Source organism: Bradyrhizobium sp. SZCCHNR1015 (assembly GCF_032489875.1).
GTDB lineage: Bacteria > Pseudomonadota > Alphaproteobacteria > Rhizobiales > Xanthobacteraceae > Bradyrhizobium.
In genome coordinates this window covers 1-114,981 of record NZ_JAUEYW010000017.1, presented here as the reverse complement: position 1 = coordinate 114,981, position 114,981 = coordinate 1, and the positions used below count along the sequence as shown (strand labels likewise).

At 66.3% G+C, this 114,981-nt stretch carries 102 protein-coding genes and 1 pseudogene (1 of these 103 only partly in view); 43 read left to right on the top strand and 60 right to left on the bottom strand.

Annotated elements, in window-relative coordinates:
* The 7 genes from ccoG to QX128_RS27320 form a co-directional block, all read right to left on the bottom strand.
* Positions 1-1,127 carry the 5' portion of a cytochrome c oxidase accessory protein CcoG gene (gene ccoG / locus QX128_RS27350; protein WP_316183543.1) on the bottom strand. Its footprint begins 355 nt before the window's first position, so only the first 1,127 of its 1,482 coding nucleotides appear in the window; its start codon is at positions 1,125-1,127; the stop codon falls past the left edge of the window.
* Positions 1,128-1,238: 111 nt separating this feature from the next.
* Entirely contained in the window at positions 1,239-2,111 is an 873-nt protein-coding gene (gene ccoP, locus QX128_RS27345; protein ID WP_315802498.1) for a cytochrome-c oxidase, cbb3-type subunit III, read from the bottom strand.
* Between the two features lie 6 nt (positions 2,112-2,117).
* The gene (locus tag QX128_RS27340) at positions 2,118-2,282 is read right to left on the bottom strand and encodes a cbb3-type cytochrome c oxidase subunit 3 (RefSeq protein WP_315802497.1); all 165 of its coding nucleotides are present in this window, start codon (positions 2,280-2,282) and stop codon (positions 2,118-2,120) included.
* 18 nt (positions 2,283-2,300) lie between these two features.
* On the bottom strand, positions 2,301-3,035 hold the full coding sequence (gene ccoO / locus QX128_RS27335; RefSeq protein WP_315802496.1) for a cytochrome-c oxidase, cbb3-type subunit II: 735 nt from the start codon (positions 3,033-3,035) through the stop codon (positions 2,301-2,303).
* 11 nt (positions 3,036-3,046) lie between these two features.
* A complete protein-coding gene (gene ccoN, locus QX128_RS27330) occupies positions 3,047-4,693 on the bottom strand; it encodes a cytochrome-c oxidase, cbb3-type subunit I (protein ID WP_315802495.1) in 1,647 nt (548 codons plus the stop codon).
* A gap of 271 nt (positions 4,694-4,964) precedes the next feature.
* On the bottom strand, positions 4,965-5,390 hold the full coding sequence (locus QX128_RS27325; protein ID WP_315802494.1) for an HPP family protein: 426 nt from the start codon (positions 5,388-5,390) through the stop codon (positions 4,965-4,967).
* Positions 5,391-5,427: 37 nt separating this feature from the next.
* Positions 5,428-6,261, bottom strand: a complete 834-nt coding sequence (locus tag QX128_RS27320; protein ID WP_316239026.1) for a universal stress protein — start codon at positions 6,259-6,261, stop codon at positions 5,428-5,430.
* Positions 6,262-6,532: 271 nt separating this feature from the next.
* On the opposite strand from QX128_RS27320, the gene fixL reads away from it, so the two are divergent.
* From fixL to QX128_RS27300, 4 genes are all read left to right on the top strand, one after another.
* Positions 6,533-8,056, top strand: coding sequence for a sensor protein FixL (fixL, locus tag QX128_RS27315; protein ID WP_410053186.1), 1,524 nt, complete (start codon positions 6,533-6,535; stop codon positions 8,054-8,056).
* On the top strand, positions 8,049-8,666 hold the full coding sequence (fixJ, locus tag QX128_RS27310) for a response regulator FixJ (RefSeq protein WP_315802492.1): 618 nt from the start codon (positions 8,049-8,051) through the stop codon (positions 8,664-8,666). The genes fixL and fixJ overlap by 8 nt, the downstream gene beginning before the upstream one ends.
* A gap of 77 nt (positions 8,667-8,743) precedes the next feature.
* Positions 8,744-9,148 (top strand): response regulator, encoded by a 405-nt coding sequence (locus QX128_RS27305; protein ID WP_316183541.1) that lies wholly within the window; start codon positions 8,744-8,746, stop codon positions 9,146-9,148.
* Positions 9,149-9,260: 112 nt separating this feature from the next.
* Complete coding sequence (locus tag QX128_RS27300) at positions 9,261-9,968, top strand: helix-turn-helix domain-containing protein (RefSeq protein WP_315802551.1); 708 nt, start codon at positions 9,261-9,263, stop codon at positions 9,966-9,968.
* A gap of 14 nt (positions 9,969-9,982) precedes the next feature.
* On the opposite strand, the gene QX128_RS27295 is transcribed toward QX128_RS27300, so the two are convergent.
* The 4 genes from QX128_RS27295 to QX128_RS27280 all read right to left on the bottom strand — a co-directional run bounded on the left by QX128_RS27295 (position 9,983) and on the right by QX128_RS27280 (position 15,949).
* A complete protein-coding gene (locus tag QX128_RS27295; protein ID WP_316239025.1) occupies positions 9,983-11,308 on the bottom strand; it encodes an MFS transporter in 1,326 nt (441 codons plus the stop codon).
* A 97-nt stretch (positions 11,309-11,405) separates the two neighbouring features.
* On the bottom strand, positions 11,406-11,864 hold the full coding sequence (locus QX128_RS27290) for a PRC-barrel domain-containing protein (RefSeq protein WP_316218388.1): 459 nt from the start codon (positions 11,862-11,864) through the stop codon (positions 11,406-11,408).
* Between the two features lie 47 nt (positions 11,865-11,911).
* A complete protein-coding gene (locus QX128_RS27285) occupies positions 11,912-14,113 on the bottom strand; it encodes an amylo-alpha-1,6-glucosidase (protein WP_316183538.1) in 2,202 nt (733 codons plus the stop codon).
* Between the two features lie 72 nt (positions 14,114-14,185).
* Positions 14,186-15,949 (bottom strand): ABC transporter ATP-binding protein, encoded by a 1,764-nt coding sequence (locus tag QX128_RS27280; protein ID WP_315802488.1) that lies wholly within the window; start codon positions 15,947-15,949, stop codon positions 14,186-14,188.
* A gap of 292 nt (positions 15,950-16,241) precedes the next feature.
* Between QX128_RS27280 and QX128_RS27275 the strand changes: the two genes are divergently transcribed.
* Positions 16,242-17,312 carry a glycosyltransferase family 4 protein gene (locus QX128_RS27275; protein ID WP_316239024.1) on the top strand — a complete coding sequence of 357 codons (1,071 nt, stop codon included), beginning with the start codon at positions 16,242-16,244 and terminating at the stop codon, positions 17,310-17,312.
* Positions 17,313-17,419: 107 nt separating this feature from the next.
* Here QX128_RS27275 and QX128_RS27270 read toward each other — a convergent pair whose 3' ends face one another.
* The 4 genes from QX128_RS27270 to bioB form a co-directional block, all read right to left on the bottom strand.
* The gene (locus tag QX128_RS27270; protein WP_316239023.1) at positions 17,420-18,685 is read right to left on the bottom strand and encodes an adenosylmethionine--8-amino-7-oxononanoate transaminase; all 1,266 of its coding nucleotides are present in this window, start codon (positions 18,683-18,685) and stop codon (positions 17,420-17,422) included.
* Positions 18,682-19,314 (bottom strand): dethiobiotin synthase, encoded by a 633-nt coding sequence (gene bioD, locus QX128_RS27265; protein ID WP_316239022.1) that lies wholly within the window; start codon positions 19,312-19,314, stop codon positions 18,682-18,684. Before bioD ends, QX128_RS27270 begins: the two co-directional genes overlap by 4 nt.
* Complete coding sequence (locus tag QX128_RS27260; protein ID WP_410053188.1) at positions 19,311-20,456, bottom strand: 8-amino-7-oxononanoate synthase; 1,146 nt, start codon at positions 20,454-20,456, stop codon at positions 19,311-19,313. Before QX128_RS27260 ends, bioD begins: the two co-directional genes overlap by 4 nt.
* 100 nt (positions 20,457-20,556) lie before the next feature.
* Positions 20,557-21,606, bottom strand: a complete 1,050-nt coding sequence (bioB, locus tag QX128_RS27255; protein WP_316239020.1) for a biotin synthase BioB — start codon at positions 21,604-21,606, stop codon at positions 20,557-20,559.
* Between the two features lie 120 nt (positions 21,607-21,726).
* Here bioB and QX128_RS27250 point away from each other — a divergent pair, with 120 nt between their 5' ends.
* The 9 genes from QX128_RS27250 to soxA all read left to right on the top strand — a co-directional run bounded on the left by QX128_RS27250 (position 21,727) and on the right by soxA (position 30,020).
* A complete protein-coding gene (locus tag QX128_RS27250) occupies positions 21,727-22,359 on the top strand; it encodes a GntR family transcriptional regulator (protein ID WP_315802482.1) in 633 nt (210 codons plus the stop codon).
* A gap of 129 nt (positions 22,360-22,488) precedes the next feature.
* A complete protein-coding gene (locus QX128_RS27245; RefSeq protein ID WP_316218354.1) occupies positions 22,489-23,889 on the top strand; it encodes an MFS transporter in 1,401 nt (466 codons plus the stop codon).
* A gap of 136 nt (positions 23,890-24,025) precedes the next feature.
* Positions 24,026-24,475, top strand: a complete 450-nt coding sequence (locus tag QX128_RS27240) for a (2Fe-2S)-binding protein (protein ID WP_316239019.1) — start codon at positions 24,026-24,028, stop codon at positions 24,473-24,475.
* Positions 24,476-24,485: 10 nt separating this feature from the next.
* On the top strand, positions 24,486-26,669 hold the full coding sequence (locus QX128_RS27235; RefSeq protein ID WP_316239018.1) for a xanthine dehydrogenase family protein molybdopterin-binding subunit: 2,184 nt from the start codon (positions 24,486-24,488) through the stop codon (positions 26,667-26,669).
* A 61-nt stretch (positions 26,670-26,730) separates the two neighbouring features.
* A complete protein-coding gene (locus tag QX128_RS27230; RefSeq protein WP_410053185.1) occupies positions 26,731-27,999 on the top strand; it encodes an FCSD flavin-binding domain-containing protein in 1,269 nt (422 codons plus the stop codon).
* Positions 27,983-28,429, top strand: a complete 447-nt coding sequence (gene soxX / locus QX128_RS27225) for a sulfur oxidation c-type cytochrome SoxX (protein WP_316239016.1) — start codon at positions 27,983-27,985, stop codon at positions 28,427-28,429. Before QX128_RS27230 ends, soxX begins: the two co-directional genes overlap by 17 nt.
* Before the next feature lie 6 nt (positions 28,430-28,435).
* On the top strand, positions 28,436-28,924 hold the full coding sequence (locus tag QX128_RS27220; RefSeq protein WP_316239015.1) for a SoxY-related AACIE arm protein: 489 nt from the start codon (positions 28,436-28,438) through the stop codon (positions 28,922-28,924).
* On the top strand, positions 28,924-29,244 hold the full coding sequence (soxZ, locus tag QX128_RS27215; RefSeq protein WP_316239014.1) for a thiosulfate oxidation carrier complex protein SoxZ: 321 nt from the start codon (positions 28,924-28,926) through the stop codon (positions 29,242-29,244). Before QX128_RS27220 ends, soxZ begins: the two co-directional genes overlap by 1 nt.
* A 23-nt stretch (positions 29,245-29,267) precedes the next feature.
* Complete coding sequence (gene soxA / locus QX128_RS27210; RefSeq protein WP_410051458.1) at positions 29,268-30,020, top strand: sulfur oxidation c-type cytochrome SoxA; 753 nt, start codon at positions 29,268-29,270, stop codon at positions 30,018-30,020.
* Positions 30,021-30,356: 336 nt separating this feature from the next.
* Here the strand turns inward: soxA and QX128_RS27205 are convergent, their stop codons facing one another.
* On the bottom strand, positions 30,357-31,316 hold the full coding sequence (locus QX128_RS27205; protein ID WP_315802473.1) for a LysR family transcriptional regulator: 960 nt from the start codon (positions 31,314-31,316) through the stop codon (positions 30,357-30,359).
* Between the two features lie 109 nt (positions 31,317-31,425).
* On the opposite strand from QX128_RS27205, the gene QX128_RS27200 reads away from it, so the two are divergent.
* From QX128_RS27200 to QX128_RS27190, 3 genes are all read left to right on the top strand, one after another.
* Positions 31,426-31,863 carry a DoxX family protein gene (locus tag QX128_RS27200; RefSeq protein WP_315802549.1) on the top strand — a complete coding sequence of 146 codons (438 nt, stop codon included), beginning with the start codon at positions 31,426-31,428 and terminating at the stop codon, positions 31,861-31,863.
* Between the two features lie 64 nt (positions 31,864-31,927).
* Positions 31,928-32,392 (top strand): hypothetical protein, encoded by a 465-nt coding sequence (locus QX128_RS27195; RefSeq protein ID WP_316239013.1) that lies wholly within the window; start codon positions 31,928-31,930, stop codon positions 32,390-32,392.
* A gap of 112 nt (positions 32,393-32,504) precedes the next feature.
* Complete coding sequence (locus tag QX128_RS27190; RefSeq protein WP_316183546.1) at positions 32,505-32,996, top strand: TlpA disulfide reductase family protein; 492 nt, start codon at positions 32,505-32,507, stop codon at positions 32,994-32,996.
* A 244-nt stretch (positions 32,997-33,240) separates the two neighbouring features.
* Here QX128_RS27190 and QX128_RS27185 read toward each other — a convergent pair whose 3' ends face one another.
* Together QX128_RS27185 and QX128_RS27180 are read right to left on the bottom strand one after the other, a co-directional pair.
* Entirely contained in the window at positions 33,241-34,896 is a 1,656-nt protein-coding gene (locus tag QX128_RS27185; RefSeq protein WP_315802471.1) for a regulator, read from the bottom strand.
* A gap of 72 nt (positions 34,897-34,968) precedes the next feature.
* Positions 34,969-35,655, bottom strand: coding sequence for an isochorismatase family cysteine hydrolase (locus QX128_RS27180; protein ID WP_316239012.1), 687 nt, complete (start codon positions 35,653-35,655; stop codon positions 34,969-34,971).
* 125 nt (positions 35,656-35,780) lie between these two features.
* On the opposite strand from QX128_RS27180, the gene QX128_RS27175 reads away from it, so the two are divergent.
* Positions 35,781-36,047: a hypothetical protein gene (locus tag QX128_RS27175; protein ID WP_316183523.1), complete on the top strand. Its 267-nt coding sequence runs from the start codon at positions 35,781-35,783 to the stop codon at positions 36,045-36,047.
* A gap of 773 nt (positions 36,048-36,820) precedes the next feature.
* Here the strand turns inward: QX128_RS27175 and QX128_RS27170 are convergent.
* Complete coding sequence (locus tag QX128_RS27170; protein ID WP_316218344.1) at positions 36,821-37,858, bottom strand: S1C family serine protease; 1,038 nt, start codon at positions 37,856-37,858, stop codon at positions 36,821-36,823.
* 183 nt (positions 37,859-38,041) lie between these two features.
* On the opposite strand from QX128_RS27170, the pseudogene QX128_RS27165 reads away from it, so the two are divergent.
* Positions 38,042-38,641 (top strand): annotated as a pseudogene (locus QX128_RS27165) (thermonuclease family protein); the annotation flags it as partial.
* 43 nt (positions 38,642-38,684) lie between these two features.
* On the opposite strand, the gene QX128_RS27160 reads toward QX128_RS27165, so the two are convergent.
* The 3 genes from QX128_RS27160 to QX128_RS27150 form a co-directional block, all read right to left on the bottom strand.
* The gene (locus QX128_RS27160) at positions 38,685-40,013 is read right to left on the bottom strand and encodes a sorbosone dehydrogenase family protein (RefSeq protein WP_315802467.1); all 1,329 of its coding nucleotides are present in this window, start codon (positions 40,011-40,013) and stop codon (positions 38,685-38,687) included.
* 81 nt (positions 40,014-40,094) lie between these two features.
* The gene (locus tag QX128_RS27155; protein ID WP_316218342.1) at positions 40,095-41,882 is read right to left on the bottom strand and encodes a chloride channel protein; all 1,788 of its coding nucleotides are present in this window, start codon (positions 41,880-41,882) and stop codon (positions 40,095-40,097) included.
* 252 nt (positions 41,883-42,134) lie between these two features.
* Entirely contained in the window at positions 42,135-43,367 is a 1,233-nt protein-coding gene (locus QX128_RS27150) for an acetyl-CoA C-acetyltransferase (protein ID WP_316183264.1), read from the bottom strand.
* A gap of 561 nt (positions 43,368-43,928) precedes the next feature.
* Between QX128_RS27150 and QX128_RS27145 the strand changes: the two genes are divergently transcribed.
* The 7 genes from QX128_RS27145 (at position 43,929) to QX128_RS27115 (ending at position 54,339) form a co-directional block, all read left to right on the top strand.
* Entirely contained in the window at positions 43,929-44,900 is a 972-nt protein-coding gene (locus tag QX128_RS27145; RefSeq protein ID WP_316239011.1) for an amidohydrolase family protein, read from the top strand.
* A gap of 46 nt (positions 44,901-44,946) precedes the next feature.
* The gene (gene dctA, locus QX128_RS27140) at positions 44,947-46,260 is read left to right on the top strand and encodes a C4-dicarboxylate transporter DctA (protein WP_316218340.1); all 1,314 of its coding nucleotides are present in this window, start codon (positions 44,947-44,949) and stop codon (positions 46,258-46,260) included.
* A 244-nt stretch (positions 46,261-46,504) separates the two neighbouring features.
* Positions 46,505-47,425: a PepSY-associated TM helix domain-containing protein gene (locus QX128_RS27135; RefSeq protein WP_315802462.1), complete on the top strand. Its 921-nt coding sequence runs from the start codon at positions 46,505-46,507 to the stop codon at positions 47,423-47,425.
* A gap of 294 nt (positions 47,426-47,719) precedes the next feature.
* Positions 47,720-49,300 carry an efflux transporter outer membrane subunit gene (locus QX128_RS27130; protein ID WP_316239010.1) on the top strand — a complete coding sequence of 527 codons (1,581 nt, stop codon included), beginning with the start codon at positions 47,720-47,722 and terminating at the stop codon, positions 49,298-49,300.
* Positions 49,300-50,415: an efflux RND transporter periplasmic adaptor subunit gene (locus QX128_RS27125; protein ID WP_316183260.1), complete on the top strand. Its 1,116-nt coding sequence runs from the start codon at positions 49,300-49,302 to the stop codon at positions 50,413-50,415. The genes QX128_RS27130 and QX128_RS27125 overlap by 1 nt, the downstream gene beginning before the upstream one ends.
* A 34-nt stretch (positions 50,416-50,449) precedes the next feature.
* Positions 50,450-53,527 carry an efflux RND transporter permease subunit gene (locus tag QX128_RS27120; RefSeq protein WP_316239009.1) on the top strand — a complete coding sequence of 1,026 codons (3,078 nt, stop codon included), beginning with the start codon at positions 50,450-50,452 and terminating at the stop codon, positions 53,525-53,527.
* A gap of 122 nt (positions 53,528-53,649) precedes the next feature.
* Positions 53,650-54,339 (top strand): PadR family transcriptional regulator, encoded by a 690-nt coding sequence (locus QX128_RS27115; protein ID WP_316239008.1) that lies wholly within the window; start codon positions 53,650-53,652, stop codon positions 54,337-54,339.
* Between the two features lie 412 nt (positions 54,340-54,751).
* Here the strand turns inward: QX128_RS27115 and QX128_RS27110 are convergent, their stop codons facing one another.
* Together QX128_RS27110 and QX128_RS27105 are read right to left on the bottom strand one after the other, a co-directional pair.
* On the bottom strand, positions 54,752-55,588 hold the full coding sequence (locus QX128_RS27110; protein WP_316239007.1) for a class III extradiol dioxygenase family protein: 837 nt from the start codon (positions 55,586-55,588) through the stop codon (positions 54,752-54,754).
* Positions 55,589-55,593: 5 nt separating this feature from the next.
* Positions 55,594-55,947 (bottom strand): protocatechuate 4,5-dioxygenase subunit alpha, encoded by a 354-nt coding sequence (locus tag QX128_RS27105; RefSeq protein ID WP_315782786.1) that lies wholly within the window; start codon positions 55,945-55,947, stop codon positions 55,594-55,596.
* A gap of 122 nt (positions 55,948-56,069) precedes the next feature.
* Here QX128_RS27105 and QX128_RS27100 point away from each other — a divergent pair, with 122 nt between their 5' ends.
* Positions 56,070-57,002: a LysR family transcriptional regulator gene (locus QX128_RS27100; protein ID WP_316239006.1), complete on the top strand. Its 933-nt coding sequence runs from the start codon at positions 56,070-56,072 to the stop codon at positions 57,000-57,002.
* A gap of 24 nt (positions 57,003-57,026) precedes the next feature.
* On the opposite strand, the gene QX128_RS27095 is transcribed toward QX128_RS27100, so the two are convergent.
* The 3 genes from QX128_RS27095 to QX128_RS27085 form a co-directional block, all read right to left on the bottom strand.
* Positions 57,027-57,413: a VOC family protein gene (locus QX128_RS27095; protein ID WP_315802455.1), complete on the bottom strand. Its 387-nt coding sequence runs from the start codon at positions 57,411-57,413 to the stop codon at positions 57,027-57,029.
* 74 nt (positions 57,414-57,487) lie between these two features.
* Positions 57,488-58,765, bottom strand: coding sequence for an NAD(P)/FAD-dependent oxidoreductase (locus tag QX128_RS27090; protein WP_316239005.1), 1,278 nt, complete (start codon positions 58,763-58,765; stop codon positions 57,488-57,490).
* Entirely contained in the window at positions 58,758-59,477 is a 720-nt protein-coding gene (locus QX128_RS27085) for a RibD family protein (protein ID WP_316239004.1), read from the bottom strand. Before QX128_RS27085 ends, QX128_RS27090 begins: the two co-directional genes overlap by 8 nt.
* 165 nt (positions 59,478-59,642) lie before the next feature.
* Between QX128_RS27085 and QX128_RS27080 the strand changes: the two genes are divergently transcribed.
* Both QX128_RS27080 and QX128_RS27075 read left to right on the top strand, forming a co-directional pair.
* Entirely contained in the window at positions 59,643-61,169 is a 1,527-nt protein-coding gene (locus QX128_RS27080) for an alpha/beta hydrolase (RefSeq protein ID WP_316239003.1), read from the top strand.
* Positions 61,170-61,234: 65 nt separating this feature from the next.
* Positions 61,235-61,588: a DUF2200 domain-containing protein gene (locus tag QX128_RS27075; protein ID WP_315802451.1), complete on the top strand. Its 354-nt coding sequence runs from the start codon at positions 61,235-61,237 to the stop codon at positions 61,586-61,588.
* A 38-nt stretch (positions 61,589-61,626) separates the two neighbouring features.
* Here QX128_RS27075 and QX128_RS27070 read toward each other — a convergent pair whose 3' ends face one another.
* Positions 61,627-62,544, bottom strand: coding sequence for a PaaI family thioesterase (locus QX128_RS27070; protein WP_315802450.1), 918 nt, complete (start codon positions 62,542-62,544; stop codon positions 61,627-61,629).
* 310 nt (positions 62,545-62,854) lie between these two features.
* Between QX128_RS27070 and QX128_RS27065 the strand changes: the two genes are divergently transcribed.
* Positions 62,855-63,523, top strand: coding sequence for a hypothetical protein (locus QX128_RS27065; RefSeq protein WP_315802449.1), 669 nt, complete (start codon positions 62,855-62,857; stop codon positions 63,521-63,523).
* Between the two features lie 56 nt (positions 63,524-63,579).
* On the opposite strand, the gene QX128_RS27060 is transcribed toward QX128_RS27065, so the two are convergent.
* Positions 63,580-65,127, bottom strand: a complete 1,548-nt coding sequence (locus tag QX128_RS27060; protein WP_316239002.1) for a L,D-transpeptidase — start codon at positions 65,125-65,127, stop codon at positions 63,580-63,582.
* Between the two features lie 344 nt (positions 65,128-65,471).
* Positions 65,472-66,911, bottom strand: a complete 1,440-nt coding sequence (locus QX128_RS27055; protein ID WP_316239001.1) for a pyridoxal phosphate-dependent decarboxylase family protein — start codon at positions 66,909-66,911, stop codon at positions 65,472-65,474.
* 84 nt (positions 66,912-66,995) lie between these two features.
* On the opposite strand from QX128_RS27055, the gene QX128_RS27050 reads away from it, so the two are divergent.
* Positions 66,996-67,676: a winged helix-turn-helix domain-containing protein gene (locus QX128_RS27050; protein WP_316239000.1), complete on the top strand. Its 681-nt coding sequence runs from the start codon at positions 66,996-66,998 to the stop codon at positions 67,674-67,676.
* A gap of 157 nt (positions 67,677-67,833) precedes the next feature.
* On the top strand, positions 67,834-68,358 hold the full coding sequence (gene fabA / locus QX128_RS27045) for a bifunctional 3-hydroxydecanoyl-ACP dehydratase/trans-2-decenoyl-ACP isomerase (RefSeq protein ID WP_316238999.1): 525 nt from the start codon (positions 67,834-67,836) through the stop codon (positions 68,356-68,358).
* A gap of 12 nt (positions 68,359-68,370) precedes the next feature.
* Here the strand turns inward: fabA and QX128_RS27040 are convergent, their stop codons facing one another.
* The 10 genes from QX128_RS27040 to QX128_RS26995 all read right to left on the bottom strand — a co-directional run bounded on the left by QX128_RS27040 (position 68,371) and on the right by QX128_RS26995 (position 80,696).
* The gene (locus QX128_RS27040) at positions 68,371-69,246 is read right to left on the bottom strand and encodes a bifunctional helix-turn-helix transcriptional regulator/GNAT family N-acetyltransferase (RefSeq protein ID WP_316238998.1); all 876 of its coding nucleotides are present in this window, start codon (positions 69,244-69,246) and stop codon (positions 68,371-68,373) included.
* A gap of 130 nt (positions 69,247-69,376) precedes the next feature.
* Positions 69,377-70,312: a sugar-binding protein gene (locus QX128_RS27035; RefSeq protein WP_315802446.1), complete on the bottom strand. Its 936-nt coding sequence runs from the start codon at positions 70,310-70,312 to the stop codon at positions 69,377-69,379.
* Positions 70,313-70,394: 82 nt separating this feature from the next.
* Positions 70,395-71,492: an ABC transporter permease gene (locus tag QX128_RS27030; protein WP_315802445.1), complete on the bottom strand. Its 1,098-nt coding sequence runs from the start codon at positions 71,490-71,492 to the stop codon at positions 70,395-70,397.
* Positions 71,492-72,277 carry an ATP-binding cassette domain-containing protein gene (locus tag QX128_RS27025; protein WP_410051460.1) on the bottom strand — a complete coding sequence of 262 codons (786 nt, stop codon included), beginning with the start codon at positions 72,275-72,277 and terminating at the stop codon, positions 71,492-71,494. Before QX128_RS27025 ends, QX128_RS27030 begins: the two co-directional genes overlap by 1 nt.
* A gap of 16 nt (positions 72,278-72,293) precedes the next feature.
* On the bottom strand, positions 72,294-73,616 hold the full coding sequence (gene xylA, locus QX128_RS27020) for a xylose isomerase (protein ID WP_316238997.1): 1,323 nt from the start codon (positions 73,614-73,616) through the stop codon (positions 72,294-72,296).
* Positions 73,613-75,070 (bottom strand): xylulokinase, encoded by a 1,458-nt coding sequence (gene xylB / locus QX128_RS27015; protein WP_316238996.1) that lies wholly within the window; start codon positions 75,068-75,070, stop codon positions 73,613-73,615. The genes xylA and xylB overlap by 4 nt, the downstream gene beginning before the upstream one ends.
* 116 nt (positions 75,071-75,186) lie before the next feature.
* Positions 75,187-76,215, bottom strand: coding sequence for a LacI family DNA-binding transcriptional regulator (locus tag QX128_RS27010; RefSeq protein ID WP_315802441.1), 1,029 nt, complete (start codon positions 76,213-76,215; stop codon positions 75,187-75,189).
* 101 nt (positions 76,216-76,316) lie between these two features.
* A complete protein-coding gene (locus QX128_RS27005; RefSeq protein ID WP_316238995.1) occupies positions 76,317-77,531 on the bottom strand; it encodes a sensor domain-containing diguanylate cyclase in 1,215 nt (404 codons plus the stop codon).
* A gap of 900 nt (positions 77,532-78,431) precedes the next feature.
* Positions 78,432-79,604 (bottom strand): 4-hydroxybenzoate 3-monooxygenase, encoded by a 1,173-nt coding sequence (gene pobA, locus QX128_RS27000; protein ID WP_316238994.1) that lies wholly within the window; start codon positions 79,602-79,604, stop codon positions 78,432-78,434.
* 171 nt (positions 79,605-79,775) lie between these two features.
* Positions 79,776-80,696, bottom strand: coding sequence for a helix-turn-helix domain-containing protein (locus QX128_RS26995; RefSeq protein ID WP_316238993.1), 921 nt, complete (start codon positions 80,694-80,696; stop codon positions 79,776-79,778).
* 133 nt (positions 80,697-80,829) lie between these two features.
* On the opposite strand from QX128_RS26995, the gene QX128_RS26990 reads away from it, so the two are divergent.
* Positions 80,830-81,993 carry a cytochrome P450 gene (locus QX128_RS26990; protein WP_315802437.1) on the top strand — a complete coding sequence of 388 codons (1,164 nt, stop codon included), beginning with the start codon at positions 80,830-80,832 and terminating at the stop codon, positions 81,991-81,993.
* 107 nt (positions 81,994-82,100) lie between these two features.
* On the opposite strand, the gene QX128_RS26985 is transcribed toward QX128_RS26990, so the two are convergent.
* Positions 82,101-83,219 (bottom strand): NADH:flavin oxidoreductase, encoded by a 1,119-nt coding sequence (locus QX128_RS26985; protein ID WP_315802436.1) that lies wholly within the window; start codon positions 83,217-83,219, stop codon positions 82,101-82,103.
* A gap of 180 nt (positions 83,220-83,399) precedes the next feature.
* Between QX128_RS26985 and QX128_RS26980 the strand changes: the two genes are divergently transcribed.
* A complete protein-coding gene (locus QX128_RS26980; protein ID WP_409997925.1) occupies positions 83,400-83,723 on the top strand; it encodes a winged helix-turn-helix transcriptional regulator in 324 nt (107 codons plus the stop codon).
* A gap of 20 nt (positions 83,724-83,743) precedes the next feature.
* Here QX128_RS26980 and QX128_RS26975 read toward each other — a convergent pair whose 3' ends face one another.
* The 11 genes from QX128_RS26975 to QX128_RS26925 form a co-directional block, all read right to left on the bottom strand.
* The gene (locus QX128_RS26975; protein ID WP_316239048.1) at positions 83,744-85,240 is read right to left on the bottom strand and encodes an AMP nucleosidase; all 1,497 of its coding nucleotides are present in this window, start codon (positions 85,238-85,240) and stop codon (positions 83,744-83,746) included.
* Positions 85,241-85,357: 117 nt separating this feature from the next.
* A complete protein-coding gene (locus QX128_RS26970; protein WP_315802434.1) occupies positions 85,358-86,317 on the bottom strand; it encodes a Gfo/Idh/MocA family oxidoreductase in 960 nt (319 codons plus the stop codon).
* Positions 86,318-87,181, bottom strand: a complete 864-nt coding sequence (locus QX128_RS26965) for a class III extradiol dioxygenase subunit beta (RefSeq protein ID WP_316183237.1) — start codon at positions 87,179-87,181, stop codon at positions 86,318-86,320.
* Positions 87,182-87,571 (bottom strand): protocatechuate 4,5-dioxygenase subunit alpha, encoded by a 390-nt coding sequence (gene ligA, locus QX128_RS26960; RefSeq protein ID WP_006609598.1) that lies wholly within the window; start codon positions 87,569-87,571, stop codon positions 87,182-87,184.
* Positions 87,572-87,583: 12 nt separating this feature from the next.
* Positions 87,584-88,498 carry an amidohydrolase family protein gene (locus QX128_RS26955; protein ID WP_316238992.1) on the bottom strand — a complete coding sequence of 305 codons (915 nt, stop codon included), beginning with the start codon at positions 88,496-88,498 and terminating at the stop codon, positions 87,584-87,586.
* Between the two features lie 8 nt (positions 88,499-88,506).
* Complete coding sequence (locus QX128_RS26950; protein WP_316238991.1) at positions 88,507-89,430, bottom strand: NAD(P)-dependent oxidoreductase; 924 nt, start codon at positions 89,428-89,430, stop codon at positions 88,507-88,509.
* Positions 89,431-89,436: 6 nt separating this feature from the next.
* Entirely contained in the window at positions 89,437-90,120 is a 684-nt protein-coding gene (gene ligK / locus QX128_RS26945; protein WP_316238990.1) for a 4-carboxy-4-hydroxy-2-oxoadipate aldolase/oxaloacetate decarboxylase, read from the bottom strand.
* Positions 90,121-90,149: 29 nt separating this feature from the next.
* Positions 90,150-91,175, bottom strand: coding sequence for an amidohydrolase family protein (locus QX128_RS26940; RefSeq protein WP_316183233.1), 1,026 nt, complete (start codon positions 91,173-91,175; stop codon positions 90,150-90,152).
* Positions 91,176-91,218: 43 nt separating this feature from the next.
* A complete protein-coding gene (locus tag QX128_RS26935) occupies positions 91,219-92,595 on the bottom strand; it encodes an MFS transporter (RefSeq protein WP_316238989.1) in 1,377 nt (458 codons plus the stop codon).
* Positions 92,596-93,122: 527 nt separating this feature from the next.
* Positions 93,123-94,022, bottom strand: a complete 900-nt coding sequence (locus QX128_RS26930; protein WP_315802427.1) for a LysR substrate-binding domain-containing protein — start codon at positions 94,020-94,022, stop codon at positions 93,123-93,125.
* 275 nt (positions 94,023-94,297) lie between these two features.
* The gene (locus QX128_RS26925; protein WP_315802546.1) at positions 94,298-94,711 is read right to left on the bottom strand and encodes a TspO/MBR family protein; all 414 of its coding nucleotides are present in this window, start codon (positions 94,709-94,711) and stop codon (positions 94,298-94,300) included.
* Between the two features lie 275 nt (positions 94,712-94,986).
* Here QX128_RS26925 and QX128_RS26920 point away from each other — a divergent pair, with 275 nt between their 5' ends.
* Both QX128_RS26920 and QX128_RS26915 read left to right on the top strand, forming a co-directional pair.
* Positions 94,987-95,946, top strand: a complete 960-nt coding sequence (locus QX128_RS26920) for a MoxR family ATPase (RefSeq protein ID WP_315802426.1) — start codon at positions 94,987-94,989, stop codon at positions 95,944-95,946.
* A 5-nt stretch (positions 95,947-95,951) separates the two neighbouring features.
* Complete coding sequence (locus tag QX128_RS26915) at positions 95,952-97,328, top strand: vWA domain-containing protein (RefSeq protein WP_316238988.1); 1,377 nt, start codon at positions 95,952-95,954, stop codon at positions 97,326-97,328.
* A 264-nt stretch (positions 97,329-97,592) separates the two neighbouring features.
* Here QX128_RS26915 and QX128_RS26910 read toward each other — a convergent pair whose 3' ends face one another.
* From QX128_RS26910 to QX128_RS26895, 4 genes are all read right to left on the bottom strand, one after another.
* The gene (locus QX128_RS26910; RefSeq protein WP_316238987.1) at positions 97,593-97,868 is read right to left on the bottom strand and encodes a hypothetical protein; all 276 of its coding nucleotides are present in this window, start codon (positions 97,866-97,868) and stop codon (positions 97,593-97,595) included.
* Between the two features lie 723 nt (positions 97,869-98,591).
* Positions 98,592-99,038 (bottom strand): RidA family protein, encoded by a 447-nt coding sequence (locus QX128_RS26905; protein ID WP_316238986.1) that lies wholly within the window; start codon positions 99,036-99,038, stop codon positions 98,592-98,594.
* Positions 99,039-99,050: 12 nt separating this feature from the next.
* Positions 99,051-100,745, bottom strand: coding sequence for a benzoate-CoA ligase family protein (locus tag QX128_RS26900; RefSeq protein WP_316218455.1), 1,695 nt, complete (start codon positions 100,743-100,745; stop codon positions 99,051-99,053).
* A 175-nt stretch (positions 100,746-100,920) separates the two neighbouring features.
* On the bottom strand, positions 100,921-101,415 hold the full coding sequence (locus QX128_RS26895) for a MarR family transcriptional regulator (RefSeq protein ID WP_315751998.1): 495 nt from the start codon (positions 101,413-101,415) through the stop codon (positions 100,921-100,923).
* A gap of 305 nt (positions 101,416-101,720) precedes the next feature.
* On the opposite strand from QX128_RS26895, the gene QX128_RS26890 reads away from it, so the two are divergent.
* Both QX128_RS26890 and QX128_RS26885 read left to right on the top strand, forming a co-directional pair.
* Positions 101,721-102,905 (top strand): ABC transporter substrate-binding protein, encoded by a 1,185-nt coding sequence (locus QX128_RS26890; RefSeq protein ID WP_316183228.1) that lies wholly within the window; start codon positions 101,721-101,723, stop codon positions 102,903-102,905.
* Positions 102,906-102,925: 20 nt separating this feature from the next.
* Positions 102,926-103,384 (top strand): cupin domain-containing protein, encoded by a 459-nt coding sequence (locus QX128_RS26885; RefSeq protein ID WP_315751999.1) that lies wholly within the window; start codon positions 102,926-102,928, stop codon positions 103,382-103,384.
* 118 nt (positions 103,385-103,502) lie between these two features.
* On the opposite strand, the gene QX128_RS26880 is transcribed toward QX128_RS26885, so the two are convergent.
* The 4 genes from QX128_RS26880 to QX128_RS26865 all read right to left on the bottom strand — a co-directional run bounded on the left by QX128_RS26880 (position 103,503) and on the right by QX128_RS26865 (position 108,887).
* Complete coding sequence (locus QX128_RS26880) at positions 103,503-104,750, bottom strand: flavin-dependent oxidoreductase (protein WP_316238985.1); 1,248 nt, start codon at positions 104,748-104,750, stop codon at positions 103,503-103,505.
* 54 nt (positions 104,751-104,804) lie between these two features.
* Positions 104,805-107,153, bottom strand: coding sequence for a bifunctional salicylyl-CoA 5-hydroxylase/oxidoreductase (locus QX128_RS26875; protein WP_316238984.1), 2,349 nt, complete (start codon positions 107,151-107,153; stop codon positions 104,805-104,807).
* Positions 107,154-107,240: 87 nt separating this feature from the next.
* Entirely contained in the window at positions 107,241-108,077 is an 837-nt protein-coding gene (locus QX128_RS26870; protein WP_315802417.1) for an enoyl-CoA hydratase family protein, read from the bottom strand.
* Between the two features lie 48 nt (positions 108,078-108,125).
* The gene (locus QX128_RS26865) at positions 108,126-108,887 is read right to left on the bottom strand and encodes an SDR family oxidoreductase (protein ID WP_315802545.1); all 762 of its coding nucleotides are present in this window, start codon (positions 108,885-108,887) and stop codon (positions 108,126-108,128) included.
* Positions 108,888-109,057: 170 nt separating this feature from the next.
* On the opposite strand from QX128_RS26865, the gene QX128_RS26860 reads away from it, so the two are divergent.
* Genes QX128_RS26860 through QX128_RS26840 form a run of 5 tightly spaced genes read left to right on the top strand, consistent with a single transcriptional unit; the run spans position 109,058 to position 114,786 of the window.
* A complete protein-coding gene (locus QX128_RS26860; RefSeq protein ID WP_316238983.1) occupies positions 109,058-109,888 on the top strand; it encodes an alpha/beta hydrolase in 831 nt (276 codons plus the stop codon).
* Positions 109,885-111,171, top strand: a complete 1,287-nt coding sequence (locus tag QX128_RS26855) for an acyl-CoA dehydrogenase family protein (protein WP_316238982.1) — start codon at positions 109,885-109,887, stop codon at positions 111,169-111,171. Before QX128_RS26860 ends, QX128_RS26855 begins: the two co-directional genes overlap by 4 nt.
* Before the next feature lie 2 nt (positions 111,172-111,173).
* Positions 111,174-112,712, top strand: coding sequence for a class I adenylate-forming enzyme family protein (locus QX128_RS26850; RefSeq protein WP_316238981.1), 1,539 nt, complete (start codon positions 111,174-111,176; stop codon positions 112,710-112,712).
* Positions 112,709-113,803, top strand: a complete 1,095-nt coding sequence (locus QX128_RS26845) for an NAD/NADP-dependent octopine/nopaline dehydrogenase family protein (protein WP_316238980.1) — start codon at positions 112,709-112,711, stop codon at positions 113,801-113,803. The genes QX128_RS26850 and QX128_RS26845 overlap by 4 nt, the downstream gene beginning before the upstream one ends.
* Positions 113,800-114,786, top strand: a complete 987-nt coding sequence (locus tag QX128_RS26840; RefSeq protein ID WP_316238979.1) for a 3-hydroxybutyryl-CoA dehydrogenase — start codon at positions 113,800-113,802, stop codon at positions 114,784-114,786. The genes QX128_RS26845 and QX128_RS26840 overlap by 4 nt, the downstream gene beginning before the upstream one ends.
* Positions 114,787-114,981: the final 195 nt, after the last annotated feature.

The window sequence follows — 114,981 nt, the reverse complement described above, 5'->3', positions numbered from 1 at the left end:
GACCGGGTCGCGAGCTTGTAGACCATGGCACCGCCGACCACGGCGATGATCGCGGCATAGACAATGGTCCGCGGGCGCACGAGCTTGTAGATCGGCGGCTTGCCTTCCTGTCGGCGATGAATGTTGATGTCGTTGTCATAGCCGATCAGCCGCGTCGGGCGGCCGATCTTGGTCATGACGGTATCGCAGGCGTCGATGCAGAGGCCGCACTGGATGCAGTCCATCTGGGCGCCGTCGCGGATGTCGATGCCGGTCGGGCACACCGCCACGCATTGCTTGCAATCGATGCAGTCGCCGGCAGGCTGGCCGAGCGCGCGCAATTCGGCGGCCTTCTTGACCGACATGCGGCTCTCGCCGCGGTCATAGCGGTAGGTGACGTTGAGCGCCCATTCGTCGGTCAGCGCCGCCTGGATGCGCGGCCACGGGCACATATAAACGCAGACCTGCTCGCGCATGAAGCCGGCGAGCGTGTAGGTCGTCGCGGTCAGGATCGCGATCCAGACATAGGCCAGCATCGGCCCCTGGAAGGTGACGAGATCCTTCACGAGCGTAGGCGCATCGCTGAAATACAGCACCCAGGCGCCGCCGGTCCACCACGCGATCATCAGCCAGATCGAATGCTTGAGCACGAGCTCCGAAATCCGCTCCAGCTTCATCGGGTCGCCGGAGGCATCCTTCTTCATGCGCTCCCGACGGTCGCCCTCGATCAGGCGCTCGACGGCATAGAACAGGTCGGTCCACACTGTCTGCGGGCACAGATAGCCGCACCAGATGCGGCCGCCGATCGCGTTCATCAGGAACAGGCCGATGGCGGCGATGATCAGGAGGCCGGTGAAGTAGTACACCTCCTGCGGCCACAGCTCGATGAAGAAGAAATAGAAGCGGTGGTTCGGGAAGTCGATCAGCACCGCCTGGTCGGGCGCGCCGAGGCCGCGATTCCAGCGCACGAACGGCAGGAAATAATAGACGCCGAGACAGAAGCCCATCAGGCCCCATTTGATCCGGCGGAAAGTGCCCGAGACGCTCTGCGGATAGACCTTCTTGTGCGCAGCATAGAGCGGACCGTAATCGTCCACCTGTTGCAGATCTTGGGGCTGCAGGTCGTCCGGTTTTACCGTCTGGTTCATGGCTGGCGGATCATGGCTGGGGTCTTCTCGCAGTTGCGGCCGAAGGTATGTCCACCTCCGGCCGCTCAGTTGATCCAGCTCAATTGAAGGGAAAGTTCCGTTGGATTTCCGTTACTTTCCGCCGCCCAGCGAGTGGACATAGACCGCCATCGCCTTGATCGTGGTCGGGTCGAGACGGCCCTCCCAGGCCGGCATGACACCGGCGCGACCGTTGGTGATGGTCTCGATCAAGGTCGCCTCGTCGGAGCCGTACAGCCAGATCTTGTCCGTGAGGTTCGGCGCGCCGAGCTCCGGATTGCCCTTGGCGTTGTCGCCATGGCAGGCCGCGCAGTTCTCGGCGAAGATCTTGGCGCCGGCCTTGGCGTCATAGCCCGGCCGGGTCGGCAGGCCCGCCAGCTCGCGGACATAGTTGGCGACCGTGATGATTTCCGCCGGCTTCAGGACACCGTCCTTGCCGAAGGCGAGCATCTGGCCCTCGCGGGTCTTCGGGTGCCCCGAGCGCACGCCGTACAGCAGGGTCTGCTGGATCTGCTCCAGCGAGCCGCCCCACAGCCAGTCGTCGTCGTTCAGGTTCGGGAAGCCCTTCGCACCGGCCGCGCCGGTACCGTGGCAGGCGGCGCAGTTGTCGCCGAACACGGTCTTGCCCTTGGCACGCGCCAGGGCAAGCATCGCCGGATCCTTCTCGATGTCGGCGAGCGAGGCCGTCGCGAGCGCGGCCATCTTGGCGCCGCGGATCTTCTCGAGATTGGCAAGCTCGACCGCCACGTCCGCACGGGACGAGTAGCCGAACATGCCTTGCGTGTTGCTGGAGATCAGCGGCCAGGCCGGATACACGATCCAGTAGCCGATCGCCCAGACGATGGTGATGTAGAAGGTGATCACCCACCACCGCGGCAGCGGGGTGTTGAGCTCCTTGATGCCGTCCCAGACGTGGCCGGTCGTGGCCGTGCCCGTGACGCTGTCAACTTCGTTGTGGTCAGCCATGATGAATTACTCCTCCCGCAACGGCATGCTCGCCGCCTCGTCGAAAGCGGCCTTGTTGCGAGGCCAGAGGGCATAGGTCACGATCGCGAGGAAAATCGCGACGAAGATCGGGGTCCACAGCGTCGTCACGAGTGACGACGCGATGTTTTCCACTGCAATGATGGGCTTCATGATGCTCGCCTCTCGATCTCAGCGCAGATTGGCTTTTTCGTTGTAGATCTTGAAGTCCACCAGCGTGCCGAGCATCTGCAAGTAGGCCACCAGCGCATCCATTTCAGTCGGCGCACCCGCCTTGCCGTCGAAGTTGCGCACCACCGCCTTCGGATAGCGCTTGACCAGCGCCTCCGCGCCGGCACCGTCCGGATCGACCTGCGCCTTGAGGTCGGCGGCGGCGTTGGCGATCTGGTCGTCGGTGTAGGGCACCCCAACCATCCGCAGCGTCTTCAGATGGTCGGCGATGTTGTCCGCGTCGAGCTCGGTCTCCTTCAGGAAGGGATAGCCGGGCATGATCGACTGCGGAACGATGGCGCGCGGGTTGGTCAGATGGGTGACATGCCAATCGTCGGAGTACTTGTTGCCGACGCGGGCGAGGTCAGGCCCCGTGCGCTTGGAGCCCCACTGGAACGGGTGGTCGTACATGCTCTCCGCGGCGAGCGAGAAGTGGCCGTAACGCTCCACTTCGTCGCGCAGCGGACGAATCATCTGCGAGTGGCAGAGATAGCACCCCTCGCGGACATAGATGTTGCGGCCGGCCAGCTCGAGCGGCGTGTAGGGCCTGACGCCGTCGACCGCCTCGATCGTGCTCTTCAAGTAGAAGAGCGGAGTGATCTCGACGAGGCCGCCGATCGCGACCACCAGCAGGATGCCGATGACCAGGATGATCGAGTTCTTCTCGAAGACTTGGTGTCGTTGCCAGAAAGACATGATTGGTTACCTCACTCCGCCGGCTGAAGGGCGACGGGCGACTGAACTTCTTCCTCACCGACACGGACCGTCATCCAGAGATTGTAGGCCATGATCAGCGAGCCGATGACGAACAGTGCACCGCCGGCTGCGCGGATGATGTAGAAGGGATGCATCGCCTCGACGGTCTCGATGAACGAGTACTCGAGGAAGCCGAGCGCCGTGTAGGACCGCCACATCAGACCCTGCAGGATGCCCGAGACCCACATCGCGGAGATGTAGAGCACGATGCCGAGCGTGGCCGTCCAGAAGTGCCAGTTCACGAGCTTGAGGCTGTAGAGACCCTTGCGGTTCCAGATCCACGGCACCATGCAGTACAATGCGCCGAAGGACACGAAGCCGACCCAGCCGAGCGCACCGGAGTGCACGTGACCGATGGTCCAGTCGGTGTAGTGGCTGAGCGAGTTGACAACCTTGATCGACATCATCGGACCTTCGAAGGTCGACATGCCGTAGAAGGCGACCGACACGACCAGCATGCGCAGCACGGGGTCAGTCCGCAGCTTGTCCCATGCGCCCGACAGCGTCATCAGGCCGTTGATCATGCCGCCCCAGGAGGGCATCCACAGCATGATCGAGAAGGTCATGCCGAGGGTCTGCGTCCAGTCCGGCAGCGCCGTGTAGTGCAGGTGGTGCGGGCCGGCCCAGATATAGAGGAAGATCAGCGCCCAGAAGTGGATGATCGACAGCCGGTAGGAATAGACCGGACGCTCCGCCCGCTTCGGGATGAAGTAGTACATGATGGCGAGGAAGCCGGCGGTCAGGAAGAAGCCGACCGCGTTGTGGCCGTACCACCACTGGAACATCGCGTCCTGTATGCCGCCCCAGGCGATGTAGGACTTGGAGCCGAACAGCGACACCGGCAGCGACGGATTGTTGCCGAGATGCAGCATCGCGATCGTGACGATGAAGGCAAGGTAGAACCAGTTCGCCACGTAGATGTGCGGCTCCTTGCGCTTGATGACCGTCACCAGGAACACCAGGAGATAGACCACCCAGACGATGGTGAGCCACAGGTCGGAGTACCACTCCGGCTCGGCATATTCCTTCGACTGCGTAACGCCGAGCAGATAGCCCGTGCCGGCGATCACGATGAAGAAGTTGTAGCCCAGCACCACGAACCACGGCGCGAGGTCGCCGGCCAGACGGGTCCGACAGGTCCGCTGCACGACGTAGAACGAGGTCGCGATCAGCACGTTGCCGCCGAAGGCGAAGATGACCGCCGAGGTGTGCAGCGGGCGCAGGCGACCGAAGCTGATCCATTGCAGATCGAAGTTCAGCGCCGGCCATGCCAATTGCGAGGCAATGATGAGACCGACGGTGAAGCCGGCAATGCCCCAGAACATCGCCATGATCGCGCCGAGCTTGATCGGACCGAGATTGTAGTTCGGTCGGCCATTGATCTCCTGCGGCGGCAGCTCGCCGCGCTCGAAGTAGCGGTTGAGGATGAAGAAGACGGACGCCGCGCTGGCGGCAGCCGCGAGCGAGGCGTGGAACGCGAAGGCCGTATCCAGTGCCTTCGCCGCAGCGAAGACGCACAGGAAGGCGGTGACGGCAAAAGTGAGCGACAAGCCACTTTCGCCGATGGTCATGGATTTTGTGGATGAGGACGCGCTCATGCGGAATCTCGCTGAAAGAACACGAGCCCAGCAACCACAATCGTTCACACGTGGAATTGATCGAAATCAACTTTGCGACCGGCTCGCCGTAAAGACTGGGAATGTTGCAGAACCAGCCGGAGGGAACCAGGACCGCGGCAGAGTACGATCCCGGCGATGCATGATCCGATGCACAGAGCCAGAGAGGCCCGCACGCGGCACACGTGCGGGCCTCAACTCCCAGACGTTGGCACAAGGCCTGAGATCAGGTCTTCAGATCAGGTCCTCGCGATCATTCCTTGGCGGCGGCGGCCAGAGCCCTGACGATATCCTCGCGGGCGACGATCCCGACGACCCTGTTGTCGCCGTCGGTCACGGGCAGGCTGCGGATACGATGCTCGACCATCAGTTGCAGCACGCGCGTCAGCTTCGTATCCGGCCGGACATAGATGAACTCGGACGTCATCACGTCGGCGACCGTCCGGTTCATCAGGTCCGTATAGCGCGGCAGCATCTGATTTGGCGTGAAGGCAAAGCATTTCAGCACGTCGAACTTGGTGACGATGCCGATCACCTCGTCGTTCTCGACGACGGGGTAGGTGTTGAAATCGTCGCGGTCGAACATCTCGCCGAGCTCGCGGATCGTCGTCTCCCGGGTCACGGTCGTGACGTTCCGCGTCATGTAGTTGCCGGCGGTTTCCTCGAGAAATCTGTACAAGGCGGCAATCCTGTTCTCGAATGAAGCGGGTCGAATTTCAGTGCGACAGCAGAACGCAACGCTCGCTGCGCGTCATCAGATGCTCGGTGACCCCGCCGAGCACGAGCTCGCGGAATCGGGAATGGCCATAGGCGCCCGCCACGACGAGACCGGCCGAAACATCGGCGGCGACGGCGTCGAGCGTAGCCGCAACGTTGCGCCCCGGCCCCGGTTCCGCGATGCGTGCCGATGCGACGATCTTGTGACGGCCGAGCCATGCGACAACGTCCGCAAGACGCGCCTCGCAGGCGTCATATTCCGATGTGTTCTCCGGGATCTCGGCGACCACGACGCCGCTCGCCGTGGCGAGCAGCGGCAGGGCATCGGCCAAAGCGCGGCGCGCCTCCGGTGTCTCCTTCCAGGCCACCAGCACGGTCCCGAGATCGAGGCTGCTGACGTTGTCCGGCACCACGAGCAGCGGGCGCCCGGCCTGCATGACAAGATCCTTGGGATTGGCCACCGCGAACGCATCGGACACCCCGGGCGGCACGCCGCCGGTGACGAGAATGTCGGCGGCACGGGCCTGCGCCAGCACGTAGCGCGCGGGGAAATCCACGGCGCTGCGCCAGCTCAACGACGCAGCCCGGTCACCCACTGCGGTGCGGAACTCCTGCTCGAGCTCGGCCAGTCGATTCCGCAGCGCGGCCTCACCCTGCTCGATCAGATCCTGCGCCTGCTCGCCGGTCGTGAAGTACAGCGGCGGCGCGAATTCCGCGGCCGCAACGCCGATGACAGCTGCGTCAAAGCGCGCCGCCAGGTCGGCCGCGACCCGAAGGCGGGCCTCATTCGGCTGACTGAGCGCAAGGCTCACCATGACAGTCGCGAACGTCATCCCGCCTCTCCAAACATTGCTTCCATGCAACTCTTAGAGGTGAAATCGCCTGCCGTGATGAGATAGATCAAGGTGCGGCGCGGGAGCATGGACGGCAGGACACCGTTGCAACCCGACCCAGGATCGGAGAAAGCCTTGAATTGTCGAACCAAAGTTTAAGTCGGCCCGGGTTGCAACGGCGCAATCTGGTATAGGATACCGCGGTGGTCGGCCTCCCGGCTGCGGCGGTAACGGCGAATCGGATAACGGCGAATCGATCAAAGGCTTAGAATTGCGCGACTTCACCCACCCCTTCCCGGATGCATCCGCCAGGCCCGAGGACGCTCCCGAGGACGCTCGGAGGCTGGGCTTCGGCGCGTGGGATCTCGATCTGGCCTCGGGCGAGTTCTACTGGTCGGTGACGACGCGGAAGCTGTTCGGCGTGGCGGCCGATCAGCCGGTGACCTACGGCTCCTTCCTGGCGCTGCTCGCGCCCGAGGATCGCGCGCCGGTCGAGGCGGCGATCGAGGATTCGCGCCATCGGAGCACCGGATTCGACATGTCGTTCAAGGTGTCCGGCGGCGGGCACTGGATTCGCGTGCTCGCCGGCGTGGTCGCCGACGAGGCCGGCACGCCGCATCATCTGCGCGGCATCGCCCTCGACATCGACCAGGAGAAGCGGCTGGAGGAGACGCTGCGGCTGCGCGAGCAGCATTTCCGCTCGATCCTGGACACCGTGCCGGACGCGATGATCGTGATCGACGGCAGCGGCACGATCCAGTTCTTCAGCTCCGCGGCGGAGCGGATGTTCGGCCTCACCGAGGCAGAAGCGGTCGGCCTCGACGTCAGCGAATTGATGCCCGATCCGGACCGCTCGCGCCATGCCGGCTACCTCACCCGCTACCATGCCAGCCGCGAGCGCCGTATCATCGGCATCGGCCGCATCGTGACCGGCCGCCGCCGCGACGGCACGACGTTCCCGATGCATCTGTCGATCGGCGAGATGCAGTCCGGCGGCAAGCCCTATTTCACCGGCTTCGCCCATGATCTCACCGAGCATCAGCAGACCCAGGCACGGCTGCGCGAACTGCAGTCGGAGCTGGTCCACGTGTCGCGCCTCAGCGCCATGGGCGAGATGGCCTCGGCGCTGGCCCATGAGCTGAACCAGCCGCTCGCCGCGATCAGCAATTACATGAAAGGCTCGCGCCGGCTGCTGGCCGGCAGCAGCGATCCGAACACGCCCAAGATCGAGAGCGCGATGGAGCGCGCCGCCGAGCAGGCGATTCGCGCCGGCCAGATCATCCGCCGTCTGCGCGACTTCGTCTCGCGCGGCGAATCGGAGAAGCGGGTCGAGAGCCTGTCGAAGCTGATCGAGGAAGCCGGCGCGCTCGGCCTTTCCGGCGCCCGCGAGCAGAACGTCCAGCTGCGCTTCCAACTCAATCCGGATGCCGATCTCGTGCTCGCCGACCGGGTCCAGATTCAGCAGGTCCTGGTCAATCTGTTCCGCAATGGGCTCGAGGCGATGTCTCATTCCGCACGCCGCGAGCTCAGTGCGACGAATCGCAAGATCAGCGACGACTTGATCGAGGTTGCGGTGTCCGATACCGGAACGGGATTCCACGACGACGTCATGCCCAACCTCTTCAAGACCTTCTTCACCACCAAGGACACCGGAATGGGAGTCGGCCTCTCGATCAGCCGGTCCATCATCGAGGCCCATGGCGGGCGCATGTGGGCCGAGAACAACGAAGCGGGCGGCGCGACGTTCCGCTTCACCCTGCCGGCTGCCCCAACCAAGGTTGAGCACGATGGCTGAACAGGCCAAGGTCTATGTGATCGACGACGACGAGGCGATGCGGGACTCGCTGAACTTCCTGCTCGATTCATCAGGCTTTGACGTCACGCTGTTCGAGAACGCGGAGGTCTTCCTCGGCCGACTGCCGATGCTCCCTTTCGGCTGCGTCGTCTCGGACGTGCGGATGCCCGGCATCGATGGCATCGAGCTGCTCAAGCGCATGAAGGCCGCCGGCAGCAGCTTTCCGATCCTGGTGATGACCGGCCATGGCGATGTGCCGCTCGCGGTCGAAGCGATGAAGCTCGGCGCGATCGATTTTCTGGAGAAGCCGTTCGAGGACGAGCGACTGGTCGCCATGATCGAAACGGCAATCCAGCAGGCCGAGCCGGCCGCGAAGAACGAATCGGTCACGCAGGACATCCTGGCGCGCGTCGCCAGCCTGAGCCCCCGGGAGCGCCAAGTGATGGATGGGCTGATGGCCGGCCTCTCCAACAAGCTGATCGCGCGCGAATACGACATCAGCCCGCGCACCATCGAGGTCTACAGGGCCAACGTGATGACCAAGATGGGAGCGAACAGCCTCTCCGAGCTGGTGCGTCTGGCGATGCGCGCAGGCGCGCTGAAGGATTGAGCTAGATCAAGCTACCTTGACAGAATCGAGTGTTATGTTGTGCCTCGGTTCAACATCACATTCTCGCGGCACGTGCGATGTCGGCTCACACAAAACTCACGGTCTACGTGGCCGACGACGATGCTGATGTCCTCGGCTCGCTGCGCTTTCTGCTGGAGGCCGACGGCTTCGACGTGCGCACGTTTCGCAGCGGCACCGCGCTGCTCAAGGCGTCCGACCATGCGACCGTCGACTGCTTCGTGGTCGACTACAAGATGCCGGAGATCAACGGGGTCGAGCTCGCCGAACGGTTGCGTCAGCAGGGAGCCACCGCTCCGGTGGTGCTGATCACCGGCCATTACGATGACCGGCTTGCGGCGCGTGCGGCGGCCGTCGGGATCCAGGATTTCCTGCTCAAGCCGCTGCTCGACGACAACCTGGTGAAGCGGATCCGCAAGGCGATCGCCAACGACCATTCCGGTACCGCCCAGCGCGTCGTCTGACCCGGCCGGCCTACGTACATCTACGTAAGGGACCCCCCTTAAGATAACGGCCGAAATGTCCTTAACGGGAGCCGCAATGTACCACATCGCCATCCGCCGCAAGGAGATGGTCATGCTCAATCAGTCGATTACCCACCCGGTCGTCACCACCAACGCCCCCCACGCCGTCCCCTCTGCTGTCGTCCCTTCTCCTGCCGCCAATCCCTTTGCCGAGATCACCGGTCATGCCGGGCTGATCGCCAGCGAGTTCTCCTACAAGAAGGACGAGGAGATCTATGGCGAGGACGAGCCGGCCGAGTACGTCTACCAGGTGATCTCCGGCGCCGTTCGCAGCTACAAGCTGCTCTCCGACGGCCGCCGCCAGATCGGCGCCTTCCATCTTCCCGGTGACGTTTTCGGCCTCGAATTCGGCTCGATGCACCGTCTCGCCGCCGAAGCCATCATCGACACCACCGTGCGCCTGGTGAAGCGCCGCAGCCTCGAACAGGCCGCAGGTGTCGACGTCGCGGTCGCCCGCAAGCTCTGGACCATGACGGCCGGCGATCTCCGCCATGCCGAGGACCACATGCTGCTGCTGGGCCGCAAGACCGCGATGGAGCGCGTCGCGACCTTCCTGCTCGAGATGGACCGCCGCCTCGCCGTCGCCGGCATGATGGCGCTGCCGATGTGCCGCCGCGATATCGGCGACTATCTCGGCCTGACCCTGGAGACCGTGTCGCGCGCGCTGTCGCAGTTGCACAGCCAGGGCGTTCTCGGTTTCTCCGGTGCCCGCCAGATCGTGCTGCGCAACCGCCAGCGCCTGCGCAGCATGGACGCCTGAGGCGCCCTACCCGTTCATGCCCTGCGCTCGCGCTGCCCGGTCTCCGGCATCAAGAGCGCGATCAAGAGAAGACCTGTCAGCGCCACGCCTGACAGACCCATGAATGCAGTGGCGCTGCCGTAGCGGTCGCTGGCGAAGCCGGCGACCACGGTGGACAGCGATCCGCCGATCCCGGATGCCGTCCCGACAATTCCCTGCGCCAGATTGAAATGTCCGCTGCCGAAGGCGACGTCGGCCACCGTCAGCGGAATCATGACGGCGAACACGGCCGCCGTGACGCCGTCGAAGATCTGCACCGCCACCAGCACGTAGGGATCGTGCACGACCGCGAACAGCGCGCCGCGCGTCGCGAGCGCGGCAAACCCCAGCATCAGCAGCGGCCTGCGGCCCCATTGCTGCGCGACCGCGCCGACCGAAGGCGAGGTCAGCGCCACGATCGCCTGCGGCACCACGATGCAGAACGCGATCAGCATCGGCGCCCACTCGCTCGATTTCGTCGTCACCACGCCGGCCATCAGCGGCAGCATCGCCGCATTGGCGAGCTGCAGCAGGAACACGCCGAGCGCGAACACGAGTAGCGCGCGCTGGCGCAGCAGGCCGAGCAGGTTCGACAGCCGCGCGACCTCCTTGTCCTCGTGATCGGCCTGGCCGTGCGCCCGCGCGACGTCGATCTCGCGCTCGCGGATGCGCGACAGCGCGATCAGCGTCGGAAAGGCGAGAATGAAGGTGACCAGGAACACGGCGCGGCTGGACAGCAGATAGCCGCAGGTGCCCATCACAGCCGCAGCCACGCCGTTGCCGAGCGACGCGAATCGCGCATTGCGGCCGAGCCGCTCCGCCATGCCGCGCGGCCCGACCAGGCCGAGGCTGATCGCCGCGATCGCAGGTCCGAGCACGCAGCTCGCCGCCGCATGCAGCGTCGCGGCACCCGCGACCACGGGAAAGATCGGCCAAGCGGCATAGGCGAGCGCGCAGCAGCCGATGGTCGCGATGGCAAGACCGGCGACGCGGCGCTCGGACCGGGCCGCATCGATGATCGCGCCGCCCGGCATCTGCCCGATCAGCCCGACGATGCCGCCGATCGACAGCACCAGGCCGATCTGGGCCTGCGTCCATTTCTGCGTCGTCAGATAGACCGCGATGAAGGGACCGAAGCCGGTCTGCACATCGGCCAGGAAGAAGATGAACCAGTCCAGCCCGCGCAGGCTCTGCCGCGACGGCGCAGGTCTCGCAGTCGTCGGGCCATGATCCTGCCCGGCATCCGGACGCGCGCCCGCCTCTGCCGCGCCGTCAGGCTCGGGCTCCCGGTCAGGTGATCTCGACGGCCGTGCAATCGGCATGGCTTTCTATTCTCAACTCATGAGGCTGACGGGACAGAACATCCCCCACCGTGTTCCGCTGCACGCGCAGGCCGGACCGGCAATCTCACGCATCAACTCAATGATCGAAATCCCAGGGTGACAGCTTGCCGGACGCGCCGAGCACGACGACGGGCTTGTCCTCCTTGTATTCGGGCGCGGCCTTCACCTGCTCCTTGGTAAGGTCGAGCGTGACCTGGTCGCTCTTCTCCGCGATGTGCTTGAAGTCGAGCGCGGTCCAGTCGACCACGATCTTGCGGCTGCCGACGCCGAGGAAGCCGCCGAAATCGATCACCGCGGCGCGCACCGTTCCGGTGGGATCGACGATGACATCGACGATGTGGCCCATGTCCTCGTCGGTCGAGCTGCGCACGTCGCGGCCGAGCACGCCATGCGCATCGCGCGCGCCGAGGATCGTGACCGAGGGCGGCGGTGCCGGCTCCTTCGCGGGCGCCGCTGCGTCCCTGGCAGTCGGTGTCGGCGACGGCTGCTGCGCATGCCCATCGCCTGCATACGGACCGATCAGCAGCGGCAGCATGACGAGGCAACTGCGAGCAGCCCGGCGAAGAGTGTGTTTCAGCGTCATCATTGCGCGAGCACCAGCGAGACCTGGATCTGACCGCGCCGCCGCAGCACCTCCATCGAGATATCCTCGCCATGGCGGCGAATGCGCAGGTCGATCGTCGAGCTGCCGAGCCGGAGATCGCGCAGCACAACCCAGTCGAGGAAAGGCGGCAGCCGCGGATTGCGCAGACGGATCTGGCCGCGCTCGGCGTCGAACTCGAGTCCGAGGGCCGCTTCGAGCAAGGTGAACGGCGTCGCGCTGGCCCAGGCCTGCGGCGCGCAGGCCACCGGATAGAGCGTCGGGCCGCGATGCTTCTCCCGCCGGAAGCCGCAGAACAGCTCCGGCAGCCGGCGCAGATCCATGTAGGACGCCGCTTCGAACAGGCCGCCGAACACCTGCTCAACCGCATGCTTGAGGCCATAGCGCGACAGGCCGAGCGCAATCAGCGCGTTGTCATGCGGCCAGATCGATCCATCGTGATAGGACATCGGATTGTAGCGCGCTTCGCCGCAGGCCACGGTGCGGATGCCCCAGCCCGAGAAGAAATGCGGCCGCAGCAGGTCAGCGGCGAGCTTGCGGGCGCGGTCCTCGCGCACCATGCCGCTGAACAGGAGCTGCCCCGCGTTGGACGTCCGCACCCGGCACGGCTGCTTGTGGCCGTCGAGCGCCAGCGCATAGGTGTTCAGATCCTCGCACCAGAAGGCGTCCTCGAACCGTTCCGCGAGACGGGCGGCCTCGGCCTGGAGCCGGTCCGCCATCTCGGCCTTGCCGAGCCGACGGGCGCAACGCGCCGCCAGCTGCTTGCCGGCAAAGACATAGCCCTGCACCTCCGCAAGCGCGATGTAACCTTCCGCGAGGCGGCCGTCGGCATGGAACACCGCGTCGTAGGAATCCTTCCAGCCCTGGTTGGCGAGGCCCTGCTCGGAGGCGCGCTGATATTCGACGAAGCCGTCGCGATCCGGATCGCCGGGTCCGTCGATCCAGCGCAACGCCAGCTCGATCGCCGGCCAAAGCTCGCGCAGGGTGTCGATGTCGCCGGTGCGCTCGATGTAGAGGCCGGCGAGCAGCACGAACAGCGGGGTGGAGTCGACGCTGCCGTAGTAGCAGGCGAACGGCACCTCGCGCAGCGCCGCCATCTCGCCGCCGCGCATCTCGTGCAGGATCTTGCCGGGCTCGGCATCGGCCAGCGGATCAGTCGTGCGCGCCTGATGCACCGCGAGCCGGCGCAGCACGCCGCGGGCGATGCGCGGATCGACCCACAGCATCTGCATCGCCGTGATCAGCCCGTCGCGGCCGAACGTCGTCGAGTACCAGGGAATGCCGGCATACGGATAACGTCCTTCCGGCGTGTCGGTCATCAGGATGTTGAGGTCGGCCGCCGCCTGGCACAGCACCTCGTTGAGGATGTCGTTGGAGGTCTCGATGGTGGTGGCACCGTGCGTGCAGCGGCGCATCTCGCGCCGATGGGCGAGCAGGCTCCGAAAGAAGCGCCCCGGCCGCTCGCCGGCCTTGGCGTTGCACATCACGGCCACGAACAGGGACGCAGATTCCTGCGGCGCAAGATCGAAATGATAGGTCGCGACATTGGTGGTGAGACTGGTCGGACGCGGATCGAAGCTCATATCCGTGGTGCGTGTGACATTGTCCAGCCCACGATAGTGAAGCACGACCTCGCCTGGATCGACCAGCCGGCTCGAGCCGACCCCGCGGCGGGGCCGCACCGAGCCCCGCACCTCGAACAGGTCGGCAAAATCGTTGTCGAACGTGAGCTTGAGATCGAAGCTGGCGTGGCGATCACCATGGTTCTGCAGCCCGATGCGCTGATAGGCCGTGCCATGCCAGAGAAAGATCGTCCGCACGATGTGCAGCATGTCCTTCGGCAGCACCAGGCGGCCCTGGCTGTAGATGTCGGGATTGGTGAGATCGACGGTCAGCGCGGAGTTGTCGTCACGCAGGCTCGAGCCGAGCAGCAGGGGCTGAACGTCGTCCAGCGTCAATTCGAGGCGCGCGAGATAGCGCGTATCGGCGTTGAAGAGACCGTCCGGTCCGCCGGCCGAGGCGCCGATGTCGCCATGGCCGTCGAGGACGATGAACGTATCGTCATGCTTGAGCGAGCGCCGCGGCCGTGCCGCCGGCCCCGTCATGGGAATGTAGAACGGCTGCTCGGCAGGCTCGTCCGTCCGGGTGATCAACGACAGTGTGCTTGCGACTTCGGCGGACATGTTGGCCTCATGCGATATTGAAGTGCCCGGACAACCGAGAGTGCACGTTCTCGACGCGATCCGACGCAACGATCAGGCGGCGAACTTGGCGAGCCGGTTCATCTCCTGGGTCACGAGGTCCCGATAAGGGCCCTCGTCCTGCATCAGCCGGTCGGGCGCGCCGTCCTCGATGATCCTGCCCGATTTCAGCACCACCACGCGGTCAAAATTCCGCAAGGTCGCGAGGCGGTGCGCGATCGCGATGACGGTGCGGCCGCGCATCAGGCGGCTCAGCGCCTCACGGATGGCCTCCTCGGACTCGCTGTCGAGCGCCGCCGTCGCCTCGTCGAGCAGCAGGATCGGCGCATCCTTGAGGAAGGCCCGCGCGATCGCGATGCGCTGGCGCTGCCCGCCCGACAGCTTGACGCCGCGATCGCCGACCATCGTCTGCAACCCTTCCGGCAGCGTCTCGACGAAGTCGCAGCGCGCCGCGATCGCCGCCCGCAGCACCTCGTCGTCGGTCGCACTCGGACGTCCGTAGCGGATGTTCTCCAGGATGGAGCGATGGAACAGCGAGATGTCCTGCGGCACCACCGAGATCGCCTCACGCAGGCTCTGCTGGGTGACCTTGGCGATGTCCTGGCCGTCGATCGTGATGTGACCGGCTTGCGGATCATAGAACCGTTGCAGCAGCGTGAACAGGCTCGACTTGCCGCCGCCGGACTGACCGACCAGGCCGACGCGCTGGCCGGGCTGCAGCCGCAGCGTGAAATTCTCGAACAGCTTGTGGCCGCCCGGATAGTGGAAGGTGATGTTGTCGAACGCGATCGCCGCGCCGCTCTTGACCAGCGGCTCGGCCTCGGGGTGATCGCGCAGCTCGTGCGGCTGCAACAGGGTCGCGATCGCCTCGCTCATGCGCGCCACATGCTGGGTGACGTCGACCAGCGCGACCGCGAGATCGCGCGTCGCGTTGAGAATGCAAAGGCCGAGCGTGCAGACCAGCACGACGTCGCCGGTCGTCGCCCCGCCCCGCTGCCACAGCGAAATCGCCCAGGCCATGAGCGCGACCGTCAGCACGATCGTCACCGTGGCGTGCAGAATGCGCAGCTTCTCGAGGTAGCGGAGACTGCGCCCCCGCGCCTCGAGCTCCCTGTCGATGGTCGCGTCGAACCGGTCGTGCTCGTGGCGCAGGCCGCAGAAGGCGCGCACCAGCGGCATGTTCGAGATCACGTCGACCATCTCGCCGTCGACCATCGCAGCCTTGTCGGCGAAATCGTCGTGCAGCGGCTTGCCGGCGGCGGCCAGACGGAACATCGCCACCACCATCATGGCCGCGATCAGCAGCAGGCCGATCGCCATCGGGCCGCTCACGGTTCCGATCAGGCAGATGGCCGCGACCGTGGCGAGGCATGGCGGCAGCACGTTCCACATGAACATGTTCTCGACGGTGAACACCGCGTTCGACGTGGCCGTGATCCGGCTCGACAACATTCCCGGCAGGCGATCGCCGAAATAGCTCGGCGCATGCCCAGTGAGATGACGGAAGATGTCGCGCCGAAGATCTCCGGTCACGCGCACGAAGGTGGAGCTCGCGATCCAGCTCGCGACGCGCCAGAGAATGTTGTCGGTCGCAATCAGCGCCATCAGCAGCACGAACGCGGTCCAGACATTGCTGTCACGCGACGGCCCGGAGGAGAGAGCGTCGACCAGCGACTTCACACCATATTGCGTGCCCACCGAGCAGGCAACTGCACCGACGACGGACAGCAGAATAATGAGATGCGCTGCAGGGCGCCTCATGAGATAGCGCAACACGAAAGGAAAGGGCCGGTGCGCGTAGCCTGAAAGCTGATCCATGATCTTCCCATTGAGATGAGCGCGTCGTTGCGACACCTGTTGCGGCGAGTTGAACGATGAACAGTTTGTCCGGTTCCTTGCGCTGCCGCGCTGCAACCCTGCCCTTCGACAATGACGGCCGCAGCGTTGAGGATCAGGGATGGCATCAATGAGACGGCGAGGAACACGTTGTGTCGAAGAAAGAGTGATCAGCGCAAGGGAACTTCGCACATGCGACAACGTTCCCGCTTCGGCAGTGCCGGTGCCATTCGGTAGGGGGCTTCATCCATGATCACGAATAGGAGACGACGAGATGCGCATTGCGCAGGTAGCTCCATTGACGGAGGCTGTGCCTCCGAAGCTCTACGGCGGCACTGAGCGGGTCGTTCATTGGTTGACCGAGGAGCTCGTGGCCCTCGGACACGACGTCACCCTGTTCGCCAGCGGCGATTCGCAGACATCGGCGAAACTCTCTCCGACATGGCCGAAGGCTCTGCGCCTCGACGGCTCGGTAAGGGATCCGAACGCGCTTCACATGGTGATGCTCGAAAACGTACGGCAGCAATGCGACGACGAACAGTTCGACATCCTGCACTTCCATCTCGATTACTACCCGTTCTCCCTGTTCCACCGGCAACCCACCCCCTTCCTCACAACCCTGCACGGCCGGCTCGACCTGCCGGAGCATCAGCCGGTATTTTCGGTCTTCAAGGATGTTCCCGTCGTCTCGATCTCGGACTCGCAGCGCCGACCGGTGCCGAATGCGAACTGGGTGCGCACCGTGCTGCATGGGCTTCCCGAACGGCTGCTGATGCCCAAGCCTGTGACGCCGAGCTATCTGGCCGTGCTCGGACGCATCGCCCCGGAAAAGGGAGTCGACCGCGCCATCAAGATCGCGATGCGCTGTGGGATTCCGCTGAAGATCGCCGCCAAGGTCGACCGCGCCGACCAAGATTACTACGACCAGCTGATCCATCCCCTGATCAAGGACAATCCCTTGGTCGACTATATCGGGGAGATCGGCGACCACGAGAAACCGGAATTCCTGTCCGGCGCGCTCGGCCTGCTGTTGCCGATCGATTGGCCGGAGCCGTTCGGCCTGGTGATGATCGAATCGATGGCCTGCGGCACGCCCGTGATCGCCTACAATCGCGGCTCGGTTCCCGAGGTGATCGACGACGGCGTGACCGGCTTCGTCGTCGAGGACGAGCTGAGCGCGGTCGCGGCGGTCAATCGCCTGTCCGGCCTGAGCCGCGCCCGCGTGCGCGAGCAGTTCGAACGCCGCTTCACCGCACGCCGCATGGCGCTCGACTATCTCGCGGCGTATCGCAGCCTGATCGAGATGGCGGAGCCGCGCATCCGTCTCGTCAGCAGCGCTGAATAAGTAGATCGAATCCGAGACCGGGCACTGAGCTGCCCGGCCTCCTGATCATCTCAGCTGATAGCAGCCCACTCCGGCGAACATGCGCTGGAACTCGTCCATCGGCGACATCAGAGCACGTGGTCGACCGCCTCGTCGATGACGGCATACACCGCCTCGAGGTCGCCAGAGGTGACGCAGTATGGCGGCATGACGTAGATGGTATGGCCGAGCGGACGCAGCAGCACGTCGTTGTCGCGGAAAAAGGCCTGCAGCCTGGGACCGACCTCGGCGAGGTAGCCGGGCTCGTCGGCATGGAGATCGAGCGCCGTGATGGTGCCGCAACGCCGCAGCGCGGAAATTCGCTCGTCGTAACGCAAGCGGTCGAGGCAGCGCTGCTGCGCGGCCGCGACGGCGGCGATCCGGGCCCGCGTCTGCGGCTGCCGCCATAGCTCGAGATTGGCGCTGGCCGCCGCGCAGGCAATGGGATTGGCCGTGTAGGAGCTGGAGTGAAAGAACGTGCGGGCGCGGTCGGTCGAATAGTGCGCCTCGTAGATCGCCGGACTGCACAGCGTCACCGCAAGCGGCATCGCGCCTCCGGTCAGTCCTTTGGCGTAGCAGGCGATGTCGGGCGCGATGTCCGCCTGCTCGCAGGCGAACAGCGTGCCGGTGCGGCCCCAGCCGGTCATGACCTCGTCGGCGATGAAAAGCACGCCGAACGCCTTGCAGATCCGGTGCATCTCGCGCAGCACCGCGGCCGGATACATCAGCATGCCGCCGGCGCCGAGCACCAGCGGCTCGACGATGAAGGCGGCCGGCCGGTCGCTCTCACACAGCGCAGCGAGCGCGTCCAAAGTTGCCTGTTCCCTGCCCGGCGACGGAAACGGGATGACGGCAACGTCGAACAGCAGCGGCTCATAGGCGGCGTTGAACACGCCGCGCGCGCCGACCGACATCGCACCGATGGTGTCGCCGTGATAGGAATGCTGCATCACCACGATGCGCGAGCGCGGCTCGCCGATGTTCCTGAAATAGCCGAGCGCCATCTTCAGCGCGACCTCGACGCTGGTGGCGCCACTGTCGGAGAAGAACACGTGCGCAAGGCTCGGCGGCACCAGCGCGAGCAGCCCCGCGGCAACCTGCTCGGCCGGCTCATGGCTGTGACCGGCGAAGATCACCTGATCCAGCCGCTCGGCCTGGTCCTGAATCGCGCGCACGATAGGCGGATGGCAATGGCCGTGCGTGACCACCCACCACGACGCGATCGCATCGATGATCCGCCGGCCGTCGGCGGTGAAGAGATAGGCGCCCTCGCCGCGCGCGACCGGCGTCATCTCGGGCTGGAGCGCATGCTGCGTGAAGGGATGCCAGATCGGCGAGGTTGCCTTGCGCATCATGGTTCGAAATCCCTGCGCTGGAATTGCGTGGCGAACACGTACTGCAGCGATCGCGCCGTGAGCGGCGTGATCCAGGGCAGCCGGCCCAGGCGCTTCACCTCCCCGAGCCGGCAGATCGTCTCCTCATTGTCGGCATGGCCGTCGCCGATGAAGGCGATGCCGAGCACGCCGATGCGGCGGCTGCGCAGCGCCGCCAGCGACAGCAGCGAGTGATTGATGGTGCCGAGGCTGGTGCGCGCGCAGAGCACGACCGGCAATTGCCATCGCGCGAAGACATCGAGATAGAGCGTCTGGGAATCGAGCGGCACCATGACCCCGCCGGCCCCCTCGATCACGACAGGCCGGCCGACGGACTGCGGAGGACGCAGGCTGAGCGGATCGATGCTGACGCCTGCGAGGCGGGCCGCGCGATGCGGCGAGGCCGGCTCCGGCAAACGATAGGCTTCGGGCAGCACGCGATCGTCGCCAAGCTCGGCGAGCCGCTGGACACGGCAGGAGTCCGTCTCCTCGGCAAGGCCGGCCTGGACCGGTTTCCAATAGCAGGCCCCCAGCAGCGCCGTGAGGCCGGCCGCGAACACCGTCTTGCCGATCCCGGTATCGGTGCCGGTGACCACGATGCGTGGCGTCATGCCCGCGGCCTCCCGATCTCGTCGGCGAGCGCATCGAGCAGCATGGCAATTGCTGCTTCGTCGACATTCAAGGTCAGCGACAGCCTGAGCCGCGCCGTGCCCGGCGGCACCGTCGGCGGCCGGATGCCGCGGACGTCGAAGCCTCGCGCCTGCAGCGCGGCAGCCAGGCTCATCGCGCGCGCATTGTCGCCGACCACGCAGGGAATGATCTGCGACGGCGACCAGCTTTCACCGAAGCGCGCGTCGATCGCGCGATGGGCGAAGCCAACGAGCTGCGCCAGCCGCTGCTGCCGCTCCGGCTCGTCGCGCAAGATCGCAAGCGCCTCGAGCACCGCCACCGCCATCAGCGGCGACGGCGCGGTGCTGAAGACGAAGGGCCGGCAGCGATTGATCAGCGTGTCGCACAGCACGCCGCTCGCGGTGACCAGCGCGCCGGCCGCGCCCAACGCCTTGCCGCAGGTGTGAACGGTGACGACGCTCTCGCGTCCCTCATAGGCTGCGGCAAGGCCGCGGCCCTGCGCGCCGTGGACCCCGGTCGCGTGGGCCTCGTCGATCAGCAGAAAGGCATCGTGTCGCTCGGCGATCGCCATCAAATCCACCAGCGGCGCGAGGTCGCCGTCCATGCTGTAGAGGCTTTCGACGACGATCCAGGGCTGGCCGACACCGCCGTCCCTGCGCCAGGTCAGGATCGCGTCCTCGGCCGACTGCGCGTTGTTGTGGATGAATTGGCACGTCTCGGCGCGACCGGCACGCGCGCCCTCATGGGTGCTCGCATGAACGAGCGCATCGAGCACCAGCAGGTCGTCGCGTTGCGGCAATGTGGTGAGCACGGCGAAATTCGCCATGTAGCCGGAGCCGAAGAACAGCGCGCGCTCGGCACCGAAGAAGCGCGCGGCCTGCGCCTCGAGCCGTTCGTGCTCATCGCAATTGCCGCGCAGCAGGCGCGAGCCGCCGGCGCCGACCGGCGTGCCGGCCTCCATGGCCGCGGCGACGGCGCGCTTGATGCGCGGCGCCTGCGCCAGTCCGAGATAGTCGTTGGAGGAGAAATCGAGACCGGCCGGTGGAGTGAGCTGCCGCAACCGGTCATCGGCCGCGAGCCTCTGCAGGCCGTCGGAATAGATCGCCAACCTGTCGGACAGCATGGACATGGCTCCGCTCTGTTTCGGTCAGCCGCGGGCGTGGACCGGCACGACCAGGCAGTTCCGTGGGCGCGGTCGCGCCGAACTCGCGATGAGGTTCGAATCAGGCCGGGGACGATGCGTCTGCGCTTTCGCTGGCGGCGGCCGGTGCGACCGGACGCGCCGACAGCGACGAGGTCATGCCGAGCCGCGCGAGCAGATCGGCGTCGCGCTGCGCCTGGGGGTTGGCCGTGGTCAGCAGCACGTCGCCGATGAAGATCGAATTGGCGCCGGCGAGCAGGCACAGGCTCTGCAGCTCGTCGCTCATGTACTGCCGGCCCGCCGACAGCCGCACCACGCTCCGGGGCATCAGGATGCGCGCGACCGCGATCAATCGCACCAGCGCAATCGGATCGGGCCGCGTGGCCGTCTCGTGGACCGGCACGCCCCTCACCTCGTTCCACATGTTGATCGGCACGCTGTCGGGATGCTCGGCGAGGTTGGCGAGCAGCACCAGCATGCCGAGCCGGTCGTCGATCTCCTCGCCCATGCCGATGATGCCGCCGCAGCACACCTTGATGCCGGCCTCGCGCACATGCGCGAGCGTATCGATGCGGTCCTGCAGCGTGCGCGTGGTGATGATGCGGTCGTAGAACTCGGGCGAGGTGTCGACATTGTGGTTGTAGAAGTCGAGCCCGGCCTCTCTCAGCCGCTGCGCCTGCGGCGGCGTCAGCATGCCCAGAGTCACGCAGGTCTCCATGCCTAGATCCTTCACCGCGCTGACCATGTCGCAGACCTGATCGAGGTCGCGGTCCTTGGGACTGCGCCAGGCGGCGGCCATGCAGAAGCGCTCGGCTCCCGCTGCCTTCGCGCGCCGTGCGGTGGCGACCACCGCATCGCGATCCATCAGCTTCGTCGCCTTGAGACCGGTGTCGTAATGCGCGCTCTGCGAGCAGTAGCCGCAATCCTCCGGGCAGCCGCCGGTCTTGATGCTGAGCAGGCTCGCGGTCTCCACGCGGGTGGGATCGAACTGCCGGCGATGCGCCGACTGCGCCAGGAACATCAGATCCGGAAATGGCAGGCCGTAGAGCGCCTCGGCGTCGTCCCGGGTCCAGTCGTGACGGACGGCAGCGTCGTTGTCGGGGCGATCGGACAAGCTGCTTGGAACGGGCATTTCGACACCTCACGCGGATTATAGATTTTCAAAGATATTATCTATGAAAATCCGTATTAAAGCACCGTAGGGCACAGCGGCTTTCCTCGCATCGGTTTTTTCGATAGATAATCTATCGCCATGCAGGACGAGAATCTCACCACGGCCCACCGCATCGCCGAGGCCATCACCGAACGGATCGTCAGTGGCGCGCTCCCCCCGGATGCGCCGCTGCGGCAGGACCACGTCGCGCGCGAGTTCAAATCCAGCCACGTGCCGGTGCGCGAGGCATTTCGGCAGCTCGAGGCGCTGTATCTCGTGGTCGCGGCACCGCGGCGCGGCGTGCGGGTGGCGCCGCTCGATGCGAAGTCGACCAGGGAGATCGTCGAGATGCGCGTCGCGCTCGAGGTGATCGCGCTGCGCAATGCCGCGCCGCGCTACACGCCGACGCATCTCGCCGCGATCGAGCTCGCGCTGATCGAGGCCGACAATGCCGAGACCATCCAGGAATTCGAGACCGCGAACCGCGCCTTCCACCGCGCGCTGGTCGCGCCCTGCGCGATGCCGCGGCTGCTGGCGAGCCTCGACGGATTGCGCCTGGCGAATTCACGGCTGGTGCTGGCGATGGCCCGCAATGCCGGCTGGCGTCCGCGCACCAACCAGGATCACCGGCTGATCCTGCAGGCCCTGCGCGCCCGCCAGATCGGCCACGCCTGCGAGCTCCTGACGCGGCACAACCAGACGATCGAACGGCTGGCAAGGCCGGGCGTGTAGCCAGCTTCGACCCGTTCCTTGCGACCGGGCGCATACCGCCATGCGCCCGCGACGGCTGGGGCGCTCGCCTGCTCCCGTGTACATGCTGATCCGGACGCGCCCCGCGAACCGAAGGTCTCCAAAGGTCTCATGTCCGACCGCCACCACGCTTCGAAGCTCGCCGGCGACGGCACCACCGATGGCCTGCCGCCCGGCAAGCGGCCCTGGGCCATCGCCGCGATCTTCACGGCGCTGTCGATGGCCTCGCTCGACGTCGCCATCGCCAACATCGCGCTGCCGTCGATCTCGGCCGATCTCCACGTCTCCCCGGCCGAGGTGGTCTGGGTGGTCAACATCTATCAGATCGCCTTGGTCGCGACTTTGCTGCCGCTCGGCGCGCTCGGCGAGATCGTCGGCCATCAGCGCATCTATCTCGGCGGCCTCCTGCTGTTCACGCTGGCCTCGGTCGGCTGCGCGCTGGCGTGGTCGCTGCCGACGCTGGTGATCGCCCGCGCGCTGCAGGGCCTCGGCGCCAGCGGCATCATGAGCGTCAACACCGCGCTGGTGCGCTACGTCTATCCCGGCAAGATGCTGGGACGCGGCCTCGGCCACAATGCGCTGGTGGTCGGCATTTCCTTCACCTTCGGCCCGACGATCGCGTCCGCCATTCTCTCGCTCGGCTCCTGGCCGTGGCTGTTTGCGATCAACCTGCCGTTCGGCCTGATCGCGATCGCGATCGGCATGAGGATGCTGCCACGGACGCCGCGCGCCGAGCACGGCTTCGACTTTCTCGGCGCCGCCCTCGCTGCGCTCTGCCTCGGCCTGTTCATCACCGGCATCGGCAGCGCCGCGCACGGCGCGACGCCGGCCATGGTGGTAGCCGAACTGGTCGCAGCGCTCGTGCTCGGCGTCATCCTGGCCCGCCGCCAGGCCGACCACCCGGCGCCGATGCTGCCGATCGACCTGTTCCGCCGCGGCGTGTTCGCGCTGTCGGCCGCGACCGCGGTGTGCTCGTTCTCGGTGCAGGGCCTCGGCTTCGTGTCGCTGCCGTTCTATTTCGAGGACATTCTCCAGCGCTCGCAGGTCGAGACCGGGTTCTTCATGACGCCCTGGCCGCTCGCAGTCACGATCATGGCGCCGATCGCCGGCCGGCTGTCGGACCGTTTTCCCGCCGGCCTGCTCGGCGGCATCGGCCTGGTGATGCTCGGCTCCGGCATGGCGCTGCTCGCCATGTTGCCGGAGAACCCGAGCATCGCGAACATCGTCTGGCGCATGCTGATCTGCGGCATCGGGTTCGGCTTCTTCCAGGCGCCGAATATGAAGGCCATCATGTCAAGCGCCCCGCCGCACCGCAGCGGCGGCGCCAGCGGCATCGTCGCCACGGCCCGGTTGACCGGCCAGACCACCGGCGCGGCGCTCGCCGCCTTGTGCTTCAGCCTTGCGGGGCACCAAGGAGCCACCCTTGCCTTGGCCCTCGGCGCCGGTTTCGCCGCGCTCGGCAGCGTGATGAGCTTCCTGCGGCTTGCCGTCGCTCCGCCGCGCGGCCCATGAGCCGACGCAACTACAAGCCGGGCCCATCACAAATCCTGCGCGCGGCAAACGCATATTCTTGATTTGAAGGATGCAAACGTTCGCGCCACAGTGCCGCCCTCTGTTCAACTGGCGCGTTGAACGAAAGGGATCTGCGATGGCAAACCTCACGATCAACGGACAATCCTATACCCTGGACGTCGAGCCCGACTGGCCGCTGCTGTGGGCGATCCGCGAGAACGCCGGACTGACCGGCACCAAATATGGCTGCGGCATTGCACAATGCGGCGCCTGCACCGTGCATCTCGACGGCGCGGCCGTGCGCTCCTGTGGCGTCACCGTCTCCGAGGCCCTGGGCAAGCAGATCACCACCATCGAGGGGCTCGCGAGCGACAACGGGCTGCACAAGGTGCAGCAGGCCTGGGTGGAGAACGACGTTCCGCAATGCGGCTACTGCCAGAGCGGCATGATCATGGCCGTCGCGGCGCTGCTCAAGGACAATCCGAAGCCGAGCGATCAGGACATCAACGACGCCGTCACCAACATCTGCCGTTGTGGAACCTTCGCGCAGGTGCGCGAGGCGATCCACGCCGCCGCCAACGCCTGAGGAGGACGGCATGAACCAGCATGTGACGCCGCGCCTCGACCGCCGGTCCTTCGTCATCGGCACCGCCGCGCTCGGCGGCGGCCTCGCCCTCGGCCTCGACCTTCCCTTCGGCGGGCCGCAGATCGTGCGCGCCGCGGATGGCTCGCCCGAGGTCAACGCCTGGGTCGTGATCCGCCCCGACGACACCGTGGTGATCCGCATCGCCCGCTCGGAGATGGGCCAGGGCTCGCTGACCGGTCTGGCCCAGCTCGTCGCCGAGGAATTGGCTTGCGACTGGAGCAAGGTCACGACCGAATATCCGACGCCGGGCCAGAACGTCGCGCGCAAGCGGGTGTGGGGCGATTTCTCCACCGGCGGCAGCCGCGGCATCCGCGCGTCGCAGGACTACGTCCGCAAGGGCGGCGCCGCCGCGCGGATGATGCTGATCCAGGCCGCCGCCGACGAGTGGAAGGTGCCGGTGGCCGAATGCACGGCTGCGAATAGCGTCATCACCCACAAGGCCTCGGGCCGGACCACGACCTACGGCAAGGTGGCCGAGGCCGCCGCGAAGCTGACGCCGCCAGCCGACGTGAAGCTGAAGGATCCCAAGGACTGGACCCTGATCGGCAAGGGCGTGAGACGGCTTGACACCGCCGACAAGGTCACCGGCGCGATGATCTACGGCGCCGACATGAAGCTGCCGAACATGCTCAACGCCGCGATCAAGGGCTGTCCGGTCACCGGCGGCAAGCTGAAGAGCTATGACGAGGCCAAGATCGCCGGCATGAAGGGCGTCAAGAAGGTGGTCGCGATCGACGGCACCGCCGTGGCCGTGGTCGCCGACACCTGGTGGCACGCCAAGACCGCGCTCGATGCGCTGCCGATCGTGTGGGACGAAGGCGAGAACGCCAAGGTCTCCTCGGCCTCGATCGCCAAATGGCTCGCGGAAGGATTGGAGTCCGGCCCCGCCTTCGTCGGCAACGAGAACGGTGACGCCAAGGCGGCGCTGGCAAGCGCGGTGAAGAAGGTCGAGGCTACCTACAACTATCCCTATCAGAACCACGCCACCATGGAGCCGATGAACGCCACCGCGCTCTACACGCCCGAGCGATGCGAGGTGTGGTGCGGCACGCAGAACGGCGAGGCGGCGTTCGCCGCAGTGCTGGAAGCCTCAGGGCTGCCCGCCGACAAATGCGAGGTGCACAAGCTGATCCTCGGCGGCGGCTTCGGCCGGCGCGGCCAGACCGACTATGTCCGCCAGGCGGTGAAGATCGCCAAGGAGATGCCGGGCACGCCGATCAAGCTGTTGTGGTCGCGCGAGGAGGACATGACGCATGGCCGCTATCACCCGATCACGCAGTGCAAGCTGACCGGCGGCTTCGACGCCGACAACAATCTGACGGCGCTGCACATGCGCATCTCCGGCCAGTCGATCCTGTTCAGCCTGCGGCCCGACGCGCTGGTCAACGGCAAGGATCCCGCGACCTTCCAGGGGCTGGCGCCATCGGGCGAGGCGACGATCGGCTACTCCGTGCCGAACCTGCTGATCGAGCATTCGATGCGCAACCCGCACATCAATCCGGGCTTCTGGCGCGGCGTCAACGTGAACCAGAACGCGATCTATCTCGAATGCTTCATGGACGAGCTCGCCGATGCGGCCGGCCAGGACCCGCTGGAGTTCCGCCGGAAGCTGATGGCCGACCATCCCAAGCATCTCGCGGTGCTGAACGCGGTCGCGGAGAAGATCGGCTGGGGCACCCCGGCGCCGGACGGCGTGTACCGTGGCCTCGCTCAGCTGCACGGCTATGGTAGCTACGTCGCGGGCGCCGCCGAGATCTCGGTGATCGACGGCAGCAAGATCAAGATCCACCGCATCGTCGCCTCGACCGATCCCGGCTATGTCGTCAACCCGGCGCAGGTGGAGCGGCAGATCGCCGGCTCGTTCGTCTACGGCCTGTCGGCGCTGTTCTACGGCGGCTGCACCGTGAAGGACGGGCGCATCGTCGAGACCAATTTCGACAGCTACAACTCGATGCGCATCGCCGAGATGCCGAAGGTGGACGCGATCATGATCCCGAGCGGCGGCTTCTGGGGCGGCGTCGGCGAGCCGACCATCGGCGTCGCCGCGCCGGCGGTGCTGAATGCGTATTTCGCCGCCACCGGAAAGCGCATCCGCTCGGTGCCGCTGCGCGACCAGAACATCACCTTCGCATGATCTGTGTGGCGGCAGCCGTTGGGAACAATGGCCGCCGACATGCTATTCTGAATGGATGAGAGTGAGCCAGCGCACCCGCAGAGAGGTCGGCGGCCTGATCGCGGCGGGCGCAGCCCTGCTCGCCGCGCCGGCGGTGCTGCGCGCGCAGACGACGGCGCGCGTGATCATCATCGGCGGCGGTTTTGGTGGCGCGAGCTGCGCCCGCGCCCTGCGCCAGGCCGACGCGAAGCTTGACGTCACGCTTGTGGAGACCAACAAGACATTCACCTCGTGCCCCCTGAGCAACGAGGTCATTGCCGGCCTGCGCGATATCACAGCGCAGCAGTTCGGCTACGACAAGGTCGCCGCCGAAGGCGTGCGCGTCGTGCTACAGGCGGCCACCGCCATCGATGCGGCTGCACACAAGGTGGCGCTCGCCGACGGCGCCACGCTGGCCTATGACCGCCTGGTGCTGGCACCCGGCATCGATCTCGATTTCACGGCCCTGCAAGGCTACGACGAGGCTGCCTCGACGGTCATGCCGCATGCCTACAAGGCCGGCGAACAGACGCTGCTGCTGCGGACGCAGGTCGAGACGATGCCGGATGGCGGCACGGTCGCGATCGCCGTCCCCGCTAATCCGTCGCGCTGCCCGCCGGCGCCTTACGAGCGCGCCAGCCTGATCGCGCATTATCTCAAGGCGCACAAGCCGAAGTCGAAGGTGCTGATCCTCGATGCCAAGGACAGCTTCTCGCAGCAGAAGCTGTTCGAGCAGGCGTGGCAGCAGCTCTACCCCGGCATGATCGAGCGCATTCCGCTGTCGCAGGGCGGCCGCGTCACCGGCGTCGAGATCGCCACGCGCACCGTGGTCACCGAGTTCGGCAACTACAATCCCGATGTGACCAACATCATCCCGCCGCAGAAGGCGGGCCGCATTGCCGCGCTTGCCGGTGCGGCCGACCGCACCGGTTGGTGCCCGATCGATGCCGCGACCTTCGCCTCGAAGCTCGCCCCCGACGTCCATGTCATCGGCGACGCCTGTCTCGGCGGCGGCATCCCGAAATCGGCCGGCGCGGCGCGGGCGCAGGGCCAGACGTGCGCGGCGGTGATCGCGCGCGACCTGACCGGACGGCAGTCCGATACGCCGCCGCTCACCGGCATCTGCTACAGCCTGGTGGCGCCGAACTACGCGTTCTCGCTGGCAGGCGTGTATCAACCCAAGGCGGATCTGTTCGCCGAAGTGGAAGGTGGCAAGACAAGCCCGATCGACGCCCCCCAGGCCACGCGCGCGGCTGAGGCAGAGGCGACAATGGCTTGGTTCAAGGCGCTGACCCATGATGCGTTCGGCTAGCCGGTTCATCGCGATCCTCATCATCGCCCTGCCCGCGACCGCCGCCGCGCAGCAGCTCGCGCCGTATCCGATCAGCGGCGACGGCATCGCGCAATCGCTCACCGGCCAGCCCGGCGACGCCGCGCGCGGCCGTGCGCTCGTTCTCGCACGCAGCTCGACCTGCATCCTCTGCCATTCCGGCCCGTTCCCGGAAGCGCGCTTCCAGGGCGATCTCGCGCCCAGCCTTGCCGGCGCCGGCAGCCGTTCGACGATCCCGCAGCTCCGCTTGCGGCTGGTCGATGCCTCCAGGCTCAATCCGGCAACGATCATGCCGTCCTACTATCGCATTGACGGACTGACCCGTGTCGGTTCCGCCTGGCGCGACAAGCCGATCCTGTCGGCGGAGCAGATCGAAGACATCGTCGCCTATCTCGCGACCTTGCGCGAGTGAGCCCATATGACCGGCATGTTCGAACGATCCCACATCTCGCGCCGCCATTTGCTGCAACTGGCGGGAACGCTCACCGCGGCCAGCGCGCTGCCGCTGATCACGGTCCGGCCGGCGCAGGCGACGCCGGCGATGCTGGCGTCCGCCATCCGCAACCTCGTCGGCGAGGCCAAGGTGACGGTCGGCAAGGTCCGGCTCGACATCCCGCCGCTGGTGGAGAACGGCAACACCGTGCCCATGACGGTCAGCGTCGATCACCCGATGACGCCTGACAATTTCGTCAAGAGCATCCACGTCTTCAACGAGAAGAACCCGCAGCCCAACGTCGCCAGTTTCCACCTGACGGCGAGCGCCGGCCGCGCCCAGGTCACGACGCGCATCCGGCTCGCCGACACCCAGAAGGTCGTGGCGATCGCAAAGCTCTCCGACGACTCGTTCTGGTCGGCGAGCGTCGACGTCATCGTGACCTTGGCCGCCTGCACCGAGGAGATGCCGTGATGCCTGCCGCCCTCGTCAACGTTCCCGCCAAGGCCAGGCGCGGCGCCATCATCGAGATCAAGACGCTGATGAGCCACGTCATGGAGCCGGGCTATCGCCATACGGCCGCAGGCGAGGCCATCCCGCGCGACATCATCACCAGCTTCACCTGCAGGTTCAATGGCGCCGAGATCTTCCGCGCCGACCTCTATCCGGCCATCGCCGCCAATCCGTTCCTGTCGTTCTTCACCACGGCGACCGAGAGCGGCCGCTTCGCCTTCGAGTGGATCGGCGACAACGGCTTCGTCGCTACCGCCGCGGCGACGATCACGGTCGACTGATGCGGCCGGCGCTTCTCACTGTCATGACGATGATCGCCCTGACCTTGCCCGTGCTGGCCGGCGAGATTGCAGAGTCCGCGCGCCGCTCCGGCTATGACTTCATGTCGTCGGACACCAAGGCGATGCAGGACGACGACACCGCCAATCCAGCGATGCTGTCGGTGCTCGACGGCGAGGCGCTGTGGACGACGAAGGCAGGCACGGCCAACAAGGCGTGCGGCGATTGTCACGGCGCGGTCGATGTCAGCATGAAGGGCGTCGCTGCGCGCTATCCCGCCTTCAATGCCGCGAGCGGTGTGCCGGTCGATCTCGGCCAGCGCGTCAATCTCTGCCGCAGGCAGCATCAGGAGGCCGCGCCGTTCGCAGCAGAGAGCCGCGAGCTGCTGGCGCTGACGGCGCTGATCGCGAAGCAATCGCGCGGGATGCCGATCACCGCCGGTAACGACCCGCGGCTGGCGTCCTCGATCGCACGCGGCCGCGACTTGTTCTTTCAGCGCCAGGGCCAGCTCAATCTCGCCTGCGCCAACTGCCACGACGATAATTGGGACAGGCATCTCGCGGGCTCATCGATCACACAGGGACAGCCGACCGGCTATCCGATCTATCGCCTGGAATGGCAGGGCATGGGCTCGCTGCAGCGCCGCCTCCGCGGCTGCATGACCGGCGTGCGCGCGCAAGCCTTCGACTTCGACGCGCCGGACATGATCGCACTCGAGCTCTATCTGATGTCGCGGGCACGCGGCATGACGATGGACGCGCCGGCCGTGCGACCGTGAACGTGGGGCACCATCGGTGCGCTCCCTCTTCCCATTCGTCACGGGGCCGCAACGAGCTTTGCTCGCGCTGAGAGGGTTGGGGTGAGCAGACGCACGGGAAGCGTTCGTGGAGAGACCTGTCCCCGTCACCCGGATTGCATCTTCGATGCAATCCGACCTCTCCCCGCCCTAGCGAAGCTTCGCTTCGCCCTGGCGGGGCGAGGTGCACCTTCACTGCCGCGAGAGCTCAACAACATCATGCTGCTATACATCGAGTCGAACTTGTAGAAATTGATAGCCAGCGATGAGCACACACACCCCAGATCAGATCGCGAGCTGCCAAGGCCGCCACGCGCATCACGCCCCTGTCTTCCGCCGCTTCCGCCCGCGCGCCCTGATCGTATCGATCGCAGGCGGCGGCCCTTCCGAGACCTGCTTCAGGCGTGGATCGGCGGCGATGAAGTCGATGAAGGTGCGGACCTTGGCCGAGAGATATTTGCGGCTCGGATAGACCGCCATCAGCGGCGCCTTGAGCGTCAACGCCTCCGGCAGCACCGTCTCGAGCCGGCCTGTCGCGAGATCATCCATGATCAGCCAGCGCGGCAACACGGCAATGCCCATGCCAGCGACGGCGGCATGGTGAAGCAGCGTTTCGTTGCCGCTGATCAGCACGTCCTTGAAAGCCGGCATGACCTCGCCGTCGGGACCAGGCAGCGTCATCGCGCGCGTGGGGATCAGCGCATATCTCAGGAACGCATGGCCATTGAGATCGGCCAGCGCCGTCGGCCGGCCCGCCGCGGCGAGATAGCGTGGCGCAGCGACGAACTGCATCAGGATCGAGGGTAGCGGACGGGCGATCAGTCCGTCACCGGGCGAGGCCGAGGTGCGGAGCGCGAGATCGAAACCCTCGTCGATGAGATTGACGAGCCGGCCGCTGAGGTCGACATCGAGCACGACCTCCGGATAGCGCGAGCGATAGGCGGCGAGCACGTCGGCGAACAGCGAATTCGCAAACCACACGGAGGCGCTGAGCTTCAACGTGCCGCGCGGCAGCACGGTGGCCTCGCTGACATCAGCCTCGACGTCGTCGAGCTGCTCCAGCAGCTGACGCACCTGCTCGAAATAGACCACACCGGCTTCGGTCAGCCCGACGCGGCGGCTGGTGCGGTTGAGCAGCCGGGTCGACAGCCGCCGCTCCAGCTCCATGACGTGCTTGGAGACCATGGCGGGTGACAGGCTCAGCCGCTCGGCCGCCGCAGCGAAGCTCTTGAGCTCGGCGACCTGGCAGAACACCCGGATGCTGACGAGGGAGTCCATTGATCATCAACCAGCAAGAAATGATTTCTCAACGGGAGGCATAATGATCAATCCAGAAGAAATCATCAACCTGCGCCGACCAGCCCCCACTCGTTTGGAGACTTCCATCGTGTCCACCACTGCATCGACCACCGATCTCACCCCGCTTCGGCCCTCGCTCGCGCTGCGCATCGGCCTGTGGACCGCACAGGCCCTGATCTTCGTGGCCTTTGGCGGAGCCGGCCTGACCAAGCTGTTCACGCCGATCCCGCAGCTTGCGGCGATGATGCCGTGGGCAGGTGAGTATTCCGAGGTTTTCGTGCGCGCGATCGGGCTGGTCGATCTCGCCGGCGCGCTCGGCATCATCCTGCCGTCGCTAACCCGCATCATGCCGCGCCTGACCGTCCTCGCCGCGCTCGGCTGCGCCACGCTCCAGGTGTTCGCCCTCGCCTTTCATCTTTCCCGCGGCGAGGCCGCCGTCACCCCGCTCAATATCCTGCTGCTCGCCTTGTCGCTGTTCGTGCTGTGGGGCCGCAACAACAAGGCGCCGATCCGGCCGCGCAACTGACCCGGCAACCACCGGCCTTGGAATCGCCACGGCCGACGGTTTCCCTTGCGACGAGAAAGCAGCGATGAGCGAACCCGTTCAAGATCTCTCCCGTCGCGGCTTCGTCGCTGGCGCGACGGCCCTCGGCACTCCAACCCCCGCCGTGCCGGCCGTCGCCCAGCATCGCGCCGGCATCGTCATCCTGATCGATCGCAATGATCCGCACGTGATGGGCCACGCCATCAGCTATTCGGGGAATCTCACGCGGCATTTCGCCAGCCTCGGACAGACGCCCATCATCGAGGTCGTCGCCAACGGCAGCGGCATCGATGTCTTCCGCGCCGACAAATCTCCGTTGAAGGAGCCGATCGCCGCACTGCGCCAGATGTATCCGCATATCGGCTTCAGCATGTGCGCCTCGTCGAAGGCGATCGCCGAGAGCAAGGAGAATCTGATAATCGAGCTGATCGAGGGCGCGAAGCTCGTGCCATTCGGCATCGGCCGCGTCGTCGAGTTGCAGCGCAAGGGCTGGGCCTACATCCATGGCTGAGACTGTTTCCTTCAGCGCCCTCACGCGCCGCACAGCGCTGCTGGGAGCCGCCACCGCCCTCCTTGTATCCTCGCCGCGCGTCCGCGCCGCGGCTGATGATCCGAGGCCGCCGCTGTTCCGCAGCGGCCGCAGCCAGTTCATCGTCGAGCGGCCGCGCAATCCGCTGCCGCCGTTGAAGCTGCAGGACTTGAGCGGCAAGGACGTGACGCTCGCGCCGAAGCCAGGCCATGTCACGCTGGTGAACCTGTGGGCGACGTGGTGCGCGGCCTGCAAGACCGACCTGCCGACGCTCGCCGCACTGGACCGCGTCCGGATGCCGGCGCTCGACGTCTGGACCATCTGCACCGACCGCCGCGACATCAAGACCATCCGCCGATACGCGGAAACGGTCGCGATGCCCCGTCTGTCCTTCGCCGACCCGCATGCGCAGGCGACCAATCCAGCCAATGCCGACGCCTCCGTCTTCGCCACGCCGGCGATGCCGATCACCTATCTGATCGGGATGAGCGGCTTGATCGAAGGCGATGTGACCGGTGCGGCAGAGTGGCTGTCCGAGCCCGGTGAGGCGCTGCTGCGCTACTATCTCGATCAGCCGGCCACGTGACGGTCGAAGACAGATCCGGCGGCCGGACTGGTGAGACGGTGCAGGCATTTGCCTCACCACAACGTCATCCCGGGGCAAGGCCGACAGGCCGTGAACCCGGAATCTCGATGTTGTCTTGCGTCGGCTTTCAACAAGCTCGAGATTCCGGGTTCAATCGCCAACCCGCCGCCGCTTCGCGACGTCGAGTTGACGATTGCCCCGGAATGACCGTCTGAACCAACTTGGCTTTCGTGCCGCAGTCGGCCTACTCCGCCGGCGCCGCTTGCATGTCGGCATGCGGCACGTAGCTCTCGGACATGCCGAGCCGTCCCAGCCAGAACAGCCCGCCCGCGACCACGACATAGGCCAGCGCCACCGCCGGCGTCACACCGAAGCCGCCGCCGATGCCGACAGCCTCACCGTGCATGAAGCCGAAATAGGTCATGACCGCACCGGCGAGCGCGAACGCCGCCGCCTTGGTGAAGTCGCGCTCGATGACGAACACACCGATGGCGCCCAGCACGAGGCCGGCGAGGATCGAGCCGCCACCCATCACTTCCAGGCCGTGATACAGCACGCCCTGCTGCGGCAGCGCGGCGATCGCGGCGGTCTTCACCGCGTCCACCTTGTCGGCAGCGAGCCCGCCGACAGCCTGCGCCGCCGTCACCGTCGAGGCCAGCATGGTGTCGATCTGCAGCTTGGCCCAGGCGGCGAGATGCGGCGTGAACGCGAGCACGATCGCCGGCGCGTGCTTGACCGGCGTCGTCTGGAACGCCTGCGCGCCGATCAGCATGCCGATGTAGAGCAGGATCGGCGAGATCGCGACCACCGGCACCAGCGCCAGCAGCACCGAGATGATGCCGAGCCAGGACAGCACGATCACCATCAGCCCGGTCGCCGCGGAGTAGCCGATGCGGCCGCCCATCGCCTTCCAGCCGGGATGGCCGATGTAGACGGCGTTGATGAAGGGATTGCCCATCATGCAGCCGATCAGGCTGACGACGCCGTCGGCGGTCAGCACGCGCGTCGTCGGATACTCGTCGCCCGCGGCTTCCGCGCTCTCGACATTGTCCATGGCCTCGACGAGGTCGTAGATGCCGAACGGGATCGCGGTCACCAGGATCACGCCGAGATATTCGAAGCCGGAGAACACCGTGCCGAACGCCGGCAGCGGCACCGAGAAGCCAAAGTTGGCGAAGGCATCGCCGACGCCCTTCACGCTGAGCCCGCCGAGGCCGAGGCCGAACAGGTTGGAGCCCCAGGCGATGACCATGCCGACCGCGATCGCCACGAGACCGGCCGGCAGGCCTTTCGGATATTTCACGCCGCCGAACCAGCTGACCAGGATGATCGCGAAGCACACCAGCCCGATCTGCGGCGTCATGTACATCTCGAGCGCCGGCCGCATCGAGATGAAGGTGACCGAGACGCCGGCGAGCGTGCCGAGCAGCGCCGCCCTCGGCGTGATCTTGCGGATATAGGGCGCGACGAAACCGCCGATCATCAGGATGAAGCTCTGGAAGAACACCCAGACGAGGCCGGCCGACCAGCCCTTCAGGGGATCGCCGGTCTTCAAGGTGACCGGCAGCATGATCACGAAGGTCACGATGAACATGTGCGGGACGCTGACGCCCGAGGGCAGCGCGCAGACGTCGCTGCGTCCGGTCTTCTGCGCCAGCCGATAGGCGAGGAACGCGTAGTACAAGGTCGACAGGCACATCATCAGGCCGAGCGCCGGCAGGATGCGGCCGAACACCAGGCTGTCCGGCATCTTCAGCACGAAGCGCAACAGCCCGGTGAGGACGAGCATGTTGACGAGGATGTTGGTGCCGAAACCGAAGAACGCGTTCCAGTCCCCTTGTGTCCAGAGCACCGGTTTGAAATCCGCACTTGTCGAGCTTGCCGTCCCGCTTCCGCTCATCGCCTTGCTCCCCTGTTGCCTGCAGCGACTACATGATCAAACTCATCCGTCTCAGATCTTTCAGCTCGTCTCTCAGATCATGGCCTTCAGCACCGCGGCCGAGTCCGCGACCCAGCCGAAGATGCCGCCCTGGGCCTTGATCATCTTCAGCCCCATCTCGTGGAATTCCGGGAAGTAGGACGCGCAGCCATCGGAGATGACGACGCAGCGATAGCCGCGGTCATTGGCCTCGCGTACGGTGGTGTTGACGCAGACCTCGGTGGTGACGCCGCACACCAGCAGATTGGCGATGCCATGGAGCTTCAGCACCTCGCCCAACTCGGTCGCGTAGAAGGCACCCTTCCCCGGCTTGTCGATCACGACCTCGCCATCGACGGGATAGAGCGCGGGAATGATGTCGTGCCCGGCCTCGCCGCGGATGAGGATGCGCCCCATCGGACCGGGATCGCCGATGCGAAGCGACGGCGCGCCGCGCTCGACCTTGGCCGGCGGCGCATCCGACAAATCCGGCTCGTGGCCCTCACGGGTGTGAATGACCAGCATGCCGGCCTCGCGTGCCGCCGCCAGCACATTCGCGATCGGCTCGACCGCGCGGGCAAGCTGCGACACGTCATTGCCCAGTGTCTCGCCGAACCCGCCCGGCTCCATGAAGTCGCGCTGCATGTCGATGATGACCAGCGCGGTCTTGGACAGATGGAGCGTGATCGGCTCCGGCTCGGCGATGATCGTCGCAGTTGCCGCTGCAGATGAGTTCGCCATGTCAGCCGCCTGCCTCCCCGCGAGAATGTCTCGCAACTGATGAAGCAAGCGGTGTGCCATTGTGTACAATGCGGCGAGGCGCGACGGCCCTGGCGAAGCACGAACTAATTCAAGGGGTTGAGAAGATGGCCGACATTGCCCGGTTGCTGGGCAGGCTCGTTCGGCGCGAACTCAGCCCATTTCATGAGCGATCATTGCATGCAATGATCGCCATGCTGCATCGCCTTGCGCCAAGGAAGGAGATTGAGCTTCACCTCGTCCCGCCTGTGCGCAGCATGACCACCGATCGCGCCAAACCGACAAATGTCGGGTCAAGCCCGGGACGACGGCGGGAGAACGTCACATCACCTTCCGATAAAAATAATCTTCTTGCTATTTTTCGGAAATCATGATTGTCTATGCGCATCCCGCCTCATCGCAGAGGGGCGTAGCGCGCGATCGTCACGACACGCGAGGCGGGGAAGCGATGGCCGCGAGAGATCGCAGCGTCCTCTTTCGAGGGCGCGGACGAACGATGGCTTGCGGACGTGAAGTCGCAGCGTCCTGACACCCCGACGCTGGTGTCACCCGCGCAATGCGCAAGCATTGTCGCGGCATGGTGGCCAACAAGCCCGGCGCACCAGGGAGACTGCGTATAAGCGTGAAGACCGTCGCGCAGGGAATGCCGGAGTGTTCGGCTTTGCCTGTGGTACCTGCCGCCTGCATTTTTTTCGCAGGCGGGCCATGGGTGAGGCCTTCACCCGGCATTCCCTGCGCCCTCTGCATGATTTGCGAGGGGCGAATTGAAGGTAGAACTCGGGCGCGACGCGCCGCGAGGCTGAGATGTCGTGTCCCGTGCTGTTTGAGACTGTGAATTAGATGAACGGAGACACCTCTGCCGTGCAACAGCTGGATTCAATAGCGCCGCTTGACGACGGAGAAGATGCGACATGCTGATGACTGCGCCCTCTCCCCTTGTGGGAGAGGGCATGTACGACAGTGTGACAAGGACGGTCGGGTGAGGGGTATCTCTCCAAAAACGCCAATCGCGGAGAGATACCCCTCACCCAAACGAGTATGCGGAGAGGCTATACATGCCCTCTCCCACAAGGGGAGAGGGCACTATATCACACAGCTCGACTTGTCGAGCCAATCGTCGCCAGCACTATGCGCTCATGTAGCAAGCTTATCCAGCCGCCTGCCGCGCCGCAGGCTTGCGCTCCACCGGGTGGATGTCGATGCCGCGCAGCCTTCCCAGCCGCAGCACATCCATCGCGACGGTGCGGCCGATGCGATCGCGGTCGAGCACGCGGATCAGGTCGTCGACGCCGTTGATGTCGGCGCCGTCGAGGCTGATCACGACATCGCCCGGCAGCAGGCCGGCACGCGCCGCCGGGCCATCCGGCTCGATCTGCATCAAGAGCGCGCCCATCTTGTTCTCGACGCCGGCGAGCAGCGCGTGACGCCGCGGCACCGGCGCGGTCTGCCCGGAGACGCCGATATAGGCGCGGCGGACATAGCCGTGGCGGATGATTTCCGACAGCACGAACTGCGCGGTGTTGCTCGCGACCGCAAAGCAGATGCCTTGCGCCCCCTGGATGATGGCGGTGTTGATGCCGATCACCTCCGCGGCCGAGGACACCAGCGCCCCGCCGGAATTGCCGGGGTTGAGCGCCGCATCGGTCTGGATGACGTCCTCGATCATCCGGCCCGAGACCGAGCGAATCGAGCGCCCCAGCGCCGACACCACGCCGGCCGTCACGGTCGATTCGAAGCCGAGCGGGTTGCCGATCGCGACCACGAGCTGGCCGCGCCGCAGGCTCTTGGAGTTGCCGAGCGCGGCGTAGCGCAGGTCGCGCGCGTGATTGGCGCGCAGCAAAGCGAGATCGGTGTCGGGATCGACGCCCAGCACCTGCGCATCGGTGACGACGCCCTCGACGTCGCGCAGCCGGATGGCCTTCGACGAGCCGACCACATGGCTGTTGGTCAGCACCAGCCCGTCGGGCGAGATCACGATGCCCGAGCCGAGGCCGCCGCGCTCGGCGCGGGAGCCGGCTTTGGGGCCAGTCTCGACACGCACGACCGCAGGGCCGACGCGCTCGGTGACGTCGATGACGGCATTGGAATAGGCGTCGAGCAGCGCCCGGTCATCGGCCGGGGCAGCAGACGACGCTTGCGCCGGCGACAGCGCGTCGCCGGCGAGATCGGAGGTAAAGTCCAACATGGCAAGATTTCCTTCGGCCGCTCAGATGGGTAGCAGCCTGCCCCGGCGCAAGGTGGCGGTCTGTCCCGTTCGCAAGGCGGGCGAGCTGATCCGCACTTGCGGCCGTCGTTCGAGACGCCCGCCTCCGGCAGGCTCCTCAGGACGAGGACCGGCTGCGCGGCAATATCTCAAACCCTCATGGTGCTCTGCATCGACGATCACGCCGATTCCTGGAGCTGCGGCGTCGAGGCGCGCGAGCAGCTCGGCAAGCTGATCGGCGGGCGCTCGGTGCGCTGCGACGATCTCGGTCCCGACAAGCCGCTCAAGACCCGCAGGATCGGCCTCTGCACCATCGACGGCGACAAGGTCAGCCTCAACCAACAGGTCGCGCGCGCGGGCTACGCCATGAGCGCGGATCCGGCGATCAAGTATCGCGCCAAGGACGATGTCGCCGCGGCCAAGGAGGCGGTGCGCGGGCTGTGGAAGGGATGCTTCGTCGCGCCCTCAGAGTTCCGCGCCGACAAGAAGGACGGCGCCCTGCTCGGCGCCGCCTGCCGCGCCGACCGCGACCGCGAGATCCGTGCGGTGCTGTTCCCGGACGCGCCGAGCGCGCCGCCGGGCTGCAGCATCAAGGGCAAGTTCGCGGTGCGCGCCCGCGTGACCGGCAACATCGGCATCTACCATCTGCAGGGCTGCCCGAGCTATCCCGCGACCACCGAGCCCGACCGCTGGTTCTGCTCGGAGGACGACGCACGCGCCGCCGGCTTCCGCCGTGCGTTCAACTGCCGCGCACCGAAGAAGTGAGGACGGCCCGCTCGTGCTTCTCAATGCCGCATCAGCTGGTCCATCAGCGGCTGACGCGCCAGATCGTGCCGTTGCCGTCTTCGGAGATGAGCAGGCTGCCGTCGCGCGCCACGGTGACGCCGACCGGCCGCCCCCAGACCTCGCGATCGTTGACGACGAATCCGGTGACGAAATCCTCGTATTCGCCGGTGGGCGCGCCGTCCTTGAGCCTGATCCGGATCACCTTGTAGCCGGTGCGCTTCGACCGGTTCCACGAGCCGTGCTCGGCGGCGAAGGCATCGCCGCGATACTCCGGCGGAAACAGATTTCCGTCGTAGAACGTCAGACCGAGCGAGGCCGAATGCGGCTGCAGCAGCACGTCGGGCACGGTGATCCTGCCCTTCAGGTCGGGGCGCTCGCCGGCATGGCGCGGGTCGGGGTTGTCGCCGATGTAGTACCAGGGCCAGCCATAGAAGCCGCCCTCCTTCACCCGCGTGACATAATCCGGCACCAGATCGTCGCCGAGCCCGTCGCGCTCGTTGGTGGAGCACCACGGCGCTCCGGTTGCCGGCTGGATGGCGAGGCCGACGCAGTTGCGGATGCCGGTGGCGAACAGGCTGCGGTTCTGGCCGTCGGGATCGAATGCCAGCACGCCGGCACGGTCGGTCTCTCCGCCCCAGCCCGCGCCGAGCGGATGCGCCTTGATCCAGGCACTGATTCCGCCGGCTGGCTCTCCCAGCGCTTCGCCGACATTGCCGGCGGAGCCGACCGACACCAGCATGCGCTTGTCGTCCCTGGTGAAGACGATATCGCGCGTCGAATGGCCGTAGCCGGCCGGCAGATCGGCGATCGTCTGGGCCGCGGCCGACGCCTTCATGTCGCCAGCCCGATAGGGAAAGCGCATGACGCGCTCGGTGCTTGCGACATAGACCCATTGCGGATCGCGGCTCGGATAGAACGCGATGCCGAAGGGATGGCCGAGACGGTCGGCAAAGATCTCGCTGGAGGCGACCTTGCTGCCGTCCTCGCTCGGGCGCAGCACGCGGACGCGCCCGGCCCGGGTCTCGGCGACGAAGATGTCGCCATTCGGCGCGGTGCGGAGGATGCGCGGCCCGTTCAGCCCCTCGGCGAACAGCGCGACCTTGAAACCGTCGACGACCTTCGGCACGGCGGAGGCCGGTCGTTGCACCACGCGGGACACGTTCGCGGCGGACGCCGTCGCCCCCGGCTTGGGCAGGTCTTCAGGGCGGATCAGCCTGATCGTGCCCGGTGCATCACCCTGCCAGCTGCCGAACGCGTCCTTGCCTTTCAGCACAGCAGGTTCGGCTGCGGCGGCGGTCGCCGCCAGCGCGCTCAAGGTCGCCACGACAGCCGTGCTCATCAGTCTCGTCATGCAGTCCTCGCGCGTCTCGAACGGCCGGCGGTCTACCCCGGTCGAGGACCGGCGATCACGTGTCGCGGCGATGGGACGCGCTCACGACAGCGCCCCGAGCACACCGCGCGTTGCCTGGTCGATCTCCTCGACATAACGTCGGCGCGCGAAGGACTCGGTCAGGAAGCCGATCACCTTGCGGCTGTTCTCCGATTCCAGCACCGCCAGCTCTTCCGCGCCGGAATCGTCGAAGATCTTCATCGCCGTCTTGACGTTCATTTCGGGCAACAGCGCGACCTCGAAATATTTAGCGAGCTCGACCACCTGGATCTCGTCGGCAATGGAGTCCAGTTCGCCCGAGAACAAATCGGGCAAGGAGACCAGCCCGCAATAATCGTCGCTGTTGTTCACCACCACCACCGCCTGGCGCGTGCCCAGCGCGAACTCGCGCCGACAGGCCGCGATGCTGGTCGTGGTCGGCACCTTGGCGACGTCGGAGCGCATCAGCCGCTCGACCGTGAGGTTGCGCAGCCAACCGACGTCATTGGCGCTGCGGATGGTCTCGCCGCGCAGATGCAGTCGCCAGGTCGAGAACGAGTGGCCGAACAGGACGCGGACGCACACCGACGTCACGATGCAGGCGCCCAGCACGACGGCCGTGACGTCGACGCTGCGGGTCATTTCCAGCACCAGGAACGACATCGTCAGCGGCCCGCCGACGATGGCGACACCGAGCGTCGCCATGCCGGTGAGCATCGCCACCAGCGGGTCGATCGCGAGCCCGAGGCCGGCCAGCGCGAGCAGTCCCGCAAACAGCTTGCCGAGCAGGCTGCCGACGAACAGCGAGGCGAAGAACAGACCGCCGCGGAAGCCCGAGGCCAGCGAGATCAGGCAGGCGGCGAGCTTGAGCACGATGATGGTGGCGATCATGCCGACCGCCATCTCGCGATGCAGATCGAGCAGCATCGCGCCGTGGCCAGCCGCCAGCACCTGCGGCGTCACGATCGCCATGGCGCCGACACAGACCCCGCCGATCACCGGGCGCAGCCAGACCGGGATGCGGACGAACAGCCGCTCGACCGCCGGCGAGGCGCGCATCACCACGATGCCGATGCCGGCGACGAGGAGCGCCAGCACGAACAGCGCGATGTATTGCTCGAAGCCGACCGCGCCGACCTTGGCGATCTCCAGCGAATACGGCGCGCCGGCGAGATATTGCGAGGTCAGCGCACCTGCCAGCGACGCCGCCAGAATCGGCGCCGCGCTGCCCACGGAGTAGACGCCGACGATCAGCTCACAGGCATAGAACGCGCCGGTGATCGGCGCGCCGAAGGCGGCCGCAATGGCTGCCGCCGCACCGCAGCCGAGGATGAGGCGCAGATCGTTGCGGCGGAGTGTGAGATACTGCCCGAGCAGCGAGGCGACGCCGGCGCCGATCTGGGTGTAGCCGGCCTCAAGCCCGACCGACGCGCCGGAGCCGTTGGAGACCAGGGTCTGGCCGCTCACCACGATGCTGTCCCGCATCGACAGCCGTCCGCCGCGCAGCGCATTGGCCTCGACGGGGTCGACCGCGGCCGCGATCTTCCAGCGCCGCCGCAGCCATTCCATGATCCCGAGCGCGAGGCCGCCGCAGGCGGGTGCGATCAGCGCGACCGCCGGGTTGACCCAGGTATGAGCGCTGAGCCGGACATCGATCGGAATGCCATAGATGACCACATGCGCGACCTGCGCGATCAGGCTCATCACCGTCACGATCGCACCCGTCGCGACGCCGATCACCAGCGCCAGCGGTATCAGGTAGAACTCGTTGCTGCGCAGCAGGGCCCGCAGCCGCGTGACCACCCGGTTCGAAGCCTTGCGATCGATGATATGCGACAGCGTCGACAGCACGGAGAGCCATTTCTTCTACGATGAGGCCTCGCCGTGGCAATAACCTGTCGCAACTAGCGGAACAAGCGCGAATTCCTGTCCAGTCGAAACGTGGTTGACCGGTCCGGAAAGTGGAACCGCCGCCGCCCGCGCGATCCTACGCCTCCGCGCGGCACCGCTGAGGTCACAAGCAGCCCAAGTTTAAAACGACGGCGCCCGCCACGGGAGACTCCGCAACGGGCGCGTGCAACTCAAATCGAGGAGATCGACCGTTCAGACCCGCTCGATGATGATCGCGGGTGCCATGCCACCGGCCGCGCACATCGTGACCAGGCCGCGCTTGAGATCGCGCCGCTCGAGTTCGTCGAGCAGCGTCCCGATCAGGATGGAGCCGGTGGCGCCGATCGGATGTCCGAGCGCGATCGAGCCGCCGTTCACATTGACCTTGGCGCGATCGAGCTTGAGGTCGCGGATGTACTTCTCGGCGACGACGGCGAACGCCTCGTTGATCTCGAACAGGTCGATGTCATCAAGCTTGAGCCCGGCCTTGGCCAGCACCTTGCGCGTCGCCGGCACCGGGGCGTTCAGCATCAGGGTCGGGTCGTCGCCCATGTTGGCCATCGCCACGACGCGTGCCCGCGGCTTCAGGCCATGAGCCTTGGCGTAGGACGGCGACGCCAGCAGGATCGCTGCCGCACCGTCGACCACGCCCGAGGAGTTGCCGGCGTGATGGACGAAGTCGATCTCGAGGTCGGGATAGCGCTGCAGGATCAGGTTGCGATAGGTCGTGCCCTTCTCGTCAAGCGCGTAGTCGGCGATCGCCGGAAACGCCGGCTTCAGCCCGGCGAGCGCCTCCGCCGTGGTCTGCGGCCTGGGATATTCTTCGTGGTCGAGCGCGAGGCTGCCGTCCTCGCGACGTACCGGCACCAGGCTCTTCTTGAAGTGGCCGGCAGCGATCGCCGCCGCCGCGCGCTTCTGGCTCTCCAGCCCGAGCGCGTCGACATCGGCGCGGGTGATGCCTTCCATGGTGGCGATGGCGTCGGCACAGACGCCCTGGTGCGACTGCGGGTGCAGCGCGCGCAGATGCAGATTGCCGGCATCCATCATCAGCGGCCCCTCGCCGCGCCGGCCCTCCATCGACATCATCTCGCAGCCGCCGGCGACGACGAGATCCTCCTGCCCTGCCATGATCGAGGCGGCGGCGATGTTGACGCTGGTGATGCCGGAGCCGCAGAAGCGGTCGAGCGTGACGCCGGAGGCGCGGATGTCGTAGCCGGCATCGAGCGCCGACATGCGGCCGAGGTCGCCGCTCTGCGGGCCGCGCTGCGACGAGCAGCCCCAGATGATGTCGTCGACATCGCCGGTGTCGATGCCGGTGCGCTCGGCCAGCGCACGCAGCACGGTGGCGCCGAGATGCTGCGGATGCAGCCCGGCGAGCGCGCCCTTGCCGGCCTTGCCGATACCGCGCGGCGTCCTGCAGGCATCGATGATGAGCGCGTCGACCATGGTGTTTCCTTTGCCCGATGTTGCTGTGCGCTGACAGCGCGCAGCGTCTCGGCGGCCGCACGCTCTCTTTGTTGTCGCATAGCATTGCGCATGCGGTCTTCACAACGGCGCTTGAAGCTGCCGGCGCATGACCAAAACGCACGCCATGGCGTTGATGCAACTCACCTTTCCGTCGCACGAACAATTCCGCGGATCTGCGCGCTCACGCGGCCTTCTCGCAGACTGGTTGAAGAGCAGCCGATCTCGCCCAGCCGCGCTGCAACGCAGCTCGAACGGAGGGTCTCGGCAACGTTGGCAGTTGGACTGCAGAGCATTGTCCAAGCAAGCGAACTGTCCGTTCACCCAATGCTTCTTGTCATGCTGCAGCGGCCGCAGGATCCTCGATCAACTGGGATCACCGCGATCCGCCGGCTCCGGATTCGGAGCAGGCCATGATCACGACGCCACGTTGCGAGGTCGCCTGACCTCGCCATCGTAGGGTGACGATAGCAAACACGAACGATGCCCGCGCCTGGCAGGCGGAGCCTGCCTGCGACCGGCCATTCCGAGGAGGACGCCCTGATGTTGAGACGAGATCTGCTGGCCACCATGGCCGGACTGGGAGCGGCAAGCGTGCTCAGCGCGGTCCCCGCGCAGCTCTCCGCCGAAGAGGCCAAGATCCCCAGCATCGCCGGCCCGGATCCGGCGACGAAGACCCCGAGCTTCAGGGCGCCACCGGGCAGCGTCGATACCCACACCCACATCTTCGGACCGGCCGCGACCTATCCATTCTCGCCCACCCGCCCCTACACGCCGCCCGACGCATCGCTGGAGATGTTCCGGGCGCTGCACGCCAAGATCGGCGTCGAGCGCGCCGTCATCGTCAACGCCACCGTCCACGGCACCGACAATCGGGTCGTGACCGATGCGATCGCGCAGAGCAACGGCAACTACAAGGGCGTCGCCAACATCAATGCGGCGATGTCCGATGCCGACCTCGCGGCGCTTGGGAAGGCCGGCATCTGCGCCTGCCGGTTCGCCTTCCTCCGCCGCCTCGGCGGCGTCGGCGACATGAACGTCTTCCGCACCCTGGTGGACCGCGTCGCGGCGATCGGCTGGCACGTCGACATTTATCTCGAGGCCGGAACGATCCAGGAATTCGTGCCGATCCTGAAGGCGCTGCCGGTCACCTATGTGATCGACCACATGGGCACGATCAGCGCCGCCAGGGGGATCGACGATGCGGGGTTCAAGGCGCTGCTCGACCTGCAGGCGAGCGACGACAAGTGCTGGATCAAGATCAGCGGTCCCGAACGCGCTTCGGCCTCCGGGCCGCCATTCCACGACGCGGTCCCGTTCGCCCGCAAGCTGATCGACAACGCGCCGGATCGCGTCATCTGGGGCACCGACTGGCCGCATCCGAACGTCAAGATCATGCCCAATGACGGTGATCTGGTCGATCTGATCCCACTCTACGCCCCGGATCCGGCCATGCAGCGAAAGCTGCTTGTCAGCAATCCCGAACGGCTGTTCAAGTTCGAGCCCAAGAGCTGAGTCACCGCCAGCTGCGACTTCGAACCTTTCAGCGACAGGACCGATCATGACCGCCACGACCCTCACCGCCGACAGCAAGCCAGGCGCCCGCCGAGGCTGGTGGAAGGAGCTTTGGGTCCAGGTCATGATCGCGATGGCAGCGGGCATCCTGCTCGGTGCCATCAAGCCGGATCTCGGCGCCCAGATGCAGCCGCTCGGCGACGCCTTCATCAAGGCGATCCGGATGCTGATCGCGCCGATCATCTTCTGCACGGTGGTCAACGGCATCGCCCACATGGCCGACATGGCCAAGGTCGGCCGCGTCGCGATCAAGGCGCTGATCTATTTCGAGGCCATCACGACGCTGGCGCTGATCATCGGCTTGACCGCGGTGAACCTGTTTCAACCCGGCGTCGGCATGAACGTCGACCCGGCAACGATCAACTCCGCAACGATCGAGCCCTATGTCAAGCAGACCGCTGCGGTCGGCTTCGTGCCGTTCCTGCTCAACATCATCCCGCAGACCTTCGTTGGCGCCTTTGCCGAGGGCAATATCCTGCAGGTGCTGTTCATCTCGGTGATGTCAGGCTTTGCGCTGATCTGGCTCGGCGATCGCGCCAAGCCGGTGACGGACGTGATCGAGGTCGCCGGGCAGATGATCTTCGGCGTCGTCCGGATCGTGATGTGGGCAGCGCCGCTCGGCGCCTTCGGGGCAATCGCCTTCACCGTCGGCAAGTTCGGCATCGGCTCGCTCGCCAAGCTCGGCCTGCTGCTCGGCAGCTTCTACCTGACCTGCCTGATCTTCATCGCCGCCGTGCTCGGACCGATCGCCGCCTTCACCGGCTTCAGCCTGTGGAAGCTGATCCGCTACCTCAGGGACGAGGTGCTGGTCTGCATCGCCACCACGTCATCGGAGACCGTGCTGCCGCGCATGCTGGCGAAGCTCGAAGCCGCCGGCTGCGAACGCAGCATCGTCGGTCTCGTCATCCCCACCGGCTATTCGTTCAATCTCGACGGCACCTGCCTCTACCTCGCCACCGCCGCGGTGTTCCTGGCGCAGGCGACCAACACGCATCTCGACGTCAGTCACCAGATCGGGCTGCTGCTGATCCTGCTGGTGACATCGAAGGGCGCAGCCGGCATCGCCGGCGCCGCTTTCGTCGTGCTGGCCGCAACGCTGGCCGCGACCGGAACGATTCCGGTCGCCAGTGTCGCCTTGGTGCTCGGCATTCACCGGCTGATGTCGCAGGGGCTGACGCCGACGAACCTGATAGGTAACGCGGTCGCCACCATCGTCATCGCGAGGTGGGAGAATGGCTTGGACGCGACGCGCCTGCGCGAGGTGCTCGATGGCGTCATGACGGCATCTGATGCAAATTGAAATCATTGAAGCAGACGTGAAGCGAGTCTCGCCGCATTGACGCCGATCAAACGGCGCATGACCTAAAATTAATAGTTGTCTTCTTTCGTCTCGCTGCTGTGCTCAGCTAATGAAGCGCAGCGGACGACGTGTCGATATCCCCGCGTCGTCCAGCAAGAACGATTAGAAACGTTCACGGAGCAAGCGCCTGAGGACCACCGGTCCCGCATGACACCGTGCGCGAGACGATCAATCGGAGACGATCATGAACAAGCAGCTTCTGCTCAAACTTCACCGTTGGATCAGCCTCGTCTTCGCGCTGCCATTGCTTGTCATCATCGTGACCGGGATGATCCTCTCCTTCGAGCCGATGGCGCAGGTCGCCGCCGTCAAGCCGCACAGCGTCGATCCGGCGCGCGTGGTCGCGCTGATCAAGCAGTACGATCCCGACGGCAAGGCACGCGGCCTGTCAATCGACGCCTCCATGCAGCACCTGACCTTGCAGGGGGCGCCAGGCACCGAGGTCGACATGACGACCGGCGCCGCAGTCGAGAGGCCGGCGATGGCCAGCGTCTTCTCGTGGGCGCGCAGGACCCACGAGCATCTGATCGGAATCCCCGGCCTCACCCTGATCTCGACCGTCGCCATGGTCGGCATCATGATCATCGGCATCCTGATGGGACTGCCGCGGCTGCGCAACACGCTGTCCGGCTGGCACAAGGGCACGGCCTGGTTCACGCTGCCGCTGATTTTGCTCAGCCCGCTCACCGGACTCTGCCTCGAGCTCGGCCTCACCTTCGCAGGCAGCGCGCCGCCCGCAGCGGCCAAGCGCATCTCGCTGCCTGAGGCCGTCAGCATCGTCTCCAGGGACCACGACCTGTCGTCGGTGAACTCGATCGGCAATCGCGGCGGGCGGATGATGGCGAGGATCATCGAGGACGATGAGCTCAGGGCCTATGCGGTCACGTCCGACGGGCTCTCCGCATTGCCGCGCAACTGGCCGCGCCTGCTGCACGAAGGCAACTGGTCTCTGATCGGAAGCGCGGCCAACATTCTGATCTCGGTCGCGTTGTTCGCGCTGCTGGTCACCGGCGTGTTGATCTGGACGCAGCGCCGGCTGCGGCGCCCGAGCCGCGCGCGCGACGTGCCGGCGAAGACCGCCGTGGCATCCTCGATGCCGTCCTGACGATTGCGATCATCGCATGAAGCCGGCCCGCCCTGCGGGCCGGCTTCCAATTACGACCTTCTGCGCGATCTGCGCGGCCCGGTTCGTCGCCGCGGCCTGGTACGGGACGGGCAGCGGCGTTCTCGGCGTTCGTCTCAGAACTGTCATGCGCGTCCGGCGCAGGCGGGCACCGACGCCGCACGGACCGTGCGCGAGACGTCAAGGTGTGAGCAAGCCCGTCCTGTCATCAACGTGACTTGACCAGATCGGTACTGCCACGCATCGTCAGCACAGAAAACGAAACGGTTTAGTTTCATGTCTGATGATGTCCAATTGTTTCACGGCTGTTCGGGACCAGTCCCAAGACGCAGCGCATTGCCCTTGCGGCTCGGCCTGCTCGGCTGGAGCATGCTGCTCGCGTCCTGCGCCGTCGGTCCGGACTTCATGTCTCCCGACGCGCCGGCCGCAACCGGTTATGTGGCCGAACGTCGGCTCGCCGCGACCGCCAACGCCTCGACACCTGGCGGCAATGTGCAGAGCTTCGCGCCCGGAGGCGATCTGCCCGGCACTTGGTGGGCGCTGTTTCATTCCCGGCAGATCAACGCCTTCGTCGAGGAGGCGATTCGCAACCACCCGGACATCGAGGCCGCACAATTGGCGTTGCGTGCTGCGCGCGAGAACGCTCTGTCGCAGCAGGGCGCGCTGTTTCCGCAGCTGAGCGCGAGCGGGTCGGCCGAGCGTACGCAGGCCTCCAGCACGCAGCAGGGACAATGGCCTGGCCAGACGTCGCTCTACACGCTCTACGGTAGCTCCGTCAGCGTCAGCTACGCGCTCGACCTATGGGGCGGTACGCGGCGTCAGGTCGAGGCGCTGCAGGCCCAGGCCGACTACCAGGGGTTCAAGATGGAGGCGACGTATCTCGCGCTGACCGCCAATGTGGTGACCGCCGCGATCACCGACGCCTCGCTGCGCGACCAGATCGCGGCGACCGAGGAGATCATCAGGGCCGAGACCGATCAGCTCGGCCGCATCCAGCGCCAGTTCGACGTCGGCGCGATCTCCAAATCCGACGTGCTGGCGCAGGAGGCGACGCTGGCGCAGGCCAAGGCGACGTTGGCACCACTGCAGAAGCAACTGGCGCAACAGCGCAATCAACTGATGGCCTATCTCGGCCGGCTGCCGAGCCAGGACCGCGGCGAGCGCGTGACGCTCGCGGAGCTGAAGCTGCCGCGCAAGCTGCCGGTCTCCCTGCCCTCGTCGCTCGTCCGGCAGCGTCCCGACATCCGGCAGGCCGAGGCGACCTTGCACCAGGCGACTGCGACCGTCGGCGTCGGGATCGCCAACCTGCTGCCGCAGGTGACGCTGTCCGGCAGCTACGGCGCGAGCGGGCCGGAGCGGCTGTTCTCGCCGACGACGCTGGTATGGGATGCCGCCTCGAGCGTCAGCCAGAAGCTGATCGACGGCGGCACGCTGTACCACACCAAGGAGGCCGACGTCGCCACGTTCGAGCAGGATTTGTCGCTCTACAAGAGCACGGTCATCACGGCGTTCCAGAACGTCGCGGATTCGCTGCGCGCCATCCAGTACGACGCCGAGGCGCTGAAGGCGCAGGCCGCCGCCGAGAAGGCCACGGCCGACAGCCTTGCAATGTCGGTCGAGCAGTTCAAGACCGGCGCCGTGCCCTACGCCAACGTCATCACCGCGCAGCAATCCTATCTCAACGCCCGGGTCTCCCGCATCAAGTCGCAGGCCACGCGCTTCACCGACACCGCGGCGCTGTTCCAGGCGCTCGGCGGCGGCTGGTGGAATCGGCAGGACGAGACACCGGCGGCGCTGCCGCGCGCCAATCCCGGCTATTTCGCCGGTCCCAATCGTACGACCCAGGAAGCAATGTAATGAAGAAGCGCATGGTCATCATGCTGGCCGCCATGGCCGCTCTGTTCGGCGGCCTGTACGGCTTCCAGACCTTCAAGGGCATCATGATCGCCAAGGCGATCGGCGCCATGGCGAACCCGCCGCAGACGATCTCGACCACGGTCGCGGCGACCGCGCCGTGGCGCTCCAATCTCACCGCAGTCGGCTCGCTGCGCGCCGTTAACGGCGCCGATCTGTCACTGCAGGTCTCGGGCATCGTACAGAGCATCCAGTTCAATTCGGGTGATGCCGTCGAATCCGGCCAGTCCCTGCTGCAACTGGTCGCCACCGACGACGTCGCCAAGCTGCAATCGCTGCAGGCGACCGCCGAGAACAACGCCATCGTCGTCAAGCGCGACGAGGAGCAGATCAAGTTCAACGCCGTCAGCCAGGCGACGCTCGACAGCGACCGCGCCAACCTGAAGAACGCGCAGGCCCTGGTCGCGCAGCAGAAGGCGGTCGTCGAGCAGAAGACCCTGAAGGCGCCGTTCGCCGGCCGCCTCGGCATCCGCGCCGTCGATCTCGGACAATTTCTCAGCGCGGGCACCACCATCGTGACCTTGCAGAGCCTCGATCCCATCTTCGTCGACTTCTATCTGCCGCAACAATCGCTCGCCGACATCCGCATCGGCCAGGACATCACCATCGTGGTCGATGCCTTCCCTGCCGAGCGTTTCGCCGGCCAGATCTCGGCCATCAACGCCAAGGTCGATTCCACCAGCCGCAACGTCCAGGTCCGCGCCACGCTGCACAACGCGGCGGCGCGGCTGCTGCCGGGCATGTTCGCCAAGGTCGAGATCGCGACCGGACAGCCCGAGCAGCTCGTCACCCTGCCGCTGACGGCTGTCGTCAGCAATCCCTATGGCGACCTCGTCTATGTCGTCGACGATCTCAAGGACGGCCAGGGCAGAGCGCGGCAGACCTTCGTCAAGAGCAAGCCGGCCAAGGGCGACCGGATCGCGATCACCGACGGCATCAAGCCGGGCGAGACGGTGGTGATCGCGGGCCAGATCAAGCTGCGCAACGGCAGCCCGGTGAGAATCGACAACTCGCACGTCCCGGTCGCCGAGGCCGCGCCTGACGTCGTCGATCAGTAATTCGCGAAAAGCCTCCGACCTTCAGAGCCCGCCCATGCGCTTCACAGACATCTTCATCCGTCGGCCGGTGCTGGCGCTCGTGGTCAGCGCGCTGATCCTCGTGCTCGGGCTGCGCTCGATGACCACGCTCGCAATCCTGCAATATCCGCGCACGCAGAACGCCATCGTCACGGTCAGCACGGCCTATGCCGGCGCCGATAGCGACATCATCGCCGGCTTCATCACCACGCCGCTGGAGAATGCGATCGCCCAGGCCAACGGCATCGACTACATGACGTCGACCAGCGTCACCGGCAGCAGCACCATCACGGTGAACCTGCGGCTCAACTACGATTCCGGCAAGGCGATGACCGAGATCAACGCCAAGGTGAACTCGGTGCTGAACCAGCTGCCGACAGGCACGCAGCAGCCGACCCTGACCCTGAAGGTCGGACAGACCATCGACGCGATGTATATCGGCTTCGCCAGCGACGTGCTGGCGCCGAACCAGATCACCGACTATCTGACGCGCGTGGTTCAGCCGAAGCTGCAGGCGGTCTCCGGCGTGCAGACCGCCGAATTGCTCGGCGCCAAGAAGTTCGCGCTGCGCGCCTGGCTCGATCCCGACAAGCTCGCGGCCTATGGCCTGACGGCGACCGACGTGTCGACGGCGCTGTCGGGCAACGACTACATCTCCGGGCTCGGCACCACCAAGGGCCGCCTCGTGCAGGTCGACCTCGCCGCCGCGACCAACCTGCATTCGCTGGAGCAATACCGCAACCTCGTCGTCAAGCAGGTCAATGGCGCCATCATCCGCCTGCGCGACGTCGCCAATGTCACGCTCGGCAATGACGACTACGACAGCGCGACGCGTTTCAACGGCAAGACCGCGGTCTATATCGGCGTCCAGGTGGCGCCGACCGCGAACCTGCTCGACGTCATCAACGGCGTGAAGGCGGTCTATCCGGAGCTGCAGCGGCAATTGCCGAACGGCATCACCAGCGAGATCCTCTACGACTCCACCGACTTCGTGAACTCGTCGATCGACGAGGTGATCCACACGCTGGTGGAGGCCATCGGGATCGTGATCGTCGTGGTTTTCATGTTCTTAGGCTCGTGGCGCTCGGTGCTGATCCCGGTGATCGCCATTCCGTTGTCGTTGATCGGCACCTTCGGCCTGATGCTGCTGATGGGCTTCTCCATCAACCTGCTGACCCTGCTGGCCCTGGTGCTCGCGATCGGCCTCGTCGTCGACGACGCCATCATCGTGGTCGAGAGCGTGCACCGCCTGATCGACGAGGGCGTGCCGCCGGTCGAGGCGGCGATCCAGTCGGCGCGGGCGCTGGCGAGCCCGATCATCGCGATGACCGTGGTTCTGATTGCGGTGTACGTGCCCGTCGGCTTCCAGGGCGGCCTCACCGGCGCGCTGTTCACCGAATTCGCCTTCACCCTCGCCGGCGCCGTCACCGTCTCGGCGGTGATCGCCCTGACCTTGTCGCCGATGAATTGCGCCTGGCTGCTGCGCCGGACCGAGCGCGATGCCACGACGCTGGAGGCTCGGCTGGTCCGCACCATCGACCGCGTGCTCGAACGTCTCGCCCACGGCTATCGCCGCGGGCTGGAAAGTGTGTTCGCGACCAAGCCGGTAGTGGTGGTGTTCGCGCTGCTGCTGCTCGCGATGATCCCCTGGCTCTATGTCAGCTCCACCAGCGAGCTCGCGCCGGACGAGGATCAGGGCATCGTATTGTCGCTGACGAATTCCGCGCCCTCGGCCACGCTCGAGCAGCGCCAGTTCTACGGCCAGCAGCTTTACGGCCTGATCGCGCAGCGGCCGGAGACACGCACCGTATTCCAGATCGACACCCCGACGCAGGCGATCGGCGGCTGGGTGCTGAAGCCGTGGGATCAGCGCAAGGCGACGACCAAGACCCTGCAGCCGGAATTCCAGCAGCTCTTGAACAGCATCGCCGGCGCCCGTTCCGTCGCCTTCCAGCCCTCGCCACTGCCGGGCAGCAACGGCCTGCCGGTCCAGTTCGTGATCGGCACCACGGGGTCCTTCAACGAGCTCAACGACGTGTCGCGCGATTTCATGACCAAGGCGCTGGCTAGCGGCAGGTTCATCTTCCTCGACAGCGACCTGAAGATCGACAAGCCGCAGACCACCGTGGTGTTCGACCGCGACAAGGCCGCCGATCTCGGCCTCAAGATGAGCGATCTCGGCGGCGCGCTCGCGACCATGCTCGGCGGCAACTATCTCGAGTATTTCAGCCTGGAGGGCCGCTCCTACAAGGTGATCCCGCAGGTCCGGCAGAACGACCGCCTGACCGACACGCAGCTGCTCGACTATTCGATCCGCACCAGCGGCAATGCCATGGTGCCGCTTTCGACGGTGGCCCGGCTCGAGCGCAAGACGATCCCCGAGTCGCTCAACCACTTCCAGCAGATCAACGCGGCGACCATCTCCGGCGTGGCGATGCCGGGCATCGCGATGGGTGACGCGCTCGCCACCCTGAGGGAGATCGCGACGTCGCTGCCATCGGGCTACTCGATCGACTATGGCGGCGCGTCGCGGCAGCTCGAGCAGGAGTCCGGCGGTTTCGTCACGACCTTCGTGTTCGCGCTGATCATCATCTTCCTGGCGCTCGCCGCGCTGTTCAACAGCTTCGTCGATCCGGTCATCATCCTGGTGTCGGTGCCGATGTCGCTGGCGGGCGCGCTGATCTTCATCAGCCTCGGCATCGGCGGCGCCAGCATCAACATCTACACCCAGGTCGGCCTCGTCACCTTGATGGGCCTCGTCAGCAAGCACGGCATCCTGATGGTGGAGGTCGCCAACGAGCTGCGCGAACACGGCAAGGGCCGCACCGAGGCGATCATCGACGCGGCCACCGTCCGCCTGCGCCCGATCCTGATGACCACGGCGGCGATGGTGCTCGGCGTGATCCCGCTGATCGCCGCGAGCGGCGCCGGCGCGGTGTCGCGCTTCAACATGGGGCTGGTGATCGCCACCGGGCTCGCCATCGGCACCCTGTTCACGCTGTTCGTGGTCCCCGTCGCCTATGCGCTGATCGCCCATCGGGGTACGGCGCACGAGACGCCGGCCCAGGCTGCCGGGGCGACAGCCGCTCCTTAAACGGCTTACAAAACAACGAAATATCAGAAGCTTAGGCGAAGACCCGACAATCGAGCAGCCCGGCATTGACAAACGATATACGTAAACGATATATCGTTTGTACGAACGGGAGATCATATCGTATGAGACATCATCATTGGAAATTCGGACCTTCTCGCCGCGACGACGAAGAGCGCGGTTGGGCGCAACGCGGACGGCATGAGCGGCATGGCTTCGGCGAGACCTGCGAGGACATCCGGCTCAGCGGGCGCGGCCCCGGATTCGGCCGCCATCGCGGTCCCGGCCTGTTCGAACGGGACGGTCGCCGTGGCGGGCGCGAGGAATTCGGACGTGGCGGCGGGCGCTTCTTCGGCCCCGGCGACCTGCGCAGCCTGCTGCTGTGGCTGATCGGCGAGAAGCCGCGCCATGGCTACGAGCTGATCAAGGCGGTCGAGCAGCTGGTCGGCGGCGCCTATTCGCCGAGCCCGGGCTCGGTGTATCCGATCCTCAGCCTCCTCGAGGACATGGGCCAGATCGAAGCCGCCTCAAGCGAGGGTGGCAAGAAGCTGTTCGCGATCACCGACGCCGGACGCCAGGCGCTGAAGGACGACGAGGCGGCGATCGAAGGTCTGCTCAGCCGGCTGCGCATCATGGCCCGCACCATGGGCGGCATGCGCCCGCCCGAGCAGGTGCTGCAGACGGTGCAGACGCTGAAGATGGCGCTCAAGATGCACCGCCCCGGCTGGAGCGAGGACGAGGCCAAGCGCGTCAGCGACATCCTCACCCGCGCCATCGCCGAGATCCAGGGCGACGACGACGGCGCGGCGAGCTGATATCAACATCAGCCAGGAGCGGAGGCGTAGCAGCCGGAATTGATATCCGTGCTCGCGCCGCGCAGACGGTGCGCTCCCTCTCCCCGTTCTTCACGGGGAGAGGGGCAACCACGCGGGAAGCGTCGGTTGAGAAACCATACTCCCCTCATCCAAAACATCTGCTGTCGTCCCGGCCTTTAGCCAAGACTGCTAACATCGGGTCGCGATGAGACAGGCGACTGATAGCGACGTTCCTCGATAGCATCCGCGGTATGGGTCCCGGCGTTCGCCGGGACGACACCGTTGATGCGGCCTAGTCGAGCCAAACACACTGCTGTCGTCCCGGCCTTGCGCCGGGACCCATACCGCGTGATGGTCATTGGCGGAACGGCTCTCGGTCATCACCGTCCGCACCAAGATCCCGCAAGAGCCGCTACACCGGCTCCAGCACCATCAATCCCGTCGCCGTGTTGGAGATCGGGATGTGATAGTTGGAATGCTCCTTGCGGACCTTCTCCGGCAAGGTGCCGCGCGCCACCATCCAGTTCAGCAACTCGACGCCCTGCGTGCCCGACAGCTCGACCAGCTCGGTGGTCGAATACTTCGTCGCCCACGAGGGATCGTCGATCATGCTGGCCATGAACTTCTCATCGAAATCCTTGTTGATGAAGCCGGCCCGCTCGCCGTCGAGCTGGTGCGACAGGCCGCCGGTGCCCATCACGACGACGCGCTCATCCCCAGGCCAGGATTCGATCGCCCGCGCCAGCGCCTGACCGAGCTTGTAGCAGCGTGCAGCCGATGGCAGCGGCGCCTGCACCGTGTTGACGACGACCGGCACCACCCGCACCGGCCATTTCTGATCCGGCCAGCACAGCGCCATCGGCAGGGTGAAGGCGTGATCGACCACCATCTCCTGGCAGGTCGTGAGGTCGAAATCCTCCTTCACCAGATGCTCGATCAGGTGCCACGACAATTCGCTGTCGCCCTTGAACGGCGCGGTCTGCGGAATGCCCCAGCCCTCGTCGGCATTGCTGTAGCTGTCGGCCGCGCCGATCGCGAAAGTCGGCATCTTGTCGAGGAAGAAGTTCAGGCCATGGTCGTTGTAGACCAGCACCACGACATCCGGCTTCACCTTGGCGAGCCATTCGCGCACATGCGGGAAGCCGTCGAAGAACGGCTTCCAATACGGATCCTGCTGCAGACCCTTGGCGATTGCGCCGCCGATGGCCGGAACGTGGGAGGTGGTGATACAACCGACGATCTTTGCCATGACGATTACCCCCTCGCCGCCAGAAGCTTGGCCTTGAACTGCTCTTTCGTCAGCCCGGTCTGCTGCGCGCCGATGTCCTGCATGTCGAGCCCGAAAATGCCGGCGAACTTGGCGAGGTAGTAGGCGTTGCCGCCGGCCTCGATCAGCTCGAGCACGTTGCGGTTCTTGATCGCCGCGCGCTGCTGTGCATTGAGGCCATATTTGGCGCAATAGCCGTCCTCGTCGGCGACGAAGGCCTTGCGGTTGGCGGCATCGTTGAACGAGTAGCACATCTTGTTGAGCGCGTAGCCTTTGCGCGCCTGCTCGCCGTCGAAGATGGTGGTGCCGGGCACGGGCTGCCGGGCTGACGTGGCGGACATCGTCGCCTCCCCTGTTCGTGTTACGACGACCACGCTTGATCTGGATCAAACGCGGCGCCGGTTCGTGCCGCCAGTATCGCCGACAGACATCCCCGATAAAGGCCGCGCGGCCGATCTGATCCATGAGCCAATTCGATCATTTGGACCTCGACGGCCACCTGCTGCAGCTGCTGCTCGCCGTCATCGAGGAAGGCTCGGTGACGCGCGCCGCGCAGCGGCTCGGCGTCACGCAGTCGGCCGTCAGCCATCTGCTCGACAAGCTGCGCGCGATCACCGGCGATCCGCTGTTCGTGAAGTCCGGCCGCGGCATCGTGCCGACCGCGCATGCGCAGCTCCTGGCGTTGCGCGCCCGCGCGCTGCTCGACGACCTCCGGAGCTTCTCGCACACCGCCGCGTTCGAGCCGGCGAAAATCTCCGCGCAGGTGACGATCGCGGCCAATGATCTGCAGCGCGACCTGCTGCTGCCGTCCCTGCTCCGCTACGCCCGCGCGCAGGCGCCGGGCCTCAGCCTGCGGGTGATCCCTTCCGGCGCGCCGACGCCGGAGATGCTGCGCGAAGAGCACTGCCAGCTCATCATCACGCCGCGCCCGCCCGAGGGCAGCGACATCCTGCAGAAGCGGCTGTTCGAGGACAGCTATCGCGTGTTCTACGATGCGGGCCAGCGCGAGCCGCCGGAAAGCCTGGAAGACTATCTCGCCAGCGACCATGTCACCGTGCTGTACGAGCCGCGACGCCGGCTCGACATCGACGAGGTCCTCGCCGAGCGCGGCATCGTCCGGCGCTTCGCGGCGCAGGTTCCCGGCTTCGGCGGCATCGGGCCGTTCCTGCGCGGCAGCCGCATGATCGCGACCCTGCCGAGCCTGCTGCGCGCCTACATGCTGCGCGGCCTCGCGGTCGCGCCGGTGCCGGTCCCCTGCCCGGCGATGCCGATGTACATGGTCTGGCACCTGCGCCACCACGAGGATCCGATGCACCGCTGGCTGCGCCAGCAGCTCGAGATCGTGGTCGCGCCGAGCCTCGCCGCTGCGGCCGAGCACATGCCCATCATGGCGTGACTCATCCCGAGAGGTGAGCGGCCCTCACCCCGGCGTATGGCACACCGCCTCGATGTTGTTGCCGTCGGCGTCGCGCACGAACGCGCCGTAATAGTTCTCGTGATAATGCGGCCGCAGCCCGGGTGCCCCGTTGTCGCGTCCGCCTGCCGCGATCGCCGCCCGATAGAACGCATCGACCGTGGCGCGATCCTTGGCGTGGAACGCGACATGCGTCGAGGTCGCGGCCGTCCCGCCGGTGCCGATCCAGAAATCCGGACGGCCGTCGCCGAAGCCGGCGTGATCACCGTGGCCGCCGGTCTGCGCGTCGGTGATCTCCATCATCAGGACGTAGCCGAGCGGCGCCAGCGCCGCCGCATAGAACGCCTTGGCGCGGGCAAAGTCGGAAACGGGGAAGCCGACGTGGTCGAGCATGGCGATCCTCATCGATGATGACGGCCGAATGCTAGCTCCGCCGGCAGGACGGCGCAACGATGCACGCGGCACGCTCACATCGCGAGGATGCGCCGCGCCGTCCGTTGCCCACTCGCCAGCGCCGCCTCGACCGTTCCCATGTCGCGGCCGCGATACAACGCCTCGCCGGAGATCAGCACCCGTCCGCCATCCCGGCGCGAAAGCGTATCCTGCGCCTCGCGCGAGGTCAGCGTCGCGTAGGAATAGGCGCCGCGCGCGAACGGATCCTTCGCCCAATCCGTGACATGCGACGCGACGAGCTGCCGCTTCAGGGAGCCCACGGGCCGTGAGAAGATGTCCGCGAGCGCCGAAAGCCCTCTTTCGATCAGCGCGTCCTCGTCGCACGCAGCGAAGGCAGCGGCCGGCGGCCCGGCGAGCCAGCCGGTCAGCACCGCGTCATCGTTCGGATGCTGCGTCCACCACACCGGCACGTCGGCATCGGACAGCACGAACAGCATGTCCGAAAGATCCTCGGTCCGGGCCTCGCGCCACCACCGCCGCTCGAAGCGCAGCAGCAGCTTGATGACGTTGCCGAAGCCGATGGTTTCGGCGGCGGCCAATTGCGGACGCATGGAAGGCGGCAGCGCGATGGTTCGCAGCAGCGGCAGCGGCACGGTCAGGATGACGCGATCGCCGCGCTGCGCGCGGCCGTCGGCGCAGCGCACGACGACACCATCATCGGCGCTCTCCACCGCGCGCACCACCGCCTCGAGCTGCATCGCCACGCCATGCGCCCGGCACTCCGCCAGGAGATGATCGAGCAGCGCCGCGTAGCCGCCGACGATGCGCGCCTGAGCGCCGCGCTCGCCGCCCATCCATTCGTCGCGCAGCGCGAACACGCTGGCACGGGCGGGATCGGCCGCGTCATAGCCCTGCACCATCCCGAGCACGGATTTGCGCAGGGCGGCGAACTCCGCGCCGGCGAAATGCCGGTCGAGCAGCGCCGTCACGGTCATGTCCTCGGCGAGCTGCCGCGCCACGCGGTGCAACTGGCGCATCTGCCGATCGGCGGGATCGTCGCGCGAGAACGCGCCGTCCGTCACGTACCAGCGCGCGCCATCGACCGGCGTCGAGGCCAGCCCCGCCTCGGCCATCAGCGAATGGGTGACCGGCGCCTCGCCATGGATGAATTCCGCGCCGGCATCCGCGCGATATCCGAACCTGCTCGCGGGCAGCGGATGGATGCGTCCGCCGCAGCGGGCACGCGCTTCCAGCAGCGTCACCCGCTGGCCGGCGCGGGCCAGCTCGCGCGCCGCCATCAGGCCTGCGGCACCGGCACCGACGATGATGATGTGCATTGGCCGCTCAGCCATGACTTGCCTGGGCCGGCATGGCCGAGCCGTTGGTGATCTTGTAGCGCAGCCACAGCGCGCCGCCCTCCAGCGCCGTGCTGCTTTCGAGCGTCATCGCCGTGATCGGCGCGCGCATGCCGGACTCGGCTTCCGTCGAATCGAACACGCTGGGCGCCCCCTTGGCGCCATCCACCGCCGGACACAGAACGAGGTTGAACTCGTCGACCAGACCGGCGCGCAGGAACGCGCCGTTGGCGCCGCCGCCGCCTTCGAGCAGCAGCCGTTTCACGCCGAGCTCGTGCGCGACGATGTCGAGCACGCGCGAAAGATCGAGCTTCGCCTGCCCAGCGAAAACATAGGACACGCCCTCGCCGCGCAGGCCCGCGAGATGCGCATCCGATACGGCCTCGGTCAGCACGACGACGATCGGATCGCCGCCGATGTCGGAGCGGCCCCAGCAGATCTTGCCATGGGGATCGAGCACGATGCCGTAGGCCTTGGCGCCGGGCCGCGCGATCCAATGGGTGCGCGGGAAGCGCTCGGTGGTCTCGGCGGGATAGGCCGAGCCCCTGGCGAATTCCTGGCCGGTGACGCGGCCAATCAGCCAGGCGTCGCCGCCGAGCTGGTCATGCACCTGCTCGAACAGATCGCCCGATCCCTTCGGACGCCAGCGGCTCGGCAGCGTGCGGCCGTCGACGCTCGACGCCATCAGGCAGATGACTTCCGGTTTCATGCATCCTCCTTGTCGCCACCAAACGGGGGTCACCGAATATCGGTGCGGCGGCGTTGTCAACGAAGCGGCGTGCGTTTCGTTCGATCGCGGCCACGCCGCTCGCCTGCGGCGTCGTTGTTATGGCGCACATTCCTGCGCTAGTTTCGGCTGCAAATGGAGCCAATCATGGACGCTGCGGCGCGCAGACGGGACGCCATCGGTTTGCGCGGGGCAGCCCTGCTGGCTGCAGCGCTTGCCGGCCTCGCGCTCTGCGTCGCCGGACTCTGGCGCCTCGAAGCCGAGCGCATGGGCATCTCGATCACCCCGCTGCAGGCGGGCTCCACTCCCGTCACCGTCTATCGGCGCGACGGAGCGGCTGCGTCGCCCGTCGTCGTCATTGCCCACGGCTTTGCGGGCTCGCGCCAATTCATGGAGGCCTATGCGCTGACCTTGGCGCGCGCCGGCTATGTCGCGGTCTCGTTCGATTTCGAGGGGCATGGCCGCAATCCGACGCCGATGTCGGGCGACGTCACCCGCATCGACGGCACGACGAGGAAGCTGATGAGCGAGATCGGCCGCGTCACCGACGCCGCGCTGTCCCTGCCGGGCAATGACGGCCGGGTGGCCCTGCTCGGGCACTCGATGGCCTCCGACATCATCGTACGCCAGGCCCTGGCCGACCCACGGATCAGGGCAACGGTGGCGATCTCGATGTTTTCCGAGGCCGTCACGCCGAGCGCGCCGCGCAATCTGCTGATCATCACCGGCGAATGGGAGACGGCCCTGCGCAGGGACGCGCTGCGTAACCTCCGGCTCGCCGATCCCGCCGCGCGCGAGGGCGACACCGTGGGCGATCCCGCGGACAACGGCGGACGCCGCGCCGTCGTCGCGCCCGGAGTCGAACACGTGAGCGTGCTGTATTCGACGACCGCGCTGCGCGAGGCGCGCGACTGGCTGGATCGCGTGTTCGGGCGCACCAGCAGCGGGCCGGTGGCGGCGACCGGCGGCCCGATCGCGCTGCTGCTGGCCGGCATCGTACTGTTGGCCTGGCCGTTGGCCGCGCTGCTGCCGAAGGGCGATGCGCCGCCGCCTTCGATTCCGCCGCGTCAGCTTGCGATCGCCACGCTCGTGCCCGCGGCAGTCACTCCGGTCGTGCTGCGATTCGTCGACACGCATTTCCTGCCCGTGCTCGTCGCCGACTACCTCGCCGTTCATCTCTTCGTATACGGCGCGCTGTCGCTGTCGCTGCTGCGCATGCAGGGTGTTCGCTTCGGCCGCGTAGCCCGGCTCGCGGCGCTGGTGCTGGCCGCCTATGGCATCTTCGGTTTCGGTGGCGCGATCGACCGCTACGTCGCCTCGTTCATGCCGATCGCCGCCCGCCTGCCGATCATCGCGGCGATCGCCGTGGGCGCAGTGCCCTGCATGCTGGCCGACAGCATCGCCAACCAGGGCGGGCACGCCGCGCTGTGGCGCACGGTGTGGATCCGGACCGCGTTACTGGCCTCGCTCGGCGGCGCGGTCGCGCTCGATTTCAGGCGGCTGTTCTTCCTGCTCATCATCGTCCCGGTGATCGTGCTGTTCTTCGTCGTGTTCGGACTGATCGGCGGCTGCGTCGGCCGCCGGACCGGCTCGCCGATGGCAGAGGGCATCGGTCTCGGCCTGATCCTGGCGTGGTCGCTCGGAGTGTCGTTTCCGATGTTCCTGCCGGGCTAGCGCTCCGGTTTCCCCGGTGCACGAAGGGGCTGCATCATGATACCAATGACGGACAGGGAGCACTCATGGCGAAACACCGCATCTACACGACGAGCTTCGCGAGCGTGTACCGGCTCTACGTCGCGAAGGGGGAAAAGAAAGGACGAACCAAGGCCGAGGTCGATCAGATCATCTGCTGGCTGACGGGCTACGATCAGAAACAGCTCGACGCCGAGGTGGACCGACAGACGGACTTCGAGACCTTCTTTACGCGGGCGCCGGCCATGAATCCGGCGCGCTCCCTGATCAAGGGCGTGGTCTGCGGCGTCCGCGTGGAGGACGTCGAGGAGCCGACGATGCGCGAGATCCGCTATCTGGACAAGCTGGTCGATGAGCTGGCGCGCGGAAAGGCGATGGACAAGATCCTGCGCACGCCGTGAGCGCCAAGCGCGCGGCGGCGGTCGTGCAAACCCAAGCCTCAGTCCTGCTCCTGCCCCGGCGCCTGCCGCAGCATGAAATGCCCGAATGCGGTGGCAATCGGCTTCGTATCATCGTCCTGCCAGGCGCGGGCCTCGAAGGCGACGACGCGGCGGCCCTGCTTGACGATCGACGCCGACGCGATGCTGTCGAGCGCGCGCCCCGAACGGAGATAGTTGATGGTGAGGCCGATCGGCTTCGGCGGCGCCGACGCGCCGAGCTCGCGCATCACGGTGATGATCGCCGCGGTTTCGAGGAATGCGCCGGTCATGCCGCCGTGGATCGCCGGCAACACGGGATTGCCGATGATCTGCTGCGAGAACGGCATCATCAGCGTCTCGTTCTCGGCGAGACGAATGCCGAGACAGCGCGCGAACGGACTGGTGGCGAACGGCCCCGTCGGATCCTCAGGCGCCTCGAGCGGTGGCGGCGCGCCGTTGAACGCCGGGCGATCGGTCAGCATGTTGGTGCGGTTGGCGCCGATCATGAAACAGGCCGTCGCGGTCGCGACCGGTTCGCTTTCTTCCTCCTGATAGGCGGTGGCGCGCACGAAGGCGATCGAGCGCGTGACGCGGAAGCATACGGCATGCGCCTTGATGTCGAGCCCGGGGGTCGCCGGCTTCTGATAGTCGATGCGCAGATCGAGCGTGGCGATCGCCCGGCTGCCGTCGAGCGCGAGCTGCACCGCCATTCCGCAGCTCTCGTCGAGCATCGCCGTGACCACGCCGCCATGGATGACGCCGGTCTCGCTGTCGCCGACGAACACGGGACGATAAGGCAGGGTCGACCAGGCCTCGCCGGGCGCGAAGCGGTCCATCCTGAGCCCGCTGATATGGCCATAGACCGAGCGGCGATTCCTGATGGCCCCGGCGAGCGCGTCGAATGCCGGCGGTGCGGCGGTGGGCGGAATGTGGGACATGCGCGATTTAGAGCATGATCGCACGGAGGCACGAAGTCTTTTTCCGGCACATCTGCTTTGTGTGCGAACGATCCGCCCCGGACCACCGCTGCTCCCGCCTCTGCACCGTTCTGCACCGCCGACCACGTTCACGACGCGCGCCGCGAGACCGACGTGCAGCAGCGCGCACCGCACGGCCTTGCAGCTCGGCGCCGGGACCGCATTCCGCAAAACTACGTGGATGAAATGTTCCACCGGCGCGGCGCGCTTAGAACATTGGCAACCTTAATATGATCATAATTGTCTCCATCAAATCCCGGAGACCCCGTCGATGCGCAGATCCACCAAGACGCCGGACGCCCCGCCGAGCAGCGGCACGGCCTCTCTACGAATTGTCCTGAGCCTGGCGCTCGTTGCCAGCGCCGGCGCGATGTGGTGGAGCAGCGGCGGCGCCAACAGCTTCTCCTTCGGTAACGGAGCGCCTTCGCTCGAGACCCGCGTCGCCACGCTGACATCGGAGCTGGCCCAGCTCAAGGCCGAGACCGCCCAGTTGCGCGACCGCCAGAGCGACACCTCCGGCGAGCTCATGCAATTGCGCGCCAGCCTCACCACGACCGAGACCGGCCTGGCCACTCTGCGCACCGCCGCCGACGAGACCGAGGCGCGCCGCCGCGATACGGCCGACAAGATCGAGTCCGATCTCGCGCTGCTGAAGCGCCAGGCGGTCCGCCTCCGCGGCGCCCAGGAAGATGCGGCGACCGAGCTGAGCGGGCTGCGCACCGCCGCCGCGAACAGCGACATGTCCATCGAGCAGCTCCGGACCTCCACCGGCGAGATGCGTCAGCAGTTGGCGCGCATCGAGACCGCGCGCGAAGCGACCAGCTCGATCTCCCGCAGGCCTCACCGTGTCAGGCGCGTAGCGCGCGCGGCCGAGGCGCAGCACGAGCCGCAGCCCTTCCTGATGCAGTGGCCCGGCGTCCTCCCCGCAGGCCGCAACTGATTTGAAGTGCCACCCGGCCTGACCCGCGAATCGCGGTCAGGCATCAGCCCGGCTGGTCACCACCAGCCCGGCTGCACCGGCCGGTAGTAGGTCGGAGGCGGCCCGCGACGACGCGGAGCCGCGACGGGCTGGCCATCCCAGCTGCGCTGGAAGAAGCTGCCGAAGCCGTCGTCATATTCGTCCCCGCTGGCGACGACATCGGCATTGGTCGTCGGCCGCCGCGTGATGAAGCCGCCCTGCGGCTGGTTGCTCAGCACCGCCACGAACTCGGTCCGGTAGTTGGTCTCGCTCGACAGCGGCTCGTCCGAGACGATGATCGAGGAGCGCGGCACCGCCGTCGGCGCGATGCGGTCGAGCACGTCCTTCGGAATGGTGATGCGGTCGAGCGCGTCCTTGGCGGTGTCGCCGTCGTCGATGGTCACCGCCGTCCAGCGCAGCCCCGCGCCGTCCTGCGCCACCGCGGTGAACACATGCGTTCCGATCGGCCGGTCGGGATCACGGATGGTCACCGGGGCCTCGATCGAGGTGTCGAACACCTCGCCGCCGCCATCGGGGGCCGGCTTGTGCGTGTTGCGCCTGACATAGAGCATCTGCGTCGACCGGCTGATATAGACCGAGACCGGCTCGGTCGCGAGCCTGGCGTCGGTCGCGGCCTTGCTCGTCTCGGTCTTCCTGGCCGCCGCCGCCTTGGCGGCGTCCTTGGTCGAGGTCGCCGCTGCGAGCTTCACGGTCGCGTCCGACTTCGCGGCCTCGAGCTGCGCTGCCGCGTCGGTCGCCTTGGCGGTGGCCTTCTGCTTCGCATCCTCGGCCAGCGTCCTGGCCTGATCGGTCTTGGCGGCAGCCAGCTTCCTGTCGGCGAATTTGAGCTCGGCCTCGGCGCGTGCCTTGGCCTGCTCCAGCTTGCGCAAGGACGTCTTCAGCGCCTTGGCCTCGCGCTCGGCCGCGGCGGCCGCCGCCTTGGCCTCGTCGGCGCTCTTGGCGGCGTCCTCGGCTTCGTGGCCAAGCGTCGCGGCCCGCGAGGGCACCGCGGCGAGCGCCTGCGCATTTGGTACGAACAAGGCGGGATGGGAGAACTCGACCGGCGCCGGGTCACCCGGCGCGATGATCACCCGCATGCCGATCCACGTCCGGTCGAACAGCTTCTCGGCAAAACCATAGGGCATGCGGACGCAGCCATGCGAGGCGGCATAGCCGGGCAGCGGCCCGCCGTGTAGCGCCACACCGTTCCAGGTGATGCGCTGCATGTTCGGCATCCAGGCATCGTCGTAGAGCGTCGAGTGGTGGTCCTTGTCCTTCTCGATGATGGCGAACACGCCGGCCGGCGTCTCGCGGCCGGAGACGCCGGTCGAGACCGGCGCGCGCCAGATCCAGCCATCGGCGTCGTAGAACGTCACCTTCTGAGCCTTGATGGACACGATCGCCATGATCGGATCGCCATGCGCGCGCGGCGCCGTCGCCTCGGTCACCGGCGCCGGACGCGCCTGCCGTGCACCGGCCTCGGATCCGGCCAGCGCCAGCACGGTGGCAGCCGCGAGAGTCGTCAGGAGCGCTCCCCGACGCCGCATCGCTGCAAGGTTCTGAGCCGCCGTGGATCGTGTCGCCATGCTGTTTCCCGAATCGTCATTGCTGTTCCGCCGGCGCGATCGGCGCAGGACGATCTATACGCTCGATCATGTCTTGGGGTGAAGTGAGGCGAAGGCGCGTCCTGATGTCATCGGCTTTCCGCTCGCCGCAATTGGGGCAGGATCGGGCAACGAATCGGACTCAAGACGCGCTTTTCCGTCGCACGCCCCCAAGACCCGCATTGCACCCCCCCGGTTGCCCATCGCTTAACGCCGAATGGGGCAATCGGGTCCGTGGAAGGGACGCGCCGGCACCGCTCCACGGCGGGACGGACCAGAATTTAACGGATCAGTCTGCGCCAGAGGCGGCGGCCGCCTCGATCGAATCAACCGGCGTCCGGGCCGTTCTCGGTGGCTGAGAACTCGCCGAGCACGCGTCCGGCAGCGGCAACCACGCGATCGACGTCGGCCGTGTCGGTCTGCCAGTTACAGACAGATACCCGCATGCAGCGCTGCCCTCGCCACGTGGTGCCGCCGAAGAAGGCCTCCCCGGTGGCGCAGATCCGCGCAATCACATCGTCAGTCCGCCGATCGTGGTCCGCATCCGTTGCGCCAGCGCGCTGATCGAGGAACCGCACCAAGCCCTGGTTGATCGTCGGCTCCCACACCACGGCAGCTCCAGGCAGCGCTCCGATCCGCCTCACCAGCGCACGCGCATATTCACAACTGCGGTCGACAAGATCGGCGACACCGTTGCGACCGAGCTGACGAAGCGCCGCATAGGTCGGTACAGCACGACCACGCCGCGACCACTCTGGATTCCAGTCGATTTGGTCGCGCGCACCATCGACGTACATGGTGTAGCTGGTGCGATGTGAAAACGCGCCGCGGTGGGCCTGCTGATCAGCCACGAAGGCATAGCCACAATCAAAGGGCGTATTGAGCCATTTATGTCCGTCATTGGTCCAGGAATCCGCCAGCTCGACGCCGCGCAGCAGATGCCGGTAACGCGGACTCGCGGCCGCCCACAGGCCGAACGCTCCGTCCACATGCACCCAGGCTCCGTGCTCGTGAGCGATGGGAATCAGTTCGGCAAACGGGTCGCACGCGCCGATGTTGAGATCGCCCGCCTGCAGGATCACGATCGTTGGCTGCGCGTCCCCCTTGAATGCCTGGTTGAGCACCGATGGATCAAGTTGCCCTGCTTGGCTGCACGGCAATGTTCGGACCGAGCGCTTTCCGAGACCCAGGATGCGTAGCGCGCGCTCGACCGAACCGTGCCGTTCGCTACTTGTGATCACGCGTATCGCCGGTGCACCGAACAGTCCCTTCTCCTCGACATCCCAGCCAGCCCGCATCAACAGACGATGACGTGCAGCGCCGAGACAGGTCACATGCGCCATCTGCGTTCCCGACACGAAAGCGAAGCTCGCCGTTGCGGGCAAGCCGAACAGGTCCTTGAGCCACTCGCCGGCAATCTCCTCGATGACCGCCTCTGCGGGCCCGCAGGCGTGGATGGCCGCGTTCTGGTCCCAGGTTGAGACCAGCCAGTCGGCCGCAAGGGCTGCTGGCAACGTGCCTCCAATGACCCAGCCGAAGAAGCGTCCGCCGGTGCTACCGAGAATGCCGCCGTCAGCGTCGCGCACCAGTTCGTCGATGACCTGATCGGGCGGAAGGCCTTCATCGGACAGAGCACGTCCCAGCCGCTGCCGAAGCGTCTCGAGCGAGGTAAAGGCGGCGACCGGGCGGACGTCCATGTCTTGAAGGTGCTTCAAGCCAAGCCTGAGCGCCAGATTGAGCGTGACGGTCCACTGATCTCGCTTCATCGCACTTATCCATCCGAGTTTCTCGCTGGGTCGGCTGGGTTATAGGCGTTGAAACCGATGCGATGCTTCGCTATCGGTCACACCATGAAGGATGGCCCCCACATCGCTGCAATCGCTGCGCTGATCGGCGATCCGGCCCGCGCCAACATTCTGTCCGCTCTGATGGACGGGCGCGCTCTTACCCTTAGCGAGCTCGCCCGCTCGGCGGGCATCGGCCTTCCCACGGCCAGCGCTCATGTCAGCAAGCTTGAAGGAGCCGGGCTCCTTGTCTCTGTCAGGCAAGGACGCAATCGCTACGTCCGCCTGTCCGGCGAGGACGTCGTGCACACGCTGGAGACGCTGATGCTGCTGGCGGCCCGCACCGGACATCGACGGGTCCGTACCGGCCCGCGCGATCCGGCGCTGCGCGAGGCGCGGGTCTGCTACGATCATCTCGCCGGAGCGCGCGGCGTACAGATGTTCGAGAGCATGGTACGTCGCCATCTGCTCGAGCGCAGCGGCGACTATATCGGGCTGACGAACGCCGGACGGACCTTCACAAAACAGTTCGGCATCGATCTGAACCAGTTGCCAGAAAAAGGCAGAACGACGTGCGTCAGCTGCCTCGATTGGAGCGAACGCAGAGATCATCTCGCCGGGCACCTCGGCTCTGCCTATCTTGCGCGCTTGTTTGCGCTCAAATGGGCGCGCCGGGACGAAGGAAGCCGTGCCGTGCTGTTCAGCACGACCGGGCTGCACGAATTCGAGCGGCTATTTCCGGCCTGACGGCTGCGTGGCTTGCCCGCCTCAAAGCAGGATTCCTTCTGCTCTATGATTCACCACATCAGCTTGAAACGGCTGCGCTGCAGTCCCATCCTGTAGTGGAACCACCGCATCGCCTTTCGCCCGTCGGCGCCAGATTGCGAAAAACGGAGATGACTCTTTGCCCGATCCCCGCGACTTTCACGTGCCGCAATCGTCCTATTCGAAGGATGAACTGCTCCGATCCGGCGACGGCGGCTATTTCGGTCCCGGCAACGCACAACTGCCGGCGCCGCCGATGTTGATGATGGACCGCATCACCGAACTGAGCCTCGACAGCGGTCGCTACGGCAAGGGCCGCATCGTCGCCGAGTTGGACATCACGCCGAAGCTCTGGTTCTTCGACTGCCTGTTTCGCGGAGATCCGGTGATGCCGGGCTGTCTAGGTCTCGACGCGATGTGGCAGATGGTGGGCTATTGGCTTGGCTGGTCCGGCTCGCCCGGCAAGGGCCGCGCCACCGGCGTCGGCGAGGTGAACTTTCGCGGCGAGATCACGCCGGAGGTAAAGTGCGTGCGCTACGAGGTCGACATGCGCCAAGTCAAACGGGGACGCTTGGTGCTCGGCATAGCGAACGGCCACGTGCTGGCGGACGGCGCCTGCGTCTACGAGGCGCACGACATGAAGGTCGCGCTGATAACCTCGTAAGCCTTGCCTCCGTCATGAGATCCGCTTCTCGAAGAACAAGTCCGGATAGGGGTCGTCGTTGAAGCGGTCGATCTCGGTCCAGCCGGTGCGGCGATAGAGCTGCATGGCCTCCGCGAGCGCGCTGTTGGTGTCGAGGCGAAGAAGGCTGATCGAGAGCTTGCGGGCAGCCGCTTCGGCCGCATCCATCAGGCGGCGGCTGAGGCCGAGGCCGCGCGCGGCGGGCGCGACCCAGAGCCGCTTGATCTCGGCGGCATCGCCGCCGCTGCCCTTCAGCCCGACGCAGCCGAGCGGCAGGCCGTCCGACAACGCGACGAAGAAGGCGCCGCGCGGCGCCATCATGTCCAAGGCGTCGGGATCGCGCGACAGCGAAACATCGAAGCCGCGCTCGAAACGGCGTGACAGCTCGGCGTAGTATTCGCCGAGGCAGTAGCGCGCCTGCTCGCTCCTGGGATCGGTCTCCTCGATGGTGATGCGGCTACGCCCGAGCGCGGCCGCGACCATGTCCATCGCGGCAAGCAACGCCTGGGGCTGGCCATGGCGCGCCAGCATCGATTCCGCCTGGGCATTGGAGAGAGTCTCATAGGCGTCGAATTCGCGCCGGCCGGCGGCCGTGAGCCTGGCGACGCGGCGGCGCGCGTCGTCGGGATGCGGCCGGGTCGTTACCAGCCCCTCCTCCTCCAGGCCGCGCAGCAGACGGCTCATCAGCCCGGAATCGAGCGCGAGATAGTCGCGCAGCTCGGCGACGTCGCTACGGCCATGGCCGATCGCGTTGAGCACGCGGGCCGCGCCGAGCGGCCGACCGCGTCCAAGGAACGAGGTGTCGAGCGCGCCGACCTCCGAGGTGACGGCGCGGTTGAAGCGGCGGACGCGGGAGACGGGGTCGAGCATGATACCTGACTTAAGTCAGACATCTCGCGATGTCAACGCGGAGACAATCACGCCGACTGCAAACAAAAAGGGCGGCCCAGCCGCCGGCCGAAGCCGGATGCCGGACCGCCAGGTTTTCCCCGGGAGGAACTCAGTTCAGAAGCTTGGCGACGTTGTCCTTGGTGACGAGGTCGAGGCCGGTGTAGATCACCTCCGGCACCTTCTCGCCCTTCTTGATCGCGAGCAGCGTGTCCATCGCCTTCTCGCCCATCTCGAACGGACGCTGGCCGGTCAGCGCGTTGGAATAGCCGTCGCGCAGCAGCTCGAGCTGCATCTTCAGCGTGTCGGCCACGACCAGCGTCAGCTTGCCGGCGTCGATGTCCTTCTTGTTCTTGTTGACGAAGGCCTTGTAGCCCTCGGGTGCGAACATCGGCCAGCCGCCGATCGGCACGATCGCGCCGAGGTCCGGCGTCGCGGTGCGCAGGTCGGCCATCTGCTGCACGGCGAGCGCGGGATCGTCGTTGCAGAAGGTCGGCGAACCGGCCACTTCCGTCCACTTCGAGCCCTTCAGCGCCTCGCGCACGCCGTCGACACGCTCGGCGAGGTTCTTGGCGCCGGGACCGCCGGAGACGATGGCGTACTTGCCGCCGTCAGGCCGGAGCTCCCGCAGCTGCTTGCCGAGCGCGAGACCGAAGTCCTTGTTGTTGGTGCCGATATAGGCGAGGCGCTTGGAGCCCGGCGCATCGGCGTCGAAAGTGATGACGGGAATGCCGGCGGCGGTCGCCGCCTCGATCGATTTCGTCATCGATGGAACGTCGGCGACCGAGATGGCGAGGCCGTCGACCTTCTGGGTGATGAAGTCCTGGATGATCTGCGCCTGCGTGGCCGGCTCGTGCTCGACCGGGCCCTTGTAGATGCACTCGACATTGCCGAGCTCCTTGGCGCGCTTCAAACAGCCGTCGCGCGCGACGTCGAAGAACGGGTTGTTCATCGCCTTCGGCACGATGGCGAAGCGGTACTTGGTCTCGGCCTGCGCCGGGGCCAGCATGATCGCGAGCGACGCGACCGCAAAGAGCAGCTTCTTCATGGGTTCCCTCCTCCATGTCTATCCCTGATGATTGTCTGTTCCGGGTGAGGATAGACGTGATTGTCATCCCGGCCAGTCTTCGTCACAGCAGGCGGGCGCGGATGCGGTCGACCAGCACGGCGGCGATGATGATCACGCCGACCAGGGTCTGCTGCCAGTAGGAGTTGACCTGCGCCAGCACCAGCCCGTTCCGGATCACCTCGAGCAGGACGCAGCCGACGATGGCGCCGAGCGGGCCGCCGAGGCCGCCGGCGAGGTTGGCGCCGCCGATCACGGCCGCCGCGATCACGTTGAGCTCGTAGGACGTTGCCATGTTGGCAGGCGCCGAGCCGAGCCAGCCGGAGATGATGATGCCCTGCAGGCCGGCGGCCAGCGCGCCGATCACATAGACCTCGATCTTCACGCGGGGCACGGAGACGCCGGTGAGCTCCGCGGCCTTCTCGTTGCCGCCGATCGCGAACACGTGGCGGCCGAACGCGGTGTGGTGCAGCACCAGCGCCATCACCAGCGCCAGCGCCATCAGATAGATGAAGGGCGCCGGCACGCCGTACACGTCACCCTGCGTCAGCGCGTAGAAATAATCGGCGTCCGGCCCGCCGGGGAAGCTGCCCTTGCCGTTCGAGATCACGTAGCTCAGGCCGCGCACGATCGAGAGCATGCCGAGCGTGGTCACGAACGGCGACAGCCCGAGCAAGGCGATGCAGACGCCGTTGATGAGGCCGACGACCAGCGAGACCGCAAGGCCGGCCAACACCGAGACGATCAGGATCAGGCCGGGCACGTTGGCGACCACGGTCTTGCCGTCCGCGGCGAGATGCACGAACAGCGAGGACAGCGGCATGCCCGGCGTCGACAGCGTCGTCATCACCATCGAGGTGATCATCGCCGCGAAGCACATCATCGAGCCGACCGACAGGTCGATGCCGCCGGTGATGATCACGAAGGTGATGCCGAGCGTCGCGATGGCGATGAAGGAGAAGTTCTTGGCGACGTTCTGCAGATTGCCTTCGGTCAGGAAATAGGGACTGGCGAAGCTCATCACGATGATGAGGGCGATGAGCGCCAGCGTGACGTAGGCCGTCTGCGAGGCGAACACGCCGCGATGCCACCATCTGATGGCGCCGACATTGGTGAAGGTGACGTCGGTGCCGGCGGAGCTGGTCTCGGATGGAACGGACATCACGCCGCCTCCTTGGCGCCGGTGATCAGCGCGGTCACTTCCTCGGGGCTTGTCTCGCCGACCGGCTTGTCGGCCTTCTTCTCGCCGCGGCGCATCACCACGACGCGATCGCAGACCGCGAAGATGTCGGGCATGCGGTGCGAGATCAGGATCACCGCGATGCCCTGCTCCTTCAGGCGATGGATCAGGCTCAGCACCTGCTCGACCTGACGCACCGAGATCGCCGCGGTCGGCTCGTCCATCATCACCAGCTTGGCGTTCGACAGCCGCGTGCGCGCGATCGCCACCGCCTGGCGCTGGCCGCCCGACATGTCCTTGACGAGATCGTGCGGCCGCGTCTCGGAGCGCAGCTCGCGGAACAGCTCCAGCGCGCGCGCCTCCATGCCCTTGTGGTCGAGCAGCACGAGGGGACCGAAATTGCGCTTCAGCTCGCGGCCGAGAAACACGTTGGCGGCGGCGGTGAGATTGTTGGCGAGCGCGAGGTCCTGGTACACGACCTCGATGCCGACGCTGCGCGAATCCATCGGGCGATGGAAATGCACCTCGCGGCCGCCGAAATGGATGGCGCCCTGGCTCGGCGGAAAGTTGCCGGCGATGATGCGCACCAGGGTGGACTTGCCGGCGCCGTTGTCGCCCATCAGGCCGACGACCTCGCCGGCGCCGATTGTCAGATCCACGCCCTGCAGCGCGCGGATCGCGCCGAACTGCTTGCCGAGGCCCTTCAGCTCCAGCACCGGCTGCGCGGCGGTGCTCATCGCGGCGCGCCCAGCCTCGTTCGTGGACATGCGCAGGCTGCTGTCGTCAGACATAGCGGTTCACCACGCTTTCGAGATATTCCTGCCGGCCGGAGCGCGGCTGCGGATCGAGGCCGGTGTCGGCGGCGAGGTCGGCGAGTTCGGCAAGCGAGCGGCGGCCGGCGAGGATCGCCTGCCCCTCCTCGCCGTCCCAGCCGGCGTAGCGGGCTGCGAGCGGCGCGGTCAGCGCGCTGTCGGTCAGCATCTCGTCGGCCGCGATCAGCGCCCGCGCGCAGGCGTCCATCGAGCCGACATGGGCGTACAGCAGATCATCCGGATCGATCGACTGCCGCCGGATCTTGGCGTCGAAGTTCAGCCCGCCGGTGGTGAAGCCGCCGCCCTTGAGCATGTCGTGGAACACCAGCGCCAGCTCCGGCACGTTCATCGCGAACTGGTCGGTGTCCCAGCCCAAGAGATCGTCGCCGCGGTTGATGTCGAGCGAGCCGAACACGCCGAGCGCCTGCGCCAGCGCGATCTCGTGCTGGAACGAATGGCCGGCGAGGATGGCGTGGTTCTGCTCGATGTTGAGCTTGACGTCGTCGAGCAGGTCATAGCGCTGGAGGAAGCCGTAACAGGTGGCGACATCGAAATCATACTGATGCTTGGTCGGCTCCTTCGGCTTCGGCTCGATCAGCAGCGGGCCCTTGAAGCCGATCTTGTGCTTGTGCTCGACGACCATCGAGACGAAGCGGCCGAGCTGATCGAGCTCGCGCTTCATGTCGGTGTTGAGCAGGGTCTCATAGCCCTCGCGGCCGCCCCACAGCACGTAGTTGGCGCCGCCGAGGCGGTGCGTCAGCTCGAGCGCGGCGCGCACCTGCCCGGCGGCATAGGCGAAGACATCGGGATCCGGATTGGTCGCGGCGCCCGCCATGTAGCGGCGGTGCGAGAACAGATTGGCCGTGCCCCATAGCAGCCGCACCTTGGCAGACGCCATCTTCTGCTCGAACAGGTCGCCGATCGCATTGAGATTGGCGACCGACTCCTTCAGCGTCGCGCCTTCCGGCGCCGCATCGACGTCGTGGAAGGTGAAGAACGGCACGTCGAGCAGCCGGAACAAGTCGAACGCGACGTCGGCCTTGGCGCGCGCCATCGCCAGCGCATCGTCGCCATGCTGCCACGGCCGCAGGAAGGTCTCGCCGCCGAACGGATCGCTGCCCGGCCAGCAGAACGAATGCCAGTAGCAGACCGCGAAGCGCAGATGATCCTCCATCCGCTTGCCCCGGATGACACGGTCCTTGTCGTACCAGCGGAACGACAGCGGGCTGCGTGACTCGGGCCCGACATAGCTGACGGTCGCGCCGGTCTGGAAGAAGGGAGCCTGGACGTTCACGAGATGCACTCCTTGAGAGCGGGATAGAGCTTGCGCCATTGCGCGTAGGCGTCGTCGTAGGCGGCGCGCTGCGGCGCGCGGGGTTCGAAACTCTGCAGCCGCTGCGGCTTGCGGCAGACATCGGCCGGTGCTTCGCCGGTCGCGGCCAGACGGCCGAGCCTGGACGCACCGATGGCGGCGCCGACCTCGCCCTCCTCGACCCGGTGCACGGTGACACCGAGCACGTCGGCCATGATCTGCGCCCACAACAAAGAGCGCGAGCCGCCGCCGACGAGATCGAGCTCTGTGATCGGCTGCGCGCTGCGCGCGAGCGCGGCGAACATGTCGCGTGAGGCGAACGCCACGCCCTCCAGCACCGCCTGCACCAGATCAGCGCGGCCGGCGGCGCTGCGCAGCCCGACCAGGGCGCCGGCGGCATGGGCATCGTTGTGCGGCGTGCGCTCGCCGTCGAGATAAGGCAGGAACTGCACCGGGCTCGGACGTTCGACGCTGATACCGAGCGGCGCGAGCAGCGCGGCTTCCGGCGTCTCGAGAATGCGCGCCAGCCACGCCAGCGAGGCCGCGGCCGACAGCATCACGCCCATCTGGTGCCAGAGACCGCCGAGCGCATGGCAGAACGCATGCACGGCCGCTTCCGGCACCGGCGCGAAGTGGTCGGTCACCCGGAACAGCACGCCCGATGTGCCGAGCGACAGGAATGCATCGCCGGGCGTGATGGCGCCGAGCCCGATCGCGCTCGCCGCGTTGTCGCCGGCGCCGCCCGCGATCACGACGTCAGCGCCCATGCCCCAGCGCCGCGCCAGCTCGGGCGACAACACGGCGCTGCGCTCATTGCCCTCGACCAGGCGCGGCATGTGATCGAGACCGAGCCCGGTCGCCGCCAGCAGTTTCTCCGACCAGCGCCGCGCGCCGACGTCGAGCCACAGGGTGCCGGCCGCATCCGACATGTCCTCGACCATCTCGCCGGACAGCCGATAGCGCACATAGGCCTTCGGCAGCAGCACTTTCGCGACCTCGGCAAATATCCTCGGCTCGTGCTTCGCCACCCAGACGAGCTTCGGCGCGGTGAAGCCGGGCATCGCGAGGTTGCCGGCGATCGCATGCAGTTCGGGGCAGCGGCGTTCGAGCTCGGCGCATTCGGCTTGCGAGCGGCCGTCATTCCACAGGATCGCCGGCCGCAGCGGCCGGCCGTCGCGGTTCAGCAACGTCGCGCCGTGCATCTGGCCGGACAGGCCGATGCCGCTGACGGCAGCGGTCTCGCGCGGACGCGCCCGCGCGAGATCATCGACCGCGCCGATGACGGCCTCGACCCAGTGATCCGGGTTCTGCTCGGACCACAGCGGCTGCGGATGCGACAGCGCCAGCGGACGCCCGGCGCTTGCGATCAGCGCGCCCGCCTCGTCCTCCAGCACGGCCTTCACGCCGGATGTGCCGACATCCAGTCCGAGAAACACGACTCCACTCCTCCCACCGACCGCCAGGCGCTTCGGCGATCTGCTGTCGCCTCGAAACCAGCACCTCGGTCTTTCTCGTTCCGTACGCAAACGACCGCGTCACCGCGGCCGCCCGCTCACGGCAGATTGTCCCGCATCACGATGTCGATGCGGATCGTCTCCTGTTCGCTCAGGATCGGCTCGCCGCGCGCCAGCGCCAGCAGCACACGCACTGCGGAGCGCGCCTCGTGGCCCGGGTTCTGCGAAATCGCCGCGTCCATCACGCCGTTCAACAGCAGCTTGCGCGTCAGTGCCGTCACGTCGTGGCCGACGAACACGATGTCGTCGGCGCGCCCCGACTCGGTCAGCGCTTTGGCGACGCCGGCCGTGCCGGCGCCGACATTGTAGAGCCCGACGATGTCGCGGTGCTCGGTCAGCAGCTTGCGCATGAGGTGCTCTGAGCGATCGTCCACGTCATGCCCCTCAGCAACCGGCAAAACCTCAAGTTGCCGAAACTCCGCCGCGAGAACCTGGCCGAAGCCGAAGATGCGCTCGGCATGATCGCGCAGGCCTTGCGAGCCCGCCATGATCGCGATCCGCCCCGCCTTGCCGCCGGCGAAGCGTCCGACCAGCGCCCCCGCGGTGCGGCCAGCGGCGATGTTGTCGATGCCGACATAATGCTGCCGCCGCGACGATGGCACGTCCGACACCAGCGTCACCACCTTGGCGCCGGACTCGACGAGATCGTTGATCGCCGCGCGCACGCCCGGATGATCGAGCGCCACCACCGCGACGCCGTCGACCTGACCGACGAGCTGCTCGAGCTTCGCGGCCAGCACGGCGGCATCGAACACGTCGGTCGTGACGACATCGACCGTGAGCCGGCGCGCGGCCATCCAGCTCGCCAGATCGCCGAGATGCGCCTGAATCTGCTGCATGAAGGGATTGATGCCGGACGGCATCACGAAGGCAAAGCGCCGCGCGCGGGCACGGGCGAGTTCGGAGGCCGCCGCATGCGGCTGGAACGCGCTACGCGCCATGGCGTCCTTGACGCGTCGCACCGTGTCCGGGCGCACGCCCGGCCGGTTGTGCAGCACGCGGTCGACGGTGGCGAGGCTCACACCCGCCTGTCGCGCAATGTCCCGCAATGTCAGCGGCGCGTTCATGGTCCTCCCCTTTGGGTTGAGGACCATAACGCGGTTTTTGAGGTGCGCAACTCATTTTTGAGGGGCGGCGCGCCCGGCCGCGCCTGGAAGCCCCGAGGGAGCTAGACGAAAGCGACCTCGATCCGCTTGTCGGACCGCGCCGTCATGCGACAGGCGCGTGAGAAGCCGTCGCTGGCGATCGCGAGCTTGAAGTGCTCCGGCAACTCCGCCGTCGAGATCACGTCCAGTGCAGCCGCGTGTTCGGACAGTGCACGGACCGTGCAGTCGAACGTCGAACGTCCGGCGTTGAACGCGATCTGCCCCGCCTTGAACACGCGGCGCAGCGCAGGCGCGATCGACGGTGACGCCTCCACCCAGGCGATGACCTGATTGCGGCCGTTGTTCTTGGCGGAGTACATCGCCATGTCCGCCCGTTCCTGCATGGCATCGAAGCCCAGCCGCGGAGCGAGATCCGCAGCTCCGAAACTGGCGGTGACCCTGATCGGACCGCATGGCGTGTCGATCGACAGGCCGGCAATCGCCGACCGCATCTTCTCGAGCACCGCCAGCCCGTCGTGCAGGCCGGTGTGCGGCAGCAGAATGCCGAACTCCTCGCCGCCGAGACGGCCGATGACGTCGGAGCTCCGCAGCACCGACCGCCAGGTCTCGATGAGCCTCGCCAGGACGAGATCGCCGACGGCATGGCCGTAAGTGTCGTTCACCGACTTGAAGTGATCGATGTCGACCATCGCATATGTCAGCTTGTGGCCGTGACGCTCGGCCAGCGCCCGCAACCGCTCGCCTTCGTTGTGAAAGGCGCGGCGCGACAGCGCGCCGGTGAGAGCGTCGCGCATGCTCAGCTTGCGCAGCATCAGCTCGTCGACGGCGATCGCGGCGAGATCCTTCAGCATGTCGACATCGTGCGCACTGAACTCGCGCGGCGCCGTGTCCATCGCGCATAGCGTGCCGACGTTCACGCCGGAGATGCGAAGCTGCGCACCAGCGTAGAACCGAATGAACGGCTTGCCATTGACGAGGACGTTGTCCACCAGCCGCGCATCCTGATGCGTGTCGGGGATGATCAGCGGCTCGCTTTCCTGAATGGCATAGTTGCACAGCGCGGGCCGCCGCTCGCCCTCACGGTTGGCCATCCCTGTGGCCGCCTTGAACCATTGGCGATGGCCGTCGATGAGGGTGAGTGTCGACATCGGGACGCCAAAGACCTTCCGGCACAGGCCGGTGAGACGGTCGAAGGCGAGCTCGCTGGGTGTATCAAGGATGTCGAGTTCGGCAAGGGCTTCCAGGCGGCGGGCATCGTCGTGGTGGTGGGCTGACATCGGCAACTCCTCGCCGACAGCTTCTCGCGGAGGGACTTAACGCCGGATTGAGGAGGAGAATGAGCAAATTCCTAACAGGAAGCACGACGTCCGGCGGGGGAACCGCCCGAGGGCCGGCCTGCCTGCCATCGGCCGGCCAGCCGGCGCCATCTTCCGATAAAAATAATCATCTTGCCATTTATCCGAATTCGTGATTATCTCCCGCCATCCCGCCTCAACGAGAGGGGCGTTGCGCGCGATCGTCACGACACGCGAGGCGGGGATGCGGTGGCCGCGAGAGATCGCAGCAGGCTCGTTGAGAGCGGGCGGACGAACGATCGCTTGCGGACGTGAAGTCGCGGCGGCCTGACACCCCGAAGCTGGTGTTAACCCGCGACGAAGCTTTGCTTCGCGTGGGGATGGTGGCCAACAAGCCCGGCGCACCAGGGCGACTGCGTATAAGCGTGAGACTGCCGCGCAGGGAATGCCGGTTGATCGGCTGCACCTGTGGTACCTGCCGCCTGCATTTTTTTCGCAGGCGGGCCATGGGTGAGGCCTTCACCCGGCATTCCCTGCGCCCTCTCATTTTAGAGGGACACGTTGATCGCAGACCTCGGGCGTAACGAGCCGCGAGAACGAGATATCATGTCTCTCTTGCCTGCTTCGCTGTTTGAGCCGTGAATACCGCCCCGCCCAAAGCCGTCGTCCCGGACAAGCCGCGACGCGCAAAGCGCGGCACGGCGCCGATCCGCGATCCATACGCCGCCGCAGCCGACGTGAATGGCACAAAGCCAGTGGCCAGCCTACCTCAAACCGCTCCCGGCGGGTATGGGTCCCGGCTCAAGGCCGGGACGACAGCGGATTTTGCCGATGCGCTTGCGCCACAATCAACGCAGGCGAAGCACGGAGCGCGGGCATCACTCAGAACGGCAGTCCGACATAGTTCTCCGCCAGCGACCGCTGCGCGGCCTCCGACGAGAACAGATAGGCGAGCTCGGTGTCCTGAAGTCTGTCGTCGTAGGACAGCCGGTCGGGGAAGCGATGCAGCAGCGTCGTCATCCACCACGAGAAGCGCTGCGCCTTCCAGATCCGCGCCAGCGCGCGCTTGGAGTAGCCGTCGATGCCGGTGTCGTCGCCCTTTTTGTAATGGTCGAGCAGCGCATGATAGAGATAGTAGATGTCGGACGCCGCCGAGTTCAGCCCGCGCGCGCCGGTCGGCGGCACGATATGGGCGGCGTCGCCGGCGAGGAACAGCCGGCCGTAGCGCATCGGCTCGGCGACGAAGCTGCGCAGCGGCGCGATGCTCTTCTCGATCGACGGGCCAGTGATCAGCTTGGCCGCGATCTCATTGGGCAGGCGGCGCTTCAGCTCCTCCCAGAACGCATCGTCGCTCCAGTCCTCGACCTTGTCGGTGAGCGGCACCTGGACGTAATAGCGGCTCAGCACCTGGGAGCGCAGCGAGCACAGCGCGAAGCCGCGCTCGTGCTTGGCATAGATCAGCTCCGGCGACACCGGCTTGGTGCGCGACAGCACGCCGAGCCAGCCGAACGGATACACCCGCTCGTACTCCGTCAGCTTGTCGTGCGGGATCGACTTGCGGCTGACGCCATGAAAGCCGTCGGCGCCGATGATGTAGTCGCAGTCGACACGGATCACCTCCTCACCGCTGCGATAGGTGACGTAGGGCTTGTCGGAGGCGATGTCGTGCGGCGTGACGTCGGCCGCGTTGTGCACGACCTTGCCGCCAAGCTTGTCGCGGGCCTCGTAGAGATCACGCGTCAGCTCGGTCTGGCCGTAGACCATCACCGAGTTGCCGCCGGAATATTTGTGCAGGTCGACGCGGTCGAGCTTGCCGTCATGGGCGATGTAGAAGCCGTGATGGATCTCGCCCTCGCGGTCCATGCGCTCGCCGCACTGCGCCTCGCGCATCAGCTCGGCAAAGCCGTGCTCGAGCACGCCGGCACGGATGCGCGACAGCACGTAGTCGCGGCTGGATTTCTCCAGGATGATCGTATCGATGCCCTGCAGATGCAGGAGCTGCGACAGCATCAGCCCCGACGGGCCTCCGCCGATGATGCAGACTTGGACTTTCATGGGCGTGTTCTCCCGGATTCGCAGACGCAGGCTTATTGGGTATGCTTTGCAGTCGCGGATTTTACCAAGGAATGCGCAGGATCACTTGGATGGACGCGGCATTCTCTTGTACTTTTCCAACACCATGCCGCGACGCAAAACGAATGCGGCGGCGGTATCGGGCGGCGCCGGTCAGCCGGCCGGCGGCGCCGCGCCGTCTCCGACACCCATTGCGCGCCGATAGTCGCGCGGGCTCGCCCCGGTGTGGCGCTTGAAGAAGCGGCAGAAATAGGCCGGGTCCTTGAAACCGAGCTCGAACGCCAGCTTCGACACCGGCGCTGCAATATAGGTCAGCCGACGACAGGCCTCACGGGCCAGACGCGCATGCACGATGTCGAGCGCGGACTGGCCGGTCTCGGCCCGCGTCAACCGATTGAGCCGCTCCGGCGTCATGCCGAGCTCGTCGGCGTAGCGCGCCACCGACCAGTGATCGCGGTGATGCGCCTCGACCAGCACGATGAAGCGGGTGAACAGATCCGCGTGCCCGCTGCCGCGCCGCCCGCCTTGCGACTGCCGCGCGCTCTGCTGCGCCAGCCGCCACACGATCGAGCGCCCGAGCCAGTGCGGCACCGGCGAGGCCGCGGAATCGGCCGCGGCGAACTCGTCGGCGAGGTCGACGAACAGCGTGCCGATCCGGCCCGTCGCAACGGCTTGCGGCTCCAGATGCAGGATTTGCGGCGCTGCAAACAGGTCGCGCAGCGCCTCGCCGGTCGCCGGCACGTCGCCCTCGACGACCGCCCGCGGATTGAACGTCAGCACATAGCCGTCGGTGTCGCGCGAGAAGCGGAAGGCATGGACGACGCCGGGGGGAATGATCACGGCGACCGGGCCGGTACAGCGCTCGCGGCTTTCGTCCAAGGCGATCTCGGCCGGGCCGGAGGCGACCCAGAGGATCTGATGCAGGCCCTGATGCGTATGCGCCTCGATTTCCCAGCGATACAGCTTGCTGCGCACCTGGATCGGCTCGACATGCAGCATGTCCGGCTGCGCGGCGGAGGCTTCGCCGTACAGCGCGAAGGCCGGGATCGACGGCTTGGTGCGAAAGCGGGGCATGAGCGAGAGCTAACCCCGAATGTCGGAAAAGTACAAGTCTTGACCGGCTTTCGTGTCTCACGCCGCGGCCACGGCTCGGCTAGATCAGTGAAAAGAACAACAACGACCACACTCAATGGAGAGGAGGCCCGACATGTTCACGTTCGACCCGTATTCGCCGGCGGTCGATGCCGACCCGTTCCCGTTCTACAAGACGCTGCGCGACGAGCACCCCTGCTTCTGGAGCCAGCAAGCCCAGATGTGGATCCTGTCGCGCTATGCCGACGTGGCAGCGGCGGGCACGAACTGGCAGACCTATTCGTCGGCCAAGGGCAACCTGATGACCGAGCTGCCGAACCGCGCCGGCGCGACGCTCGGCACCACCGATCCGCCGCGCCATGACCGGCTGCGTGGCCTCGTCCAGCATGCCTTCATGAAGCGCAATCTGGAGAGCCTGTCAGGCCCGATCCGCGACATCGCGCGCGACAGCGCCGAGGCGCTGCGCGGCCAGGACCGGTTCGACTTCATCGACGCCTTCTCGTCGAAGTTCACGGTGCGCGTGCTGTTCGCCGCACTCGGCCTGCCGCTCGGCGACGAGCAGACGGTGCGCGACAAGGCGGTGCTCATGGTGCAGAGCGATCCGGTGAGCCGCGCCAAGGGACCGCAGCACATCGCAGCCTACAACTGGATGCAGGACTATGCGGCCGGCATCATCGCGGAGCGCCGGGCGCGGCCGCAGAACGATCTGATCTCGCATTTCAGCATGGCCGAGATCGACGGCGACAAGCTCGACGAGCGCGAGGTGCTGCTGACGACGACCACGCTGATCATGGCCGGCATCGAGTCTCTCGGCGGCTTCATGACGATGCTGGCCTACAATCTCGCCGATCACGACGACGCCCGCCGTGCGGTCGTCGCCAATCCCGATCTGCTGGCGGACGCCGTCGAGGAGTCGCTGCGCTTCAACACCTCGGCGCAGCGTTTCCGCCGCTGCCTGCAGAAGGATCTCACCCTGCACGGCCAGACCATGCGCGAGGGCGATTTCGTCTGCCTCGCCTACGGCTCCGCCAATCGCGACGAGCGGCAGTTTCCCAATCCCGACGTCTACGACATCACGCGCAAGCCGCGCGGCCACCTCGGCTTCGGCGGCGGCGTGCATGCCTGCCTGGGATCGGCGATCGCGCGCATGGCGATCAGGATCGCGTTCGACGAGCTGCACAAGGTCGTGCCGGACTATCGCCGCACCCAGGAGCAACTGCCCTGGATGCCGTCATCGACCTTCCGCAGCCCGATGTACCTGGAGCTGACGGCTCATTAGTCGGTCGCAAGGACGGGATGGCGGGCTCGAGCACGCACCTCGCGGACGGTACGCTCCCTCGCCCCGCTTGCGCGGGGCGAGGGAGGCGCCAACCGGTTTACCAGAGCTCAAACCAGCGCGCCGAGATCCGCCGCGCTGAAGCCCTTCAGGCCCGCCTTGTCGCCGGACTTGATCTTGGCGACCCATTCGGCATCGCTGATCAGCGCGCGGCCGACCGCGATGAGGTCGAACTCCTCCTTGGCCATGCGCTCCAGCAGCGCATCGAGATCGGCTGTCGTCGACGGCTTGCCGGCGAACGCCGAGAAGAACTCGTCGGACAGGCCGACCGAGCCGACGCTGATGGTCGCGGCGCCCGTGATCTTCTTGGCCCAGCCGGCGAAGTTCAGGCCCTTCTCGCCGTCGACGTCCGGGAATTCCGGCTCCCAGAAACGGCGCTGCGAGCAGTGCAGGATGTCGACGCCGGCCGCGACCAGCGGCTGCAGCCAGTCGGCCATCAGCGCCGGCGTCTCGGCGAGGCGCGCCGCATAGTCCTGCTGCTTCCACTGGCTGACGCGCAGGATGATCGGAAAATCCGGCCCCACCGCCTTGCGGATCGCGGCGACGATTTCGCCGGCGAAGCGCGAGCGCTCCTTGATGCTGGCGCCGCCATAGCGATCCTCGCGCTTGTTGGTGCCGGACCAGAAGAACTCGTCGATCAGATAGCCGTGGGCGCCGTGGATCTCGAGGGTGTCGAAGCCCGTGCGCTTGGCGTCGGCCGCGGCCTGCGCGAATGCGGCGACGGTGTCGGCGATGTCGTTCTCGGTCATCGCGTTGCCGCGCGGCTTGCCAGGCGCAACCAGCCCGGACGGGCTCTCGACCGGCGCATCAGGCTCCCAGCGGCTCATGCCCTTGGTCGAGCCGGTGTGCCAGATCTGTGGCGCGATGCGGCCGCCGGCCGCGTGTACGGCGCTCGCCACGCTCCGCCAGCCGGCCAGGGCTGCGTCACCGTGGAAGAAGGGAATATTGGGCTCGTTGCGCGAGGCCGGACGGTTGACGACAGTGCCCTCGGTCAGGATCAGCCCCACGCCGCCTTCGGCGCGGCGACGGTAATAAGCGGCATTGGCCTCGCCGGGAACGCCATTCGGCGCCGCGTTGCGGGTCATCGGCGCCATGACGATGCGGTTCTTCAGCTCCAGCGACTTCAGGCGAAACGGACGAAACAGCACGCTGGTATCGAGGTCGGACATTCAGAGGGCTCCATTGCGTTCGGAACCGCTCCAGTATACTTCGTAAACCTGAAGTCAATCAGGCACCCGAAGTCGCTCAGGTATATCAGAGGAAACCGCGTCGTGACCGTCGCGTCGACATCAGAGACCGCCCCGCTCCGCTGCAAGCCGCAGCACTTCTCGTCGGAGTGCCCGAGCCGGGTGCTGATCGACCAGATCGCCGACAAATGGTCGATGATGGTGCTGGCCGTGCTGGACGGCGGGCCGTTGCGCTTCAACGCGGTCAAGAAGCAGCTCGAGGGCGTCACCCAGAAGGCGCTGACGCAATGCCTGCGCCGGCTTGAGCGCAACGGCCTCGTCGCGCGGGAGGTGATCGCGGACTCGCCCGTTGCCGTCCAGTACGAGATCACGCCGCTCGGCCGGACCCTGCAGCCGCCATTCCGCGCGCTCTACGCCTGGACCATCGCCAAGATGCCCGAGGTCGAGCAGGCGCGTCAGGCCTTCGACGAGCGCCGCGGCCGCTGATCGGCGGCGGTCGCAGACCGCTATTGAAAGGCGACTTCGGCGAAGCTGCGCAGCTTGCGCGAATGCAGCCGCTCCGACTCCTGGTGCTTCAGCAGTTCCAGCGCCTTCAGCCCGATCTGAAGATGCTGGCCGACGCGCTGCCGGTAGAAGTCGCCGGCCATGCCGGCGAGCTTGATCTCGCCATGCAGCGGCTTGTCGGAGACGCAGAGCAAGGTGCCGTAGGGCACGCGGAAGCGATAGCCGTTGGCGGCGATGGCGGCGGACTCCATGTCGAGCGCGACGGCGCGCGACTGCGACAAGCGGCGGATCACCCCAGGGCCGGAGATCTCCCAATTGCGGTTATCGACGCTGGCCACCGTGCCGGTCCGCATCACCCGCTTCAGCTCAAAGCCGGAATAGCCGGTCACCGTCTCCACGGCCTCTTCGAGCGCGACCTGCACCTCGGCCAGCGCGGGGATCGGCACCCAGGGCGGCAGCTCCTGGTCGAGCACGTGGTCCTCGCGGACGTAGCCGTGCGCGAGGACGTAGTCGCCGAGCCGCTGAGTGTTGCGCAGTCCCGCGCAGTGGCCGACCATCAGCCAGGCATGCGGCCGCAGCACCGCAATGTGGTCAGTGACGTTGCGCGCATTCGACGGGCCGGTGCCGATGTTGATCAGTGTGATCCCCTGATGGCCTGGCTCGACCAGATGAAGCGCCGGCATCTGTGGCGTGCGCGCCGGCGCGGAGCCCGTGGTTCCGCCGCCGAGCCGCGCGGTTCGCGTGATCACATTGCCCGGCTCGACGAAGGCCTCGGCTGCCCCCTGCGCGGCCGCCAGCTGCTGGCGGCCCCAATCGGCGAAGGCGTCGACATAGAACTGATAGTTCGTGAAGATCACGAAATTCTGGAAATGGTCCGGGTCGGTCCCGGTGTAGTGATAGAGCCGACGCAGCGAGTAGTCGACGCGCGCGGCGCGGAACAGCGAGAGCGGCTCCGGCATGCCGGGCTTCAGCTCGAGCGTGCCGTCGGCGATCGCATCGTCCATGGTCGCGAGATCCGGAGCGTCGAACACGTCGCGCAGCGAGCGCGTCACCAACGGGCTCTCGTGGTGCGGAAGCGCCGTCTCGATGTTGATGTCGCGGCGATAGGCGAAATGCACCGGGATCGGCTCGGCCGACTCGCCGATCTCGACCGGCATGCCGTGGTTCTCCACCAGCAGACGGATCTGCTCGGTGAGATACGAACGGAACAGGTCTGGCCGCGTCACGCTGGTCTCGTGCACGCCGGGCCCTGCGACGAAGCCATAGGCCAGACGCGAGTCGAGCCGGGCATGACTTGCGGTCGTCAGCCGCACGAAGGGATAGGTGGCGCGGATCCGTGTCGCCGGCACGACGCCGTTGGCATAGGCCTCGAAATGGCCGCGCAGGAACGCCGTGTTGCGCTCGTAGATCTCCTCGAGCCGGGCCACCGCGGCGGCCGCGTCGGTAAAGCTTTCGGTCTGGAACGGTTGCGGCGATTGCACGGTCAAGGGCGGCCTCATCTTGCTGAAGCCGATGGTAAGCGAAGCCGCCATACGAGTGCAACGCTCGTCGGCGGATCTTCCAGGCGCCGCCGAGGGTCCCCTCCCCGCGCGCCGAGACGCGAGGAGGGAATCGGCTCAGCCCTTCGCGAGCTGCGCGTCGAGGTCGTGCAGCACCTGGTAGCAGGGCAGCACCTGGGCAACGGACGCGTTGGGCTCGCGGCCCTCGCGGATCGCGGCGAAGAACTCGCGGTCCTGCAGCTCGATGCCGTTCATGGAGACATCGACCTTGGAGACGTCGATCTTCTCCTCCTTGCCGTTCACCAGATCGTCGTAACGCGCGATGTAGGTGCCGGTGTCGCCGATGTAGCGAAAGAAGGTGCCGAGCGGACCGTCATTGTTGAACGAAAGCGAGAGCGTGCAGATCGCGCCATTGGCGGCCTTGAGCTGGATCGACATGTCCATCGCGATGCCCAAGGTCGGGTGGATCGGCCCCTGGATCGCATTGGCCTTCACGATCGGCGAGCCCGCCTGATACGCGAACAGGTCGACGGTGTGGGCGGCGTGGTGCCACAGCAGATGGTCCGTCCAGCTGCGCGGCTGGCCCAGCGCATTCATGTTGGTGCGGCGGAAGAAGTAGGTCTGCACATCCATCTGCTGGATGTGGAACTCGCCGGCCTTGATCTTCTTGTGCACGAACTGGTGGCTGGGATTGAAGCGGCGGGTGTGACCGCACATCGCGACCAGCTTGGTCTCCTTCTGCAGCTCGACGACCTGCTGCGCGTCCTTCAAGGAGTCGGCGAGCGGAATCTCGACCTGCACGTGCTTGCCGGCCTTGAGGCAGTCGATCGCCTGCGCCGCGTGCATCTGCGTCGGCGTGCAGAGAATGACCGCGTCGACCTCCGGCAGCTTGAGGCTGTCGGCGAGCTCAGTCGCGACGTGCTTGATGCCGTATTTGTCGGCGACTTCCTTGGTCTGGTCGAAGCGGCGGCCGACCAGCGACACCACCTCGACGCCATCGATGTTCTTGATGCCGTCGAGATGCTTGATGCCGAAGGCGCCGGCGCCGGCGAGCGCGACCTTGATCGTCTTGGCCATTTAGTTGTTCTCCAGGATCAGATGGCCGACCGCGGTGTTGCTGGCCGGCACATGATAGAAGCGGTGGCGCACGGTCGGAGCGTTGCCCTTCTTGGTCTCGTTGACGTCGCTCATGGCGCCGCGCGCGATCAGCCACATCACGAGCTCGATGCCCTCGCTGCCGGCCTCTCGGACGTAGTCGATATGCGGCACCTTGGACAGGCCTTCGGGATCGTTGATCAGCTTGTCGAGGAAGGCGTTGTCCCATTCCCGGTTGATCAGGCCGGCGCGCGGACCCTGCAACTGGTGGCTCATGCCACCGGTGCCCCAGATCTGCACGTTGAGCGGCTCGTCATAGCTCTCGATCGCCTTGCGGATCGCCTTGCCCAGCATGAAGCAGCGGCGGCCCGACGGCACCGGATATTGCACGACGTTGACGGCGAACGGGATCACCGGACACGGCCAGGCATCGACCTGGCCGAACACGAGGCTAAGCGGCACGGTCAGGCCGTGGTCGACGTCCATCTTGTTGACGATGGTGAGGTCGAAATCGTCCTGGATCACCGACTGCGCGATATGCGCGGCGAGCTTCGGATGCCCGATCACCTTGGGCACCGGGCGCGGGCCCCAGCCCTCGTCGGCCGGCTGATACTCGGCCGCAGTGCCGATCGCGAACGTGGGAATCATGTCCAGGCTGAAGGCGGTCGCGTGGTCGTTGAAGACCAGGAACACGACATCAGGCTTCTGCTCCTTCTCCCACTGCTTGGCGAAGTCGTAGCCAGCGAACACCGGCTTCCAATAGTCCTCGCCGGTCTTGCCGAGGTCGAGAGCTGCGCCGATCGCCGGCACGTGCGAGGTGAAAACGCTTGCGGAGATTTTTGCCATTTACTTCTTCTCCCCGGTGTAGCGGTTGCCCTCAACCGAGCGGCCGCCCTTGATCATCATCTCGCGATACTGTTCTTCGGTCATGCCGGTCATGCTGCCGGCCATCTGCTGAAAGCTCTTGCCGTCGGTCGCGCCGATCTTGGCCAGGAAGTAGATGTTGCCACCAAGCGCAATGCAGCGGTTGAGGTCGCGGTCGAGCACGGCCTGCTTCTGCTCCTCGCTCATCGGCCATTCGTCGAGATAGGCGCGCTCGTTGGCCTTGAAGCGGGCGCGGTTCTCCGCCTTCATCAAGGACATGCAGAACTGGTTGAGGTGATAACCCATCCGCGACATGTCCGCGTCGAAGATGGTCGTGCCGGGAACGTCGGTATAGGGTTTGTCGAGCGACATCGCTTCCCTCCTTCAGGATTCTTCGGGCCAGTACAGCCGCATCGGATTGTCGACCAGGAGCTTCTGCTGCAGCTCCGCGGTGACGGCGATGTGGGGAATGAAGTCGACCAGCAGGCCGTCATCGGGCATGTGGTCCTTGAGGTTCGGATGCGGCCAGTCGGTGCCCCACAGCACGCGATCCGGGAAAGTCTCGACGATGCGCTTCGCAAACGGCACCACGTCGCGATAGGCGTTCTGCTCGCCGTTCAGCGCTGGGGGTCCCTTGACCGAGAGACGCTCCGGGCAGCTCACCTTGGACCAGACGTTGGAATGCTCGCGCATGAACTTCACGAACAGCTCGAACTCCGGGCCATCGACCGGCTTGGTCACGTCAGGACGACCCATGTGGTCGACGACGACGGTGGTCGGCAGCGACGTGAAGAAGTCCCACAGCTCGGGCAGGTCGACGGCTTCGAAATAGATCACGACGTGCCAGCCGAGCTTGTTGATGCGGTTGGCGATCTCGATCAACTCGTCCTTCGGCGTGAAGTCGACCAGGCGCTTGACGAAGTTGAAGCGGACGCCGCGCACGCCGGCGTCGTGCATCGCCTGCAACTCGGCGTCGGTGACGCTGCGCTTGACAGTGGCGACACCGCGCGCCTTGCCGTTCGAATGCGCCAGCACATCGACCATCGCGCGGTTGTCGGCACCGTGGCAGGTCGCCTGCACCACGACGTTGCGGGCGAAGCCGAGATGGTCGCGCAGCGCGTAGAGCTGCTGCTTGGAGGCGTCGCAGGGCGTGTACTTGCGCTCGGGCGCATAGGGGAATTCGGCGCCAGGGCCGAACACGTGGCAATGCGCGTCGACGCTGCCGGCCGGCACCTTGAAGCGCGGCTTCGACGGGCCGTCGTACCAGTCGAGCCATCCCGGGGTCTTCTGGAACTCCATGAGGTTCCCTACTCCTTGGACTTGATCTTGTTAATGATACGATCGGCCTCGGTGCGCCAGTCCGGGCTGCGCGCGAATTCCTTGGTGCCGCGCGTGCCGAACAGGCCGTCATCGGCGAGATCGGCGACCCAGGCCTGGCGCTCGGCGGTGCCGTCCGCCGACCACGGCGTCAGCCCGATGTCGCGTACGGTCTCGGCCACCTCCCTCACCTCCTCGGCGCGGCGGCGGCCATGCTCGATGACCCGCTGAAAGAAATAGGCGCCCTGCTTCTCCCAGTCGATCCCGGGAAAGGTCTCCTTCAGCGAGGCCAGCACCGCGTCCTCGACGCCATAGGCGCGGGCGGTGGTGAAGCTCTCGATCACCATCGCCTCCAGGCCCTTGATCATGATGCTGCGGCACATCTTTGTGGCCGAGGCCACGCCGAGCTTGTCGCTGGCGGGCTTGGCGGCGAAGCCGAGATCGTTGAGCAGCGGGGCCAGCTCGCGCGCGCCGGCGCCTCCCAGCAGCAGCGGCACCTTGATGCGATAGGGCGGCACCGAGGTCATCACCGCGCCTTCGACATAGCGGCCGCCGGCGCCGTCGATCAACGCGGCCGCGCGCTGCTTGGCGCCGGGCGAAGCCGAGTTGAAGTCGAGGAACCACGCACCTGGCTTGATCTTCGGAGCGCAGGCTTCCGCCACCGCCACGTCCTGACTGGCGGTCACTGCCGAGACGATGAAGTCGGCCTGCGCCGCCAGTTCGGCATGCGAGGCCGTGAGCGTCACGCCGATGCTCTCGGCATGGCTGCGCATCGCGTCGCCGCGGCTGTCCGCCAGCTTCACATCATAGGCCGAGACGCGCACGCCATCCTTGCGCAGATCCTCGGCGAGGATCTTGCCGACCTCGCCGTAGCCGATCAGCCCGACATGCCACTGGTTCGACGCCGCGGTCATCGCTGCTCAATCGATGTATTTGAGCCCGGCCTTCGCCAGCGGCTCGCGCATCTTGTACATGTCGAGGCCGAGCACGCCCGACGCCAGCTTCTCGCGCTTGTCGGCCTCGTTGGCCTCGCGCGCCGCGGCCGCATCCGCCGCCTGATGTGCGACCGCGGCCGGCACCACGACGATGCCATCAACATCGGCGACGATCACGTCGCCCGGATTGACCGCGGCGCCGGCGCAGACGATCGGGATGTTGACCGAGCCGAGCGTGGCCTTGACCGTGCCGCGCGCGGAGATCGCGCGCGAGAACACCGGGAACTGCATGTCGGTGAGATCGGCGACGTCACGGACGCCGCCGTCGATGACGAGGCCCTGGGCGCCGCGGGCGCGGAAGCTGGTCGCCAGGAGATCGCCGAAGAAGCCGTCGGTGTTCTCGACCGTGCAGGCCGCGACGACGACGTCGCCGGGCTGGATCTGCTCGGCCGCGACATGCAGCATCCAGTTGTCGCCGGGCTGCAGCAGCACCGTGACGGCCGTGCCGCACATCTTCGCCGTCGGATAGATCGGGCGCATGTAGCATTGCATCAGGCCGACGCGGCCCATCGCCTCGTGGATGGTGGCGACGCCGAACTTCGACAGCTTCTCCACCGCCGCCTTGTCGGCGCGGTTGATCTTCGTCTTGACGATGCCGAGATTGTTCATGGGGGTGCTCATATCGCCTGCCCTTTAGATTACTTGCCCTTGGCCTTCAACGCGGCGTCGAGACGCGGGAACACGCGCCGCGCATTGCCTTCGTAGATCTGGTGGCGCTGCTCGGGGGTCAGCTTGGCGGCCTCGATGTAGCGCTTGGTGTCGTCGTAGTAGAAGCCGGTCTCCGGATCGATGCCGCGGACGGCGCCGATCATTTCCGACGCGAACAGGATGTTGTCGATCGGGATCACGCCGGTCAGGAGGTCGATGCCCGGCTGGTGATAGACGCAGGTGTCGAAGAAGATGTTGTTGAGCAGATGGTCCTTCAACAGCGGCTTCTTCAGCTCCTGGGCGAGGCCGCGGAACCGGCCCCAGTGATACGGCACCGCGCCGCCGCCATGCGGGATCAGAAACTTCAGGGTCGGGAAGTCCTTGAACAGGTCGGACGTCAGGCACTGCATGAACGCGGTGGTGTCGGCGTTGAGATAGTGCGCGCCCGTGGTGTGGAAGCAGGCGTTGCAGCTGGTCGAGACGTGGATCATCGCGGGGATGTCGAGCTCGACCATCTTCTCGTAGATCGGGTACCAGTGCCGGTCCGACAGCGGCGGCGAGGTCCAGTGGCCGCCCGAGGGGTCCGGGTTGAGGTTGATGCCGACGAAGCCGTACTCCTTGATGCACTTCTCGAGTTCGGGAATGCAGGTCTTGGGGTCCACGCCCGGCGACTGCGGCAGCATGGCGACGCCGATGAAATTGTCCGGGAACAGCTTGCTGACGCGGTAGCAGAGCTCGTTGCAGATCCCAGCCCAGGTCGAGGACACCTGGAAGTCGCCGATATGGTGGGCCATGAAACTCGCGCGCGGCGAGAACACGGTGAGGTCGCTGCCTCGCTCCTTCATCTTCTTGAGCTGGTTGCTCTCGATGCTCTCGCGCAGCTCATCGTCGCTGATCGAAAGCTCCGACGCCTTGGGCATGACGGAGGGATCCTTGATGCCCGCGATCTGCCGGTTGCGCCACTCTTCGAGCGCCTTCGGAGCCGTCGTGTAATGGCCGTGCACGTCGATGATCACGTCAGTCTCTCCCTCAGATTGTCTCGCGAGCCAGCTAGCGCCTTCAATGCGCCGCCACGGGGGCGCCGACATCCTTGCCGCTGGCGCGGCCTCCCGGTCCCACGACCTGCTTTACCACAAGGGCGAGCGCCGCGATCAAGCCGGGAACTGCGATCACGGTGAAAATCTCGCTGAAGGTCAGGTGCCGCGCGGTCAATTCGGCGACCAGAAAGGAGCCGGCGATACCGCCGAAGCGGCCGATGCCCATCATCCAGGCGACGCCGGTGGCGCGGCCCTGGGTCGGATAGAACGCCGCGGCCAGCGCCGGCAGCGACGACTGCGCCGTGTTCATGACGACGCCGGCGACGAACACGATCACCACCAGGAAGCCCATGTTGCCGGCGGCCTGCCCGATCAGGAAGATCGTGACCGCCGTCAGCGCATAGCCGACCGCGACGATGCGGTTGGCGTTGAAGCGGTCCATCAGCACGCCGAAGAACACCGCCCCGACGCCGCCGAGCGGGAACAGCGCCGAGATCAGCGTCGCGGTCTGCGGGTTCAGCCCGACATCCTTGAACAGGATCGGCATCCAGTTGATCAGCGAATAGAAGATCACCAGGCCCATGAAATAGGTGACCCACAGCATCAGCGAGCCCACACGCAGCACCGGCGACAGCACCATGCCGATGCCGGTGGCATTGACGCGCCGGGTGGTCTCGGCATGCTCCGGCTCCAGCATCACGAACTGGCCGACTTCGGAGGCGGCAGAAGAGACCCTGCGCATGACCTTACGGACACGCTCCACACTGGCGCCTCGCGACAACAGGTAATGCACCGATTCCGGCAGGATCGCGATCAGCAGCACCGTCAGCACCAGCGGGGTGACGCCGCCGAGCACCAGCACGCTGCGCCAGCCCCATTGCGGGATCATCCACGCCGCGAGAAAGCCGCCGCATGCCGCGCCCAGCGGAAAGCCGCAGAACATCAAATTGGTCATGGTCGCGCGCAGCCGGCCCGGGCAATACTCGCTGAGCAGGGTCACGGCATTCGGCATGGCGGCACCGAGGCCGATACCGGTGACGCAGCGGAGCACGGTGAGCTCGGTGAGGTTGCTCGCGAACGCCGAGGCAAGACAGGCGATGCCGAAGATCAGCACGGAGCCGACCAGCACCAGCTTGCGGCCTAGACGATCGGCGATAGGCCCTGCGAACAGCGCCCCGCCGGCAAGGCCGAACAGCGCCGCGCTCAGCACCGGTCCCAGCGCCGACTTCTCGATGCCCCACTCCTTCAGGAGCGACGGCGCGATGAAGCCGATCGCCGCGGTGTCGAAGCCGTCGAGCAGCACGATGACGAAGCCGAGCGCGAAGATCAGCCACTGGAAGCCGGAAAACGGGTGGTCGTCGAGAAAGGCCTGGACGTCGACACGGGCGGTCGTTGGCATCGCTTCTGCTTCCTTGGGGTGCTGTTCTGGCGCATCAACCGAGGTCCGCAGACGCCCGTTCCTCGCGTGGTCGGGTCTTGCAGCTTCGGCAGCTTGACAGGCTATGTGACGGACAGGGACAGCGCGCACCAGCGCCCGGGGGCTTCTATCAGCTATTCCGAAACGGCATAAGATATCACATGAGCCATGCTGAATTTAGAATGGGTCTGGAGAGGCCGCCACAGCCGCTTGGGCGCAACGTCGAGGCTCACACCTCCACCTCCCCAGGCGACGCTGCTACACTTGAAGATCGGAGCTTTGCGCTCGCGTGTCTCCAAGTCGTCAGGGCCGGGCTTGTCCCGGCCATCGACGTTGGTCGGCATCCTGGGAATGACGTGCTGGGAATGACGTGGATGCTCGGGACGAGCCCGGGCATGACGGAGTAACTCATTGGCGGGGTTGCTCGTCCCAGGAGTCCGATATCTTCACATGCCCGCCTTGAACCTCCAGGGGACAATGGCGCCGCCCGAACCGAACTGACGCAGCGCTCAGCGCGGCAGCTTCCTGATCAACGCGGTCGCCAGCTTGATCGTCTGCTGCGCCAGCGGCGTCGGGCGCTTGTGCGCCGAGGTGACGAAGCACAGCACGCTTGTCGGGGCCGGCTCGGTCAGCGGCCGGATCGCGAGCTCGCCGGCGCGGCCCGAGGCGGCGACGCCGCTCGGGGTCAGCACCGCGTGGCCGTAGCCGGCGCAGACGAGATCGATGATCGAAGGCACGCTCGATACCTCCCAGGCGATGTCGAGCTTGATCCCGGCGAGCGCGGCCTGCGTCTCCAGCAGGCGCCGCATCGCGTGCACCCGCTCCGGCATGATCAGGCTGTAGCGCGACAGCTCGGCCATCGGCAGCGGCGCGGTGACGCGGCGCTTGCCCTTCGGCGCGTGGCTGACGAGGGCGAGCGGCTCCTGCAGCACCGGCGTGATCTCGATGCCGGCCTGGGCTTCCGGATTGTAGACCATGCCGACATCGATGCGGCCCGTGGTGACCCACTCGACCACATGCGTCGACAGGCCCTCGACCACGGCGAGGCGCGCGGCCGGATATTCCTTCCGGAAGCGGTCGATCAGCGGCAAGGTCAATTGCCGCGCGATGCTCGGCGGCAGGCCGATGGTGACGCGGCCGACCGGCGCATCGCGGCTGGCGCCGAGATCCTCGCGCGCATGCGCCACCAGCTGCAGCACGCCGACGCTGTGGTCGAGCAGCCGCTTCCCCGCTTCAGTCAGTTCGACGCCGCGCCCGTTGCGCGCGAACAGCTGCTGCTTCAATTCCGATTCCAGCGCCCGCACCTGCCGCGACAGCGCCGGCTGCGCCACGTCGAGCACGGACGCGGCCTTGCTGAACGAGCCGAGCTCGGCGACCTGGACGAAGTATTCGAGCTGCTTGAGGTTCATGGGCGGTGGCCCCGCGAATGCCCGTGGTGTGACGCGAACTCGGAGCCGCAAGCGCGCTGCAACCTCGCCCCGCTTGCGGGGCCGCGACGAGCTTCGCTCGCGCTGAGAGGTCGGATTGCATCGTCAGATGCAATCCGGGTGAGGGGGTACAGGTCTATCCGCGAACACCCCCCGCGCGGCTGCCCCTCACCCCAACCCTCTCCCCGTAAGAACGGGGAGAGGGAGCGCACCGTTGTTCTCATCTGACAGCGAGCTTTCATCAAACCCGCCTCATCTCAATTCAACACGTTCACCGAAAAATTCAGCACCGACGCAAACCCTACCCAACACGCATAGGGCACGAACAGCAACGCGGCGATCCGGTCCTCGCGCCATTGCATGACGATGAAGATCACGATCAGCACGAACATGCTGGCGATGATCGCGAACGCGACCCACATCAGATGCGCGGTGAAGAACACGGGCGACCAGGCGAAGTTCAGCACCAGCTGTCCCCACCACACCTGCATCACAGCGCCGCTTTCGACCCGCTCATAGGTGCGCCAGCCGGCGACCGCAATCATGATGTAGAGCACGGTCCAGGCGATCGGAAACAGCCAGCCCGGCGGGGTGAACCAGGGCTTGTTGAGCGAGCCGTACCAGGCGCCGGGCATGTTGGAGGCGCCGATGATCCAGCCGCCTCCGACCACGAGGACCAGCAGGACGAGGAGATGCAGGATGGATCGGTTCATATTCCGCTCGGCGTGATTTACAGGAGGAGGTTCTCGGTCCGTCCGCTGGCGACCGGCAGCCATGCGGCTTGGGCACCCACGCACGCACTGGACAGGGCTGCCGGGTGCGCGTAGCCAGGACATAACACAATGCGAGGAAAAGTCAGGGTTTTCGCCCTGATACCCACGTCCAGGGACCGGAACGCCGATCACATCTGCGCCGGGTCCTAATACCAGGAAACGGAGTTTCGTCAGTGGCTGATTCCCCGGCCTCCCCTTCAGCCATCGCCTCGATCGCGGCCGTCGAAGCCGGCCTCGCCGCGCAGGGCTATATCGCCAGCCGCCAGATCGCCACCGCCGTCTACCTGTCGCAGGCGATCGACAAGCCGATCCTGGTCGAGGGGCCGGCCGGCGTCGGCAAGACCGAGCTCGCCAAGGCGATCGCCGCCTGGCGCGGCCTGAAGATGATCCGGCTGCAATGCTATGAGGGTCTCGACGAGGCCAAGGCGCTGTACGAGTGGAAATACGCCAAGCAGCTGCTCTACACCCAGATCCTGAAGGACAAGCTCGGCGAGGTGCTCGGCGGCGCCCAGACCTTGCATGCCGCGCTCGGCCAGCTGCATGATTTCGGCGACGTGTTCTTCTCCAAGGAGTTCGTCGAGCCGCGGCCGCTGCTGCAGGCGCTGCTCGAGCCAAACGGTTGCGTACTGCTGATCGACGAGATCGACAAATCCGACGCCGAGTTCGAATCGCTGCTGCTGGAGATCCTCTCCGATTTCCAGGTTACGATCCCCGAGCTCGGCAGCATCGCCGCCGCAAAGCCGCCGACGGTGATCCTGACCTCCAACTCCGAGCGCAATCTCGGCGACGCGCTCAAGCGGCGCTGCCTGCATCTGCACATCGGCTTCCCCGAGCAGAAGCTGGAGGAGCGCATCGTCGAGAGCCGCGTGCCCGGCATCGCGCAGAATCTGCGCCGGCAGCTCGTGGCCTTCATCCACGACGTCAGGACGCTCGACCTGAAGAAGCAGCCTTCGGTGAGCGAGACCATCGATTGGGCGCGCGTGCTGGTGCTGCTGCAGGCCGCTGAACTCGGCCACGAGGTGGTCAAGGACACGCTCAACGTGCTGCTGAAATACGAATCGGACATCGAGGTTGCGCTGCCGCAGGTGACGACCTTCGTCGCCAAGGCGCAGCGCCAGAACATCTTCGGGTAGGCGCCATGCAGGAGAACCTGCATCGGTTCTTCCGGGCGGCGCGCGGCGCCGGCGTGCACGTCTCGCCGGCCGAGAGCATCGACGCCATGCGCGCGGTGGCGAGCGTCGGTCTCGCCGACCGCACGGTGCTGCGCGACAGCCTGCTGCTGACGCTCGCCAAGAGCGAGGACGAGAAGAAGGCGCTCGGCGCCTGCTTCGACCTGTTCTTCGCCCATGTCGATCCGGCGCAGGCCGAGGCGAATGACGAGACGCGGCAGGACGCGGCGTCGAAGGAGGCCCAGGCAGCTCCGCCATCATCGGGACAGCCGGCCGGCGCCGAAGCGGATGCAGAGCTTGGGCCCCTCGCCCAGATGCTGCTGACGCAGAACACGGCTGACATCTCGGCCGCGATCGCCAAAGCGTCCAGCGCCGTCGGGCTGTCGGAGATCCGCTACTTCACCCAGCGCGGCCTGTTCTCCAGCCGCATGCTGGAGACGATGGGCATCCAGCGGCTGCGCGACGATCTGGATACGCTCACCGAAACCAATCCGTCATTGGCGGAGCGGCTGCAGGCCGGGCTCGACGGCCTGCGCGACACCGTGCGCGATGCCGTCGCGCAGGCGCTGGCGCTGTACGGCCGAGAAGAGACCGAGAATCTGCGCCACGAGATCCTGCGCAATGCCCAGCTCTCGCGCATCGAGCCGCGCCAGGTCGCGGCGATGCGGGCGCTGATCCGGCAGATCGCGCGCCGCCTGCGCGAGCGCTATGCGAAGCCGCGCAAGCGCCAGCGCCGCGGCCATCTCGACGTCCGCCGCACGCTCCGCCGCAACGCCGCCTGGGGCAGCGTGCCCTTCCTCACCGCGTGGAAGCGACGGCACCGCGACCGCCCGAAGGTCGTCGCGCTGTGCGACGTCTCCGGCTCCGTCGCCCGCGTCTCGGACTTCTTCCTGCTGCTGATCCACAGCCTGCACGACGTCGTCAGCGACGTCCGCTCGTTCGCATTCTCCGGCCACCTGATCGAGGTCAGCGATATCCTGGAGCAGAAGCCGGCCGAGGAGGCCATGGCCGAGATCATGCACAAGGTCGGCTTCGGCTCGTCCGACTACGGCTCGTCGCTGGTCGATTTCGAGAAGCAGTTCATGGCCTCGGTGACGCCGCAGACCACCGTGATCATTCTGGGTGATGCCCGCAGCAACAAGCTCGCCCCGCGCGCCGACATCCTGAAAGCGATCTCGGAGCGCGCCAAGCGCGTGGTGTGGCTCAATCCAGAGGGCCGCATGACCTGGGGCTGGGGCGATTCAGAGATGCCGCGCTACCAGACCTTCTGCAACGTCGTCCGCCCCTGCGCGACGGCCCAGCAGCTCGAGCGCGCTGTGAGCGACATCGTCTCGGCCTATCAGTAGGCCACCGCTCTCACCCCGTCATTGCGAGCGAAGCAAGCAATCCAGGGGTGGAGCAAGGACTCTGGATTGCTTCGTCGCTGCGCTTCTCACCATGACGCCGAAAATTCGTAGGGTGGCAAAGCCGTCGTGCGGCGCAAGCCGCGCGATGGCGTGCCCACCGACAGTCCATCCGCGCAAGACGGCGGGCATGGCGCGAACATGTAACACGGACAAACAATCACATTGCGGGCGCGCCTTTGCCCACCCTACGCACCGTCGGCGGAGCTACCTTCCCCCCGCCGCCCGCTTCAACAATGCCGCACGCTGCTGGTCCGTAAAACTCACCCCCGACTTCTTCTCCACCACGCGCACCGCCCACGACCGCATCGGATCGTCATCCACCCGCGCCGGCTCGCGCAGGATCGCGACGCCGATCTCCAGCATCTTGGCATCGGCCTGATGCTCGATGCCGCCGCCACCGGCGCTTGCCAATGCCAGCGCGCCGGCCGCAGCGCCGATGCCGGCGGCCAGCGCCGTCGCCACGAAGAGTTTCCAATCCAAGTCCACCCCCTGCTCTCATCCGCCCCTGGGCGGCCACGCTCGAACAGGTTGGTGGCCGCGACATGGCGATCCCGCGTCCATCGTTCGACAGAGGGCGCATCAGACGACCACAATTGTTCGACGAACGAAGCCCGATGCCTGCGAACTGTGATGTGCTGTGTGACTGCCCGTCGCGTTACCATGTCGCAGCGCTCGAGCCTTGTGTCGTCGGGCAAATCACGACGATGCTTGCGCCCAACCTGATCCGGCGAAGAGGGGCGTACGCGTCGTCACGATACGTGGGGCAGGCTGCGGTGGACGCCGTTGCATCATGCGCTTGTTGCGCGGACGAGTGATGTCGTGGCGTACGGTGAAGTCGTGATGTCCTGATACCCCGACGCTGGTATCACCCGCGCAACGCGCTACGCGCGTTGTCGCGAACGCGACGAGGCTTCGCCTCGCGCGGAGGTGGCCAACAAGCCCGGCGCACCAGGGAGACCACGTATAAGCCGTCAAACATCGCGCAGGGAAGGCCGGCATGTTCGGCCCACCTGTGGTTCCTGCCCCGTGCATTTTTGATCGCACGGGGGCCGCGGGTGTGGTGGACACCCGGCCTTCCCTGCGCCCTCGATTTTCGCCGGGGGTGATCGACCAGCAAAGCTCGGGCCGACCAGCCGCGAGAGCGCGATGTCATATTCCAGATTCGACCGATCAAAGACGGGCCCCTGCCGGCAGCACCCGCCCTCAGCGCGGCACCACCGCAGTCGCCTCGATCTCCACCCGCGCGGCCTTCTCGACCAGCCTGACGACCTGCACCAGGGCCATCGCGGGATAATGACTGCCAAAGATCTCGCGATAGATCTTCCCAAGCTCCTTCAGATGGCCGAGATACTCATCCATGTCGACGACATACCAGGTCAGGCGCACCAGGTGCTCCGGACGCGCATGGCCCTCGGCCAGGATCGCGGCGATGTTTTCCAGCGCCTGCCGCACCTGCGCGACGAAGCCGTCGGCGAGCGTCTCGCTCGCGTCCCAGCCGATCACGCCGCCGGTGACGACGATGCGCCCCTCGGCGCTGATGCCGTTGGCATAGCCCTTTGGCATCGGCCAGCCGCTCGGCTGCAGCACGCGCATGCCCTCGGCCTCATCCTGCTTCACCACGGCCAGCGTGGGCGCCTTGGTCGTGCTCACGACTGTGCCTCCTTATCGATTGTCAGCGCCGGACGGCGGCGCGGCCACGCCTTGCGCCAGCTGCCGCAGGGCAAAGCGCTTCAGCTTGCCGGTCTCGGTCTTGGGCAACTGTGTCACGAACTCGATCGCACGCGGATATTTGTACGGTGCGATCTCGCGTTTGACATGCTCCTGCAGTTCGGCCACCAGCGCCGGCGTGCCTTCGGCTCCCGGCGCCAGCACGACATAGGCCTTCACGACCATGCCGCGCGCGTCGTCGGGAGCACCGACAACGCCGCATTCGGCGACAGCCGCGTGCGTCAGCAGCGCCGCCTCGACGTCGGTGCCGGCGATGTTGTAGCCGGACGAGACGATCATGTCATCGGAGCGCGACTGGTACCAGAAGTAGCCGTCCTCATCCATCACATAGGTGTCGCCGGTGACGTTCCAGCCGTTCTGAACATATTTGCGCTGACGCTCGTCGGCGAGATAGCGGCAGCCGGTGGGACCGCGCACTGCGAGCCGCCCCATCGTGCCCGGCGGCACGTCGCGGCCCTCGTCGTCGACGATCTTGGCCTCGTAGCCCGGCACCGGCTTGCCGGTGGCGCCGGGGCGGATCTCGTCCTCGATGGCGCTGATGAAGATGTGCAGCATCTCGGTCGAACCGATGCCGTCCATCAGCTTCAGCCCGGTCGCCTTCAGCCAGGCGTCGAAGGTCGGCTTCGGCAGGGTCTCACCGGCGGAAACGCATTTGCGCAGCGAGGAGATGTCGCGCCCCTCGAGCTTGCTCAGCATCGCCCGATAGGCGGTCGGCGCCGTGAAGCAGATCGTGGCCTTGGTGCGCTCGATGGCCGCGAGCAGATCGTCCGGCGAGGTTTTTTCCAGCACGACATAGGATGCCCCGATATGCATCGGAAACAGCACGCCGCCGAAGCCGAAGGTGAAGGCGAGCGGTGCGGTGCCGATGAAGCGGTCGCTCTGGCTGGCGCGCAGCACGTTGCGGGCGTAGCCGTCGCACACTGCGAGCATGTCGCGGTGAAAATGCATGGTGCCCTTGGGATCGCCGGTCGTACCGGAAGTGAAGGCGATCAAGCAGAGATCGTCGGAGGCGGTGTCGACTGCGGTGAACTCCGGGCTGGCATCGGCGATCAGCGCTTCCAGCGCGCTGGGCTGGCCGTTGCCCCAATAGACCACCTGCTTCAGCGCCGGCGCGATCGGGCGGGTCTTTTCCATCTCGTCGGCGAGCTTGCCGTCGCACAAGGCCAGCGCGATCTGCGCCTTCTGGATCGGATAGGACAGCTCTTTGGCGCGCAGCAGCGGCATGGTGGCGACCACGATGCCGCCGGCCTTGATGACGGCCAGATAGGTGGCGACCATCATCGGATTGTTGGCGGAGCGGAGCAGCACGCGGCCGCCGGGCACGAGGCCGAGCTTGCCGACCAGGACGTTGGCGATCCTGTTCACCAGGGCCTGCAGCTCACGATACGTGTAGCCGATGTCAGCGCTGATGATGCACGGCGCATCGCCCCGCCCCTCATTCACCCAGCGATCGACGAAATGCGTCACGCAGTTCAGCCGCGGCGGATACTGGAATTCGGGCCGGCTGAAGACGAAGTCAGGCCACAGCTCGCGCGGCGGCAGATTGTCCTGGGCGAAGGTGTCGACGTGGGCGCTGTGCGCATGCGCACTGGCGCTCTCCGGCTGCTGAACCTTGGCGGCAGTGGCCATCACACGCTCCTGTCTGAAGGGAAGAACGCCCGGCACGTTTCAGTCCTAAACATTTTAGACTTAAAACATCTGGACGCAAGAGCCGAAGATAGCCGAAGATTGTGCACTGCCCGCAAATTGTTTGAGCGTTTGCCGCGCGTGGCAGCGTGGCCTGCGACGTCCTGTCAGGCCCGCTTCAATCCTGCCGGCGCTGCACGGCCTTCTGCGCCGACCCCTTGGTCTTGGCGAGCAGCCGCATCAACTCGCGCACGTCCTTCTCCGTGAGATCGCCGAAGATATCCGCGATCCAGGTCTCGTGCTCGGCCGCCATCTTGCGGAATTCGGCGCGGCCGAGCTTGGTCAGCCGGATCACCTGGACGCGGCGGTCGGTATCGGAGGTGCGGCGATCCAGATGGCCGGATTCGACGAGGCGCTCGACCAGTCCAGTGACGTTGCCGTTCGAGACCATCATGCGCTTGGAGACGTCGGACAGGGTCATGCCATCAGGCGCCTTGTCGAGCTGCGCCATCAGGTCGAAACGCGGCAGGGTCACGTCGAAACGCTCACGCAGCCGGCTGCGGATCTCGCCTTCGATCAGCGTCGTGCAGGTGAGCAGGCGCAGCCACAGCCGCAGCTCCTCGGCATGGTCCTCGGGCAGCTCGACGGCCTTGGTCTCGGAATCAAGCGTCATGACGGAATCACTTGGGCACGTTCAGCCTCGTCTGGCGAGGCTCGTGAGTTTGACCTTCAGGACCTCCCGGGAGCAAGGAAAAATGTACCGTCATTTTGCGCAGGACGATGAGGCGGCAATTCCTTTAACCTTCAAGCAATTGGCGCGGCGCTTGCATGCGTGCCGAAACTGCCCTTTCCGCAAGCAGCTCGCTTGCGGCTGAGGGCGTCATCAGACTAGGCTTGTGACCAAGCTGCGGTCTGGCCCATCGTTTGGTCAGGTGCAAAAAACATAAACCTGAAATTCCGCATCCCGGGGGAGTTGTCATGAAAATGAGTTCGAAGCTGGCCGGTCTCGGCGTCGGTCTTGGCATTGCTGCGAGCCTGCTCGCCCAGCCGACGCTGGCCGCCGACAAGATCAAGATCGGCGTCATCGTCACCCTCTCCGGCCCCGCCGCCGCGCTCGGCGGCCAGGTCCGCGACGGCTTCAACCTTGCCATCAAGGACCTCGGCGGCAAGATGGGCGGCAAGGACGTCGAGGTGGTCGTCGCCGACGACGAGCTCAAGCCGGACGCCGCGATCACCAAGGTCAAGGGCCTGCTCGAGCGTGACAAGGTCGACTTCGTCGTCGGTCCGATCTTCTCCAACATGCTGCAGGCGATCCACCGGCCGGTCACCGAGAACAAGACCTTCCTGATCAGCCCGAATGCCGGTCCGTCCAGCTACGCCGGCAAGGAGTGCAGTCCCTACTTCTACGTGACCTCGTACCAGAACGACCAGGTGCATGCCGTTCTCGGCAAGGTCGCGCAGGACCGCGGCTACAAGAAGATGTATCTGCTGGTTCCGAACTACCAGGCCGGGCGCGATTCCGTCGCCGGCTTCAAGCTCGACTACAAGGGCGAGATCGTCGAGGAGTCCTACGTCCCCCTCAACACGCTCGATTTCCAGCCTGAACTGTCCAAGATCTCCTCGCAGAAGCCGGACGCCGTGTTCACTTTCATGCCGGGTGGCATGGGCGTGAACCTCGTCAAGCAGTTCAAGCAGGCCGGCCTTGCCGACACCATTCCGGTGCTCTCGGCCTTCACGGTCGACGAATCCACGCTGCCTGCGCAGCAGGACGCCGCGGTCGGAATGTTCGGCGGCGCCAACTGGGCGCCCAATTTCGACAATCCGCAAAGCAAGAAGTTCGTCGCCGGCTACGAGGCCGCCTACAACAGCGTGCCCGGCACCTACGCCATGCAGGCCTATGACGCCGCGCTTTTGATCGACAGCGCCGTGAAGGCGGTCAATGGCGACCTCAGCAACAAGGATGCGGTGGCCGCGGCGCTGAAGAAGGCCGATTTCGCCTCGCTGCGCGGCAACTTCAAGTTCAACACCAATGGCTACCCGATCCAGGACTTCTATCTGACCAAGGTCGCCAAGCGGCCCGACGGCAAGTTCCAGACCGAAATCGTGCAGAAGGTGTTCGAGAACTACGCCGACCGCTACGCCAAGGATTGCGCGGCCAAGTAACAACAGGGAGCGAAACCAACATGAATCATCCGGAAATCGCCGGCATCACCCGGGCCAATGAGGGCATCCAGGGCATCTCCTGGAACATCCTCGGCCAGGTCTACGTGCCGAAGAACCGCACCGAGCACAGCTTCTCCTGGCATGCGACGTTCCCGGTCGGCACCTTCGTGCCGCCGCACATTCATCCCGACCAGGACGAGTATCTCTACATCCTCGAGGGCCGGCTCGACTTCTTCCTCGACGGCGCCGAGGAATACGCCACCGCCGGCGACACGGTGCGGCTGCCAATGGGCAAGCCGCACGGCATCTTCAACAAGTCGCAGCAGACGGCGAAGACCTTGTTCTGGGTGTCGCCGACGCGGCGGCTCTACGAGCTGTTCTGGGCGATCCACAACATGCGCGAGCAGAACCCCGACGACGTGGTGAAGCTCGCCGCCGAGCACAACATCCACTTCCTGCCCCCGCCTCCGGGGGCGTGAGCCGGGCTGGTGCTTGGGTTCGAACTATACCGCAGAATGCAGGCGGCTGCCTCTCCCCGTTGTTACGGGGAGAGGGCTGGGGTGAGGGGCAGCCCGGAAAACGGTGCTCGACGCTGACTTACGACGCCTGTCGCGTCACCATCCGCGCGGCAAATCCAGCCCGGCTGGCATAGCCGCGCACGATGCCTTCGCGGGCTTCGTAGTTGAGGATGGTGTTGATGTCGCTGAACCCCTGCGGCGCGAGCTGCTCGACGGCATCGATGACGCCCTCGGGGCCGCCGCGACGGTTGGACGCGACGATCTCGGCCGTCATCGGCAGCCGCTTCTGCTCATAGGTCATCAGCGCCTGGCGCGGATGCTCGGAGCGGGCCAAGGCATCGGCGAGCGCTCGGGCATCGAGAATGGCCTGCGAGGCGCCGTTGGAGCCGACCGGGTACATCGGATGCGCGGCGTCGCCCAGCAGCGTGACGCGGCCACTCGACCAGTAAGGCAACGGATCGCGGTCGCAGCAGGGATATTCCCAGAACTCCGGCGTCGCCCGCACCATCGCGGCGAAGTCGACCTGGGGAATGGAGAAGCCGTTGACATGCGGCATCAGCTCGTCGGCCTTGCCGAGCCGCGACCAGTCCTCGCGCCGCGGCGGCGCGGTGTTGGCATCGCCGATGCGCACCAGCACCGCCCAGTTGGTGAGGCGGCTCGCGGGGCTCGAGCCCTCGGCGATCGGATAGATCACCGCCTTGGCGTTGAGGCCGCCGGCGATGATCATCGAACGCCCGGTCAGGAACACCGGCCAGTCGGTGGCGCCGCGCCACAGCATCAGGCCGTTCCAGCACGGCGCGCCCTCGTTCGGGAACAGCGTCTGCCGGACCTTGGAATGGATGCCGTCGGCGCCGATCAGCACGTCGCCGCGGGCGGTGTGGACATGGGCGCCGGTGCGGTCGAAGAAATACGCGGTGACCCCGCCCTCATCCTGGGTGAAGGCGCCGAGCCGGCAGCCGGTGTGGACCTTCTCAGGCCCGAGCCGCTGCATCACCGCCTGATGGATCACGCTCTGCAGACGGCCGCGGTGAATCGAGAATTGCGGCACGTCATGGCCGGCATCGAGCCCGCGGGTCTCGTGCCAGACCTCCTGGCCGCGCCGGGTCAGGTAGAACAGCTCATAGGTCCGGATGGCGACCTCGTCGAGCCGGTCGAGCAGCCCGAGCTGGGCGAGCTCGCGGATCGCGTGCGGCAGGGTGTTGATGCCGACACCGAGCTCGCGGATTGCATCCGCCTGCTCGAACAGCTCACAGTCGATGCCGCGCGCCCGCAGCATCAGAGCCGTGGTCAATCCGCCGATACCGCCGCCTACGATGATCGCCTTCATCGTTCCCTACTCCACTCGTACTTCGCATACCGGGCGGCAGCGTTGCACAGCGGCTCACTCCGCCGCAAGCGGCTTCGCAGCCTCGGCCTTCAGCTCGGCCCGCGTTTTCGGCTTAGCCTTAATCTTCAGCTCCTCGAAATCCTGCCGGTCGCGGACGCTGTTGCGGAAGATCTGCTCCTTGCCCGGCAGATATTGCGGCGGACAGAACATGTCGGCGCCGTACCAGGCCGCGGCCTTCATCGTGAAGGCGGGGTCGACCAGATGCGGACGGCCGAGCGCGACGAGATCGGCGCGGCCGGCGGCGAGGATGGTATTGACCTGGTCGGCCGAAGTGATGTTACCGACGCACATGGTGGCGACATCAGCCTCATTGCGGACCTGGTCCGAGAACGGCGTCTGGAACATGCGGCCGTAGATCGGCTTGGCCTCGCGCACGGTCTGCCCGGTCGAGACGTCGACGAGATCGACGCCCGCCTCGCCGAAGGCGCGGGCGATCAACACCGCGTCGTCACCAGTGATGCCGCCCTCGGCCCAGTCGGTGGCGGAGATGCGCACCGACATCGGCTTGTGCGCCGGCCACGCCGCGCGCATCGCCGCGAACACTTCCAGCGGGAAGCGCAGCCGGTTCTCCAGCGAGCCGCCGTACTCATCGGTGCGCCTGTTGGTCAGCGGCGAGATGAAGCTCGCGAGCAGATAGCCGTGGGCGCAGTGCAGTTCGAGCATGTCGAATCCGCAGCGGTTGCCGCGCTCGGCCGCAGCGACGAAGTCGGTCTTGATCGCATCTATCGACTGGCGGTCGAGCTCGCGCGGCACCTGGCTGTCCGGGAAATACGGCAATGGCGACGCCGACACCACGTCCCAGCCGCCCTGCTCCAACGGCCGGTCGATGCCGTCCCACATCAGCTTGGTCGCGCCTTTGCGGCCGGCGTGGCCGAGCTGCAGCGCGAACTTCGCCTGCGAGTTCGCATGGACGAAATCGACGATGCGCGTCCACGCCGCCTCCTGGGCGTCGTTCCACAGACCGGCACAGCCGGGCGTGATGCGGGCACCGCGGCTGACGCAGGTCATCTCGGTGAACAGCAGACCCGCGCCGCCGATCGCGCGCGAGCCGTAATGCACCAAGTGGAAATCGCCAGGGACACCTTCCTCCGCCGAGTACATGCACATCGGCGACAGCACCGCGCGGTTCACGATTGTCATCTCGCGCAGCTTGAGCGGCTGGAACATCGGCGCCAAGGGCTTCTCGACATCGACATCAAAACCCTTGGCGCGGACCTGGCGCGCGAAGGCCTTGTCAACCTCGGCCACGAAGTCCGGCGCGCGCAGAGTGAGATTGTCGTAGGTGATCGCTTTCGAGCGCGTCATCACGCCGAACGCGAACTGAACCGGATCGAAATCCCAGAAGCGGTCGACATGCTCGAACCAGACCAGCGACACGTCGGCGGCGTGCTGGGTCTTCTCGACCTCCTCGCGCCGGCCATGCTCGTAAAGATCGAGCGCCGCTGGAATGTTGGGCGCGCGCTGCATGGCGTCGGCCAGCGCGATCGCGTCCTCCATCGCAAGCTTGGTGCCCGAACCGATCGAGAAATGCGCGGTCGACTTGGCGTCACCGAGCAGCACCATGTTGTCCCTGACCCAGCGCTTGTTGCGGATCATCGGGAAATTGCGCCACATCGAGCGGTTGATCAGCAGCGGATGGTCGCCGAGGAACCAGCCGAAGATCTCCTTCATGCGATCGGCGGACTGCCGCTCGTCCAGCCCGGTCAGGCCGGCGCGCTCGAAGGTCTCGGGATCCGTCTCGAATATCCAGGTCGAGTGCCCCGCCTCATACTGATAGGCGTGCGCAATGAACGGGCCCCACTCCGTCTCCTGGAAGATGAAGGTGAAGGCATCGAGCGGCTTGGTCGAGCCCATCCACGCGAACTTGTTGGCGCGCAGGTCGACCTCGGGCTGGAAGTGATCGACATACTTCTGGCGGAAGCGGCTGTTGATGCCATCCGACAGGATCAGGAGATCGGCATCAGCGAATTGCGTCTCGTCCTCGAGATCGACCTCGAAGTGCAGAGCGACACCCAGCTCGTGGGCACGCTCCTGCAGGATGCGCAGCAGCGTGCGGCGCGAGCAGCCGCAGAAGCCGTTGCCGCCGACGCGATGCACCGTGCCGCGGAAGTGCACGGCGATATCATCCCAGTAGGCGAACTCCTGGGTGATGCGCTGGTAGCTCGGCAGATCGTGCTTCTCGAAATTGTCGAGCGTGGCGTCCGAGAACACCACGCCGAAGCCGAACGTATCGTCGGCACGGTTGCGCTCGTAGACCGCGATGTCGGCGCTGGGCCGCTGCTTCTTGAGCAATATCGCCGCATAGAGACCGGCAGGTCCGCCGCCGATGATCGCGATCTTCATGAGCGCCTCCGCTGGAGAGCCGAGCCAATGAAAATTATTTTAGACCTAAAATATCTCCTGGCAAGTCCCTTTGGTTCCCGCGGCCGCTCAATTGCCCTGGAAGACCGGTTTGGACTTGGCGGCGAACGCTTCGAAGGCGCGGTTGAAATCCTCTGTCGTCATGCACAAGGCCTGGGCAACTGCCTCCGCCTCGATCGCCTCCTCGACCGACATCGCCCATTCCATCGCCAGCATGCGCTTGGTCATCGTGTTGGCAAAGGTCGGGCCGTTCGCGATCTCTGTTGCCAGTGTCACGGCCTGCCCCAGCACGTCGGCGGGCGCGACGGTGCGGCTGAAGAAGCCCCAGCGCTCGCCCTCGTCCGCGCTCATGAAGCGGCCAGTGTAGAGCAGTTCGGACGCACGCGACTGGCCGATGATGCGCGGCAGGATCGCGCAGGCGCCCATGTCGCAGCCGGCAAGACCGACCTTGTTGAACAGGAACGCTACCTTGGCGCCGGTCGCTGCGAGACGAATATCGGAGGCCATCGCGACGATGGCGCCGGCACCGGCGCAGATGCCCTCGACGGCGGCGACGATCGGCTGCGGACAGGCGCGCATCGCCTTGACCAGGTCGCCGGTCATGCGGGTGAAGGCGGTGAGACCCTTGGTGTCCATCTTCACCAGCGGACCGATGATCTCGAACACATCGCCGCCGGACGAGAAGTTGCCGCCGGCGCCGGTCACGACCACCGCCTTGACCTCATCGTCGAAGGCACAGGCCCGGAAGAAATCGGTCAGCTCGCGATAGCTCTCGAACGTCAGCGGATTCTTGCGCTCGGGCCGGTTCAACGTCACGGTCGCGACGCGATCCTTGACCGTAAGCAGGAAATGGCTGGGCTTGTAGTCCGCCAGCGGCACGGTGACGGGGTTGGCCGGTCTCGACATGTAAGTTCCCTCTGTTCAACTGTTTTCGTTAGGCCAGGGCGCTGCGGCTCACACTTCGCCGCCGGCAACCGCGATCGCCTGCCCCGTGATCGCACCGGCACCGCTGCCGCACAGCCACAGCACAGTGTCGGCAACCTCCTGCGGCATGATGAGACGCCCCTGCGGATTGTGCTTGGCAAGCTCGGCGATCGCTTGCTCCCGGCTGCGGCCGGTCTTTTTCATGATGTTGTCGACGCTTTCCGCGACAAGATCGGTATCGGTAAAGCCGGGACACACGGCATTGACCGTGACGCGCGTCGCGGCCAGCTCCAGCGCCAGCGATCGCGTGAGGCCGACGACCGCATGCTTGGCCGCGGTGTACGCGCTGACATAGGGATAGCCCTTGAGGCCCGCGGTAGACGCCACTGCGACAATCCTGCCGTAGGGCCTGCCCTTCATCGCCGGCAGCACCGCCTGCACGGCGTGTACGACGCCCATGAAGTTGATGTCCATCATGCGGTGGAACAGCGCGGTGTCGGATTTCAGGAACGGCGCCGATTCTGCGCTTCCCGCATTGGCGACCAGAATGTCGATCGGCTGATGCGCGGCGGCGCTTGCGGCTGCGGCATTGAGCGCCGCCGGATCGGCAACATCGGCGATTGCGGCATGATCTGCGCATCCGGCCGCGATCGCCTCATCGAGCGTTGCGCGGTTGCGACCGACGATCGTCACGGTTGCGCCCGCAAGCTTCAAGGCGCGCGCGATTTCGCGGCCAATGCCGCGCCCGCCCCCGGTCACCATCGCATGCGCGGCTTGCGGAAGTCCGGACATGCGTGCGCCTCCTCTGATTTCGTTGGCTCGTCTCGACGGAGAAGTTATTTTAAACTTCAAATTTTTGCAACAACACGCCGGAAGCGGCTTGACACCTCGTTTACCGCGACTAGCGTTCAAGGGCCTGGAGCGAGCAACGTAGCGGCCTCGGGCATATCTCGGAGGTCTGCGTGCCTGCGTCGCAAATCGTTACCACGAAGGACGGCCGCTTCGGCTACGAGGCATCGGGGACGTCCGAGCAACAGAGCGTTGTGTTCCTGCACGGCATCGGTGGCGCCGCGCGCGCCTGGCGTGGTCAGCTCGATTATTTCGGCGAGCGCTGCCATGCGATGGCCTGGGACATGCCGGGCTATGGCCGATCCGCCCGGCTCGACATGGTCAGCATCACCACGCTCGCCGCTGCGCTCCAAGACTTCCTGATTCAGATCGGCGCCAAGCAGCCGATCCTCGTTGGTCATTCCATCGGCGGAATGATCGTACAGGAATGGTTGACGATGCATCCACAGGCCGCGTCGGCCGTGGTGTTGGCTCAGACCAGCCCGGCCTTCGGCAAGGCCGACGGCGACTGGCAGAAATCGTTCATCGAGGCCCGCCTCGGCCCGCTGGATCGCGGAGCGACGATGGCGTCATTGGCGTCGGGCCTGGTCGAGGAGTTGGTCGGCGACGATCCCGATCCGCACGGCCTTGAAATTGCAACCTCCTGCATGGCCGGCGTGCCCGAGGCAAGCTATCGCTCGAGCATGCTGGCCCTGCTCGGTTTCGACCGGCGACAAGCCTTGAGGGACATCAAGGTGCCGACGCTGGTGCTCTCGGGATCGAAGGATCGCAACGCACCGGCGCCGATGATGGAGAAGATGGCAAGCTTCATTCCCGCGTCGAGCTATGTCGAGATCCAAGGCGCCGGCCATCTCGTCAATCTCGAACGGCCCGGCGAATTCAACACTGCGCTCGACGCCTTTCTGAAGGCGCACGCGACAACGACGGCAGCGGAGGCACAATGACCATTCAGGTCCAGAAGACGGCGACGGCATCCCGTGAGGCGCTCGACGCCCCGATGTTCGATCCGGCCGCGTACCGGCTGACCGCCGAGCAGGCCGACATCATCACTCGCGCTCGGCAACTCGGACAGAGCGTGCTGGCGGGCCGCGCCGCGACCTGGGATCGCGAGGCGAGCTTTCCGACTGAGAACTACAAGGACCTGCATCGCGCCGGCCTGCTCGGCATCTCCGTTCCCAAGGCTCTCGGCGGCCTCGGCGCCGGCTACCAGACCTATGCACTCACCGCCGCCGAGATCGGCCGCTATTGCGGCGCGACCGCGCTGACCTGGAACATGCACGTTTGCTCGACCTTATGGTCCGGACCGCTCGCCGACGACCTCGACATGGAGGACGACGTCCGCGCCGAGCATGAGCGGCGGCGCGCGATCCACTACAAGCGCATCGTCGAGGACGGCGCGATCTACTCGCAACCGTTCTCGGAAGGCGGCGCAGCCGCGGCGGGCGGCGTCGCCTTCGGCACCGAGGCCAAGCCGGTCAATGGCGGCTGGCTGATCAACGGCAAGAAGATCTTCGCCTCGCTTGCCGGACACGCGGATTATTATGGTGTGCTATGCACCGAGGTCAGCGAGGGCGAGAAGGCGTCCCGCCGCAACACGCTCTATCTCGCGGTGCCGGCGAAAACGGAGGGCGTCTCCGTCGTCGGCGACTGGAATCCGCTGGGCATGCGCGGCACGGTGTCACGCACGCTGCTGTTCAAGGATGTCTTCGTCGCGGAGGACGCCGCCTTGATGCCGCGCGGCGTCTACTTCCAGGCGGCCATGCGCTGGCCGCACATGTTCATGACGTTGTCGCCGACCTATATGGGCCTGGCGCAGGCCGCCTACGACTTCACCGTCAAATATCTGCGCGGCGAGGTGCCCGGCATGCCGCCGGTCAAGCGGCGGATGTATCCGACCAAGCAGATCGCGGTGGCGCAGATGCAGATCAAGCTGGAGCAGATCAAGGGCATCTGGTTCCAGGCGGTGACCGAGGCGCGCGCCAATCCGACCAAGGAGCAGGTGCTGCGCGCCTATGCGGCGCAATACTCGGTGATGGAGGGGGCCAATGACCTGGCGGCGCTCGCCATCCGCACCTGCGGCGGACAGTCGATGCTCAAGACGCTGCCGCTGGAGCGCATCTATCGCGACAGCCGTTGCGGCTCCCTGATGCTGCCCTGGACCGCCGAATTGTGCCTCGACCGCATCGGCCGCGAGGCACTGTACGAGCCCGGCGAGACGGACGACTGAGCGTGGACCTCTGCAACCTGATCGAGCGCAATGCGGCGTTCACGCCGGACAAGCCGGCGATCCACTTCGAAGGCGTGACGCTGAGTTATGCCGATTTCAGCGCGCGCATCGCTCTGACGGCGCGGGCGCTGAAATCGGAGTTCGGCGTCGGGCGCGGCGACCGCGTCGCGATCCTGAGTCTCAACCGGCCGGACTATCTGGTCCTGCTCTATGCTTGCGCGCGGCTTGGCGCGATCCTGGTGCCGCTGAACTGGCGGCTTGCGGTGGCCGAGCAGGTCTTCATTCTTTCCGATGCCGCGGCCAAGGTGCTGGTGCTCGAGCAGGCGTTTGCGCCGGTGCTGCCGGCGCTAGCGGAGCAGCACCCGGAGACAGTGCCGGTCGGCATCGATTTCACGCCGGCTAACGGATTGCAGATCGACGATCTCCTAGCGCGTGGCCACGGCGACGATCGCAACCCGCACATCGATCTCTCCTGCCCGCTGCTGATCGTCTACACCTCGGGCACCACGGGCCGGCCGAAGGGCGCGGTGCTGCGGCAGGAGGCGCTGCTGTGGAACGGGGTGATGAGCCAGCACATGCATGGCCTGACCTCCGACGATCACGTGCTGACGGTGCTGCCGCTGTTCCATGTCGGCGGCCTCAACATCCAGACCACGCCGGCGCTGCATCACGGCGCCACCGTCACGCTGCACGCCCGCTTCACCCCGGAGTCGACGCTGGCCGCGATCGTCAGCGACCGGCCGACATTGACCGTGCTGGTGCCTGCAACGATCCAGGCCGTCACCGAGCATCCGGGCTGGGCCGCCGCGAACCTGTCGTCGCTCAAGGCCGTCGCCACCGGCTCGAGCATCGTGCCGCCGGCGCTGATCGCGCGTATCACGGCGCGCGGTGTGCCGGTACTGCAGGTCTATGGCTCGACCGAGACCTGTCCGATCGCGGTCTACACGCGGCTCGGCGGCAACCTCTCGCGCGCAGGCTCGACCGGCCTGCCCGGGCTGTGCTGCGAGGCCAAGATCATCGACAAAGACGGCGACGAGCTTCCGGCGGGCAAAGCGGGCGAGATCGCCGTGCGCGGGCCCAATCTGTTCTTCGAATATTGGGGCAACGCCAAAGCCACGCAGCAGGCGATCCATGACGGCTGGTACCGCACCGGCGACATCGCCCAGCGCGATGCGGAGGGGTACTTCTTCGTGCTCGAGCGCAAGAACAACATGATCATTTCGGGCGGCGAGAACGTCTATCCGGCCGAGATCGAGCGCGTGCTCAGCGAGCATCCCGACGTCGTCGACTGCGGCGTGATCGGCCGGCCCGATCCGCGCTGGGACGAGGTGCCGGTCGCCTTCGTGGTCAAGCGCCAGGGCTGCGCGCTTGAGGCCGAGACCCTGCGCGCGCATCTGCAGTCGCAGCTCGCGCGCTTCAAGGTGCCGCGGGACATCGTTTTCGTCGACGACCTGCCGCGCACCGCGCTCGGCAAGGTGCAGCACCATCTGCTGCGCCGGATCGATGACCCCGAAATAAGCGAGACGGAGACGCGCTCTTGAAAATTGCAGTGCTCGGCGGCGGCAACGGCTCCTTTGCAGCGGCAGGCGATTTCGCGCTGGGAGGTCACGAGGTCCGGCTGTGGCGCCGCGATGCGGACGCTGTCGCGCAGCATCGAGCGGCGGGCTCGACGATCGTCGTCAAGGACGTCAATGGCCGGCATGAGGCCAGGCTCGCGCTGGTCACGACCGACATCGGCGAGGCCGTCCATGGTGCCGAGCTGATCCTCTGCCCGGCGCCGGCCTTCGCACAGGCCGACATCGCGCGCCGTCTGGCGCCGCATCTGACCGACGGCCAGGTCGTATTCCTGCCGCCGGCGACCTTCGGCACCATGATCTTCGCGGCAGCCGCGCGCGATGCCGGCAACAAAGCCAGTGTCAGCTACGCCGAGACCGGCACCCTGCCCTGGCTGACCCGCAAGCACGGACCGTTCGAGGTCGCGATCACCATTCGCGCCAAGCGGCTGCCGGTCGGAGTGTTTCCGCTGAAGACGGCCGAGCATGCGCTCGCCGTGATCGGCAAGGCGTTCCCCGGCGTGATCGAGCCGTGCGGCGATGCGCTGTCGGGCGCACTGATGAATGCCGGCTGCATCATTCATCCGCCGCTGATCGTGATGAATGCAGGGCCGATCGAGCACTTCGAACGCTGGGACATCCACAAGGAGGGCACGCAACCGTCGATCCGCCGCGTTACCGATGCGCTCGATGCGGAGCGGATTGCGGTACGCGAAGCGCTCGGCTATGGCGCGCCGCATTTCCCGCTGGCGCATCACTACGCCAAGGAGGGCGAGATCTGGATGTATGGCCGCGGCTCGCACGATCGGCTCACCGATTCCGGCGATTGGCGCGAGCAGCTCGTGCTGACGCAGCACCGCTACATGCGCGAGGATCTCCGGCTCGGCCTGTCGTTCCTGATCTCCGCGGCCGAGCTGAGCGGCACGCCGGTGCCGCTTGCCCGCGCTTTCCTTGCCATCGGCGGCGCAATCTGCGGCGAGGATTTTTGGGCGACGGGACGCACGCTCGCCAGCCTCGGACTTAGCGGTCTCGATCGAACCGCCTTGCAGGCGCTGCTGCGCGACGGGTTCGCGGCATGAGCACGCGCGGTCATATTGCCTGCCTCGGCGCCGGCCGCATGGGGCGCGGGATCGCGGTGGCTTTCGCCTATGCCGGCCATCCCGTGACCATGATCGACATCAAGCCGCGCACGGCGGCCGAGTTCGACAGGCTGCGGCGCGAGGCGCTCGGCGAGATCAGCGCGACGTTCGCCACCTTGGCGCGGCTCGGGATGCTGCGGGCCGCTGACGCCGACAGACTGATGGCGAAGATCAGCGTGGCTCCGGCCGGCGCGAGCAGCGACGTGCTGGCGCAGACCACGCTGGCCTTCGAGGGCGTGCCGGAGATCGTCGATCTCAAGCGCGAGGTGCTCGGGGCGGCGTCGCGCGCGGTCGCGCCGGACGTCATCATCGCCTCGACGACGTCGACTATCCTGGTCGATGATCTCTCCGGTGCGGTCGAGCGGCCCGAGCGCTTTCTCAATGCCCATTGGCTCAACCCGGCCTATCTGATCCCGCTGGTCGAGATCTCGCCGGGCAAGGCCACAGATCCCGACGTCACGGCGCGGCTGAAGGCCCTGCTGGAAGACATCGGCAAGGTGCCGGTGGTCTGCGCCGCGACGCCGGGCTTCATCGTGCCGCGCATCCAGGCGCTCGCCATGAACGAGGCGGCGCGCATGGTCGGCGAAGGCGTCGCCAGCGCCGAGGAGATCGACAAGGCGATCCGCTACGGCTTCGGCTTCCGCTACGCCGTGCTCGGCCTGCTCGAATTCATCGACTGGGGCGGCGGCGACATCCTGTATTACGCCAGCCGCTATCTCGAAGGTGCGCTGGGTAGCGACCGCTACCGCGCGCCCGAGGTGATCGAGCGGAACATGGCGGAGGGCCGCATCGGCCTGCGTACCGGTTCGGGCTTCCTCGACTATTCCGGGATGGATGTCGCCGCCTATCGCGAGCACCGGCTGGGAGCGCTGGTCGACATGCTCAGGCATTTCAAACTGGCCCGGCCACCGGTGGTGGATTGAGCGCGGCGAGTGCACGTGAATGCGCCCTCTCCCTTTGCGGGAGAGGGCATGTAGGACAGTGCGGCGAGCTCGGTTGGGTGAGGGGTATGTTTCCACGAGCTTTGCTCGCTGAGAGATACCCCCATTGGCGCTAACTTACCAAATTAACGCTTGGTATTCTCGTTTTCTTGGCGGCTCTCGGAGATGGCGTTGAAT

What these genes read in the sequence shown, in the direction of transcription:
- QX128_RS27340 (WP_315802497.1), bottom strand. Translation starts at nt 2,282, where the DNA reads ATGAAGCCCATCATTGCAGTGGAAAACATCGCGTCGTCACTCGTGACG.
- QX128_RS27235 (WP_316239018.1), top strand. Translation starts at nt 24,486, where the DNA reads ATGAACCAGCATGTGACGCCGCGCCTCGACCGCCGGTCCTTCGTCATC.
- QX128_RS26930 (WP_315802427.1), bottom strand. Translation starts at nt 94,022, where the DNA reads ATGAACCTCAAGCAGCTCGAATACTTCGTCCAGGTCGCCGAGCTCGGC.
- QX128_RS27320 (WP_316239026.1), bottom strand. Translation starts at nt 6,261, where the DNA reads ATGACGTTCGCGACTGTCATGGTGAGCCTTGCGCTCAGTCAGCCGAAT.
- QX128_RS27115 (WP_316239008.1), top strand. Translation starts at nt 53,650, where the DNA reads ATGAGACATCATCATTGGAAATTCGGACCTTCTCGCCGCGACGACGAA.
- bioD (WP_316239022.1), bottom strand. Translation starts at nt 19,314, where the DNA reads ATGACGCCACGCATCGTGGTCACCGGCACCGATACCGGGATCGGCAAG.
- bioB (WP_316239020.1), bottom strand. Translation starts at nt 21,606, where the DNA reads ATGCCCGTTCCAAGCAGCTTGTCCGATCGCCCCGACAACGACGCTGCC.
- QX128_RS27055 (WP_316239001.1), bottom strand. Translation starts at nt 66,911, where the DNA reads ATGAAGCGAGATCAGTGGACCGTCACGCTCAATCTGGCGCTCAGGCTT.
- QX128_RS26900 (WP_316218455.1), bottom strand. Translation starts at nt 100,745, where the DNA reads ATGGCCACTGCCGCCAAGGTTCAGCAGCCGGAGAGCGCCAGTGCGCAT.
- QX128_RS26890 (WP_316183228.1), top strand. Translation starts at nt 101,721, where the DNA reads ATGAAAATGAGTTCGAAGCTGGCCGGTCTCGGCGTCGGTCTTGGCATT.
- ligK (WP_316238990.1), bottom strand. Translation starts at nt 90,120, where the DNA reads ATGAACAATCTCGGCATCGTCAAGACGAAGATCAACCGCGCCGACAAG.
- pobA (WP_316238994.1), bottom strand. Translation starts at nt 79,604, where the DNA reads ATGAAAGTCCAAGTCTGCATCATCGGCGGAGGCCCGTCGGGGCTGATG.
- QX128_RS27160 (WP_315802467.1), bottom strand. Translation starts at nt 40,013, where the DNA reads ATGACGAGACTGATGAGCACGGCTGTCGTGGCGACCTTGAGCGCGCTG.
- QX128_RS26970 (WP_315802434.1), bottom strand. Translation starts at nt 86,317, where the DNA reads ATGGCCAAGACGATCAAGGTCGCGCTCGCCGGCGCCGGCGCCTTCGGC.
- QX128_RS26915 (WP_316238988.1), top strand. Translation starts at nt 95,952, where the DNA reads ATGCAGGAGAACCTGCATCGGTTCTTCCGGGCGGCGCGCGGCGCCGGC.
- QX128_RS27300 (WP_315802551.1), top strand. Translation starts at nt 9,261, where the DNA reads ATGCTCAATCAGTCGATTACCCACCCGGTCGTCACCACCAACGCCCCC.
- QX128_RS26855 (WP_316238982.1), top strand. Translation starts at nt 109,885, where the DNA reads ATGACCATTCAGGTCCAGAAGACGGCGACGGCATCCCGTGAGGCGCTC.
- QX128_RS27295 (WP_316239025.1), bottom strand. Translation starts at nt 11,308, where the DNA reads ATGCCGATTGCACGGCCGTCGAGATCACCTGACCGGGAGCCCGAGCCT.
- QX128_RS27025 (WP_410051460.1), bottom strand. Translation starts at nt 72,277, where the DNA reads ATGTCCACGAACGAGGCTGGGCGCGCCGCGATGAGCACCGCCGCGCAG.
- QX128_RS27280 (WP_315802488.1), bottom strand. Translation starts at nt 15,949, where the DNA reads ATGGATCAGCTTTCAGGCTACGCGCACCGGCCCTTTCCTTTCGTGTTG.
- QX128_RS26950 (WP_316238991.1), bottom strand. Translation starts at nt 89,430, where the DNA reads ATGACCGCGGCGTCGAACCAGTGGCATGTCGGGCTGATCGGCTACGGC.
- QX128_RS27125 (WP_316183260.1), top strand. Translation starts at nt 49,300, where the DNA reads ATGAAGAAGCGCATGGTCATCATGCTGGCCGCCATGGCCGCTCTGTTC.
- QX128_RS27100 (WP_316239006.1), top strand. Translation starts at nt 56,070, where the DNA reads ATGAGCCAATTCGATCATTTGGACCTCGACGGCCACCTGCTGCAGCTG.
- ligA (WP_006609598.1), bottom strand. Translation starts at nt 87,571, where the DNA reads ATGTCGCTCGACAAACCCTATACCGACGTTCCCGGCACGACCATCTTC.
- QX128_RS26975 (WP_316239048.1), bottom strand. Translation starts at nt 85,240, where the DNA reads ATGAGGCCGCCCTTGACCGTGCAATCGCCGCAACCGTTCCAGACCGAA.
- QX128_RS26880 (WP_316238985.1), bottom strand. Translation starts at nt 104,750, where the DNA reads ATGAAGGCGATCATCGTAGGCGGCGGTATCGGCGGATTGACCACGGCT.
- ccoP (WP_315802498.1), bottom strand. Translation starts at nt 2,111, where the DNA reads ATGGCTGACCACAACGAAGTTGACAGCGTCACGGGCACGGCCACGACC.
- QX128_RS27105 (WP_315782786.1), bottom strand. Translation starts at nt 55,947, where the DNA reads ATGTCCGCCACGTCAGCCCGGCAGCCCGTGCCCGGCACCACCATCTTC.
- QX128_RS26840 (WP_316238979.1), top strand. Translation starts at nt 113,800, where the DNA reads ATGAGCACGCGCGGTCATATTGCCTGCCTCGGCGCCGGCCGCATGGGG.
- QX128_RS26955 (WP_316238992.1), bottom strand. Translation starts at nt 88,498, where the DNA reads ATGGAGTTCCAGAAGACCCCGGGATGGCTCGACTGGTACGACGGCCCG.
- QX128_RS26985 (WP_315802436.1), bottom strand. Translation starts at nt 83,219, where the DNA reads ATGTCCGACCTCGATACCAGCGTGCTGTTTCGTCCGTTTCGCCTGAAG.
- QX128_RS27030 (WP_315802445.1), bottom strand. Translation starts at nt 71,492, where the DNA reads ATGTCCGTTCCATCCGAGACCAGCTCCGCCGGCACCGACGTCACCTTC.
- soxZ (WP_316239014.1), top strand. Translation starts at nt 28,924, where the DNA reads ATGCCTGCCGCCCTCGTCAACGTTCCCGCCAAGGCCAGGCGCGGCGCC.
- QX128_RS26870 (WP_315802417.1), bottom strand. Translation starts at nt 108,077, where the DNA reads ATGTCGAGACCGGCCAACCCCGTCACCGTGCCGCTGGCGGACTACAAG.
- QX128_RS27195 (WP_316239013.1), top strand. Translation starts at nt 31,928, where the DNA reads ATGAGCGAACCCGTTCAAGATCTCTCCCGTCGCGGCTTCGTCGCTGGC.
- QX128_RS27270 (WP_316239023.1), bottom strand. Translation starts at nt 18,685, where the DNA reads ATGATGCGCAAGGCAACCTCGCCGATCTGGCATCCCTTCACGCAGCAT.
- QX128_RS26885 (WP_315751999.1), top strand. Translation starts at nt 102,926, where the DNA reads ATGAATCATCCGGAAATCGCCGGCATCACCCGGGCCAATGAGGGCATC.
- QX128_RS27240 (WP_316239019.1), top strand. Translation starts at nt 24,026, where the DNA reads ATGGCAAACCTCACGATCAACGGACAATCCTATACCCTGGACGTCGAG.
- QX128_RS27180 (WP_316239012.1), bottom strand. Translation starts at nt 35,655, where the DNA reads ATGGCGAACTCATCTGCAGCGGCAACTGCGACGATCATCGCCGAGCCG.
- QX128_RS27080 (WP_316239003.1), top strand. Translation starts at nt 59,643, where the DNA reads ATGGACGCTGCGGCGCGCAGACGGGACGCCATCGGTTTGCGCGGGGCA.
- QX128_RS27185 (WP_315802471.1), bottom strand. Translation starts at nt 34,896, where the DNA reads ATGAGCGGAAGCGGGACGGCAAGCTCGACAAGTGCGGATTTCAAACCG.
- QX128_RS26965 (WP_316183237.1), bottom strand. Translation starts at nt 87,181, where the DNA reads ATGGCAAAAATCTCCGCAAGCGTTTTCACCTCGCACGTGCCGGCGATC.
- QX128_RS27070 (WP_315802450.1), bottom strand. Translation starts at nt 62,544, where the DNA reads ATGTCCCACATTCCGCCCACCGCCGCACCGCCGGCATTCGACGCGCTC.
- QX128_RS27130 (WP_316239010.1), top strand. Translation starts at nt 47,720, where the DNA reads ATGTCTGATGATGTCCAATTGTTTCACGGCTGTTCGGGACCAGTCCCA.
- QX128_RS27120 (WP_316239009.1), top strand. Translation starts at nt 50,450, where the DNA reads ATGCGCTTCACAGACATCTTCATCCGTCGGCCGGTGCTGGCGCTCGTG.
- QX128_RS27075 (WP_315802451.1), top strand. Translation starts at nt 61,235, where the DNA reads ATGGCGAAACACCGCATCTACACGACGAGCTTCGCGAGCGTGTACCGG.
- dctA (WP_316218340.1), top strand. Translation starts at nt 44,947, where the DNA reads ATGACCGCCACGACCCTCACCGCCGACAGCAAGCCAGGCGCCCGCCGA.
- QX128_RS27050 (WP_316239000.1), top strand. Translation starts at nt 66,996, where the DNA reads ATGAAGGATGGCCCCCACATCGCTGCAATCGCTGCGCTGATCGGCGAT.
- QX128_RS26875 (WP_316238984.1), bottom strand. Translation starts at nt 107,153, where the DNA reads ATGAAGATCGCGATCATCGGCGGCGGACCTGCCGGTCTCTATGCGGCG.
- QX128_RS26895 (WP_315751998.1), bottom strand. Translation starts at nt 101,415, where the DNA reads ATGACGCTTGATTCCGAGACCAAGGCCGTCGAGCTGCCCGAGGACCAT.
- QX128_RS27170 (WP_316218344.1), bottom strand. Translation starts at nt 37,858, where the DNA reads ATGTTGGACTTTACCTCCGATCTCGCCGGCGACGCGCTGTCGCCGGCG.
- QX128_RS27065 (WP_315802449.1), top strand. Translation starts at nt 62,855, where the DNA reads ATGCGCAGATCCACCAAGACGCCGGACGCCCCGCCGAGCAGCGGCACG.
- ccoN (WP_315802495.1), bottom strand. Translation starts at nt 4,693, where the DNA reads ATGAGCGCGTCCTCATCCACAAAATCCATGACCATCGGCGAAAGTGGC.
- QX128_RS27110 (WP_316239007.1), bottom strand. Translation starts at nt 55,588, where the DNA reads ATGGCAAAGATCGTCGGTTGTATCACCACCTCCCACGTTCCGGCCATC.
- soxX (WP_316239016.1), top strand. Translation starts at nt 27,983, where the DNA reads ATGATGCGTTCGGCTAGCCGGTTCATCGCGATCCTCATCATCGCCCTG.
- QX128_RS27005 (WP_316238995.1), bottom strand. Translation starts at nt 77,531, where the DNA reads ATGTCAGCCCACCACCACGACGATGCCCGCCGCCTGGAAGCCCTTGCC.
- QX128_RS27205 (WP_315802473.1), bottom strand. Translation starts at nt 31,316, where the DNA reads ATGGACTCCCTCGTCAGCATCCGGGTGTTCTGCCAGGTCGCCGAGCTC.
- QX128_RS27285 (WP_316183538.1), bottom strand. Translation starts at nt 14,113, where the DNA reads ATGTCCGCCGAAGTCGCAAGCACACTGTCGTTGATCACCCGGACGGAC.
- fixJ (WP_315802492.1), top strand. Translation starts at nt 8,049, where the DNA reads ATGGCTGAACAGGCCAAGGTCTATGTGATCGACGACGACGAGGCGATG.
- QX128_RS27010 (WP_315802441.1), bottom strand. Translation starts at nt 76,215, where the DNA reads ATGAACGCGCCGCTGACATTGCGGGACATTGCGCGACAGGCGGGTGTG.
- QX128_RS27150 (WP_316183264.1), bottom strand. Translation starts at nt 43,367, where the DNA reads ATGGTCGACGCGCTCATCATCGATGCCTGCAGGACGCCGCGCGGTATC.
- QX128_RS27305 (WP_316183541.1), top strand. Translation starts at nt 8,744, where the DNA reads ATGTCGGCTCACACAAAACTCACGGTCTACGTGGCCGACGACGATGCT.
- QX128_RS27260 (WP_410053188.1), bottom strand. Translation starts at nt 20,456, where the DNA reads ATGCTGTCCGACAGGTTGGCGATCTATTCCGACGGCCTGCAGAGGCTC.
- QX128_RS27245 (WP_316218354.1), top strand. Translation starts at nt 22,489, where the DNA reads ATGTCCGACCGCCACCACGCTTCGAAGCTCGCCGGCGACGGCACCACC.
- QX128_RS27040 (WP_316238998.1), bottom strand. Translation starts at nt 69,246, where the DNA reads ATGCTCGACCCCGTCTCCCGCGTCCGCCGCTTCAACCGCGCCGTCACC.
- QX128_RS27135 (WP_315802462.1), top strand. Translation starts at nt 46,505, where the DNA reads ATGAACAAGCAGCTTCTGCTCAAACTTCACCGTTGGATCAGCCTCGTC.
- QX128_RS27095 (WP_315802455.1), bottom strand. Translation starts at nt 57,413, where the DNA reads ATGCTCGACCACGTCGGCTTCCCCGTTTCCGACTTTGCCCGCGCCAAG.
- QX128_RS27290 (WP_316218388.1), bottom strand. Translation starts at nt 11,864, where the DNA reads ATGCTGCCGCTGCTGATCGGTCCGTATGCAGGCGATGGGCATGCGCAG.
- QX128_RS27275 (WP_316239024.1), top strand. Translation starts at nt 16,242, where the DNA reads ATGCGCATTGCGCAGGTAGCTCCATTGACGGAGGCTGTGCCTCCGAAG.
- QX128_RS27145 (WP_316239011.1), top strand. Translation starts at nt 43,929, where the DNA reads ATGTTGAGACGAGATCTGCTGGCCACCATGGCCGGACTGGGAGCGGCA.
- soxA (WP_410051458.1), top strand. Translation starts at nt 29,268, where the DNA reads ATGACGATGATCGCCCTGACCTTGCCCGTGCTGGCCGGCGAGATTGCA.
- QX128_RS27090 (WP_316239005.1), bottom strand. Translation starts at nt 58,765, where the DNA reads ATGGCTGAGCGGCCAATGCACATCATCATCGTCGGTGCCGGTGCCGCA.
- QX128_RS27035 (WP_315802446.1), bottom strand. Translation starts at nt 70,312, where the DNA reads ATGAAGAAGCTGCTCTTTGCGGTCGCGTCGCTCGCGATCATGCTGGCC.
- QX128_RS27060 (WP_316239002.1), bottom strand. Translation starts at nt 65,127, where the DNA reads ATGGCGACACGATCCACGGCGGCTCAGAACCTTGCAGCGATGCGGCGT.
- QX128_RS26865 (WP_315802545.1), bottom strand. Translation starts at nt 108,887, where the DNA reads ATGTCCGGACTTCCGCAAGCCGCGCATGCGATGGTGACCGGGGGCGGG.
- QX128_RS27175 (WP_316183523.1), top strand. Translation starts at nt 35,781, where the DNA reads ATGGCCGACATTGCCCGGTTGCTGGGCAGGCTCGTTCGGCGCGAACTC.
- QX128_RS26990 (WP_315802437.1), top strand. Translation starts at nt 80,830, where the DNA reads ATGTTCACGTTCGACCCGTATTCGCCGGCGGTCGATGCCGACCCGTTC.
- ccoO (WP_315802496.1), bottom strand. Translation starts at nt 3,035, where the DNA reads ATGTCTTTCTGGCAACGACACCAAGTCTTCGAGAAGAACTCGATCATC.
- QX128_RS27220 (WP_316239015.1), top strand. Translation starts at nt 28,436, where the DNA reads ATGACCGGCATGTTCGAACGATCCCACATCTCGCGCCGCCATTTGCTG.
- QX128_RS27250 (WP_315802482.1), top strand. Translation starts at nt 21,727, where the DNA reads ATGCAGGACGAGAATCTCACCACGGCCCACCGCATCGCCGAGGCCATC.
- QX128_RS26935 (WP_316238989.1), bottom strand. Translation starts at nt 92,595, where the DNA reads ATGCCAACGACCGCCCGTGTCGACGTCCAGGCCTTTCTCGACGACCAC.
- QX128_RS26995 (WP_316238993.1), bottom strand. Translation starts at nt 80,696, where the DNA reads ATGCCCCGCTTTCGCACCAAGCCGTCGATCCCGGCCTTCGCGCTGTAC.
- QX128_RS27085 (WP_316239004.1), bottom strand. Translation starts at nt 59,477, where the DNA reads ATGAAACCGGAAGTCATCTGCCTGATGGCGTCGAGCGTCGACGGCCGC.